Genomic DNA, 89,409 nt, shown 5'->3' with positions numbered 1-89,409 from the left:
CGATAACTGACTAGTTCATTTAGATAACGTTTGGCAACGTAAAGTTTATGTTCCTGTGTAAACTTGGCCATTGGTGCGGGCACCTCCTATTGTTGGTTGGTGTGTCCAACAATAGGGGTGCAGCTCATTTTTTGCTGAGGAGGCTCGGCCGAACGTCCGTGGAAAGCGGAGCAGTTCCCTTCACCCTCTTCCACACAATAAATGACAGAGTTTTGCAAATCATAGTCTGTGTAAGAAAAACAACAATCTTTGTGAAAAGAGCCAAAAATAAAGAGTGAAAGAAGGAGTGGAATGGATGTGCGGTAGATTTTCCTTAACGACGCCTTTAGAGGAATTGGTGAAACAATATTTGATCGATGAATTTGTTGAAGAATGGCAGCCGAGATACAATATCGCCCCTTCACAGAGCGTTCTTTCTCTTATATCTCATAAGGGAAAAAGGAGGGCAGGGGAGATTACGTGGGGGCTTGTTCCCAATTGGGCAAACCGCTCTAAGTGGAAACCGCTGATTAATGCACGAAGTGAAACACTCCTTGATAAACCAAGCTTTAAATCGCTTGTCCATTCAAAAAGAATGGTGATCTTTGCAGATGGTTTTTATGAATGGAAGAAGGATGAAACAGGTAAGACCCCGATACGGTTCCAATTGAAAGGAGAAGAGCCCTTTGTATTTGCCGGATTATGGGACCGAAATGGGGAGGCAACCACATCCACTATCCTGACAACCGAAGCTAATCCACTGGTCAGCCACGTACATGAGAGAATGCCGGTGATGCTTACAAACCGTGAAGATATTGAGAAATGGCTTAATACTGAGGAATATTCCTATGAGGAAGCGTCTTCCGTGTTAAAGCCGCTCCCTGATGAAAGGATGAAAGGATACCAAGTTTCCACTATTGTGAACTCTCCTAAAAACGATCTGTCGGAATGCATCATCCCGATTTCATCCGAAGTGTAAAAAAAATATTCGTACTATTGCATGATTTGACAATTTATGCGAAGGGAAATAGGGTATAATAGAAGCATAAACGGGTGAAAAAGAGGATTGATACTTTGCTGACAAAAACCATCGAGTTCAAATCGAAGTATGGACGGAAGGTCAAAATCTCAGAAGTTCCTGTATTGAAGAAAGATAACCCTCTCTACCTAAGGGTCAATCTTAGGCTGAATCAATTCATTAAAAAAGTCATCAACCAAAACGAGCCTAAGACCATCTTCAGCTTTCGTGAACATTTAAAGAGAACGACGAAATGGTCAGAGTACGAAGAAATTTATCAATCAGAAGAGTTAAAGAATAATGCATAATTTTTACTGGGGGGTTCTGATCCTTTTTCGCAACTATGCGCAGGGTCAGACCTTTTTATATGATTTAGGTTTAGAAGAAGGGAAGTATCGATCGTCTTCTCGAATGATCGAGTCTGCCCTGAGAGTTAAATGCTGGCTATCTATTTAAATACGTGGCGATTAACGATATAATACTAATGATATGGGAGATAGGATGTGGCAAAATTGACCAAAATAAAGATTGTAACAGACTCGACAGTAGATTTATCAGATGAAATTGTAAAAGAATTGGATATTCATGTGGTTCCTCTGTCTATTTCAATTGATGGAGAAACCTACTTAGATAGAGTGGACCTTTCACCTTTAAGCTTCATAGAAAAAATGAAGTCTTCCAAGGAATTGCCCAAAAGTTCTCAACCCCCTGCAGGGTCATTTGTTGAACTTTATGATAAACTCGGCAAAGATGGTTCCTCCGTATTGTCCATACATATGACAGGGAATATGAGTGGAACTGTTCGCTCGGCAGAGTCGGCTGCAGAAATGTCGTCTTCAGAAGTGAAGGTTGTTGATTCGCGTTTCATTTCAAAAGGGCTGGCGTTTCAAGTAATCGAGGCGGCGAAACTTGCGCAGGAAGGAAAGGCAATGGAAGAAATACTCCATGCCATTGAAGAAATCCGTTCGAAAACAAAACTGTATGTCGTGGTTGATACCCTTGAAAATCTTGTAAAAGGTGGAAGGATTGGGAAAGGGCGCGCTATGATTGGCTCATTACTCAATATCAAGCCGATTGCATCCTTAGAAGGAGCAGAATATACACCGGTTGCGAAGGTCCGAAGTCATTCACAGGTAGTGAAGTATTTAACAGCGCAGTTTGTTGAAGATGTGAAAGGAAAGACCATCCGCGGGGTAGGTTTGGTTCATGCAGACGGACTGAACTTGGCACAAAACCTTAAAGCGAAGATCATTGAAAAAACCGGATATGATCAAATCGACATTGTCCCGACTACGCCAATCATCAGTACTCACACAGGGATTGGTGCAATTGGATTTATGTACTATACAGATTAATATCAGAAGGCGAAGAGGAATTCATCCTCTCGCCTTTTTTTGTTTCAAAAAAGAGACAGCAGGAAAAACCTGCTGTCTGATTTTATGAAGGCATAGGTGTAGGGGTAGGCTTGGCATATCCTTCTTTATATTGCTCATCGATAAAAGTCCTGATTTGTTTGATGGATTCACCATTCTTATACTTTACGATGGACTCGGCAGCAATTTTCAAACAAAGCTCACACCGGGTTCCGTGATCATCCCAAACCACTTTCTCGCCTTCCATTTTATAAACAAAGCAATTGAGGTTGCTTTCGTGACCCGCAGAATCACCACACCCACAATAACAAGGGATGTATTTTAATAGCTCTGGGTTTTTCGCTGCAGAGGAATAGACAAGTCTCATATTGTCATCCTTGTCTTCAAGAAAAGACGGAAGCACATCCACAGATGCCGTTTCTTCTCGAATGTCCCCATTCGCAGCAGTGTGGTCATGTTGCGCTTCTTCATCTGGCTCACTTGAACATCCAGCAAGAATTCCCAGAAGGCCGATCAAAACCGAAAAGTATAATAAAATATTTTTCATCATGTCATTCACCTTTCATTTTGTCATACACGTATTTTACCATCAAATAAACAGCAGGCTCGTCCCAGTTCTTGTTTATTTTATGAATATTCTTGCGACCTCATAACCGAATGTATCATATCATAAAATATAATAGGGAAGATTCCTCATTTTAATGTAATGGACGTGGAATGACATCAGTCCTTCCTTATAGAGCATGACTTAGGGAGAAAGGAAGTGTACATGCTTGTCTGATAAAAAGAAAGTATTGGTCTTTTCAGATTTTGGAATCGATGATATTGTCGCGGTACTGTATGCTTACTATAGTGAGATAATCGAGATTGTCGGAATTGTATCGGATTATGGGAATGTATCAAGAGAAGCGGCATTGAAAAATGTGAAGTACCTGCAAAGTTTAACGGGGATAACGGATATTCCGGTCATTGGCGGAGCGGTCTCTGCCTTAACGGGTACACAGCCTCAGTTCTATCCGGAAGTCCACGGTGTGGCTGGTCTGGGACCGATCATTCCTGATGAAATTGAATTCAATCCATCTGACATCAGTGAGAATTTCTATGAAATCAAGGAAATTATTAATCAATATGCCGGAGAATTATATATCTATTCTGCAGGACGATTGACCTCACTCGCTACGGCCTTTGTTTTATATCCTGAAACGATGAAAAAAGTAAAGGAATTCTATGTAATGGGAGGGGCGTTCCATGTCCCCGGAAATGTTACCCCTGTAGCGGAAGCGAATTTCTACGGAGACCCGTATGCCGCGAATATCCTGATCCAGCTGGCGCCGAAGAAGATTCACCTTATTCCGTTAGACGTCACAATGTATGCCCTTATAACTCCTGCCATGATTGATCATCTTCATGATTTTTATGTGAAAACCAATGATAAGGTCGGTCAAATCATTAAACCGATGGTGGATTATTACTATGAGTTTTATAAAAAGACGTATCCCGATATATCGGGCAGCCCACTTCATGATTTATTGGCGATGTGGGCACTGGCTGACAGTGAAAAGATGATATTTGAGGAAGTACCGATACGAGTGGCTGTCAATACAGGCTGTACATTCGGGGAGAGCATCGGTGATTTTAGGAAGTCTCCGGATAAAGCTCACTGGCCAGTCCATAAAATCGCTAAACAATTCCATTATGGTCAATTCATATCCGATGTATTTGCAACATTGCAGTCAGGACCGAGCCGTCCATAGCAGCTCAGATAACAGGATAAGTGTATTATTGTTTTACCGGAGAACAACCGTGATATACTATATAAAAGAGTAAGCGAGGTGAAGCATATGAAAAAAATATCCATTCTCATGCTCGCTTTTGTTTTTTTCCTTTCAGGATGCACGTTAGAAGATGCTGCTGATCATATTACAAGAGAAGTATCCAGTTGGGAGAAAGAAAGTCCCACTGAAACATTCATTCCTAAAAACTTAAAAGTGGTTTCTATAGGGGATTCACTGACCCAGGGTGTGGGTGACAGTACGAAAAAGGGCGGATATGTGCCTTATTTGGAAAAGAGTCTTGAATCAATGGACGGTGTAAAGGATGCCCAGTTTCATAACTACGGAATCAGGGGAAACCGGACCGATCAATTATTGAAGAGATTGAAGAAGGAAGATGTGAAATCTTCCATCGAAGATTCGGACTTAGTGATGATTACCATCGGGGGAAACGATGTTATGAAAATCTTTCGTGAGAACCTATCACACTTGAAGTTAGAAGTATTCCAGGAGGAGAAACGACAGTATCAACTCCGGTTACAAGAGATAATTGAAACGATCCGAAGCTATAATCCGGATGCAGGCATTGTCCTGGTCGGCCTGTATAATCCTTTTAACACTTGGTTCTCGGATATAGATGAAGTGAATCAAGTGATCCACAATTGGAATGAAGCAAGTATTCAGGTCTTGACAAGTTATGATCGGACGTTATTCGTGAAGATTGAGGACCTGTTTATTGATGCGGGAGATACCTTGTTATATGAAGATTACTTTCATCCGAATGATGATGGGTATAAATTGATCGCAGATCGAATGTTTACGGATCTTGCAAAAGGGGAAACATTAGCTACATTGACAGAGAAAAAAGATTCAAAAGAGGATAGGAGCAGCCGTCATGAAGAATAAATGGAAGGTAGGATTTTTTGTCCTTTTAGGTATGTTCATTTTGGGCCTGGTCATCATCGTGTCCATGATTTTTATGCCAATCAAGGATGACAAACTGCCTGATGGTAACAAAAATAATAATCAAGAAGTAGGGTTTAATGTAGAGACAAACAAGAGTGACTTGAATCTTATAATCGAGCATTATATTGAAGAAGAAGGAATGAAGGGGCCAGTGGATTATGATGTCCAGCTGAAGGATGATGTAGAACTCCTGGGCTCTGTTCCTGTCTTTACATCAGACATTGACTTTAAATTAAATTTTGAACCAAAGGCATTGGACAATGGGGATATTTTGTTAAAGCAGAAATCGATTTCAGTAGGTTCATTGAATCTTCCGGTTAATTACGTGCTGAAAGTAATCAGAGATTCATACAATTTCCCGGATTGGGTCAAAATTCAGCCCAATGATGAATTGATTTATGTCTCACTGCAGGACATGAAATTAAAAAGTGATGTGAAAGTGCGGGCAAACGAATTCGATTTAAAAAAAGATCAAATTTCGTTCAGGTTATTGGTTCCTGTGGACCGTGCACAATAAGAAAAGGTGGCTTCTTAAAGAAGTCACCTTTTTTATATGGGTCAGCTTCATATTTTAGGCCTCGTCACCCTTTTAATAGGAGAGCTTCCAGTTCCGGGGTTCCATTGGCTAAACCTACGGCTACAATCGTGTAGGCTTGATTAGGATCAAATTTTACATTTGGAAGGCTGAGTACACTGTTCTTACTTCCGGAGACCCTGGCTTCAAGGTTTACGGTCATCGGGGTTAACCCAAGATAATCAGTGGCTTGTTTAAAGGAGATATCCTGGAATATGACATCCCCGCCTTTCACGGCTATATCAACTGCCGGCGCGTCAGGGGAAAGATGAATGAATTTCACTTTGGTTTCTCCGTTTGGAACTGTGGGGTCATCCAGGTAAGGGAGTAATTGCATTTTATTAAGCGTTCCTACAGCTGCAAGTGTGTAAATTTTCCCTGGGTCGATTTTGACTTTTTTACTAATGACTGTTGTTACGCCCGTACCGGCAGGGTATACGTCAATATGGTATTTACCGGCTGGCAGTGTTAAATAATCGCTCACATCTTTAAATGCCACATCTCTGAGCACCCGATTTCCATTTACATATACATCTACATCAGGGGCATCAGGGACGGCATGAAGCAACCGTACATATGAAGGTTGAGTGGAGGTTGTGATGTCAGCACGTTGGGCCTGTAAAGCTAGCCTCATGTATTTAAGATGTTTTTGATAATAATGAACATGCATGGATGGATCAGTATATTTATAATAACCGGATAATAGGTCATACATCGCCGCTTTCGTTAAATAATCATGTTGGCTCATCCGTATCTCTCCCTTATCGTATTCACACATTAGAATATGCCGTTGCGAAAAAATGGTGAAAGTACCTATTTTTATAAAAATCAGAAATTTCTCTTGCAAAGAGGATGAAAATATTGGATAATATAAGTAATAATTGAGGAAGTGGGTGATGTTTTATGAGCTTATCATTAATGGAACAAGCAGCTAATGTAAATACGCAACAGATCGGTTCGTCACGTCATCTCACTTCAAACGGGATCATTTGATTTTTTCATTTCTTCTAAATTGGAGAATCCGTTGACGTGTCGAACCACGCAATGGATTTTTTATTTTGGGAGGAAAAAAGTTGAATACTAGAGAAAAAGTTTTTGAGATGATGAATCACTTGACAGAAGAAGGGCTTACATTAGGAAGAGTCGTGACCGAGCAAAGGGGTTCTTATATGGTCATGACGAAGACAGGGGAAGGTTTGAGAAAGGTTTCCGGAAAGCTCAGATTTGAAACCGTGCAGCGTGAGGATCTTCCGGCCGTTGGGGACTGGGTTCTCCTGGGCGGGGAAGGGTCTGTCATTGAAAAAGTGTTACCACGTACAAGTAAGTTTTCGAGAAAGAAGGCAGGGAATGAAGCAGAAGAGCAGATCATAGCCTCAAATATCGATACAGTCTTCATCCTATCTTCATTGAATGATGATCTAAATAGTAAACGGCTGGAGCGATATTTACTTCTATGTTGGGAAAGTGGGGCAAACCCTGTCATTGTGCTGACGAAATCCGATACGTGCACCGATATCGAAAAAAAGAAACGGGAAGTAGAGGACACTTTACTTGGTGTGAAGGTCATAACCATTAGTGCATTGAATCAAGACGGAATTGAGGAACTGATGCCTTATTTGGCCGAGGGTAAAACCGTTGCACTCGTCGGTTCTTCAGGTGTAGGGAAGTCAACACTAGTCAATTTGCTGGTGGGATATGACGTCCAGAAGACAAAAGAAATAAGGGAGTCTGATGATAAGGGACGACATACAACCACCCACCGTGAGTTATTTTTATTAGATAATGGTGCCTCGATCATTGACACACCGGGAATGAGGGAAATCCAGTTATGGCAAGGGCAGGAAGGATTATCGACTCACTATCATGATATCGAGGAGCTAGCACTTCAATGCCGCTTTACGGATTGCCAACATGAGGATGAACCTGGATGCAAGATCCGCAAGGCAATTGAAGAGGGAGCTCTCTCAGAGGAAAGACTCGAACATTTTCAAAAGCTCCAAAGGGAAATCGCTTATATGGAGAGACGGGGAAATAAACGATTGGAATCACTGGAACGAAAGAAATGGAAAAATATCGGTAAGCAGAGAAAGCTGAAATATTGATCAGAAGAGTGACCTTTTTGGAGGTCACTCTTTTTTCGATAATGAGGATAGAATGAATGAAGTACGTCATATCGAGCAGGCTTAATACTTTCCCTTTTTAGTAGGAATGCGTTAAAATCTCATACAAAGGGAATAGTGAAAGAGAATGATTCGGAAAGGATGATGAGAGTATGTCAGAGTCATCAAATTATCAAGTCGCCACGTTTGCTGGAGGATGTTTTTGGTGCATGGTGAAACCGTTTGATGAACAGCCCGGAATCGGAAGTGTGACATCCGGGTATACAGGAGGCCACATTTCCAATCCGACCTATAAAGAAGTATGCAGCGAAACGACAGGCCATTACGAAGCGGTTCAGATTGAATACGACCCTGCTCTTTTTCCTTATGAAAAGCTGCTGAAGGTGTACTGGCAGCAAATCGACCCGACGGATCCAGGTGGCCAGTTTTTTGATAGGGGTCAGTCCTATAAAACGGTTATCTTTTACCACGATGAAGATCAGAGAAAGTTAGCGGAGAAATCAAAGAAGGAACTTGAGGACTCAGGCGTATTCTCTAAACCAATCGTCACCGAAATTTTGCCTGCTAAAGAATTCTATCCTGCAGAAGAATATCACCAGGATTATTATAAAAAGAATCCCGGACATTACAATCGGTACAGCAGGGGATCAGGGAGAGTAGCATTCATCGAAAACCATTGGGGGGAAAAGAATGAGTCATGAAGATGTAAAGAAAAAATTATCACCCGAACAATATGATGTCACTCAAAACAACGGCACGGAGCCACCGTTCAGAAATGAGTATTGGAATACGTTCGAAGAGGGGATCTATGTAGATATCGTGTCAGGAAAGCCTCTATTCAGTTCCAAGGACAAGTATGATGCAGGCTGTGGATGGCCAAGCTTTACGAAACCGATTGATGAACAGGAAATCTCAGAAAAAGAAGATCGGAGTCACTTTATGATCCGTACAGAAGTAAGAAGTAAGGAAGCAGATTCACATTTGGGTCACGTGTTTAATGATGGTCCCGGACCTACAAAACTTCGGTATTGCATCAATTCAGCCGCTCTCAGGTTCATCCCGGTAGAGAAATTGGAAGAAGAAGGGTACGGCTCATACAAGAAGTTATTCTAACAAAGTAAATAGCTGTGAAGACATTCACATATGTGCTAATATAGACTTTTCATGTTTAGTTGGAGCTACATTTGTGTAAATAAAAGTATGATAGGAAGGTGAAAGAAGATGCTAAAAAAGCTTTTTGGTAAAAAGGAAGAAGCACCTAAAACGGTAAGTGCCGTCGCGCCATTGTCCGGTAAGGTTAAATCTCTTGAAGAGGTCCCGGACCCTGTATTCTCTCAAAAGATGATGGGGGATGGAATCGCCATTGATCCGATAGTCGGAAAGGTCGTATCACCTGTAGATGGGGAAATCATGCAACTTTTTCCCACCAAACATGCCGTAGGAATCAAAGCGAAAAACGGCGCAGAAATACTGATACACATCGGACTTGAAACCGTTTCAATGAATGGTGAAGGTTTCGAGGCGCATATTTCGGAAGGTTCAAAAGTAAGCATCGGAGATCCGTTGATTACGTATGACCTGGAATTAGTGAAAGAAAAAGCAAAGAGTACCATCACGCCTATCATCATTACAAATGGGGATGACATGGGAGATCTGGTGAAAAAAGATGTAGCAAGTGTTACAGCTGGGAAAGAAGAAGTTCTGGAGATTTCTTCAAAATAATAAAAAAGGAAAGACCGGCTTGGCTGCCGGTCTTTTTATTTTGGAGGAAAGTGCATCCTCACGAAGGATTATTTTCAATTTATGGAATTAGACGCAAAAAGCTTTGGAAATGACGCAAATAATAAAATAATGACGCAATAAAATTAAAAACGACGCAATACCCCACTGAAATGACGCAAATACGCAAGCTGACCATTTAAAAAAGTTTGCGAGAGACCAAGAATCAGTAATGAAATCCCTCGTTAACACTCATCCTACTAAAAAGATTGAAACAAACGTACTAAACTTCATCGTAGATGACCCAAACACATGTTATTTCTCGCGCTTTGTTGTCATCCCGCCTGATAAAATGAATTTCATTGCTTCCTCGGATTTAATATCCAGTATTTCAATATCCGATTTCGGAATCAAAAACGTCACGCCCGCGACCTGAAACGTTTGGGGAATATAAACAGCTGCGTGATCCTGCAGATCATCATGTAAATCCTCCAGGCTTTCTGTCGTTATGAATCCCAAACATTTCATTGACGTGCCAGGCATTGTGACGAGAGCTACCTTAGAAAATGACTTCTTTTCTCCCAGGAATGAATGAATCGTATCCTTTATGACCGAGTAAATCGTCTTGATAAAAGGAATTTTCTGTAGGAGGATATCCACTAATCGAATGATAGTCCCTGTGAAAAATTTAGTGGACAGCCATCCGAGAACCGTTAACAGGACGATGGTGGCCAGAAGTCCAATACCTGGGATATAGTTTTCATTCAGGTATGGTTTTAAGATATTTCCTAATAAGCCATCAAAAAATAAGAACATTTTATATACAACGTAACAAACAAGAGCGATCGGAACAATCGTGAGCACTCCATTGATAAACGATTTGAAAAACCATTTCATACAGCTATTTCTCCTGCCTTTTCTATAAACTCCCCTTATTATATAGAAAGATGTTCATACAGAAAAGGAGTTCCACTGAATTAATTAGGCGAATGCACAAACACTTTCTGGGTGTATGACATAGAGTATAAGGTAAATAAATAAATTTTTGAGGAGTGATAGGTATGAACTATGGATATGGTTGTTGTGATCCATGTTATCAAGGTGGGTATGCTTATCCGGTTGCTGGATGCGGTAATGGGTTTGCGTTGATCGTTGTATTATTCATCCTGTTGATTATTATTGGAGCCGTTTGTTACTGCGGGCATTAATCTGTGGTTTTGATTATCAAATAATGATGAAAAAAAGAGCTGTCGACACGACAGCTCTTTTTGGATTATATTTTAAAGCTTGAAATTAACTCTTTCAGTTTTTCCGCTTGCTGTGAAAGCTCAGATGCACTAGCGGTGACTTGTTCCATGGCAGCAGATCCTTCTTCAGAAGCGGCAGCTGTTGTTTCTGTGTTAGAAGCAGTGGATTCAGCTATTTCATTTACATGGGCAAATGAAGTGGCTACTTCTTGACTGAGTGATAGGGTTTCTTGAATATGATCCACCATTTCATCCACTACAACCGTTGTTTTCGTTGTTTGATTCAATATATCTTCAAGGGATGCATTGGTTTCATTGGTAATTTCAACACCTGCAATGACTTCTTTCACTCCATCAGAGTTCTGCTTGATGATAATATTGACTTCTTCCTGTATGCTGTGAACGATTTCCGTTACACCTTTGGCAGCTTGTCGCGACTGTTCAGCAAGTTTTCTTACTTCATCCGCAACAACAGCAAAACCTCTGCCATGCTCCCCAGCACGTGCTGCTTCTATGGCTGCATTCAAAGCGAGAAGGTTGGTTTGTTCGGCAATGTCTGTGATAGTGCCTATGATGGTGGTGATTTGTGATGAACGCTGACCTAATGCTTCTACCGTTTCACTTGTATTGGACATGGTTTCTTCAATGCTCATCATTTTTGATGAAGAAGCTTGGACGGTATTTCCGCCCTTCTCCGCAACGGCTCTCATATCTCGTGCGGTTTGTCTTACGAGATCCGCCTGATTGAATAAAAAGCGTGCTGCTTCCTCAAGGCTATTCATCTTTTCTAATGAAGAAGACATGCGATGAGTGGTCTGTTCACTACCCGCGGCAATTTCACTGGATGTTTCTGCAATGGAAGTGATTGTGCGTGACGTTTCCTCAGCAGATGCGAGAAGTTCCTGACTGCTTGCTGATACGTTTTCGGCCATTTCGGAAACCTGTTTGACAAGGATTGCGATTCCGGCGATAAGCTGATTTGTATCAGATGCGAGGCCGGCCAGTTCATCCTTGGATTTGACATGGATTCGTTTCGTCAAATCCCCACCCGCGTTGGCAATTTCTAAAATGGATGTACTGATTTTCTTTGTATTGGTTTTAATGTTATGAGATAAAATGATTCCAAAGAATACCGCTAAAAGAACGGCGAATGCAGATAAGCCGATGGTGGCAATTTTAGACATGTACACCTGTTGGTTCAGGGAGTCGATTCGGTCATTTAAATCTTTTTGCTGATCGACGACGATCATGTCTACATACGAACGAATCCCGTCCAAATATTTTTTCCCTACGCCTGTTTCAACCAGTTTTGCAGCCTTTTCGAGACCATCCTCTTTTCTTGTATCGATCACACGGTCTACAAATTGCATCCAGAATCCGTATTGTGCTTGAATTTTACCCATTTTATCAAGCTGGTCGGGGTTATCTTTCAAGAGTGAATTCAAGTCTTCGATATGACCTTCTACCTCTCTCTTACCATTTTGGTAGGGTGCTAGAAATCCTGTCGCACCAGTGATCACATAGCCTTGTTCCCCGATTTCAATATCATTTAATACTTTTGAAAGATCTTTCAACTTGGTATCGACCTTCATATCATAAGTAATCAACGTGTCGATCTCTTTTTCCAGCTTCATCATATTGAAATAAGAAGTAGCCGAGAGAACTAAAAGTACAATCGTTAATAACCCGAAAGACAGGACGACTTTTCCACGTATGGTACGAAAATACGATAAGAAACCAAAGATATTTTTAGATCCTTCTTTTTTCTCTTTCTTTCTTTTTGGTACTTTTAGCAGTTTTTTTCTAGTCTTTTTCACCGTTTCCCCCTCCTGAAGATAAGCAAAAAGTAGCATCATAGGATGAACTTACCATTATTTTATACATATCGACCTAATATTTCTAGTCAATTTAGAGAAATTATGTCGAATTTTTGAGAATTTTAGTATATTTCAATCTTGTAATAGTGTTCGGTTCATATTTTTTCTTTCATGAATTATCGTACAGCTATGTTTCTTCAAAGAAAAAGTGAAAGATACAAAGGTGTTTTTTGATAAAGAAAGAAAGATTCGGCTTTTCATACATATGAATAATGTAAGGGAAATCTTGATGAGCATCCAGATGAGCGAATCGAAAGAGAGTACGAATCTGATTCTTTCAGGAGGGAGAACAATGCCTCATTCGCATTTAATAAAACCGTTGATTGGGGAACATTATCCGACGATTGATTATGGAAAGGGTGTTTATTTATATGACACCGAAGGTCACGAATATGTAGATGCCTGTTCCGGAGCGGTGACGGCAAATTTGGGACATGGTATGGAAGATATTCTTCAATCGATTGTGAATCAAGGGAACAAAGTGGCTTTTGTGTATCGATCTCAGTTCAGTAATCAGCCTGCAGAGGATTTAGCGGCCTTTTTGAATGACAAAACCGGGTATCCATGGACCTTCTTTGTGAATAGCGGGTCTGAAGCTGTGGAAACGGCCATCAAAATCGCCATTCAACATTGGCAGGAGCAAGGAAAGCCGATGAAAAGGAAGATTTTATCTAGGTGGCTCAGTTATCATGGAATCACCTTTGGGGCTTTATCTGCTTCTGGACATCCCACAAGAAGGGAACGATTCGATTCATTTCTGGGAGATTGGCCCACAATCGAGCCGCCATATTGTGTGCACTGTCCATTTGGGAAAACCCATCCCTCCTGTGGTCTGGCTTGTGCTTCCCAGCTGGATACGATGGTTAGAAGAATAGGTGCTGAAAATATTGCAGCGTTTATCGCAGAACCGATCATTGGAGCGGCAGGCGGGGCAATCACGCCACCGAAGGGATATTATGAACGGATAAGGGAAATCTGTGATGCGCATGACATTTTGTTCATTTCAGACGAGGTGATGACAGGGTGTGGCCGGACAGGGACTTTCCTTGCCCTTTCACAATGGGGAGTAGATGCTGATATTGTGGCGATTGGTAAAGGCCTTAGCGCTGGATATGCACCCATTGCAGCGACCCTCATATCAGAGAAGATCATGGAACCGATATTACATGGTAGTAAAGTGATCATGAGTGGTCACACCTTTAGTGGCAATCCCATGTCGGCAACTGCTGCATTGGCCGTCTTAAAGCTGATCGACTCAGAAAAAATCATTGAAGATGTCGAACAGAAAGGGACGTATTTAAAGAACCTTTTAAAAAAATGTCAAAATGAATTTTCTTATATCCAGGATATTAGGGGCAGAGGCCTCATGCTGGGCATTGAATTTACTGAGCGTGGTGGAGAATTTACGTCATTTATCGTTCAAACAGGCGTGGACAATGGAATCTTATTATATCCTGCTGCAGCCGGAATTGATGGTAGAAAGGGTTCTGCCATTATGGTAGCACCTCCTTTGAACAGTACAAAAAGGGAGCTTGATGAAATGGCGAAAAGGCTGAGAAGCACCTTTCAAATCGCAGCAGAGAAATGGAAGGTGAAGTAGATGTCCGGCCATCATAATAAAGTGAGTCAATTTGAAGATATACGAAATTTTTTCCAAAATGAAATGACACTGATGTTTGGTGGGTTTGGAGGCGTCGGATCTCCACCTACTATTATAAATCACCTGCTGAATTGGGGGGTGAATGAGTTGACGATCATCGGAAACGACACAGGATTCCCCCATATAGGAATCGGTCAATTGGTGGCACAAAATAGAGTGAAGAAAGTGATCGCCTCTCATATTGGATCCAACCCGATCGCAGGAAGGTTGATGAGTGAGGGGAAGCTAGAGGTTGAATTCTCACCACAAGGAATATTGGCAGAGAGAATCAGGGCAGGGGGCGTGGGCTTAAAGGGAATCGTAAGTGAAATAGGGGTGGATGACCCCTATTTGAATAAAGGTAAGACTTTCTTTGAAATAGAAGAGGAACGTTTTGTATTTGAAAGCGCCCTGGTTGCCGAAGTGGGCATTGTCTTTGCGAAAAAGGCTGATACATTTGGAAATCTCATCTATGATAAGAGCGCAAGGAATACGAATCCACTCATCGCAATGGCTTCTGATATTACCATTGTTGAGGCTGAGGAAATCGTGCCTTATGGAGAACTGGATCCTGAAGAAATTGTGACGTCAGGTGTATTTGTTGATCATATTGTATTGTCTAAAGGAGTCGATTGGAAATGGGCCTGGGAAACGAACTGAAGAAAAAGATGGCCATGCGGGCTGCGCTGGAAGTGAAAGAAAATATGATTGTCAATTTGGGTATTGGTATACCATCCCTTGTCCCAGATCACCTTCCCCAGGGGTTTCCTGTCGTATTTCAATCTGAAAATGGAATTATCGGAATCGGTCCTGCACCAGTTGGAGGATGTGAAGATGAGAATTTGTGCAATGCAGGAGGATACCCGGTTTCATTGATGAACGGGGGATGCTATACAGATAGCTCCATAGCCTTTGCCATGATCCGGCGGGGCAAGATTGATTTGACGATTCTTGGATCACTTCAGGTAAGTGAAAAAGGGGATCTTGCGAATTGGATCATACCGGGGAAAAAAGTTCCGGGGATGGGGGGAGCAACTGAACTTGCTTCTAAAGCCAAGAAGGTCATTGTACTCATGACCCATTTGGACAAACATGGAGGTAGTAAAATCGTGAGGGAATGTACCCTTCCACTAACAGCGAATCGCTGTGTCTCGATGATCATCACCGATCGGGCTGTCTTCACCATTGCAAATAATCAATTGATTCTGAGTGAGATCTTCCATCCATACACGGTGAAGGATATAGAAGAGACAACGGATGCACGTTATGTTTTAAGCCCTCAGATCAAATATTTGGGGTAGGGGGAGGAAATTCAATGGAAACTCATTGTCTCATTAGAGAAATAATAGAGGGAAAAAAGAAGAGAACGATCAAGCTTCTGCAAAGGCTTGTGCAGGAGGATAGTGTCAGGGAAAACGAATCGAAGGCACAGGCTATCATTATTGAAAAGTGCAGAAAGCTTGGACTGGAGCTGGATATTTGGGAAATCAATGAAAATGATGTTAAACATCACCCGTTTTATCGATGTGATCGAAAGAATTTTAAAGGAAATCCGAATGTAGTCGGAGTCCTCAAAGGGACAGGGGGCGGGAAGAGCCTGCTGTTAAATGGGCATATTGACGTTGTACCTGAGGGGGACAGGAAGGATTGGCTCCATGATCCCTATAGCGGAGTCATTGAGGACGGAAAGCTTTACGGACGTGGGGCAACGGATATGAAGGGAGGATCCGTTGCTTTGCTTCTGGCTATCGATGTAATCAAGGAGCTTGGAATTCCCTTGAAAGGGGATGTCATCTTTCAGAGTGTCATTGAGGAGGAGAGTGGAGGGACGGGAACGTTAGCCGCTTTAGTAAGAGGGTATAAAGCGGATGCAGCCATCATCCCGGAACCGACCAATATGAAGATTTTCCCGAAACAGCAAGGGTCCATGTGGTTTCGTCTAAAGGTGAAAGGGAAATCTGCTCATGGAGGTACTAGATATGAAGGGGTGAATGCAATTGATAAGGCATATAAGGTCGTCCAGGTACTTCACACATTAGAAAAAAAACGTAATGATAAGGTGGATGATCCATTATATAGCACGATCCCGATTCCATTACCTGTGAACGTCGGGAGAATCGAGAGTGGAAAATGGCCGTCTTCTGTCCCTGATACGGCAGTAATAGAAGGAAGGATAGGCGTTGGCCCTTGGGAAACACTTCAAGATGTCGAACAGGAGTTTCTGACAGAAATGTCAAGAATGGAAATGGTTGATGCATGGTTTAAAGAACACCCTGTTGAAGTGGAATGGTTTGGCGGTCGTTGGCAGCCTGGGAACCTTCCTAGTGACCATGAATTAGTAAAGTCCCTGTCAGCACAAGCAAAAGTGGTAATGGGAGCGAATCCGATCATTGAAGCGTCACCATGGGGAACGGACGGTGGAATCCTATCTCAAGGTGGCGATATCCCAGTGGTTGTATTTGGTCCGGGAACAACACAAGTAGCACATGACGCGAACGAATACATTGAACTTGAGCGGATTTATCAGACGGCCGAAATTCTTTCTCTCTTTATGATTGATTGGTGTAATAGATAGCTTATTTCAGATCATAATGGGGTAAAGAGTAATATCATGAATTCATTATGGTTCGGCCCCATGCCAGATATCCAGCACTCCATCTATATTCATATCACCTTCAGAAGGAACAACTCGCTTATAGATAAGGGTTGTTCCCTTTTTATGGCTGTTTGTTTCATAACTTATCTCTTACATTCATATGTTGGTTAAAAAGGGGCTTATAAGGATGCAAACATACGAATATATAAAACAACCTAAACTTGAAGCGACCATTTATAAAGATGACTACAATCGAAGGATTCGGGTGGATGAGTTCAGAGGGAACCCAGGGGGATTGCTGGAATATGTCATGCATGAGGCTGAGTCTTATCGGTTAGATAAGGTTATTGTTAAGGCCAAGGCGAAACAGGTTTCCTGGTTTATGGAAAGAGGGTTTATTCTGGAAGGGGGCGTAAACGGTTACTTTAATGGAGACAGGGCATTTTTTTTGAGTCGTTTTCTGACGGATGACAGGAGAAATAGCTCCTATTGGAGAAAAGAGGATGAGATTCTCCTAGCGGTTCAACAACTTGATAGACAAGAACTAGTTGGAGACAGGACCATCTCTGTCGCCACCGAAGAGTACGCAGAGAAATTAGCGGATTTGTATAGGGAAGTATTTATGCTTTATCCTGTGCCATTACATGATCCTGACTATGTAAAGGAATCCATGAAAAATGGGACAATCTTTGTGTACATCGAGCAGGATGGGAGGATTGTCAGTGCTGCTTCTGCAGAAATATCATCAACCTATAAAAATGCTGAACTAACAGACTGTGCAACCAGGCCTTCCCATCGCAAGGGAGGATATATGAAGCATTTGTTAAGGAGATTGGAAGATGAATTGATCAATCAGAATATTTTTTGCGCCTATACCATTGCCAGGGCGCTATCATTTGGCATGAATGCGGCATTCCATCAACTTGGATACACATACGGGGGGAGGCTTGCGAATAACTGCATCATCTTTGACAAAATGGAAGATATGAACCTTTGGGAAAGGGATTTAAGTCAAACGTAGTAGAGTTGACCGAGAATCCAATTGTCTTGCATCGGTTGTTCTAAAGCGTGATATGAATCCGTTGGATAGAAACTCTTGGAAAGTTGGTGGAGTAGATGAAAATGAATCTCTATAAACCCAAAAGGGATTGGAAGGATATTGAACTTTGGAAGGATGTCACAGAAGAACAATGGAATAACTGGTTATGGCAGTTAACAAATACGATCAGAACACTTGATGACTTGAAGAAAGTGGTGAACTTGACTCCTGAGGAAGAAGAAGGAGTTAGAATCTCAACCAAGACCATCCCGTTGAATATCACCCCTTATTATGCATGGCTGATGAATGAGGATGATCCCCGTTGTCCGATACGGATGCAATCCGTCCCGATTGGAGAAGAAATCCATAAAACGAAGTATGATTTAGAGGATCCATTACATGAAGATGAAGATTCACCCGTTCCCGGATTGACACACCGGTACCCGGACAGGGTGTTGTTTCTTGTCACCAATCAATGCTCGATGTATTGCCGTTATTGTACGAGAAGGAGGTTCTCCGGTCAGATTGGTATGGGGGTCCCCAAAAAGCAATTGGATGCAGCAATAGAATATATCAGGGAAACTTCAAGTGTAAGGGATGTTTTGCTCTCTGGTGGCGATGGTCTCCTGATCAATGATCAGATTCTTGAGTATATTCTAAAGAACCTAAGGGACATTCCCCATGTCGAAATCATTCGCATTGGAACGAGAGCGCCCGTCGTCTTTCCACAAAGGATCACCGAGAACCTATGTAATATTCTAAAGAAGTATCATCCAGTATGGTTAAATACCCACTTCAATACATCCATCGAAATTACCGAGGAATCGAAAAAGGCTTGTGAAATGCTTGTAAATGCAGGGGTACCTGTAGGGAATCAAGCAGTGATCCTTGCAGGGATAAACGACAGTGTCCCAATCATGAAAAAGCTTATGCATGACCTGGTTAAGATTCGCGTTCGTCCATACTATATTTATCAATGTGATTTATCTGAAGGAATCGGGCATTTCCGTGCGCCTGTCAGCAAGGGGCTGGAAATCATCGAAGGGTTGAGGGGCCACACATCGGGTTACGCGGTACCTACCTTCGTCCTGGATGCCCCGGGTGGAGGCGGGAAAATTTCCTTACAGCCCAACTATTTAATTTCCCAAAGTGCTTCAAAGGTAGTTGTCCGTAATTTCGAAGGAGTCATATCCACTTATCCCGAACCCGAGGATTACGTTGCTGGAAGGGCAGACGACTATTTTAAAGAAGTGTATCATGATGAAGAAATCAAAGAACCGACGATAGGAATCGCAGGGTTGATGAACCAGACCCATTCATCACTCACACCAGCCGGACTCAAACGCCTTGAGCGTCGCAAGGAATATCAGGAGAATCCGGATCACAACTCCCTTAAAGATTTCAGAGGGAAAAGGGATCAACTCAAAGAAAAGAAGCATAAAGCGATGCTTTCCAAAATGAATCAGAATCAAAATGATGATAAGGAAGAATCGTCAAATGGATAAATTTAAAACGTGCGAATGGTGTGAAGAAAATAAGGCCCAGGCCCATCTATCAAATGTGTATTGGGAGCTGCCCGACGGCTCAAGAGCGATTCAGATTGTGAATGTGCCGAGCGTATGCTGTAGTCATTGTGATATGGAGTATCAGGAAGAATCAGTCATCAACGAGATTGAAGATCAGCTCATGCTGATAGATACCAGATTGATTGATAAAGTGATTCCTTATGAAGAGTTGATGAACCTACCAAGGTTACTAAAAAGGAATTACTTTCGATTTTAGTAGGGATGCCCGCTTTTAGTTCAAACACTTTACGAATCTGTATACTTCCGCTATCCTTTTAAAAAAGGAACAGGGCAGGTGGAAGAAATGAGAAAATCCTTTTATCACTATTTAATGAAATTTAGGCAACCTACTGCCAAAGATGATATGACGAGATTTGCCAATTCAGCTTATGATGATCACGGCTTCCCGAAACAATCGCGGCAATACGATGAAATCAGTTCGTACCTGGAAATGAATGGGCATTACCTTGAGAGTATGTCCATTTTTGATAGAGCCTGGGATCATTATCAGTTAGATGAAAAGGAATGAAGTTAATACCTTAAGCCAAAGGACTGACATTTGTTAGGAACAAACGTCGGTCCTTTTTTTCAAAACCCATTTTGTTCATCTAGAAACCTCATTTTAAAAACATTTCTTACCCTAAAGATTAGGTAGTCAGGGATTTCGTGTATACCGATACGATTGTAATTGCATATCATATAAAAAAGGCGATTAAGGGTGAGGGGAGAATGAAGAAACGAAAAGAGCCTAGATTCAGAGTTGGGGAAACGGTAGTCGTTACAATCTATGGTACTGTCGGGAAGATTACCGATATCAAAAAGCTTGACGGAGAGTTTCTATATGAAGTGAATGAAAGTGAAGGGCTATTCAAGGAGAAAGCACTAGAACTGCTTGATTCTTATGATGGATATATTTTTGAACAGGAACAAATTGATATTGAGTATAAATTTTTGTTTGGAGACCTTGTCATTGTGAAGGGGTATGAAGAGGACCTCTTTAAAGTGGTTGGCTTCAGAACAGAAATATGGAGGTATAAAGACGATGCCTGGGAAGATGTGATCTATGAATTAATGAGGATCACGGATGGTGAATGGCTGGAGGCAGATGAAGATGAAATTACCTTAGTTGCAGATGAAGAGCAGGCAGAAGCATTTATAAAAAAATATGGGTTCGTTTTTCCGCAAAAAAAAGAAGGGAAATCGAAATCACTTCATTCACCTGCGCATCCTAAGCCAAGCTGGATTGATCAGCTCCTGGATCATTATAATGACTACAAAACATTGTATCTCCTATTCCAGGATAATAAATACAAGAATAAAATGGATTATGTGTTAGAACAGTTGAAAAATCATACAAACTCGCAATCTATAGTTAAAGAGAAGGAATGAGCCACATAATATATAGAAATACGGGGACGCTTATCAGTAAGAATGACACAAGGATGACACGAAGGATCCATTGCATACCTGAAACAATCATCCCTTCCCCATTTTCAAGCCCCTTTAACATTGATTTGGTTTTCTGAGTAAGTGTATGTAACATATTATCGCTCCTCTGCCTTTGATGATAAAGTCTATGCTTGTCTTTAAAGTGTTATGAAAACTTTTTTTCTTCTGGCATAACCGGGAGAGTATGGTCATAAATTGAGAATCAAAGGGGGCGATCACATGCGGGAGATAGAAGTATTTATCGACACCGAGGAAATTGCTGAGTTCTTCATGAAAGAACTTATTCAAAGAGGATATGTACCGACCGAAGATGAGCTTGAAGAAATAGCGGATATCACTTTCGAGTATCTGATTGCCAAATGCATCATTGATGAAGAATGGGAAGATGATGTATAGAATCTGTTCAACCATTTGATTTGGATATTCAAATAGTCTGGATTGACCATTCATATAACAAGGATTAACTCTTATGTGCCTCTCATGTCTTCTTTCCTGAAGCATGGAGGCACATTATTTTGAGTTAATCCCTCTTTAGGTTTATGAGAATAGAAGTCCGTGCCTTCCATCTCCTGGTCATGGAGAAATGATGGGGCATGGTCATTGTCAGAAGAGGCGACAGCACCTCAACCCGCTGGTCCATAAACCAGTCAGAAGAGGAAAGACGCTCAGACGGAAGGTTTTCCCATACTGACCTTAACTCGGGACTGTAGAGGCGCTTTTCTCCCCCTTCCTTCGAATAAATATGCGGCCAGTAATCTTTTCTTGAGCCGGTATGTGGATGGTGGATCGAGAAGGAAACTGCGGTAGGAAAGACGATTGGATGAAATAGTACACTATACAACTTCTTTCCTAACAAAATTCTGCTATTCACTTTCTCAAATTGTGAAACGGATAGTCCTGCGAGAGAACGTGGGTGATTTCTTCCATAAGGAAAGAGGATAGAAGTGAATTCCAAACGATCTTGTAAAAAAAACTTCCACTTTTCCACCCCGATATTCAAGTGTGGATCAGATAGTATTCTCTTTTGAATCATGTGCTGCTCATTCATAATGAGTGCAATCGTCAATACGTGTTGGTCCCCCGATTGAAGATATTCATCCCACATGGTACGCATGAATAAGGAGACATTGAATTTTTTTAAGAGGTGAAAAGATGAGTGACCGGTTAATTTCCACTGTTCATAAAGTAATAACTGGGGAAAAGCGTCTTCGAAGATGGCTGAATTGCATCGCTCCAGAAACGTGAAGAGAGAGCGTTGTTCATGACTATCCAATACGTGCGAAAGAATATGGCTTCTGATATCTGTCATATGATAACCAGCATTCCTCGACACCATGTGAGCAAGAAAAGACCACTCAAGTTCAGGGTGTTTCTTAAAAAGTGCAAGATAGGAAGATGTTCTGGTCAAATTGTTGACATTATATTTTTGCACCTTGTTGCAGATCTCATGATAGAGCCTGATATCATCAGGGAAGTAGATATCAGGAACAGGAACATCATTCATTTGCCCGTAAAGCCGATCGATCGCCTGTAGATCGAGAAGCGGTGATGTATGGACATTTTTACCTGGTTTGAACAGGTTTAAAATCTTTCGAAAGAGAGAATAACCCAAATGATCCCGCCTCTCTGTTGGAATGAAAAAAATTGTTCATTTGATTTGAAACTAAATCAAAAATAATTCGTATATATGAATACAAAGAAAGATAAAAGATTCTTGGGAGGGTAGTTTATGTTGAAGAAAATCATTAAAAGATTACTTGGTTCGTCAAAACCTCATTATTACAGCTCCAGTGATGCGTGGAAAAAGCATAAATCATCGAAACATAAACATTTTGGTCATCACCATTATAAAAAGCATAAGAGCAAAAGCTTTTTTTCCAGTTTCTTTAGCAGTTGACCTGGAGAGGACGCCAAAATGATTCATACACTCTTTCGTAGTCTGATCAATGCTTTCGAACACACGTGGAAATCAGGTGATAACGTTGATGGCTTCGAAGTCACTCATATGGTTGGGAAAGGAAGCTATGGAACAACCTACTCAGTCAAACTCCGAAATGGAGAAGAGGCGATTTTGAAGCGGATACGCCCTTACAAAAAGGTATTTTCCAATCACGTCCAATATGTCCAGAATGAAAGAAATGCGCTTGAAACATTATCGCACCCCTCTATCCCTGGTTTCCTTTTAGCAGGAGAATATAAGGGGATCCCCTATCTTCTGATGGAAAAAATGCAGGGTAAAACCTTTGAAGAATTGATATTTCAGGAAGGAAAAAGGTATTCAGAGGAAGAATCCTTACGAATAGGTTTGAGGTTAGTGGAAATAGTGGATTTCATTCATCAAAAAGGGTATGTACACCGCGATTTGAGAATTCCGAATATCCTTTTGGATAAAGGGGAGCTTCAAGTCATCGATTTTGGTCTTGCGTGTGAAATCCGTACCGAAGAAGATTTTCCCAAAGTACATAAAGATTTCATGAGGGGGAAATCGAAGAAAAGTGACTTTTATGCAATTGGTCATTTTTTATTATTTTTACTGTATTCTTCTTATGATCCATTGGGTAAAAGGGAAGAAAGCTGGGAAGTTGAGCTCTCCATCCATCAGGATACAAAAGCGATTTTAAGGAGACTTCTGCAGATTGACGAAGAATATCAGGACGGTTCTCACCTGATGGAGGATTTGAAGAAGATCATTCAAACTTTACAAACAGAATAAACAAGGAGGAAGGTCAAATGTCATTTTTTAATAAAGTATTTGCTTCAATAGGTATAGGAGCCGCGACAGTTGATACAAAATTGGAAAAATCAAGCTATGAAGCAGGAGAAATAGTGAACGGGGTGGTGGAAATTACGGGAGGCAGTACGGAACAAAGTATCGACGCCATCTTTTTAACTCTCTTCACTACATATATTCGCGAATCGGATGACAAGAAATTTACCGATTATGCCCCTATTCAAAAGGTGCAAATATCCAATCCGTTCACTGTTCTTGAGAATGAAAAAAAGGAAATTCCCTTTTCTTTTACATTACCATTTGAAACACCGATAACATACGGAAACACAAGAGTATGGGTAGCAACGGGAGTGGATATCAAAAATGCAGTCGATCCAAAAGACAAAGACTATATTGAGATTGTACCGAACCAATTGACGAATGCTATCCTGACTTCTGTACAGGAACTCGGCTTCAGGATTCGGAAAGTGGAATGTGAAGAGGCACCTCGTCGCTACAGGGGGAGGTATCCTTTCATACAAGAATTTGAATTTGTACCGGTGAAGGGTCGATACCAACGTAAGTTGGATGAACTTGAAGTCATGTTCCTAAATCAAACCGAAGATCAGGTCGAGTTGCTTCTGGAAGTGGACAGAAGGGCGAGGGGCTTGGGTGGTTTTCTGGCGGAAGCTCTCGAGATGGATGAATCCATGATCAGAATGTCCATTCGTTCTTCAGATGTCCCTCAATTACCGTCACTGCTCCAAGATGCCATAGACAAATTTGCGTAATCATCCGATTCGACAAAGGTTCCCAAGATTCTTTGAAGGATTCGACAAGCTGTTTGTGTAATTGTATGAGTACAACTTATTGATGGAGGGGTACTCATGCCTATACTTGAAAAAATCATTCGTCCAAAGCTCTTGAGGTCCACCTATGACATGACCATTTTCCAAACGCCCAATTATGGTGAGGATAAAGGTTACGAAGAGGTATACAGAATCTCCTTAGAAGCAAATAATCATGAAGAAGCCCTGTATCAGACGTTCAGAACCTTTAACGTACCAGACTTAATGCCGAAGGATTATGAGGGCAGATATATAGCTACACGTGACATTGTATTCATAGATGAAGGACGGAGAGGCCATTTCTACTACCGTCTTCAGCCAAATGGCTGGAAAAGAGTGAACAGGATCGTCATCCATTAAAGAATGAAGAGAGGCATTTTAAATAGGAAAGAGTTTTGCCTGAAGCAAAGCTCTTTCCTATTTCATTTTCACTTACATATTATGTCCGGGACCATTTTTTCTATTGGCACCGGTTTGCTCTTTTCCATGGGCATTATGCTCAGCATCTAATGCTTCTTTTTGAATATGATTATTTTTCTTTGGGGCATTGATTCTGTTTCGGTGTTTTTTTCCCATCAGTGTATCCTCCCCTGCTAAGACTTGCGTTTTTCAGTTCTTGAAGAGTTCGGCTGGGTTCCCGAGCGAGTAGAAGGGTTGGTTTCATTTGCGTGTTGAACTGCTTGCTTCAGTTTCTTACTCATTTTTTCGTTAGCCATGTGAATCACTCCTTCTGCTTATTATTTTGCCACCCGCTTGCCATTCTATCCTTCCATTTACTAGCGTTGCATATGGATTGAAAAAGGATTACAATGGTGTTTCAACAGTATTGTTAGGAGGAATAAATCAGTGAGTATACATATTAATGCCAAAGAGAATGAAATTGCAGAAACGGTTTTATTACCTGGAGATCCACTTAGAGCAAAATACATTGCAGAAACCTTCTTAGAAGATGTTACATGTTATAACGAAGTCCGTAATATGTTTGGATACACGGGAACGTATAAAGGGAAGAGAATTTCGGTACAAGGTACTGGTATGGGTGTTCCATCCATTTCAATCTATATCAATGAATTAATGCAAAGTTATAATGTTCAGAATTTAATCCGCGTTGGTACATGCGGCGCCATTCAAAAGGATGTAAAAGTACGTGACGTAATCCTGGCAATGACGTCTTCAACAGATTCTCAAATGAACAAATTAACGTTCAACGGAATCGACTATGCGCCAACAGCGAATTTTGATTTGCTTAAACGGGCATATGATGCGGGAGTACAGAAAGGTCTTAACTTAAAGGTTGGAAACGTGTTCACTGCCGATATGTTTTACAATGATAATGCAGAGCATGAAAAATGGGCTCAGTATGGAATTCTTGCCATCGAAATGGAAACATCTGCCCTTTACACATTAGCTGCCAAGTATGGCCGAAACGCACTATCCGTTTTGACTGTAAGCGACCATATCCTGACAGGTGAAGAAACGTCTTCTGAAGAGCGTCAAACCACTTTCAATGAAATGATCGAAGTAGCTTTGGAAGCAGCGATTCAAGAATAAAGCGGCTTAATGGAAAGGAAACTGCCTAAAACCCTAAAATGGGTTTTTAGGCAGTTTTTCTTTTTTGTGAAGTTTCTCCTGCTTACAATATCCTTCTGACGTGGTAAGATGGGGGATGGAACCATTTTAGAGAAACTAGGTGAAAGTATGAAAAAGATCATCTTCGTAACTGCTGCCTCCTTGGTAATGTTATCAGGGTGCTCGCAAGTACAAGAGTGGTCAGAAGATTTATTTGGCCAAAAACAACAAGAGTCACAGGAAAAGGAACCAAACGTTCAAGCACCGGATAACGGGCAGGATGAACAAGCAGTGCCGGAACAGCCTGAAGAAACGGTCCCTGAAGAACTGCAATTAGAATCCCGATACTTTAATGACGTAAAAGAGGTGGACGGTAAGCAGGTCATTCAGAATCCAGCCAATCTATTAGCCCTTGTAAACAAGGAATACGCTTTAGATGAATATAAGCCTGCTGACTTAGTTCGCCCAAACGTGCCATTTGTATTCGGAAATCAGGAGCTGGAAAAGGCGCATCTTCGTAAAGAAGCAGCAGAGCAGCTGGAGAAAATGTTCGCAGATGCAAAGGCAAAAGGGGTTTTCCTGACAGCCATTTCTGGTTACCGATCGTACGAATACCAAAAAATGCTCCTTGAAAGGGAAATTGCCCAATTCGGTGAAGAAAAAGCGGTCATGGCCGTGGCACCACCGGGACAAAGTGAGCATCAATCAGGATTAGCCATGGATATTTCCAGTGAAAGCAATCAATTTCAAGTGAATATTGAATTTGCCGAAACGAAAGAAGGAAAGTGGCTGGCTGAAAATGCTTATAAATACGGCTTCATTCTCCGATACCCGGAGGATAAGGTTTCCGTTACCCAATATCAATATGAACCATGGCATTATAGATATGTCGGAATGGATGCGGCAAAAGTAATCCACGAAAACGATTGGACTCTTGAAGAATACTTTAAAAATGTAAAGAAAATCTAATCTTAATAAAGGGTCAGGGCCTATTTACCTGACCTTTTTTGGTTTGTTGTTGAAAGAAGCCCCTTCCTCCAATTGTTCTGTTTTAGAGGATTCCCACATAAAACAGTAATAGGGCTGTCCAATTTCAAATGGGTGGGTGGATTGTATGATGAGGGTGTTTGGCATTATCGTTTTAGGAAGTGTTTTCGTTGGGATAGGCATCAATCTATTTTTTGTCCCCCATCATTTTCTGGATGGCGGCATGATCGGGATCGGTTTAATAGCACATTACTGGTTTGGTTTCAAACCGGGACTGACCATTATCCTTCTTAGTGTGCCCCTCTATTTTCTTGCTTTCATGAAAGACAGGGCCCTCTTTTATAATAGTATCCATGGCCTGTGGCTTTCTTCCTTGATGATCGATTTTTTTTATCAATGGCATATGATGATTAATATCCCTCCACTTATGAGTGCCATTTTCGGAGGTGCTTTCGTTGGGATCGGGATTGGATTAATGCTGAGGGGGAATTCAGCCACAGGAGGATCAGACTTATTGGCACAGTTGATCGGGAAAAGTTTTGGCTTTAATGTGGGCAAGTTGATCTTTGCTTTTGATAGCATTGTGCTTATGGTGGGCTTTCCGATCATCGGGACCGAGGCATTTCTATATTCTCTATTGGCTGTCAGCACGGTAGGGTTTTTTACGACGATTTTGACGCATCATAATGAAGACGGTGGATTTTCCTTTCACTAACAAGGAAAAGCTGATAAAATAAAGTAGTTATGAGCATTTGATTGCTCAGTGGCAAGATTTATGATAGTCTAAACGGAAATTCACAGGAGTTACATAGCAACGAAAGTGGTGGAAGCTTTGGAACAAGATAAGACAGAACAGTCGCAACAGGAAACGCATTCAAGTTTCATAAAAATGAAAAAATTCAAGTTTGTCATGCTCCTCTTTTTCCTTGTTTTCCTTACAGCGGGAATCACAACGTTTGCACTTGCGTTCGGTGACGAAAAAGCGGTCAACGTTGGGGTTACGGAGCGTTCGGAGTTTCAGAAACTGTATGAAGCCTATGACAAATTAAACGAAAATTATTACAAGGATCTTGATGAGGATACTCTCGTCAACGGTGCGATCAACGGTATGATCGACAGTGTAGGAGATCCATTTTCTGATTACATGAATGAAGAAGAAGCGAAGAAATTCGAGGAAAGCATCTCATCTTCTTTTGAAGGGATCGGTGCAGAAATCCAGGAGAAGGAAGGCTATATATCCATTGTTTCTCCGATAAAAGGTTCTCCTGCAGAAAAAGCCGGGTTGCAACCGAATGATATCGTCACAAAGGTAGATGACAAAAGCATACAGGGAATGTCTGTAACGGATGCGGTCCTTTTAATACGTGGTGAAAAAGGCACGAAGGTAACCTTGACCATACAGCGTCCGGGTCAGGATAAGCCTATGGAAGTCACCATCACAAGAGACGAGATTCCGATTGAAACGGTTTATGCAGAAATGAAGGATAACGGTGTGGCTGAAATCCAGATCACCAGTTTCTCCGAAAATACGTACAAAGAACTGACAGAAGCTCTTAATGAAATGAACGATAAAGGCATGAAGAAGCTTGTCTTAGACCTTAGACAAAATCCTGGTGGTTTATTGGATCAGGCAGTCAAAATCTCAAATCTATTTGTTCCTGAAGGGAAAACATTATTCCAGGTGGAAGATAGTAAAGGGAAAGTGCAGAAATATGTCTCAGAATCAGGTCAAAAGGTAGACGTTCCGACAGCCGTCCTGGTTGATGAAGGAAGTGCAAGTGCAGCCGAGATCCTTTCGGCAGCGGTGAGCGAATCCAATGATATTCCTTTGATCGGAACAAAGACGTTCGGGAAGGGGACCGTTCAAACGGCTGAGACCTTCAAAGATGGATCAAATATGAAGTTTACGACAGCTAAATGGCTGACACCTGACGGTAATTGGATTCATGAGAAGGGCATCAAACCGGATGTAGAAGTGAAGATGCCTGATTATGCCCAGCTTCCATACATCAATCCTGACAAGGAAATGAAGGAAGAAGATTTATCTGAAGGGGTTAAGACAGCAGAGCAAATGCTGAAGGCATTAGACATCAACCCTGGAAAAGTAGATGGCTATTATGATGAAGATACAACAACAGCCGTTAAAAAGTTCCAAGGAGAAAATGATCTAGAAGTGACGGGTACATTAAATGGGGAAACCATCTTGAAGCTTATGACCGATCTTCGGGAGAAGTTGAAAGATAACGACCCTCAATTGAAAAAAGCCATTGAGATTTTGAATAAACAACAATGATAAGTGGTCCCAGGTGAATTCACCTGGGATTTTTTTATTTCCTTTCTAATAGCTCATTTGGTCTTTGATCCCTCGTATAGAATAAGCATTCGATACCAACAATGAAAGTATATATGAGGTGATTCAATGAAAAAAATCGTACTGACCTTTGCAATCGTGCTTTCTGCCATTGTTTTCATAAGCGGTTCACCGTTTTGGAGAGATGAGGGTCTTCCTGCTGCAGAGGGAGGCACGGCCGGTGATAACTTACTAAGCGTAAAGGGCGAATCTTTCTTTCCACTCGAAAAAATGGAACCGGTCAACTTCCTTCTGATTGGTTCTGATCAGCGACAGGACGAAGCTGCACGTGCTGATGTCATGATGGTGGTACAATACATTCCTCAAGCATCTACGGTTAAACTCGTTTCCATCATGAGGGACACATTCGTAGAAATCCCCGGACATGATAAGAGTAAAATCAATCATGCCTTTTCTTGGGGTGGAGAAGAACTGCTGGTTGAAACGATACAACAAAATTTCGATTTGAAGATTCAACATACCGTGAAGATTGACTTCAATGATTTCATCAGCATGATGGATCTTGTGTTCCCTGAAGGGGTAAAGGTTGGCATAACCCAGCCGATGATCAATCACTGGAAGTGGTTGAAAGAACCCGGGGAAGTAGTGTTGAAACGGGAAGAAATCCTGCAATATGTAAGGTTCAGGGGAGATGTCAACAACGACTTTGGACGAGTAGAGAGACAGCAGGAAATCATTCGGTTAGCCGAAGAGAATCTCATGAAAACGATCCAATCGGGTGAAGGCATGACAACGATCACTTCTCTTATCAGGGAAGGATTAAATAACGTTGAAACTTCCACACCTATAAGCGAAATCATGAAATATGGTATGTCTGTTTTATTAAATCCCATCGATAAAGTGGAGACCCTCCGCATACCCATCGAGGGCAGCTTCACTGATTTCTCTACGACGCACGCTGGTCTTGTTCTTAAAATGGATGAACAAAAGAATCGTGAAGCCATAATGGTTTTTTTAGATCCACATTACCATGAATAAAAATCTGAAGAATCAAGGTCCAGATATGTTTCAATCTTCTTCATTTTTCTTATGATTAAATCGTGAAGATAGTTCCTATACTTTTGATCTTCAGCCAGATTATGTTCCAGGTGGAGTACCTTGATATGCTCAAGGTGCTCTTTTAATGTTCGCTCATCGCTGTCGGATCCCCCTGATTGGACTTTGCGGAGAATGACATCAACCAGTTTTTCGTGAGTGGCTTCAATGGTTTTTGTTCCTTGCCGGGCATAAATGGCCCCATATCGCAATTCTCCCCTTGTGACAATAGAAGTATAAGGGACATATCTCGGATCATAATCAATGATAAGTACCTGAAACCGTTTATGACACATCATCGGGTGAGTGGCTTCAGGGAATATGAAGTCTTCCGTTCTATATCGTAAAGATTTTGGAAGCAGATGTTGCAGTTTATTATCAACATCTGCTTTATCCAAAAATTCCTCGTCCGTCAAGCCTTTCAAATCAATGGACCCATCATCGAATTGCATAACACCAATGATAATGCATCCGCCTCCTGTATTGGATATTGCAAGGATATGTTTTGCCATTTTGGTGAACTCAATCCAATCAGATTTAAAGTCCACATAATCGGTTTCACCGGTATTATGGAGCAGAAGATCCTTCAATGTTTCATGAGAAGGATTCTTTAGGAAATCTCTTAACTTAAGGGGAACAATCTTCTCATAATACATGATACTCCCACCTTTTACATTCATCACAAATTTATCTTGCCATTGATTCGATCATTCTCTCTGTTACATACTACATTCTATGCGTGATCAGAGTGGGATAACGCTCCTGATCGTATAATTCTTCGAATAGATCATTCTTTCAAGTGGGATCTCCGTTGTTTTCCTGCCTGCTTTCTAATAGAATATGGATAGGAATTAATGGAGAGGAAGATTACATGAAAAAGGATGTATACATATTATCAGGTTTTCTTGGCAGTGGGAAAACGACATTACTGAAAGAATTACTTCAATCCTTAAAGGATCATAATAAAAAACCGGCAGTATTGATGAATGAATTAGGAAGTGTATCGATTGACAGTGATGCAGTTGATGATGATACTGCACTAAGGGAGCTTCTTGATGGATGTATTTGCTGCACCATATCTGAAAAGTTGGAATCCCAGCTCCAGGAGCTCTTAATGAATGAAGAATTTGATGTGCTGGTCATTGAAACGACGGGGGCAGCCCATCCGGTTGAGGTGGTGGATTCTATCTTGTCCCCACTGTTTGCCGATCGATTCGATTTCAGAGGGATTGTCACTGTGGTGGACGGACTCCAATGGCGGAACAGGGGTGACTTCAGTCCGGCAGTCTTACATTTGATGAGAGAACAAATCCGTCATGCACAGTATATTGTAGCAAATAAAATGGACCTGCTTAGTGAAATGGAGCAGGGAACATTCTCATATGAATTACAACAAATCAATCCAAGTGCCAAAGTATATCTAACAAATTACTCCCAAGTTTCGATGGAGGATATCCTGTCTTTAAAAGCACATAAAAGATCGGTATCCCACAACCAAGCCTCAATTGGTGATCATTTAACTTTACAAGCGGTTGTATATACGTTCAAAGGAAAAGTGAATGGAGAAGCCTTTGAAGATTGGGTGAAAAATCAGCCTGATACCATTTACAGAATGAAGGGATATGTGCCTCTACAGGGAAGGAGATATCCAACATTATTTCAGTATTCTTACGGCATGCCTCTCTTCATGCCGGGAGAAATGAATTATCCCACCAATTTCGTCATAATTGGGGAAAAATTACATAAAGAAGAAATAAAACAGTCTTTACAGAAGATTGACCTAATGATGTAGTCCAAGGAGTGGGGAATCCTAATGGTGTTTCTACTGTTTAGTGTAGAACTCATTTTATTTATTACTGGAATATATGGCTTAGGTATATATGAATCCAGGTTGCAGTTATTTATATTTACTGGATTGATCGTCCTCAGTATCGTGTTATTCATCTGGACGGTTGTATCCTATCAGAAGAAACAACAGAAGGGACAAAGATCAAATGACTGTTGGGATTGTGCTATTTATTCACCTGACTGTTTGCCGGCTCCGCGAGGGAATAAATTCGATTGTGATTCACCTGACTGTGACTGTACCCCAGACTGCAGTCCGTAGGAGGGAAAGAAATGAATGAATGGATCACACTTTCCTTTATGCCTTGTCACAGAATGCCGGAGAGGTCACTGAATGTGAAAGGTAAACAATTCCCGCTCTGTTTCAGGTGTATGGGGATCCTTTTTGGGATGATCCTGGGAGTTTCTTTTACATTGTTGTTCTTTCAAGCGTTGACCTTTGTTTATCTATTGATGGCCGTTCTTTTCATCATCCCACTCTTAGTGGATGGATTCACTCAAAAGTGGGGATGGAGACGGAGTACGAATTTTCTTCGGTTGCTAACAGGACTGCTTTGTGGAATGGGTTTATCGCTGGTGATCGTCATATTGTCTAAATGGGGAGTCAGCCTCATCATATTAGTAACAAGTTAAATCATTGACAATCTCTAAAAAAATGTATATTATTTAATAGTTAACTTAGTGAAGTATTTATTGAGTGTAAGAAAGGTCGATTTTTAGTGGGAAAAGAATTGTTCGAGCTAGAAGGATTATTTAGATCCGTTTTTAGAATGATGAAATCAGATATTCGAACCATCTTTGGAGAATTCATTTCAAATGGAGAATTTCGCGTTCTTCAACTCATCAGGGAAAATGGTGCATTGAAATCCTCTGAAATTTCTAAGCGTATGGAAGTTTCAGCGAGTCACATCACCTCCATTACAGATACATTAGTTGAAAAAGGCTATATTACTAGACAGCGGTCGAATGAAGATCGCAGAGTCGTAGAGTTGACTCTCACATCTCTAGGGGTAGAAGTGCTTGCACAGTGTGAAGAGAAGAAATCACACTATTTTCAGCAGTTATTTCAAACCTTTGACAAAGACGAGATCAACCATCTGATTGAATTGTTTGAGAAGTTGCTGAATTCATCGGTACGCAAGTAATCGAATGAGATTAGGTCCTGATCTTCTGAAGAGAAGTGTTGAACAGGAACGAATAATAAGGGTTGACCTTAAAAGCGGTCATCCCTTCTATTATGCTCATTTACTTAAGTTAGTTAATTATTCATACTATAAATATTAAGGGAGACAGAGAATTATGGAACATTTAGAACATCGAAAAAAAGTATTGATCATGATTGCCATTATGTCAGCCATGTTATTCGCAGCATTGAATCAAACCATTGTTGGAACGGCATTGCCTAAAATCATTTCTGAAATTGGCGGAATGGATTATTATAGCTGGGTCTTTACCATTTTTATGCTGACTAGCTCAGTTACCGCTATATTAGTGGGGAAATTATCAGATATGTATGGAAGGAAGCCTTTTATCCTGCTTGGGATTGGTGTCTTCATGATTGGTTCGTTCTTAAACGGACTTTCATCTTCTATTATTCAGTTAATCATTTTCAGGGGAATCCAAGGATTCGGAGCCGGAATGATCATGTCTACAGCATTTACCGCTGTAGGAGACTTATTCTCCCCGCGTGAGAGAGGGAAATGGCAGGGGTTAATGAGCAGTGTGTTTGGTCTTGCAAGTGTATTCGGTCCAACTCTAGGGGGATGGATCGTGGATAACGCCGATTGGCACTGGGTATTCTGGGTATTCCTTCCCGTTGGGTTCATCGCATTCGGAATGATTTATAAAATGTTTCCTTCCCAAGAGCCGAACAAGGGACTTAAAGTGGATTATTTAGGTTCCGTCATGTTAACCTTAACGATCATTCCATTATTGCTCGCCTTTACCTGGGGGGGGAGTGATTATGAATGGATTTCTATTCAGATCATTGGATTACTGACATTATCGGTTGTAGCACTAGTACTATTCATCATTACGGAAAGAAGAGCAAGTAATCCTGTGCTTCCGCTTCAATTGTTTAAGAACAAGATCTTTACCCTTTCAAATATCATTGGTTTCATACTCGGAGCAGGAATGTTTGGGGCCATCATGTATATGCCGTTCTTCATTCAAGGTGTAATGGGTACATCTGCCACTAAATCAGGACTTGTCATGATGCCGATGACATTAAGCATGGTGTTTGCAAGTACAATCGGTGGACAAATCATAACAAAGACGGGGAAATATAAATTTCTTGCCCTTATCGGATTGTTCGTCATGAGTACAGGGATGCTTCTATTATCTTTCATGGATACGGACACTACCAATGCGAGAGCCTTACTCAATATTATAATAGTTGGAACAGGTCTTGGACTCAGTTTCCCTGTGTTCACACTCACGGTTCAAAATGCCGTACAGCATAAGTTTCTCGGAGTGGCCACAGCTGCTACACAATTGTTCAGACAAATTGGTGGAACAATTGGAGTAGCCATCATGGGAACGGTGATGAACTCTTCTATGACGTCCAAGATGACGGAGAAAATGTCTTCAGTGAAGGACTCACCTTTACTTACAGATCCTAAGACCAGTGGAGTGATGAAACAGCTCCAAGATCCTCAGAACATTATGAACGGTGGAAAATTAAAAGAACTTCAATCAACATTACCAAAAGAATTCCAAGGAGTATATGCATCGATCTTAGATGGTGTAAGGGAATCTTTAAGTTATGCTTTAACCAATGTGTTCTTCATCGGAGCCATCATTCTCCTGGTTGGATTCGTACTAACCTTCTTTATGAAGGAGATTCCATTAAGAATGTCAAACAAAGATGTCACAGAAGAAGAAAAAGAAGCGAAACTTAAAGAAGCTTCCAATCATTAATATCCAACTATAATAAAAGGGTAAACCTCGATGTACAGAGGTTTACCCTTTACTTTATTTACATGGTGCTTTCTCCAAATTTCTTGAATGTCATTTCATCTTCAACAAGTCCGCAGGCTGCACATTGAACTTTTAATTCAGGTCCGTTGTAAGCGAGGTGAAATGGATCGAGTTGACCTTGCTCATAACTTTGAACGACCTCTCCGGAAGCAGGATCAAGTTTCACACTCTGTGGTACTTGTTGTATAATATTGAATCGAGTGCGATTCGTTTTACAGCTAGGGCAGCGATAGGGTGTAGTCATTGATATCACCTTTCTTCGTTTTTTTCTAGTATGCTTACATACTAAACTTTTTATGTAAAGGATGTTTTATTATGTCGGAAGTATTCGGTAATCTGCTGAAATCCTATAGACAAATATGGAAAAATCGGATTTTACCTGAAGGAGACGCTTCACCGGAACAAATTTTGAAAGAAGCCATTAAACGTGAACTCGAAGATGCGAATAGTCATCCAAGGGTGCGTAAGTCCATGAATGATAAATATTTTACAGCCACAAAGAGGATTGCTGACTCAAGCTTATCGAATGATGATAAAGTCGGATTAATTGAAATACATATAGAGGTTGCCGAGCAATTAATTAAAGTACGGGGTTGAAAAGGGACAGATTGAAATGGTTTTCGAGCAATTTTCTTTTCTGTATACCTATATAGGTATATAATGTAGGTATTCATATTAAAAGGGTGATGTCAGTATGCCAGTACTAATTTTATTACTAGTCAGTGTGTTTTCATATATGATGTACTATCGATATTTTCCGGTAAGAACAAGACAGTGGTTCTCTCGAGAAGTGACGTCGGAACATATTGTAGTCGACGTCAGGGATTATCAAGACTCTTCCAAAGGAGATTGCGATGATGTAGTTGCCTTACCTTGTGGGTATATTAGAAGATATTTCAGTGATATTCCTGAAGGACCTTTGCTCGTGATGGGGAGCAACCTTATAGAATGTAATGTAGGCGTGAGGCAATTAAAACGACTTGGATTCAATGTAGAGGGATACTTGATCATTGGTTCTGACAAAAAATGTAATGAATACCTTTCTTTAGGGTGAAATCCTTCATTCTTTGAAACGTGACTGTAACATTAGTTACATTATCTAAGCTGTTTAAAACCTGTCAAGAATCATATACCGGTAATAATTAGTCGCTGAACCCAATTCGTTCTCCTATTGGAAATGTAAGTAAATCAAATAAAATGGCTTTTCTCCCTACTAGAATCAGTGGTTACTATAGTACTATAGAAAAATTGTCTTTCAAAATAGAACAATTGATTTCTAGTTTCCAAGTTCTCCCGTAAATGTAACAAAAACAGGGTGGTATGATGAATGTGCAGCACAGAAAAACACATTCACTAAGGAGGAATTCATTTTTATGAATAAGAAAATGATGGTTTCAACAGCAACAGCATTAACATTATTAGCAACTCCATTCGCAGCAGGTAAAGCTGACGCTGCAGCACCATGTCCATCTCAAGATAAGGTCGTTCAACAAGCGAACGCATTTAAATATAATGGAAATCAAGAAGATCTTAATAAATTTGTACAAGATGTTCTATCAAAATATCAAATCGATGGTAAGAATATCAATGTTCAAGAATTATTGAAGGGGCAGGCACCAGAAGCTAAAGCAGAAGCTCCTGCACCAGCAAATGAAGCGCCAAAAGCAGATGCACCTAAGCAAGAAGCACCAAAAGCAGAAGCTCCTGCTCCAGAAGCAGAAGCTCCAAAGGCAGAAGCACAAGCACCTGCTCCAGCTGCAAATGAGCAACAACAACAATCAGAACAAGCGACTGAACAGTCTGGTCAATTAAGCCAGTTCGAACAACAAGTAGTAGAGTTAACAAACCAAGAGCGTGCAAAACAAGGACTTCCTGCTCTTAAAGTAGATGCAGAATTAAGTAAAGTAGCACGCGAGAAGTCTCGTGATATGCAAGCGAACAACTACTTCTCTCATACAAGCCCTACGTACGGTTCACCATTCGACATGATGAAGCAGTTTGGTATTGAATACAGCTCTGCAGGTGAAAACATCGCCATGGGTCAAAAGACTCCGGAAGAGGTAGTACAAGCTTGGATGAACAGTGAAGGTCACCGTAAAAATATCATGAGCTCAAACTACACTCACATCGGTGTGGGATATGTAGAAAATGGTAACTACTGGACTCAACAATTCATCGGTAAATAATCTCATTGGTTTAAAGAAACAGTCTCTCTTGGAGAGGCTGTTTTTTTATTTTCCCCAAATTAAAAAATGTCATCCTGAATCTGTCAATTTGCAACTATTTATCCAATCATTTAAGAGCTTACATTTGCAATTCGGGAAAATCCTTCTTACTATTGAAATATAACGAGTACGTGGAGTGAACATGATGAATGATAAAGTTGTTTTAATAACAGGGGGATCCAAGGGGATTGGACGGCAGACTGTCGAAGAGTTTTCCAAACAAGGGTACACAATTATCCTTAACTATAGAAGTAATGATGAATTCGTAGAAGAATTGGTATCTGACTTAGCCAAACGATATACCAACACCATCATCACGATAAAGGGGGATGTTTCCGTTCCGGAAGAATGTGAACGGATGGCAGTGGAAATCTGGAATAAGGTGGAAAGCGTTGACATATTAATTCACAACGCAGGGCCGTATGTCAAAGAAAGAAAATCCTTTGCCGATTATTCACCTGAAGAGTGGAATTATATCGTGAATGGGAACTTGAATAGTGTATTTTACTTATCAAGGTTATTGATACCAAAGATGCGGGAAAAAAAGTGGGGCAGGATCATCACGTTTGGATATGATCGGGTAGAATCAGCTCCGGGTTGGATTTATCGTTCTGCTTTCGCAGCGGCTAAAGCTGGACTTGCTTCCTTCACTAAAACCATTTCAATCGAGGAAGCACACAACGGGATAACGGCAAATATGGTCTGTCCAGGGGATATCGTAGGTGAGTGGAAGGAAAAGGGGATCAGCTTGGCGAAAGAACACCATGACCCCAAAACCCCGGTTGGCCGACCGGGTTCTGGGGAGGACCTCGCAAGGATCATTTCGTTTCTTTGTCAGGAAGACTCAGATTTCATTACAGGATCTATCATACCGGTAACAGGTGGCAAGGATGTCCTGGGCAAGGTGTTCCATCAATAAAGAGCCACGGCACCGCCGTGGCTCTTTCAGTCAATACCCTATGAATGCATAATTTTTTTGTATTTTTTCTGTATAAAGAGTAGCCTCCCTGATAAGGTGATGGCGCCTGCCGTTAAGCCAGACGTCAGTCCAAGCCAATAGCCATAAGGACCGAAATCCGTATAATTTGCAAGGATGTACCCTAAAGGTAAGCCGATCACCCAGTAAGATATGAGTGCCATCACAAAGGTGATATTGACATCTTTATACCCTCTAAGGGCCCCTTGGACAGGTGCCTGGATCGCATCCGAAAGTTGGAAAAATACTGCATATAATAAGAAATGTGCCGTTAACTTCAATACATAGGCATCATCTGAATAAAGGTTTGCAATATCTGATCGGAAAACGAGTAAAATCACCCCATAAAAGACGGCAAGGAGCAGTGCGAAGCCTACACCCATCCAACTATAGGTCTTTGCATCCCCGAGTCTCTTGCCTCCAACTTCAAATCCAACCACGATGGTCAAAGCCATAGAAATGCTCAGGGGGATCATATAAAGGAAAGAGGCAAAATTGATGGCAGCCTGGTGAGCAGCGATCACGACAGTATCATAATGGCTCATTAATAAGGTAACGGCTGAAAAAATACTTACTTCAAAGAAAATGGATAAACCGATAGGGACACCGATGACAAATAGCTCTTTCCATTTTGAAAGGTCGGGCTTATGAATGGTCCGGAAGATAAAATATTGACTGAATGGTCTTTTCGTGTGGATCACCCAAAAAGCAATTAAAGCTATGATCCAATAAGTGATGGCAGAAGCAACCCCTGCTCCCACTCCTCCAAGTGCAGGAAACCCCATTTCACCGAAGATGAGGAGATAATTGAATACTACGTTTATCGGAAGATAAAGAAGAGTGATGAACATGGTGACCCTCGTCATCCCGAGCGCATCGATAAATGATCGCAAGACGTTATAGATAAAGAGAGGGATCATTCCGAATGAAAGGGCTATTAAATAATCCCTGGCGACGATTCTTACTCCTTCCTCAAGATTCATTTCATTGAGGATCGGTTTAAGGACAATTCCACCGGCCACCATAACGATAATGGATAATGCAATCGCAGCATATACACCTTGAAGGACGGTGTCAGGCACATTTTTCTTGTTTCCACCACCAATCAGTTGAGCGACAATGGGGGTCACCGCCAGAAGAATGCCGCTTAGTCCTGTAAATATTGGGACCCATAGGGAAGACCCGATGGCAACTCCTGCAAGATCGGCGGGTGAATACTTGCCTGACATGATTGTGTCGAAGAAATTCATGGCAAACATCCCAAGCTGGGTGACCAGGATGGGAAACAATATGATGGATAGTTGTTTGATTTTATCTTTGAATGTATGGGTCTCTCTCATAATATGAATTCCTCCTGGATTCCTTCGGGTAGCGAATCAACTTTTCACTATCATACTGTACCATATTTTCAAGAGGAAAGAGTGGGTGAATTTACTTATGAACGCTAATACTCTTAAGGCACAATGCATAGAAACTGGTGGGAGAAAGTCATGAAAAAGGAATGGGGTGATTGGGCTTGGAGCGTATTTTTAATATGGTACGGAGTGGGAATCATCCTTGTTTCGCTTGATCGGGTTCCTCCTTCATTACAGTGGGCCAATGCCGTTTTTTTATATTTAGCTGGTTTTGTGGCTATTCTTTATGTGATGAAGAAGTTCAGGGTGGGTCTTGGAATCATCATTTCTTCATTCATCATGCTGCTAACGATTTTAGCCGAGTCGTTAGGAGTTCATTATGGATTGATTTTCGGATCGTATCATTATGAAAAGGACTTCGGGTTTCAATTATTCGGTGTACCCGTCACAATCGGCTTCGCTTGGGTAATGGTTATATTTTCCAGTATGGCGCATTTTGAATTTCTTCTGATGAGACCAAAGACTGTGTCTGGCGCATTTCTATATAGTACGGTCACTTCACTGTTAGCTGTCACGATGGATTTGATCATCGATCCCGTTGCTTTTAGAGGCAGACAATATTGGATTTGGGATGAAGGGGGACCCTACTATGATATTCCAATGCAAAATTTCGCAGGGTGGTTTTTTGTATCATTTTTCATTCAAGTCATCCTCTATTTTATTATCCGTCAAGAAATTTCATCTCCAAAGTGGAGTGGTCGAATGAGACTTCTATACATGCTTGTGATTCTTATGTTTATGGTGACGGCGATTACGGAGGGGCTTTGGGTTGCTGTTATAGTCACTGCCATATGTTATTCAGTATCTCTCATGCTTCGTAAACGATTGGAGAAGGTAACATGATTCAGCCCCAGAAAAGTAAAAGATTTCAACAATTGTTAGCCTGGTACGTTACACATCAGCTTAAGAGACATTTTTATCGGGTATGGATAGACGACTGTCGAAGTTCTATGCATCCTCCTTCTGGACATTTGATGCTTGCAAACCATTCCAGCTGGTGGGACGGTTTGATGGTTTTTTACTTAAATCAAACGATCATAAACGAAGACAGCTATGCCATGATGAGTCAGAAAGGGATGGAAGATTACCCTTTCTTTAAAAAACTCGGAGCATTTTCAGTCAATCCGTATTCTCCAAAAGACTTGGTCGTATCCCTGAAGTTTGCAGAAAGATGCTTACAAGAGAATAAAACGGTGTGGATATTTCCTCAAGGAAAGGAAGAACATCTCGAAAAGAGACCCATTTCCTTTATGAGTGGGCCGGGATATCTGTATGAACGAAACCCGGATATAACCATCACAATGGTCACGTTTTATTATACGTTTCGTCACGACCAAAGACCGGAATTGTTCATCCGAATCAGCGACGTTGAAGAAAATGTTGATGATCCTTCATCAAGGGCAGAACGGACAGAACTTCTTAGGCACCTTTTAGAAAGAAAAGTTGATGAGATGAAAGAAGACATCATACAAGAAGACTTATCGAAATTTAATTTAGTTCTAAAAGGATTCCCGACTGTTAGTGAGTGGTTGGACTTCTGGAGGAGAAAAAAGTAAGGGGTGATTGAATGAATTTATTTATCGTAATACCATTTCTATTCGTACTCGCTACGTTCATCAACCTGCTTTTCTTACCCAAACTTTCCCGAGTCACGACTACAGATGAATTGGTTTCCGTCCTGGTTCCAATGAGGAACGAGGAAAGGAATGTTGAAGGACTCATTGAAAGTATCAAGAAGATCACTCATTCACCTGTGGAGTTTATCCTATTAGATGATGGATCGACGGATCATACAAGAGAACTTCTAACAACTTTGACTATAGGTGATTCGCGTTTCAGGATCATAGATGGAAAACCGCTTCCGGAGGGTTGGGTAGGAAAGGTACACGCTTGTAAAGAGCTGAGCAGTCATGCACAGGGGGCGTATTATCTCTATCTTGATGCTGATATAAGGGTGTCTCCATCGATCGTTGAGAAAGTGTTATTTCAAATGAATCGGTATGGTTCCGGACTTGTTACGGGATTCCCACAATTCCCCATACCGAGCATACTCAGTAAAATGTTGGTACCTTTTCAGCACTTTCTCGTTTATTTCCATCTGCCGATTGCCGTGTCCAATCATACAACCAAAAGAGCATTTACAGCTGCACATGGAGCATTTATGTTTTTCAAAAAGGAAGCATATGACGAATGCGGTGGTCATGAAGCCGTTAAATCCTCCCTTTTGGAAGATGTTCATATCACGCGGAAAGTGAAAGAAAAGGGATGGAAGGTGACACTTGTCAATATTAGTCATGATGTGTCTTGTCATATGTACGATACGAATAAAGAAGTATGGGAAGGGTTTCTGAAGAATATATACACAGGGACTGGAAGAAGTCCACTATCCGTTGTCCTTATTTCTCTATTCTATTTTATCTTTTTTATATTACCTCTTCCCTTGGCTCTATATGGTGTCGTAGCGGGGGAATGGACCTGCATTCTACCTTTACTGGCAATCTGGATGCAAACCTTGATCATTGATGTGGCATCCAATCAATCGAGGTGGCATTTTCTTTTGATTCCTTTCGCCTCCCTCTGCTTCATCAGCATCATGTGGGCATCCATGCTGAAAGGGTTGAAAAAACAAGGATATACATGGAAAGGAAGGACCTATACATGAAGAATATCATCATCATAGGAGGGGGTTTAGGAGGATTATCTGCTGCAATATCCCTTCAGAGTAAAGGGTATAACGTTACGGTAATAGAAGAGAATCTTCACCCCGGGGGGAAAATGATGCCGGTTGAAATGGAAGGGTACTCTTTTGATTTTGGACCGAATACCATTACGATGCCTCATGTCTTTCAATCTGTGATCAATGATGCAGGAGGGGACTCGTCCCGATATTTTGAGTTTGAAAGGCTGATAAAACATACTAAAAACATCTTTCCAAATGGGAAGATCCTTTATCAAACTGCGGATCCCATGGAGATGATGAAAGAACTTGAAAATATCGATCCATATGGGGCATCTCATTACAGAAAGTATTTAAAAGAAGTGGAAGTTCTTTATAAACAAGCTGAGAAAGGCTTCTTTTATCGAGTTTTCAGCTCATGGAAAGATTATCTTTCCCCGTCTCTTTCTTATCGCTTTATGAAGGTCCGTCCATTAGAGAAAATGGATCATTTCCATAGAAGGTTTTTTCGGGATGAGGAGGTGCTGAAGGTCTTCAACCGGTATGCTACTTACATAGGTTCATCACCGTATGAGTGCCCAGCCACCTTTTCATTGATCGGTCATCTGGAGATGAAAGAAGGAGTGTATTATACCAAAGGAGGGAATCCGCGGATTGCCGAAGGGTTTCACCGTTACTTTAAAGAGTTAGGTGGACAAGTTCTATTGGGAATGGGAGTCAAAGAAATCGTTGTAAAGGGAAAAAAGGCAGTGGGTGTAAAAACCACGGATGATGATACGATTTTTGCACATGACGTGATTGTAAATGGTGACTTCATTACCGCGACAAAGCACCTCATTCAGGAAGAAAATCGACCGAGTCATCCTGACAGCAAACTTGATTCGTATGAACCCTCCATTTCCGCCTTTGTGATCCTTGCGGGGCTCAGGACCTTCCAAGACTCCATTCATCATCACCAAGTGTATTTCGGTGGCGATTATCAAAAAGAATTCAAGGAAATTTTTAAAGACAAAACGCTTCCAAGCGATCCAACGATCTATATCAGCCATTCGGCAGCTACTGATCCAAACATCACCAAGGGTAGTAACCTGTTTATTCTTGTCAATGCTCCGGCCATTGAATTGAGCAATGAAGAGGTCCATTCCTATAAAGAAAAGATTTATGATTCTTTAGAAAAAAAGGGTCTAACCATCCGTGACTCCCTGGAAGTAGAAAGAATCTATACACCGAACACGATTAAACGTAAATTTTCGGCTTATAAAGGTTCTCTTTATGGTCTGGCCTCCCACCGGATGACCGAAGCTTTCCTTCGCCCTTCAAACGTCAGCAAAGACATTGATCACCTGTTCTACGTCGGGGGAACGACTCACCCAGGGGGAGGATCACCGATGGTGACCATCAGCGGAAGAAATGTAGCGAATTATATCTTGAATAGGGATAAGAACTGAACATTTCTTATCATGCCCAGAGAAAGATTCTAAACGGAGATGGGAAGGAATTTCTCTTCTGTTTGTCAAATTTTCGTGGTTCTATCCCGCTTGTATTTTTGGTAAAGTGTATAATGGTTAGATAGAAGGATTTTAGATTATGGAGTTAGGAGTTTATTACATATGAAGAAACGCATTTTATTCACGGGTGGAGGGTCCGCGGGCCACGTCACGGTTAATACAGCATTGATTCCACACTTTGAAAAAGAAGGCTGGGATATAACGTATATAGGTTCTGAAGATGGAATCGAGAAAGAAATCATAACAGAGCAGTTTCCCCATATTCCCTACAAGAGCATTTCAAGCGGGAAGCTTCGGAGATATTTTTCGTGGAAAAATTTCTCAGATCCTTTCCGTGTGATGAAAGGGGTAATGGATGCCCTGGTTGTCATCCGGAAGATAAAGCCTGATATCATTTTTTCAAAAGGTGGGTTTGTTTCTGTACCTGTCGTAATGGCTGCTAAAATAGCAAGGATTCCAGTGGCAATTCATGAATCGGATGTAACACCCGGACTTGCAAATAAACTTGCGGTCCCATTTGCAACAAAGATATTCACCACTTTTCCGGAAACGGTTCAATCTCTTCCAAGTGATAAATCAATATGTGCAGGAGCCATTATCAGGGAGGAATTATTTACCGGTGATGCCCGAGAAGGAAAAAGGTTAACGGGGTATTATGAAGATAAGCCTGTACTGATGATCATGGGAGGCAGCCTTGGAGCAAGGAAAATTAATGAAGTAGTCAGAGGGAATCTTGAAGAGCTGCTTTCTGAGTTTCAAATCATCCATATTTGCGGAAAAGGGAATATCGATGAAGACCTTAAACAGAAGGGCTATCGCCAATATGAATTCATAAAGAGTGAGCTTCCCCACTACCTGGCGATGACGGATTTCGTGATATCCCGTGCGGGTTCGAATTCGATCTTTGAATTCCTTGCCTTAAAGAAGCCGATGCTATTGATTCCACTATCGAGGGAAGCGAGTCGTGGCGATCAAATCCTGAATGCCAATAGCTTCGTGAAGCATGGATACGCGATGAAATTGGAAGAAGAAGAGCTGAATGAAGAAAGCTTTTTACAGAGCGTCAACAAGCTTAAATCAAACAGAGACACCATGGTCAATCATATGGATAAGAGTGAAAAGGCGTTCACCATTCAAGATATGTATGAAGAACTGTCAACAATGTCCAGATAAGAAGTCATGGGGATCCCCTTCTAGCATATAGTATATAAATGGTTGAAGGGGAGAAGTGAAATGGCTTATCAGTATTCAAAAGGATGGTATCTTCAGGAGCTTAAAAAAATGGGAATCAGTCATCATCCCGTTGACAAAAGGAAACTGGAGAATTATAGAACCTTCGTCATCCGGAACCTGTATTTCGAAAAGGTGGATAAGAAGAAGTAAGAAAGAAGAGCTGGCGTAATGGTCCTGATCACGGGTCCTGTACGTTCGGCTCTTTTTTTTAGACACAAAGCCATCTATTTCATTTGATTTTCATGTAATTTTCATTTTTGAGGCTTATACTAACAGTACAAACTATTATGATACTAGGGGTTAACGAATGAAAACCAAAAACACTCAGCATCCCACATTTTTATCAAGTACAATTCCCAATCCAAAAGAGCGTAGAAGCATCATCGTTTATTTCATTTTCACCTTTTGTATAGCAGGAGCGGCAATATCCCTCATTTCCTTTTATTACGATCACCTTATGTTAATAGAGGAAGACCATTATAAAGAGTTTTTTAAGCAGTTCGGGTCAATAGCCAGGGTGGTTTATTTTGCCGTTCTGAGTATTTTTCCGGTCTTCCTTTTGATGAAATGGAAGGGTTTGAGAGAGGTGAAATGGCGAAATCTTGAATTGAAGCGACCTGTACAATATGTAGGCAGGTTATTGAGAAAATTTCATGTCCCTCTTGCTCTATTGGGAACAGCAATTGTAATCGTACATGGCACCCTTGCAGTGATTAGAGACTTTCATTGGGACTTTACCAATGTCACAGGCATCCTTTCGAGTATTGTTCTGTGTTTTCTAGTATACATGGGATTTAAACGGTTCAAGAGAAAGGATGGTGCATGGCATTTAAAGCTGGCATTCATTTTCACCATATTATTTATGATTCATGCATCATTCTAATCAGTCAAAATAAAAAAGTTATCACACAAAAGTACTGACTTTTGTTGATAACTTTTTTTACTGGATATTAAGCTTCTAGAGCCTGATCCTCTTCTGGAGACTGTTGCAGCTGATATAGATACAATGTATATAAATCTTTTGGAATTTCGTATAGATCATAAACCTCTTCTTGAGCGTTTAATTGATCATAAAGGGATTTCCTTGTATCATTTGCCTTTACGACATAAGGGAGCTTTTCAGCGGCCTTTTGTGAACGGGTATTCACTTTACGGATTCTCATGAAAATGGTTTCCATACCCAGCTCAAAAAATAGCTCGGAAAAGAATGCGTCCTTGGCCGGCTGGTTATATCCTTTACCGTGGAATGGTTTACCTAGCCATGTGCCCAGGAATCCTGCATTTTCCTGAATGTCAAAAAGATTGATAGTGCCGATGGGGTTGCCCCACTCGTCCACAATTGTACGGGAAATCAACTCTCCACGATCTTCTGCTTCAATTGTTTGCTTCGTTAAGAATAGAAGCTCGTCATAAGAATGTGCCTTTTGACGCACAAAAGGAAAGACATCCGGGTGCACCATCAGGTCATAAAGTTCATGACACTCATGTAATTCACGTTTCTTGATCATAGTAGACCCTCCTAGAGGGCAGTCTACGTGCGTACGATCCCACCCTCGAAATTTTTAAATGGTAACTAAAAAATTTCGGGGTGGGAATCGAACCCACTAAGACCAGTCAAGAAACTGGTGGCGCACCTTTTGCCTTCCCTTCATTACAGTCGTTCAATATATGAATAGACAGTCTTTAAGAACAATGTAATCGGAAATATATTATCCATCTGTATCATATACGAAATATCTCAAAAAGGAAATAGGTAAAAAGCTAATTTTTGATAAAATTTTTTACCAAATTTCTACACGTTTTGATATGCGATTTCACCGTTCACGAATGTCACCAGGGGCTTGGACATAAAGTGGAAGGGGTGATGGCTCCAAAGGACTAAATCAGCATCTTTATCCACTTCGATACTACCGATTCTGTCAGCCACACCAAGGTTTCTGGCAGGGGCGATAGTAATCCCTTCCAATGCCTTCTGTTCATCTAATCCTTCACGAACAGCAATCGCTGCACACATATTTAAATACTGAATCGGTGTATAGGGGTGATCAGTCGTAACCGATACTTCTACACCTGCTTCCGTCAATTTCTGATAAGTGAGCCAGCTCTTGTTTTTAAGCTCTACTTTCGATCTTCTGGTAAAGGTAGGCCCAACGGAAACTTTTAGGTTTTTCCCTTTTAATTCATCTGATATGAGATGACCCTCCGTGCAATGTTCGATCCTAAGGTCCAGGTTGAATTCTTCTGCAAATCGAACGGCGGATAAAATATCGTCTGCCCGGTGTGCGTGGATTCGAACCGGGATTTCCCGCTTTAATGCAGATACCAGCGGTGCCACTCTCAGTTCCTCCGGTTGGTCACAATATTTTGCCGAAAAGAATGCTTCCCTGAGCATTCCCATAATCCCCATTCTCGTAATCGAATCATTATTACCATTACTATGGATCCGTTTCGGGTTCTCTCCCAATGCGATCTTCAATCCGGATGTCTCCTTAATGATCATGGATTGTATATTGGAGCCAAGTGTTTTAATGACGGAGGTAGTGCCACCGATCACGTTGGCGCTTCCCGGCATGACATTCACGGTGGTGACCCCATATTTAAGGGCATCTTTAAAACCAGGATCCAACGGATATACACCATCAAAGGCGCGGATATGCGGAGTCATAGGTTCTATGGTCTCGTTGGCGTCATTCCCTGCCCACCCGGTCCCTTCGTCATAAAGGCCTAAATGGGTATGACAGTCAATGAAGCCGGGGAATAAAAATTTTCCCTGACAATCATAAACGGTAGAATGCTGATATCCATCTATGTCATGGGGTGAGATCTGTTTGATTATTCCGTCTTTTATCAGTAAAGATCCATTTTGAATGGGCTTTGATGTAATGGGATAGATGGTCACGTTCTTTAATAGTATCGAAGTCATATTGTATCCTTTCGTAAGGCTTGTTTGCTTCTTATTTTAAACAATTTCCCATAAAAAAAGAAGTTAATCCACCCTTTTATTTCTTCTCATGGAAAAAAACAGATACATAGCCGTTGTGAATAGGGCGATTACGCTAAGTGGTTTAATGTAGCGTACTCCTATGACTTCGATAAGCTCCCAATGTGTACCAAGTTCCATTCCGATGATCATAAACAATAATGTCCACGGAAGCATGGCAGCAAAGGTATACAGACTGAATGTAGAGAGGGGCATGCGGCTGATACCTGCGGGAATACTGATGGCATGTCGGACGATGGGAATAAAGCGTGCTGTGAAAATGACAATGGTACCATGCTTCTCAAACCATTTCTCGGAAGCAATCAAATGTTTAGAATGAATGAGCATGTATTTCCCGTATTTATCAAAAAACGGCCTCCCGCCGAAATATCCTAGCCAATATAAAAATAATTGAGCGGCCGTGCCCCCGATGACTCCGCTTAAGAAAGCTCCAATAAAGGTGATTTTACCTGCACTAACCATAAAGCCGGCATAGCTGAGCACCAGCTCACTTGGGATGACTTCGATCATGAGAGCGAGGGAAATCCCCGCGTAACCCAAATCGGTCAGGAAAGTCAGGACGTCTAGTATCCAATCATGGTTCATCTCGAATCCTCCTACATGATCCCTGAGTACTGAAGAATAAGAATCAACATTCCTAAAGCCCAAACATAATATGAAAATATTTTAAGTGAATGCTTTTTCAGAAAATTGACCATGGTGACAATAGCGAAGTAGCCGAATATCGCTGCACTCACCGTTCCAATGGCCAGACTTGAAAGAGAGATTGCTTCCATATGTCCACCGACCATCTCTTTTCCCTGCAGCACGATTCCCCCAAGTATGGCTGGTGTTGACAGGAGAAACGAGAAATAGGCAGCCGTTTCCCTGTCAAGTTTCCGGAACAATCCTGCAGCTATGGTTAAACCGGATCTAGATAGTGCTGGGAAGATGGCCGCAGCTTGAAAGCTTCCGATCACCAGTGCGTCTGTGTATGAAAGGTCTTCCAGTTTTTTATAGCCGTTTTTCACCCCATCAGCCCAGTACATGATGCACCCTGTAGCAAGGAATTCCCATCCGATCGTGGAACCGGTCTTAGAAATGGCGTCAAAGAAGTCCTCGAACAAAAAGCCGACAATCACAGCGGGAATGGTGCCAATGATGAGAATCCATGATAATTTGCTGAAAGGGTGTCTTATCATGAAAAGGAGTTCCTTTTGATACACTACTAGAACAGCTACCAGCGTTCCGATATGGAGCATTGTATCGAGGAAAAGCCCTGCTTCCTCCAGTCCGAACATCAACCTTCCCAGATAAAGATGTCCTGTACTTGAGATTGGAAGAAACTCTGTTAGCCCTTGAATGATTCCCAGAACGAAAGCTTCCAATTTACTCATGTTTATCACAACCTTTCTGTACGTAAAGGGACAAACTCCTTTCTTATACATATATTCCGATTGTTAGTGATTCATGAGGGATGTCCTGAAGTATCCAAAAGATTCAAGAGAAATGAGGATATTGAATGAAACTTTATTCGGGTAAGTACGTAAATATAGAGGAGGATACAATTGACGTATCTGCTAAAGAGTTTGAACAGGGAGGAATTGGCATGCCGACAAAAGACGAAAGAATGATGGCAGCTCTAATTTATATCTTAAGCTTCTTCACAGTTTTCATCGGGCCTTTGGTCATCTGGCTCATTAAGAAGGACGAATCAGAATTTGTGGACTTCCACGGAAAGGAATATTTTAACTTCCTGATTTCATATGCTGTTTACGGATTGGTAAGCTCAATTCTGATGGTTGTCCTGATCGGATTTATATTGGCGCCGCTCGTTGGGGTCCTGGCCCTTGTCTTTACCATCCTGGGTGCAGTAAAAGCCTACGAAGGAGAACACTACTATATCCCCACAGTCTTTCGCTTATTAAAATGAACAGGCTGAAGAACCCATGTCGCTACATGGGTTCTTTTCGTTTAACTCTTTACGTAAAGAGTGTTGCTTCTTCCACAGATTGTGATCTGCCATTGAGTTTGTGCCAAAGGAATGATTATAAAAATCAGAAATAATAATGAGCATTTGGATATTAAATAAGTGTGGGAGTTGACAAAAAATTCTTACACTTTATAATTTTATAAAACTATCAATGCTGAAAGGAGAACCGACTCCCAAGATGAGAATCGATAATAAAGAAAGAATTTTGAAGCTGATGAGTATTTTAAGAGAAGAAACGGACGAAGTTCACGAGTTAAGCTTGGATGATATCATTCTCCGCTTTAAGCAGACGTATGGATCTGAACTGAAATTGAACAAGAATTCGTTAAAAGATGACCTAGATCACCTTATCCGGCAAGGGTTCGATGTTACGATTAATCAAGAAAAGGAAGGACTGCCCAAATTTTATAGTCATCAGTATCGGCTGTTCGAGTTATATGAACTCAGAATGCTCATCGATGCAGTCGTCTCTGCCAAATTCATCTCTAAAAAGGAAACGATTCAGTTGACGGGAAAAATCAAACAGTTGACGAGTCATCGGTTAGGTAAGATGTTACATAATGAAATCCAAATCGACTCTTCCATTAAGAGTGAAAGCCCCTATATTCGCCGCACCATTCATGATATCCATGAGGCCATCGCAGAACGCAGGATGATCACCTTCCAATACGGTCGCTTCGATGTGAACAAACAGTTCAACCTCAGTCACGAGGGCAGCCTTTATAAAGTGAAACCATACGCACTTGCTTGGGCAAATGATTTTTATTACCTTATAGCTTATTATTTTGAAGCAGAGGAAATCCGTCACTACCGGGTGGATCGGCTCCGGAATGTTGAAGCACTCTCTGAAACCTTTTCATATGAAGCCTTTGATGTATCGAGGTATGTTCAGTCCACTTTTCACATGTTTGCAGGGGACGAGGAGTGGATCAGGATCAAGTTTCACAACTCCCTCATCAACGTGATCATTGATAAATTTGGGAAGGACGTTCGTATTCAAAGGGAAGGAGAGGGCCATTTTATATTATCAACCAAAGCCCGGGTAAGCATTGGTCTCGTAAACTGGATCCTCTCGTTTGGCAGTCAGGCGAAAGTGGTATCTCCGTCCTCACTCGTACAGACCGTCAAAACGGAAGTGAATAAACTCCATTCCTTATACAATGGAAAAAATTAAGGACTGGTCCCCGAATGGTTGGGGATCAGTTTTTTTAAAAAAGCAATAAAATAAATGAACGATTCTCTTCTTCCTGCGTCTAATCAATGATAATCAAAAGGAGGAAGAGAAACATGAGCGAATTACAACAAGCATTGCAATCTGTCAATTGGGGACTATTAGCTCCCGTCATCATCATACAATTCATTCTTATAGTGGTGGCAGTGGTGGATCTGATCCGCATCAAGTCAACCAAAGGACCAAAATGGCTTTGGTTATTAATCATCCTGTTCATCAATATTATCGGTCCGGTCATCTATTTTGTATTTGGAAGAGGGCAAAAACGATGATCGTCCTGGAAGTGGCTTATCTCGAGAAGAGATACAGGGATAATTATGCGGTTAAAAACATTTCCTTCGGGTTGAAAGAAGGGGCTTGTACAGCTCTGTTAGGTCCAAATGGAGCAGGGAAAACGACGACCTTAAATATGCTTGCTGGATTGTTAAGACCAACAGGCGGTAGCATTCGAACAACTTCATCTTCTGACGATATACGTGAAATAATCGGGTATCTTCCCCAATATCCAGCGTTTTTTGAGTGGATGACGGGAAACGAATTCCTGGTATTCTCCGGTGAAATTTCAGGATTGTCAAAAGGTGACTCACGGCAGCGAGCAGATGAACTTATTTCAATGGTAGGCTTACAGGAAGGGAAGGATCGGAGGGTAGGTCACTATTCAGGTGGGATGAAGCAGCGTCTCGGTATTGCTCAAGCCCTTATTCATAAGCCTAAGCTCCTCATCCTTGATGAGCCTGTTTCGGCATTGGATCCTTTCGGCAGAAGGGAAGTATTGGAATTATTAAAAACGTTAAAAAAAGAAACGACGATCTTGTTTTCAACCCATATATTAAACGACGCTGAACAAATATGTGATGAAGTGCTATTCTTGCATAAAGGTGAACTGATAGAAGACGGCCCGATCGAGGAAGTGAAGGCAAGACACCACAGGCTGAAGATGAAATTGCATTTCAATGAAGACAGCAAGAAGTTTGTTCATTTTCTAAAGGTGAATGACTGGCTGCACAACATCGTTTCGGATGGAAATCAGATTTCCTTTGATGTAACGGATCTGGAACGGGACCGGTCCAGGATCTTTTCCATGATCTCTGAAAATGGATGGGGAGTGACCAAATTTGAGACCAGTGAACAAAGTCTTGAAGAAGTCTTCATGGAGGTAATGAATAGATGAAAATCGGCTTGGTTTTATTCAGGAAAGAAATATTGGAACTGATACGTAATTACAAGGTGATCTGGATGCCGGCCGTGTTCATCTTATTCGGGTTGACGGAACCGTTAACAGCCTATTACATGCCGGAGATTTTACAATCGGTGGGGGATCTTCCAGAAGGTACAGTCATATCCATCCCTACACCGTCATCAGGTGAAGTATTCTTATCGATCATAAGTCAATTCAGCACATTTGGTGTTCTGGTCATCGTGTTAGGGTTCATGGGGACGGTGGCTGGAGAAAGAAAAAGTGGTAATGCGGTATTGGTTCTTGTGAAACCCGTGTCATACACATCCTATATTTATTCCAAGTGGGCAGCCGCACTTGTTCTGGTGTGGTTTTCCTACAGCCTTGGGATGCTATCCGGTTACTATTACATCCATCTATTATTTGATGGAATCAACGTCGGTCTATTCTTCAAGGGGTTTATCGTTTACGGATTATGGCTGACTTTTATCTTGACATTGGTGATTTTTTTCAGCAGCTTATCACAATCGCTGGGTCTTACGGCATTTTATACAATCGGATCGACCATGTTGATTACCTTCCTATCAGGGTATATGACCAAAACGTTAAAATGGTCGCCTGGACAGCTGGTCAATTATATTCATGAACTGATCCTGCAATCTCAATGGGATGAAGCTCTTACAGAAACCATCATCCTGACCATGATATTATCCTTGATCATCCTACTCATCACCCCGACCCTCTTTAAGAAAAAAGAACTGAGCTGACGCGATGCCGTCAGCTCGTATTTTTTAGAGGGACGGACCTCATGCATAATCGGAAAAGGAATTCATTGTTTTATGTCGAATGGTGATAGAAGAAGGAGGAAGACCAATGATTGTCCCCTGTTTAACACATAAGGTTCACAAATTAATCAAACAAGCACACGAGCTTGCTGAAAGAAATCAACACACGTGCATCCAAAGTATTGACCTATTCTTGGGAGCTGCTCTCGTAAAAGAAGGGACTTTAAGGGAAATGCATGATCTTCTTGAACCGTATTCGGAGCAGTTAGAAAGATTATTGAAAACACTCTCCCCTGAACCATCCTCCGGCATTGTGATTGACTCACATTCTATGCCCGTTTCATTAAATACTCTCAATATATGGAATGTTTCGGTTAACATCATGAAGAGATACAACCAAACTTATCTAAATGAAGGGCATATAATAAAGGCATTTTTCTCACTTCTATCAGAACAGCCCCAGTTGGAGCAGGGGCTTCAGATTGTCCCTCAGGAAAGCATTATCCAATCTGTTACCGTAGCCAAGAATTTGTCCGTTCATCTATTGACTCGAGATTGGTCCTTGAGAAAAGCTGACCAGGTTAAAATAAGTTCTGTTCAAGCATATGAGAAAGAGCACTTCCTATCCTGGTCGGGAAGTCATTTCGGAGAGGTTTGGTCTGATACTCTACGGAATGCCTTTCAATCCAATAATCCTCTCATTCCTATCTATAAGGCAGAGGTAGAAGGGAGACTCATTGGTTTTGCTGCTTATGATGTATTCATGGACAAAAAGGGAGTATTCGGTCCGATGGGGGTACTGCCGGATTTCCGACATGATGGAGTGGGAAGGCGTCTCCTTTATGCTGCGTTAGAAAGCATGAAAGAAAAGGGATATATGTATGCAATGTTAATAGAAGCTGGCCCCATTGAATTCTATGAAAAGACGTGCAACGCTAAGTTGATTCCTATGGAGGAAGGTAAATGAGACATCGTGTAGGGATCATACTGATCGAAGATGACCACTTGGCAGTCATCAAAAGAAATAGGGATGAAGAAGTTTATTACGTGATTCCCGGAGGAGGTATGGGGATGGGTGAAACCGAAATCGAAACGGCAATCCGGGAAGCTGAGGAAGAATTGGGAATCATCGTTTCTGGGCTGAAACACGCGTTGTCCTTCAAGCATAATCATACACATTCGTATTATTTTGTGGGAGAATATAGTGGTTTATTCGGTTCAGGAAAAGGGGAAGAATACGATGCTGGAAGGGGAAGAGGAAGTTATTTTCCCTGCTGGGTATCCCTAGATGAACTCTCTGGAATCAACCTTTATCCTCAAGAAGTAAAGCAGTATTTATTACAGCCAAAGGCGGGTGAATAAGAAATGATGATAAACGAAACTGGACTTGTTCTTGAAGGCGGTGGAATGAGGGGGATCTATACGGCTGGTGCGTTGGAATTTTTCTTGGAAAATGGGATAGAATTCCCCTATGTCATCGGTGTCTCTGCAGGAGCATGTAATGCTGCCTCCTATTTATCAAAGCAAAATGGCCGCAACAAAAAAGTGAATGTCGATTTCATCCGCGATCCTAAATATTTATCATGGAGGAATTACTGGAAGACGGGCGAATTATTTGGAATGGACTATGTCTTTGATGAGATTCCAAATAAACTTGTTCCCTTCGATTACAACGCCTTCCACTCAAATGGAGCAGAATTCGTAATCGGTACAACGGACTGCCAAACAGGAAAACCAACCTACTTTTCAAGAAAAGAATATGGAGAAGAGCTTCTTACCATTATTCGCGCATCAAGTTCCCTCCCCTTTGTTGCTCCGGTCGTTGAATTCGCATCTCATCATCTCTTAGATGGAGGGATAAGCGACCCTGTCCCCATTGGAAAAGCAGAGGAAGACGGGTTCAAGAAGAATGTCGTTATTTTGACCAGAAATAGAGGATATTACAAAAAGCCTTCAAGATTTTCGTTCTTGATCAGAAGGAAGTACCCTCAATATCCCGAATTGCACAAAACGTTAATGAACCGGTATATGCGATATAATCAAACAATAAAAGATATAGAAATAAAAGAAAAAAGGGGAGAAGTATTAGTCATCCAGCCTCAGCACCCCCTTAAAGTAAGCAGGATTGAAAAAAATCCACAGAAGCTGGACGAGTTGTACTGGCAGGGCTATCATGATGCAGAATCAAAATTGAAACAGATAGTCGGTTGGAACCGGTCAGGTGAACTTATTCCCACGTAAAGAGAAGGCGAAGGGTTGACGGAACGACTCATCCAGTATGAGTGTCCCGTTATTCCTTCGCCTTTTCCTTGATTATGGTCTCTTTTCCGGATTTAGTACATACATATGATAGAGATTCCTTGAAAGGACGAGCATTTCATGAACCTCTATCATATATACAAAAATGAACAATATACGTTCCTTTTCCGAAGTGTCATGTATTTCCTAATTGGGGTAGGGATGCTGATTGTGATTCAACAATTGTATTATTTTCCTCTGCTGATCTTCATCCCTGCGTTCTCTAATCTTTACCTCAGCTACAGTCTGAAGAAGGAATTAAAAAAGGCAAAACGACTATTTTATGAAAAGCTGCCCGTTTCAGAACATGCATATGTAGGCGTCCATACAAAAGAAGGGTCTTATTACTTGAAAACCAACGGATGGTCCGACTATTTCATTCAACGCACATCGATGATCAATAATCCTAAGCAATACCTGTTTCACAGAAGGGATAAACGGCCGCTACCTTTCTCAAAATGGAGCAGGATCTTAAAAGTGGAGCATCCCAAATCAATGATGATGTTTCATTTGAAATACCAGAGTTCGACCGCTATCGAATGGCAGAGTGAGGAGGGAGACACCATCCTCATCTACAAAGGTAATAAGAGGTGGATCTTAAATTATAAGGAGAAGAATTACCTGTCTCTACAAAAGGGGTACCTTCCTCAAAGTGTTCAACGGTTGTTCGACTCCCATCACAGTTACGTTTCATTTTATGAAACGTACAATGAGGAATTCGATTGGCTCTTGATATTTCTATGGTACGTAGATAGTGACTACTTTCTCACTTCCTGACTCATTCATAAGATGGATTTTGGGCATCCTAAAAGGGAAGTTATGGAGGTGGTAAGGTGAATGCTGACTACAAATCATGCTTATCGGCTTTAGAGCGGTGCAAGGAAGCATGCAATGTGTGCTATCATGCATGCCTAAAGAAAGAAAAACCGATGATGATGTGTATAGAACTCGATAGGGAGTGTGCAGAAATCTGCTCCTATGCCATTAATGCCATGGAGCGAAGCAGTAAGTTTGTTCATCAAATCCTCACCCTTTGTGTGCACATTTGTGAGATGTGTGGAACAGAATGCCATGCACATGACCAGCAGCATTGTAAAGATTGTGCCAAAGCGTGTTTTACATGTGCGGAGGAATGCAGATTGTTATTAACATAAAGAACGGAGGATGCCTCATATTCAGGTAGAGGCTTCCTCCATTTAGTATGGATTCTAATAAAAACCCTAGTACCGTCAGGGTGATTTTTTACAAAATTAAAATATTTGATCTTCATACATGATTTCATCACTGAAACTATGATAGAATAATGATAATCGAATAGGTTTCCTTCGGGGCAGGGTGAAATTCCCTACCGGCGGTGATGAGCAATTGCTCTCAGTCCGTGACCCGGCTAATGGTTATTAGACGGTGGATTTGGTGAAATTCCAAAGCCGACAGTGAAAGTCTGGATGGGAGAAGGAACGGCAGTATTCAATTGATGAAGTGAGTAAATCCATGTATTTATCATGGATGATTTTTCCTTTTAATTTCATCGAGTGGATGCTTTATTCAGTCATGCCAACTTCCCCCAAGTAGAAACGTTACTTGGGGTTTATTTATTTTAGGATATTAATTCACACATAGAATGGAGGTCATTCAATTGGACCATTCTCATTATATGAAGCTTGCCCTTTCAATGGCAGCGTCCACCCAGGGCCAGACGTCACCAAACCCCATGGTAGGGGCAGTGGTCGTCAACAATGGAGAAATTGTCGGGATGGGAGCCCACCTGAAAGCAGGAGAAGGTCATGCGGAAGTGAATGCGTTGAGGAATGCAGGGGACAAAGCAAAAGGAAGCGACGTTTATGTCACCCTTGAACCATGTTCCCATTATGGGAAAACTCCTCCATGTTCCCAACTGCTCATTTCAAGTGGTGTAAAGAGCGTTCATATTGCAACACGTGATCCTAATCCCCTCGTGGCAGGGCGGGGAATCCAACAGTTGAGGGATGCAGGCATCGATGTGTTGGTGGGAGAATGTGAGGAGGAAGCCCGCGAACTAAATAAACATTTCTTCCACTTTATTCAACACGGTACCCCGTATGTAACACTTAAAACAGCCGTAACATTGGACGGGAAAACCGCTACTGCTTCAGGTGACAGCAAATGGATCACCTCCGAAGAATCAAGAACTGATGTCCACTATGATCGTCACCGGCATGACGCGATACTAGTAGGAGTCAATACCGTTATTCAAGATAACCCACTCCTTACCACCCGTTTGCCCCAAGGTGGAAAAAACCCCATTCGAATCATATTAGATACTTATCTCCGAACACCACTACACTCACATGTAGTGAAAGACGACGAAAGTGCAACACTAATCTTCACAGGAAGTTCCGTCAGTGAAGAACAAAAGCAGCCCTTTTTACAATCCGGGTGTGAAATCGTCACCCTTTCAGAGAAGAGAATTAACATCCATTCCGTTCTGAACGAACTGGGAGCCAGAAATATCGGTTCCCTATACGTAGAAGGCGGTTCAACGATCCATTCTGCTTTTTTAAAGGAAAGTGCCTTCCAGGAATTAATCATGTACATGTCCCCAAAGCTTATAGGTGGAAGCACTGCCTTTACGAGTTTTGGAGGGGAAGGATTTCCTACGATGGCAGAAGGTCTGGAAATGGAGATTCAAAGCTTTGAACGTATAGGAAAGGACATTAAGATTGTTGCTCTTCCCAATACGCATTCTTAATGGATAGGAGGGGAAAGGATGTTTACTGGAATTATTGAAGAAATCGGCTCCATTGAACGGTTGAAGCGATCTTCTTCTTCGATGGAATTGACCATTAGAGCTGAGCGTGTACTGGAAGACGTAAAGGTTGGTGACAGCATCAGTGTAAATGGTGTCTGTTTAACCGTCACCTCATTCAGCACACGGCAATTTCAAGTAGATGTGATGCCTGAAACCTTCGATGGCACCACGCTTCGAAACTTATCCCGTGGTTCTAAAGTGAACCTCGAGCGTGCGATGGCTGCAAACGGTCGTTTCGGAGGGCATTTCGTTAACGGACATGTCGACGGAGTAGGAACGATTACGAGAGTGGAAGTCGTCGAAAATGCATGGTATATGGACATTTCCATTCCGGACCATCAGAGTCATTTGTTTATCATGAAAGGGTCAGTCGCAATTGACGGTACGTCCCTTACCGTTTTCGGTGTGAACGATCATACCATTACGATTTCGTTGATCCCTCAAACGAGAGGAGACACAGTCCTCGGTGAAAAGAAAGTGGGCGATTCTGTCAATATTGAGTGTGACGTAATGGCCAAGTATTTTCATCGTTTCTATGAAGCAAAAGAACAATCCAAGAGTAATTCAAGCAGCATCAGTTATGATTTTTTATCACAAAATGGTTTCGCTGACTAATAGGAGGGGTTGCCCCATGTTTAATAAGATTGAAGAAGCGATAGAAGACCTGAAGGCAGGGAAAGTCATCATTGTGGTCGATGATGAAAATCGGGAAAACGAAGGTGACTTCATTGCCCTTGCGGATAAGGCTACTCCTGATGTCATAAATTTTATGGCGAAAGAGGGAAGAGGACTGATTTGCGCCCCGATCACTGAGGAGATCGCACAGAAACTCAAGCTGGCGCCGATGACACTTTCAAATACAGATCCTCATGGTACAGCTTTTACGATATCAGTGGATCATAAATCATCAACAACCGGGATCAGTGCGTTCGAGAGATCCGCAACCATCCAGGAATTGCTGAACCCTGAATCGATGCCCGAGGACTTTAAACGTCCAGGTCACGTATTTCCCCTCGTCGCCAAAAAAGGTGGTGTACTAAAACGGGCAGGACATACAGAAGCCGCCATCGATTTGGCTGTTCTATCAGGAGCAAAGCCATCCGGCGTCATTTGTGAAATCATGAATGAAGACGGCACGATGGCAAGGGTGCCTGAGTTAGTGAAACTGGCATCGAAGTGGGATCTAAAGATCATTTCGATTGAAGATTTGATCAGGTACAGACGCAAAAAAGAAAAGCTCGTGACGAGAGAAGTGGAAATTGAACTTCCAACGGAATTCGGAAACTTCAAGGCAGTTGCTTACACAGAAAACCTTACAGGGAAAGAACATATCGCACTTGTAAAAGGGGAATGGTCCGAGGATGAAGATGTACTCGTCCGTGTTCACTCCGAATGCTTGACAGGTGACGTTTTCGGTTCCAATCGCTGTGACTGTGGACCGCAGCTTGCTACAGCACTGACTCAAATTGAAGAAAAAGGTAAAGGCGTACTTCTCTATATGAGACAGGAAGGCCGTGGCATTGGTCTGATTAACAAATTAAAAGCTTATAAACTTCAAGAACAGGGCTATGATACAGTTGAAGCCAATCATAAATTGGGGTTTGGAGCTGATCTGAGGGAATATGGAATCGGAGCCCAGATCCTTAGAGATCTAGGTATACAAAAGATTCGGTTACTGACCAATAATCCACGGAAAATTGCCGGCATCAACGGATACGGATTAGAAATAGTAGACCGTGTGCCGATTCAACTTCCGGCTAAATTCGAAAACGAAAAGTATTTAAAAACAAAGCATGCGAAGCTTGGGCATTTACTTAAATTTTAATAATAAACAGGAGGAATAAACAATGAAGACAATTTATGAAGGTAATTTAGTAGGTTCAGGATTAAGAGTGGCCATTGTCGTGTCCCGTTTTAATGAGTTTATTACATCAAAGCTTCTAGGTGGGGCGGAAGATGCGTTAAAGCGCCACGGAGTTGACGAAGATAATGTTTCCGTCACTTGGGTACCGGGTGCATTCGAAATTCCTATGATCGCCAAAAAGCTTGCGCGATCAGGAAAGTACGATGCAGTTATTACACTTGGGACAGTCATTCGCGGAGCGACTGCTCATTTTGAATACGTAAGCGGAGAAGTGGCAAAAGGAGTGGCGAATCTAAGCCTTCAGGAAGAAGTTCCAGTCATATTCGGTGTACTCACTACAGACACCATCGAACAGGCCATCGAAAGAGCAGGCACGAAAGCAGGAAACAAGGGATGGGAAGCTGCAGTATCAGCTATTGAAATGGCGAACCTGATTCGTGAAATAGACAAATAAGATAGGATTGAAGGAGCCTCCTCTGTGGGAGGCTTTTTTTTTTGAGAGGGACGGACATGTTAATGGAGCTTTGGAAGAGAAATGCTCGTGTCATGGAAGAGTTTGTGGGATTATTTGTAAAACGGCGTATTTTTCCAAAAACGGCAAGATTACTGGTTAAATAGCTCCGATTATTCACGATAACGGCTGGATTATCAATGAAAGCCGCTTGATTCTTTTTCATTTCAGCTGGTTTTGCGTTAGAGATCAGCAACTAATCCATCATTCACAATCGATTTCCCCGTAAAGCGGCAATCATCAACACACACCAACATCCACCATCGATTCAAAAAAAAAGCAACCAAAATCCTCCACAAAAATACATATTGGCAAACGTCAGACCTTTTGCTAAAATAGTATTTTGTGGCTCCCCCTATTTGGGGAGGAGCGGGTAGGGAGAGGGCAGTTTTATAGGAAGATTATAATATGAAAGCACGTGGAAGTATTTTTCAGTTAAAGGATCACGGTACCACGATGAAACAGGAGATGATGGCAGGTGCGATCGGTTATTTTACGATTGTCTACATTATCGCTGTGAATGCTTTAATTCTTTCTGAAGCTGGAATTCCATTTGAAGGAGCGGTCATGGCAACCATTCTTGCCTCCTTCGTCGGATGTTTGGTGATGGCCTTTTGGGCAAATGCACCCATCCTACTGGTTCCAGGTATGGGGATTAATGCAATGTTTACGTTCACACTTGTAAAATCATCAGGTCTTTCGTGGCAGGAAGCTTTAGCTGTCGTAGTGATTTCAGGGATACTCTTCATAATTATTGCATTTACAAAGCTTTCAAAAGTATTATCGGAAGCCATTCCCAAAACATTAAAAGAAGCCATTACCGTAGGGTTAGGGATGTTTTTGATGTTCATAGGTCTAGAAAAAGGCGGTCTCATTCAAAGAGGGGACAGTGCCATTATCACGATCGGTGATTTTGGGGAACTAAAGGTGTTGGCCACGGTGTTGACATTCCTGGTGACGATTTTTCTTTTCATACGCAATGTAAAAGGGCAATTTTTATGGAGTATCGCCTTTGGGACACTGCTTGGATTCATATTTGGGATCGAGCCTTCCATTCAATCAGGCTCATTTCATTTAAGTGAATACAGTCAGGTTTTTGGTCAAATATCGTTCAGTGCCATTATGGAAATCCCATTTTGGATTGCGGTTTTTTCAGTAACGATGGTTCTGGTATTTGAAAACATCGGTCTCGTTCACGGACATACGGATATGATCGATCAACCGCATAAATATTCCAAAGCGTTTCAAGCCAACGCATTTTCAGCTTTTACGTCCGGATTCTTCGGGACGAGTCCAACAGTCTCAACGGTGGAAAGTGCTGCAGCGATGACGGCAGGTGGGCGTACTGGGTTGACGAGCTTGACGACAGGAGTCTTATTTTTGGGATCGGTGTTGTTCATCCCTTATTTGAAATGGATTCCGGACCATGCCGTCGCCCCGATCCTGATTATCATCGGCGGCTTGATGATCCAGAATATTCGACATATGGATCTTCGTGATCTGACTGAGGCATTCCCTGCCATTTTTATCATTGCGATGATTCCGTTTACGTACAGCATCGCAGACGGAATTGCCATCGGCTTTATTCTATATCCAGTGTTGAAGCTGGCTACCGGGAAGGCTCGTGAAGTATCCGTTCCTCTATATATTATTGCTGCACTGTTTCTTATGAATTTCTTTGTTCATTCGATTCATTAAAGCGATGAAAATTATAAGTAGAGTTGCCCATCATCATGATGAAAATCATGGTGATGGGCATTTTATTTGTGAATTTTTTCGAAAATCACTGTAACCAATGGAAATCAGGCAAGATGCTATGGGCATCTCGTATTCTTTACAACAACTGTCAAATTACTTGGACTTTCTACGTGTTTATTGTTACTATAAAAGGGATATATGTATCTTTTTTACTATTTATTTATAGATCGTTCAGGAGTAAAGCAGAGGTGGTTTTGATGGAAGTATTTGTAGCCAGGCAGCCTATTTTTGACCGTCATCAAGAAACGGTGGCGTATGAACTTCTCTACAGAAATAATGAGATTAATATATTTCCTAATATTGACGGAGATCAGGCGACTGCAGACGTCATCATTAACAGTTATTTGAATATCGGGCTTGAAAGCCTATCAGCTGGGAAGCCATGCTTTATTAATTTTACAGAAAATCTCCTTAAGCTGAGAGTCCCGACATACTTTAATCCAAGGGAGATCGTCGTGGAGATCCTCGAAAGTGTCACCCCGAATTCCGAGGTAGTACAGGTTTGTCATGAGTTAAAAGCCTTGGGATATAAGATTGCATTAGACGATTTCATATTCAATGAATCGAATCCATATGATAGGGAATTAATGAAATTGGCGGATTACGTAAAGGTTGATTTCTTGAATACAACCGAAGCTGAACGCGGTAGTATTGAAGTTCTCTCTAATGTATTGGGGTACAGGCTTCTTGCTGAAAAAGTGGAAACCATGAGCCATTATGAAGAAGCGATGGAGAAAGGGTATCATTTCTTTCAGGGCTATTTCTTCAGTAAACCGAAGATCATTGCCACTCATGATGTACCGACGTATTTTCACTCCTATTACTCGATTATCCAAAGTCTCGAAATGACGGAACCCAGCATTGATAAGATCAGTCAGTTGATTGAGCAGGATCTTTCCTTATCCTATAAACTGTTGAAATTGATCAATTCCCCCGCATACCGACCGAAACATAAGATTCATTCCATACGACAGGCGATCGTTCTTTTAGGACTTCTTGAAATCAAGCGGTGGATTTATGTGCTGGCTGTGAGGGAACAAGTCGGTAAGAGAAGGCAACTGGAAAATGAAGTGGTTACATTATGTTTGACGAGAGCGAAAATGTGCGAACTCCTGGCAGATAAACATGAACGCTCATCAATGAAATCAAGTTATTTCCTGACGGGAATGTTTTCATTGATGGAAACCATTTTATCCATGCCGATTGATCGTATCCTGAAGGACTTGCCATTGAATGACGATATTTGTAATGCATTAACAGGTTCAAGGAACGATTTAAAGCAGATACTCGAACTCGTCGTCTCCGTCGAGAAAGCGGACTGGGCCATGACAGAAATAATAATGAAAAATTTGAAGTTTAATAAGAGGGAAGTGATGGAAAGCTATCATCATTCCTGTAAATGGACGGAGGAGCTCCTGACTCAAGAAGTATCGGAGTTGAAATAGCTTACCATACAGGTTTGTATTCACCCGGAGTCAAATATTTCCTCTGGGGCTTGATATATCGCTTCAACTCCACCAGGAGAAGCCGTTGCAGATTCTTTGATGAAATTTGCCTGGCTACATCGGCAGGGAATGGGTAGATTCCGATGCAGTTAAAACGTACCCGAAAAAGACCTTCATGCACAAGGTCTTTTTTGTCATTATAGATGCGGGCAAAAGTGGTCACAACCCTTGATTGGTATTCATCAGAGGATTCTTCTACATTCCGGACTTGAAAACGAAAATGGTATTCTTCTTTCATAAACATCACCACATTCATTGTCTCGAAAAGAGGGGGATAATTCAACTGTTAAATGCTTTCGCCATCCAGCCGGATTATTTCTTTTGTTAAATTACAAGGAAGATGATTGCGAAAAGAGCCTGTTTGTGGCAAGCTAAGACTATTATGAATAGTTTACTAGTAAATTACCGTGGAGGGATTCACGATGAACTTGAATCTAATTAAATGTCATGGTTCTGGAAATGACTTTTTACTTATTGATGAAATGACCAATGGATATGATTTCTCAGATGAAGCAAGACAAAATCTAGCCCTTGCATTATGTGATCGTCAGTCTGCTCTTGGGGCCGATGGCATTCTGTTTGTACTGGCCAGCGATGATTGTGATGCGAGAATGAGGGTTTTTAATGCAGATGGTTCTGAAGCATCGATGTGCGGAAACGGGCTGAGATGTGTAGGGCGTTATGTATGTGAGCTGCTGGACAAAGAGTCCATCATCATTCAAACAATGAAAGCAAATCTCCGTGTGTCAACTCAGGATGCCATTTTTGAAAACATCCCGACGTATAATGTTGAAATCTCCCCTGTCCTTTTTGGTTTGGATACTTTACCAATGAACTTGGAGCGGGAAACATTGTTGAATGAAAGCATTCCTGAGATTTCGGATCGTTTGACTTTTTCAGCCCTCGCAGTACCAAACCCTCATTTGATCAGTGTCGTAAGCACAGAGCATATTCTCTCGAATGAGCAAAAGACCATTGCGGAAACGGTGAATGGCCCAAATAATTTATTTCCTGATGGAGTCAATGTGAGTTTTGTATATCCATTAGAACAAGGATCCATTTATGTCCGTACGTTTGAAAGAGGTGTTGGCTTCACAAATGCATGCGGTACAGCGATGTCGGCTTCAAGTCTTGTTACCTGCCTACTTGGAGAGAATGAGTTCGGCAAGGAAATCGATGTGTATAACAACGGAGGGAAGGTCCGTGTCATCGTAAACGAATTGGCCGAAGGGAAGTATAATATGGAATTGATTGGGAATGCTACGTATCTTTATCAATCTCAAATTGAATTGTCTATTTCACATCCTGAGGATTTTCATGAGATGTCCAGACAGGAATTCACTGAAGAAGGAGCATATGAGCTCTTAGAGAATCATGCTAAATCAATCGTTGAAAGTAAAGTGTTCTTGAGTGCGTGATGCCATGATAGAAGTGAGGGTGCCCTTTATTACAGGCACTCTCTTTCTTATTTTTTGGACTGCTTTTTTAAAAACTCGATCACTTTGCCGAATGGCTGTTGTTCTTTTACACTGTCATATTCAATAAAGGGGCATCCAAATTGTTGGAATCTTCTCAACACAACATCTATAGTGAATAATTCCGGGTGAAGATCATCGTCCACTTCATGCCACCATAAAGGAGTCGCCACCAATGCCTCAGCATTCCCCCTCAATGAATAGGGGGCGATGATGGTCTTCCCTTCCCCGTGTTGAATATAATCGACATAAAGTCTTCCATTCCTATTCTTCTTTAAGCGTTCAATCGTAAAATCTTCAGGAAAATTGGATACAAGGTAGGTTGCAATGAATTCAGTAAACAGGGCTGTGTCCTCCCATGAGTATCCGTCGGAAATCGGAATATATACTTGTAATCCCTTGTTGCCGGACGTTTTAACAAAACTTTGAAGGCTCAACCCATCGAATAATTCTTTCATGATCCTCGCTGCTTTAACGGCAAGTGAAAAATGGGCTCTAGACGGAGGATCCAAATCAAAGACTACTTCATTAACAAATTCTTCTTTGGCTTTCTGGAAGGGTACATGAAATTCCAGAGCCAGCTGATTTCCAAGCCAAATCAATGTTGCCAGGTTATTGCAGAGGGTGTAATGGATGTTATTTTCCCTATGTGTTTCAACGAAATCAGGGGAGTAGTCCGGAGCATTCTTTTGGAAAAAGGACTCACCGAAGATACCATGTGGGTATCGAATACAGGTTAAAGGCCGATCCTTTAAGAATGGTAATATCACCACTGATAACTTTCGGAGGTACCGAATATAATCCAATTTCGTTATGTGTACATCCTGGAACAACTCCTTTTCTGGGTGAGTTATATCTACTTCTCTGGGTAGTGAAGCCTCATCCATTTTGAATTGATGGAATGTGCAGTCTTCAGGCTCTGAGGAAAATAGGAATTGCTTAAAGTGAGGTTCCCTGAGCTGCCCGTCTTGCCAGTGTAAATATGAAATCTCTACGACAATAGCTGGATCTATATAGTAAAGAGAGCGCTTTTTTTCTGTGTGATTTTGTTTGATCGCACTTATTACCGTTTTCTTCTCATCTGCAGAAAGTCCAAAGTGGAATAGCCCGATCGGTAGTACCTGATCATGATGAAATACACCTATGTGAAAATAATCATTCGATTCATCCAAAGCAGTGATGAAACACTTACAGTACTTCCAATTCTTCTTTTTCAACCAATTGGTACTTCGTTGACCCTCTTCCCATTTGCTTCCTGTCTTCTTTGCGACCGCACCTTCCCCTTCTTCCTTTTCAACAAGCTCCCACACCTTCCCGAAGTCCTTGTAATCAGGAACCATTTGCAAAGAGGATGGGTGAGCGGGGTTTGGTTCAAGAGGCATTCCTAGCTGGGTGAACACTTCTTTCAATTTACCTTTTCTCGAACGATAAGGTTCATGCATATACAAGCTATTCCCGGACTGAAGGATATCGAATGCTAAATATGCTGCTGGTCGCTTGGCTGCAGCATCAAGGATTCTTTGTTCATTCCGCATCCTGCCCCTTACCTGCAATTCCTGGAACTCGGTACTGAACGGAGATCGTAATAATACGATTTCTCCATCGAATATTAGTGGAAGGGAAAAATCAATTTCCTTCAATAATGTGTGGATTTGCTCTTTGATTTCGGGGAAATGAACAAGGAGTTCCTTCCCATTCCGACTTTGCATGCTAATTTGATCTTGTGATTGAATGCAGAGAATTCCGCGGAATCCATCATATTTCACTTCGTAATGCCAATCTTTACCTGTAGGAAGTTCGTGGCGCAATGTAGGGAGCATCGGTTTCATCATCTTCACCTTGATTTTTAGTTGTAGTGTGTCCGTTAAAGGGCAGAAATATTTCCATATGTTTAAGGGGATGAAGAAAGTCGGGGAACTAAATGATATGAATAAGGGATTAGTTTGTGAAAAGGAGGGTAATGAAAGATATGCATACCATTTGGAAAGGTTCCATCAGTTTTGGACTGGTGAACATCCCCATAAAACTTCATGCTGCTACAGAAGATCGAGATATCAAGCTGCGGTCACTTCATAAGGAGTGCCATACTCCAATTAAGTATGAAAAAGTATGCCCTGCGTGTGAAATAGAATTGGATCAAGCCGATATTGTGAAGGGTTATGAAGTGACAAAAGGTAAATTTGTTGTGCTTGAAGATGAGGAACTGAAAGAGTTGAAGGAAGCAAGTGGAGATAAGGCAGTGGAAATCGTGGACTTTATCAAGATGGAGGAAATCGATCCGATTTTCTTTGATAGAAGTTATTTTGTTTCTCCGAATGAAGGTGGGAAGAAGGCCTATTCCCTCTTGAGGAAAGCCCTTCAGGAATCAGGGAAAGTAGGGATTGCCAAAATCACGATGAGGTCGAAGGAACAGCTTTCCATCGTACGTGTATATGAGCAAACACTCGTTATGGAAACCATCCATTATCCTGATGAGGTAAGGGGAACAGGGGATGTCCCGAATGTGCCCGAACAGGATGATATAACAGAGAAAGAATTAAAGACCGCTACCATGCTCATCGATCAATTGACGACAGAATTTCAGCCGGAAAATTATAAAGATCAATACCGAGAACGATTAAGTCAACTGATAGAGTCAAAACAAACAGGGGAAAAAATGGTCACATCCAAAGAAAAGCAGCCTAAAGAAAACGTAACAGATTTAATGGCGGCACTCCAAGCATCCATTGAATCGTCCAAGCCTAAAAAGGCGAAGAAAACAACCAAAAAGAAAACGACTTCAAAGAAAAAAGCTCAATAGAAGCCGTGAGGTAAGGGAGAGGAAGAAGTCTTGAAGGAGAAACATATCAAACAAGGCGTCTTTGTCGCTGTATCATTCGTGTGTTTGATGGTATTTACTTGGGGATTCGTATCGATTGTTGAAGAATGGAAAGAAAATGAAATTGCTCGGTTCGATAATGGAGTATTCGACATTGTCAGGGGAACGATTTCACCCAAATTAACGGAAATCATGACCTCCATCACTTTTTTGGGAGGAATAAAGGGAATTACCGTTTTCACTGTATGTGTCGTGCTCATCCTTTTATTTATGAAAAAGTATCCCCTAGCTCTATTCGTATCGATCACCATCGTCACGGGGGCTGGTTTCAATGGACTGTTAAAATGGATATTTAAACGGGAGCGCCCTGATATCGAGGCGTTGATCCAACAGGGGGGATATAGTTTTCCGAGCGGTCATTCCATGAGTTCATTCATTTTCTACGGTTCCCTGGCATTCATTCTTTTTCGTGCATTGGATCGTAAGCGGTATAAATGGGCTAGTGTGATGGTGGTTGCCACCCTGGTCTTACTAATAGGACTGAGCAGGGTGTATTTGGGTGTCCATTACCCAAGTGACATACTAGGGGGCTTTACTGCAGGCGGAGCATGGCTGACACTTTGCATCACGATCTATATGTATTTTTATAAGCGTAAGCATTGGAAGGAAGAAGAGTAATGGTAAGAAAACACGCTCAGGAAACTCCTGAGCGTGTTTTAAAATTAAAACAAATTAAAGATGTAAGGTCCAATGGATGAGACGTAAAGGAGAATGTAAATTCCCATGAAGTAAAATACGCCTCCGAATGTTCCCCAATCTGGATCTCGTCCAACTTTCCAAAGAAGCGCAGTAAGGGCGCTTATGACCAGCAGTAGGACATACTCACTTCCTGTAAACGTGAGGTAGTCTGGTGCGGAAAAGTAGAAATAATCTCCCATCGCTTTACCGATGAACGTCAATGGCATGAGGATAAACAGAATGATGGAAGCATATTCTACCCAGTTAATTTCCTCCTTTTCAAATATATTCGGTTTGAACATATAAAGGAGGATCAGGACAAACAGGGAAGGAAGGACCCAATAAAACGATACCAAAATGGTGATTAAACTGCTGAACAGCATGAGGACAGCATTATTAACCGCTTCTTTTACGCTTCGTTTCGACCATTCCGTACTCTTGATAATGGCTTCTTTGTTCTTTGATGCTCCGAATAATTCATAATAATCACCGCCATAATCGAGCCATGCAATACTTTCTTCCGTGATCTGTACAGGTGAGTAGGTAAAGTGCTTGGTTGTGCTGATCGGTGAGGCTGCAAACGTAGTGGATTCATTGTATGGAGCCACATACAGGCTGATAGCATTCTGATCCCCTACTCGATGGCTCTCCGATGTAAAGAGAATGGAAGGCTTTCCGTCAATGGAAGCGAACTGCACGGATCGAGGACTTTCCAATGGATAGCCTGATTGTTGATTAGTGAATTTTAGCTTTTTAGGTTTGAGTATATCCTTTCCAATATCATCAATCGGGGTTTCTAATTTGAAAATTTTATAGGATAAGGTTCCTTGAGCCCGCATCTCTTCATTATACAAAACGTTTAATTGATTGTTAGCCTTTGAAAAAGACAGGCCGGTAATATGGTGGCTCGTTGCAGAATTGACGATAGCGAATGGGCGCTTTAACAATTGCAGACCTTCATCCATGAAATAAAGGATTGAATGTGCATCATCCTGCCTGATTTGAAGTACGGCACTTCCGTTCGTTCCTATGTATGCATCCTGGACTTCACCTTTGAATCTGAATACCTCTTTAGTGGTTAGGTCATCTGGATTGAAAGAGTAGAGAACCTCATTCTTCCAATAATATATAGCCTGAGCAGATGTACTGATCCCTGTTACGTTATCGTCGATTGTTTTTTCTTGATCATCCCCTGAAAGAATGAGTTGATCATCCTTTATTTGTACAACATTCTTCCCATCTGACCAGAAGGGTTTTCCTCGTGTAACACTGGTATTGAGTGTGTTTTCTTTCGTTGGATTCAACGATTCATCTAATGAATACTGAACCACTTCTCCTTTGCTTGCAAGAAAGAGCCCTTCTTCCCCATAAAAGGAAAGTGGACGTTCTTCAGATTGGTATCCCAGAGGAATGGACCGGCTCCACTCCGGGTCCGGCTGTTGTTTGACATTTAGCAGCTGATGGAAGAAAAGTGCCCCAATACACAAAAGGACTAACACGATGGGTATTCCAAAAGCTTTAAGTTTTGCTCTCACTATGATTCCCCCTCAATTTATCTCTTTTTTACGTGAGTACAATTTAGAATTTTACCACAATTCTATTCATTAATCACCAATATTTTCCTTCATCTAAATAATCTTCTGTATTGACTTTTTATTTTGGAGATATTACAATGATATTGAAAATCATTCTCACTAAACAAAAGAGTTCCCCCTCTTTCATATAAGAGAGTGATTCATGAAAACCCCCCCTTTTATTAAATGAAAAGTCAGGCCTGAAGCATCTGCTTCAGGCCTGACTTTTTCTTGCATTTCCTTTCATCCTGTCGTAAATTGTTAAAGGATGTTTCAATAAAGGAGGGATAAAGGAAAGTGAACGATAAAAGCGATAAACGGTTTCGGGTGGCCAACCACGAAGCATTGATTGGGATTGCCCTCGTTCTTATAAATTTTTTATGGTGGTATGGGTTTGCATTCGGGCTCGGAGGTCAGTCTGTTACAGATTACGATTGGATCCTTGGGATGCCTGCATGGTTCTTCTATAGTTGCATTGTTGGCTTTCTCCTAATGGTCATATTAGTGATTGCTGTCGTTAAACTCCTTCTGACTGATATTCCTTTTGACGATGAGGAGGGTGACCATGAATAGTATGGCATTGATTCCCTTATTTGCATTTTTACTATTGATTTTTATAGTGGGGATTTATACAGCCAGAAATGTTAGCAAATCAAATTCGTTTGTACAGGAATATTTCCTCGGGAGCCGTCAGCTCGGAGGGTTTATCCTGGCGATGACAATGATCGCTACATACGGAAGTGCCAGCAGTTTCATCGGCGGACCGGGAGCTGCCTATACATATGGGTTATCATGGGTGCTTCTGGCCATGAGTCAGGTTGTGACTGGGTATTTTGTCCTTCTGATTCTGGGGAAAAAGTTTGCTATCATGTCACGAAAGTATAAAGCTGTGACATTAATCGATTATTTACAAGGTCGGTACAGAAGCAACAAGATTACTATCTTATCTGCCATCAGTATCATCCTATTTTTATTTTCGGCTATGATTGCCCAGTGGGTAGGCGGTGCTAGACTCATTGAATCATTGACGGGATTGAGTTATGAAGCGGCTCTGTTCCTCTTTGCTGTATCGGTTCTCGTGTATGTCATTATAGGAGGATTCCGCGCGGTTGCCGTCACAGACGCCATTCAGGGTGTGGTCATGCTTGGAGGGACACTTATTCTCCTAGTAGCCACGATCATGGCAGGTGGGGGGATGGAAAAGATCATGATGGATCTCCAGGCTGAAAACCCTAATTTATTAAGTCCTCACGGGCCGAATGGGGAACTGAGTGCCAGGTATATTTCTTCTTTCTGGATTCTTGTGGGAGTAGGTGTCGTTGGACTACCTCAAGTAGCTGTGAGGGCGATGAGTTATAAAAATTCCCGGTCCCTGCACAGGGCATTGATCATCGGCACGATTGTCGTTGGTTCTATTATGCTTGGCATGCATCTTATTGGTGTACTTGCAAGAGCTGTCGTTCCGGGAATCGAAGTGGCAGATAAAGTCATGCCGCTCCTTGCATTGGAGGTTCTCCCACCCTGGCTTGCGGGTATAGTACTGGCAGCGCCTATGGCTGCCATCATGTCAACGGTCGATTCTTTGCTGTTGATTGTTTCATCCGCAATTGTAAAAGATGTCTATATGAATTTCATCAACAAAGATGCTAAAGAAAAACAAATTAAGACGATTAGTTTCTGGGTGACAAGTGTAACGGGGATACTTGTTTTTCTACTTGCATTAAGTCCGCCTGATTTGATCATCTGGCTTAATTTATTTTCTTTCGGTGGCCTTGAATCGGTCTTTATCTGGCCAATCGTATTGGGGCTTTACTGGAAAAAGGGGAATGGTGCCGGTGCGTTCGCTTCCATGATTTCGGGACTTTTGGCGTATATATTATTTCATAGCTTTGCTCCAAACTATTTGGATATGCATACGGTCATCTTTCCGATTATCATCTCTTTTTTCATGTATGTATTGGTTTCGCTGGCCACACAATCTAAACACGAGATGGATGGGTTTAACTAACCCATCCATTTTTGTCTTTTTAGGTGAAAAAGAGTACATTGGATAGAAACTAATGACGGATTGGGTGAGGGAAAATGGATCATTCTGTTATTGTAGTCGGAGGAGGTATCGGGGGGCTGACTGCAGCAGCCCTTCTCGGTAGTGAAGGATTCCGTGTACAGATTCTAGAAGCATCACGGGAATGGGGTGGATGTTCAGGGAAGTTCCAACGGGGAAACGTTGTATATCCTGTTGGGGCGACTCTTGGCATGGGGTTTGAAACAGGCGGGATTCATCAGCGTATCTTCTCATACTTGGGTATCATCCCCCCACCTCATCTGCCGCTCGAGCAGGTGATGGACGTTCACCTTCCTCATGTTAGCTTGACATTTCATCGGGATAGGGAAACCCATGTGAATGAACTAAAGAAAGCTTTCCCGGAAATAGCCAATCAAATTGACTATTACTTTAAAGAAGTATACAAGGTGGCAAAGGAAATCCGTCATTTAATGGGAGCAATGCCGATTCTCCCCCCTCAAACGGTGAAAGAATGGAAGGAACTCATCTTAAGTCTGCGTCCCGAATCAATGACCCTCATTCCATCGCTTAACAAAAACATGCTTCATCTGCTGAAAAAATACAGTCTTCATACTCATCTATCCTTTAAACACTTTATTGATGGACAGTTGATTGACAGTATGCAGGTGGTGAGCGATCAATGTTCGTTGTTATTAGGATGTCTTGCCCTCGATATCTACCATGAAGGAGCTTTTTACCTCGAAGGTGGATTATTCCATATAGCTTATAGTCTTCTCGATGCAGCAGAATCTGAGGGCGTCAAAGCGTCTTTGGGGAGGAAGGTAGTCGGTATTGATCGGGATGACCAAAATCATCAGTGGATGGTGTTTGATCACAGGGGCAATGAATATAGAGCAAACCATGTCATATGCAACCTACCGGTTCAAACTCTTGAACCTCTGTTTCCTTCCAAATATGTACCGAAAATTAAACGCTATTTACAAGGAAAAGATAGTAAGGCTGTCTGGGGGACAATGTCACTTTACATTTTATTAAAGGAAGAAGTGATCCCGCAATCACTCCCTTTGTTTTCCCAGTTATGTACGAGTTCCAGGGGAAATATGACGGAAGGGGACCACCTTTTTCTCTCTTTATCACATCCAGAAGATCGTCAGCGTGCACCTGAAGGATTCCGGACCTTGACCGTATCCACACATACCAAATTAGACAATTGGAATACGAAAGAGAAATATGATTCTTACAAGAGTCTACTTCTACAGAAAATGCTGACTGCCATTGAGTCAGCCATACCCTCTATTAGAGAGGGGATTGTCGAAATCTTTCCGGGTGCACCTAAGGCATGGGAGCGATTTACGGGTCGGCCCGGGGGGATTGTTGGAGGATTCCCTCAAACCAAAGAGCATGCCATGTTTAACAGTCTTTCGCACAGAACACCTTTGAGGAATATCTGGGTATGTGGTGACTCTGTTTTTCCAGGTGCGGGGACCATCGGTGTATCTGTGAGTGGTTACCATGTCTTTCATTCCATCACCGGAAAAAAGCTTTCCTTGTAAAGCAGGAATCCTGATTTGACTTGGAGAATACTGTGATGGGGTGATAATATGTATAAACTGACACAATATAAGGACCCATCAGCCTTCCACGACCGGGTGTACCCGCTTCTAATGGAAGATGAAGCGGCCAATAACCTGCCATTGGGCTTAGTGAACACAATGAAGACGAGTGACAAATATAAAGATCCTCTTCTTTTACTGGTTGAAAAGGAGGGAGGCGGCGTTGTGGGGTCATTCATTATGACTCCTCCCCATTATCTTGTAGGTACTCTGAAGGTGGAGGAAGAAGAGATTCTGGGAATCGTACAACGGCTAAAAACCTTTTGTGATGCTTTAAACATAGCCGTTCCTGGCTTTGTTTCCGAGAAAGAAACCGCATCTCAATTGACTAATGCCTGGTGTAGGCTGACAGGAAAGGGCTTCAAGGTCCGTATGAACCAACGTGTATATCAATTGAATAGGGTGAATGATATTACGTTAAGTAAAGGAAGAATGGTACCTGTATATACAGATCAAGAAGAACTATTAGCCCGATGGATTAGTGGATTTGTCGCAGATACAGAAGTGACACCCATGTCTGATGAAGATGCACGTAAAAGGGCGAAAGATATGATTGAAAATGAATCCTATGTGTTCTTTTGGGAAGTGGATGGACAACCGGTTTCCATGGCTAGGGCTGCAAGGAGAACAGAAAATGGAATTACCGTAAATTTTGTATATACCCCTTCAGAACACAGGAAGAAAGGATACGCATCTTCTGTTGTGGCAGAACTTAGCCGCCTTTTACTGAAGGATCACTCCTTCTGTTCACTATATACAGACCTGGATAATCCCACCTCAAACAAAATTTATATGGAAATCGGCTACAAGCCTGTTTGTGATTCGACGATGATTTCCATTGGATGAACCATTTAATACGACACTGAATATAATTTCAGATAAATGGTTGACATCGAGAAAAAAAGGGATTAGTATAATAAACAATTAATTAAATGAGCGAATGGCTATGACGAAGAGGAGTACCTTTGATCGACACTTAAGAGAGCTGGTGGTTGGTGAGAACCAGTGTGAGCGGTCTTAGGGAATGGACTTCCGAGCCTCCAAACCGAAACCACCCGGAGTAGGCTTTGGCGAATGTCTTATCGTTACAAAAGACGCGTATTCAAGCATTCTGCTTTGATACGATTGAGTGGACTGTTTATGACAGTCAACAAAGGTGGCACCACGGGTATCTCGTCCTTTACATGATGATGTAATGGAATATGAGATACCTTTTTTTATAATCAAATATTGATAAATCGCTGATTAAGAGGAGTACATTCAAGTGATGCATAACAGGGAGTTAAGGATAGTGAGACCTTAGCATGATAGCTTGTCTGGAATGGACTTATGAGAGATGATCTGAATGAAGTAGGATTGTCCGGATTTCCACCGTTAAAAGGATAGAGTATCGGGTGATTACACCCCGTACTTGAATCAAGAGGGGATACATATATGTATCCCAACTAAAGAGGTGGCACCGCGGTCAGCATCGTCCTCTATGAACAGAGAGTTATGTTCATAGGGGACTTTTTTTATGGTTTTTAATGGAATGTTGAATTGGAGGCAAATAATGATGAAGCAACAGGAATTGAACTATGTGGTAAAAGAATTGAATGGTGATATGTTCACCCCAATTTCACTCTATCAATCGCTAAAGGGCAAGAAGAAATTTTTACTGGAGAGTTCGCTGAAACATGAACAATCGGGACGGTATTCTTTTGTTGGGAGCGATCCGTTTTTGGAATGTAAGGCATATGGAAATACGGTTCAGTTCAAGAAAATCAATTCAGACGAAATAGAAGAAAGGACTGGGGATCCTATAGCGATGATTCAAAACCTGATACCGAGACAGGACATACTCGATGCACCCTTTCCTTTTACAGGTGGGGGGATTGGATACCTTGGATATGATGTGATCAGGCAGTACGAAGAAATCGGAATCACCCCCCATGATGAACTGGAAATGCCGGACATACACCTAATGTTCTATGAAAAAGTCATCGTTTTCGATCATCTCGAACATAAAGTATTCATCGTCGTCATGGATGAATGGATAGAGGGGGGAGGAGAAAATCTTCAAGAAAAAGTAGAGGAAATCGAGGATGAGCTAACCGATGTATACCTGCACACTCATAAAGAAAAATTGAAACGACTCTCCTTTACTGCACAAACATCAAAAGGAGAATTCATGGAGAAAGTTCACAGGGCTAAAGAGGCGATTAAAAAAGGAGAAATCTTTCAAGTGGTGCTTTCGCAAAGGCTTCAAGCCCCATTTTCAGGAGATCCCTTTTCTTTCTATCGAAGCTTGCGAAAATCAAATCCATCACCATATATGTTCTTCATCGATTTTGAAGACTATATCGTATTGGGGGCTTCGCCGGAAAGCCTGTTGAAAGTACAGGGGAAAGAGATCACCACAAATCCAATAGCAGGAACAAGACACAGAGGGAAAACCGTGGTAGAAGATTTGGAACTAGAAAAAGAGCTTCTATCAGATGAAAAGGAAATAGCCGAACATCGCATGCTTGTCGATTTGGGCAGGAATGATTTAGGCAGGATCTGTACCATAGGTTCAATCTTTTTATCCAAGTATTTAACCATCGAGAGGTATAAATACGTGATGCATATCGTTTCAGAGGTGAAAGGGGAATTGAAAGAAGACGTCTCCCCACTAGAAGCACTGACAAGCTGCTTGCCTGCGGGGACAGTCAGCGGTGCACCGAAGATCAGGGCGATGCAGATCATCAATCAACTCGAGACCACCAAACGCGGCGTATACTCAGGTGCTGTCGGTTATATAGGGGTCAACGGAAATCTGGACTTTGCCCTGGCAATCCGAACAATGGTTCTGAAAGATGGCAAGGCAAATGTTCAAGCAGGCGCAGGTATTGTATATGATTCTGATCCTGAAAGTGAATATGAGGAAACATTGAATAAAGCAAAATCATTACTGGAGGTAACAGGATGATCTTATTGATAGATAACTATGATTCGTTTACGTATAACCTGTTTCAATATATCGAAGAGCTAGGAGAAGAAGTCATCGTTCGACGGAATGATGCCATCACATTGGATGAAGTAAAGAGGATGAATCCTTCTGCAATCATCCTTTCACCGGGTCCGGGGCAGCCGGAAAATGCGGGGATTTGCATCCCTATTATACAGAATCTTCACGCTAGTGTGCCGATTCTCGGGGTTTGTCTGGGACATCAGGCAATTGGAGCAGCCTTTGGGGCAAGCATAGAAATTGCCGGGAATGTGATGCATGGGAAAACTTCCCTCATCAAACATAATGGCAGTGGGGTATTCGAATATCTGCCTCAACCATTGGAAGTGATGCGATATCACTCATTGGTTATCAAGAAAGGGACTTTGCCGCAGTCATTAGAAGAAGTTGCTCACTCTATGGATGATGGCGAGATCATGGCCATCAAGCATATGAGATATCCTCTGTACGGAGTTCAATTTCACCCGGAATCGATCGGGACGAAAACGGGGAAGAAAATCATTGGGAATTTTTTAGAAGAGAAGAGAAAGGAGAATAACCGTGAAAAATTATCTACAATTACTATCTGAGGGTCATTCATTAGAGAGAGATGAGATGAGGACAGCGGTTCAACAATTATTCATGGAAGATACAACAGATAGTCAAATTGCAGGTTTCTTAACACTGTTGAAAATGAAGGGTGAAACCGTGGATGAAATGACGGGCCTCGTTGAGGTGCTTAGAGAGAAAGCATTGCCGATTACAAGCACTTTGAAGGGTGTACTGGACAACTGTGGAACAGGAGGAGATGGGTCTCAGAGCTTTAATATCAGTACCACGAGCGCATTCGTATTGGCAGGTGCTGGTGTCAAAGTGGCAAAGCACGGAAATAGAAGCATCTCAAGCAAAACCGGGAGTGCAGATGTGTTGGAACAACTGGGTGTCTCCCTGGACTTTCAGGCGAATGAAATCGAACGTCTTCTGCAAGAAACCAATCTTGCCTTCCTGTATGCACCCCATATCCATTCGGGGCTGAAAAAAATCATGAAGGTAAGGAAGGAGTTGAAATTTCCGACCATCTTTAATCTTATAGGTCCATTAACGAATCCGGTTCAATTGGAAACCCAGCTGGTAGGTGTTTATAGAAGAGACAAACTAGAAACGATGGCGAAGGTTTTACATCAGTTGGGAAGAAAACGGGCAATCGTTCTGAATGGTGCAGATAACATGGATGAAGCATCACTTGCAGGGGAGAATCATCTCGTCTTGTTAGAGGATGGAAAGATCAGCTCATTTACGTTAACAGGAGAGGAAGTCGGCCTTCCTTCTTACTCCATCGAAGAAATACGTGGTGGGAATGCAAAAGACAACGCCCGCATACTACAGGACGTTTTGCGGGGGAAAGAAGGAGCTTATACTGATACCGTCCTATTCAACGCTGGTATCGCATTGTTCGCACATGGTAAAGCATCGACCTTCGCAGAGGGCGTAAAGTTTGCAAGGGAGAGCATTCAAAGCGGTCGTGCAGAAGATGCACTGTCATCTCTGATTCACTTCAGCCAACAACGACGAAAGCAGGTGATTTAATTGTCTACCATTTTAGAAACAATCATTGAAAAGAAGAAAAAAGAAGTCCAGGAGTTGAAACAAGCTGGATATGAGCTCTATCAGAATCAAGATATGTCTTCAAAATCTCTATTTGAATCATTAAAAACAGCAGATGTACTACAAGTAATAGCAGAAATTAAACGGGCCTCTCCATCAAAAGGGGATATCAGAATGGAAGTCGATCCTGTGTTACAGGCTGCTAAATATGAAGAAGCTGGGGCATGCGCCATCTCTGTCCTTACTGATACACCCTTTTTTAAAGGAAGGATGGAGGATCTTGCCGATGTGCGGAGAGCGGTCTCGATCCCGATTCTTTGCAAAGACTTCATCATCGATGAAATTCAAATTGATCGTGCCAGGGATGCAGGAGCAAATGTGATTCTCTTAATCGTTGCGGCCTTGGATCCCATCAGATTGAAAGAATTATATACTTACGCATCCTGCCTTGATCTTGAAATTCTTGTAGAAGTTCATAACGAAGATGAAATGAAGGAAGCATTAGATCTTGGAGCTACTATAATCGGAGTCAATAATCGGAATTTAAAAACGTTCGATGTGGATCTCCTCATTACTGAATCACTTGCATCCATGGTGAAGGGGAGAGAGGTTGTCCTTATTAGTGAAAGTGGAATAAGAGATGAACAGGATTGCAGGCGAGTAAGTGATGCAGGGGCACAAGGAGTCCTCGTTGGAGAGACATTGATGAGGAGTGAACATACGGAATCGACCTTATCATCCCTTCAAGTGAAAAAAGGTGTAATCAAATGACAAAAGTGAAGGTATGCGGTATCAGAACACTGGAGGAAGCCGAGTGGGCACTTGATGCAGGAGCAGATGCCATCGGTTTCGTATTTGCCGAAAGTAAAAGGAAAATAGACGTGGAAACAGCAGCTCGTATCAGTGCGTCACTTCCTACACATCTATTGAAAATCGGTGTGTTTGTGAATGAAACAATGGATCGACTGGAAGAGATCTTTCACCTGGTGGACCTTGATTATGTACAACTGCATGGAGACGAATCAGTTCGGTTCTGCCACACTATCAATCTTCCATTTATCAAAGCGATCCCGGTGAAGGAAAAAGAAGATATTGCCGGAATGGAAGACTTCGGCGGTGAGATGATCTTGTTGGATAGTGGAAAGGGACCACATCGAGGAGGAAACGGGACAACATTTAATTGGGACTATACAGATTCAGTGATCACCCCTCAGCACCTGATTCTTGCAGGAGGATTGAACCCTGACAATGTGAGGGAGGCGATCACAAAGGTCCGTCCTTATATGGTGGATGTCTCGAGTGGAGTTGAAACCGATGGAAGGAAAGACCGGATGAAGATAGAATCATTTATCCGAGAGGCAAAATCAGTGTAAAGATAAAAGAATGAATGGAGGAAGTAAAATGTTGTATGCACAACCAGATCAAAAAGGCTTATTCGGTCAGTTCGGTGGAAGGTTCGTTCCTGAATCGTTAATGAAAGCCGTACAGGAACTTGAAGAGGCTTACGAGGAAGCAACCCAAGACGATGGTTTCCAAGAGAAACTTCAAAGCTATTTAAAAGATTATGTTGGAAGGGAAAACCCTCTCTATTATGCGGAAAATTTAAGCAAGCAGGTAGGTGGGGCGAAAATCTATTTAAAGCGTGAAGATCTCAATCATACAGGAGCACACAAAATCAATAATACGATCGGTCAGGCCCTCCTCGCTGAAAGAATGGGGAAAAGGAAGGTCGTAGCTGAAACAGGAGCAGGGCAGCATGGGGTGGCAACCGCAACGGTTTGTGCGTTATTAAACCTTGACTGTGTCATATTCATGGGAGCGGAAGACATTCGCAGACAGAAGCTGAATGTATTCAGAATGGAGCTTCTCGGGGCGAAAGTGATCAGTGTCACTCAGGGCAGTGCCACTCTGAAGGATGCTGTCAATGAAGCTCTCCGTTACTGGGTCGCCAATGTTGAAGATACTCACTATATCATGGGGTCCGTATTGGGGCCGCACCCATTTCCGAAAATGGTCCGAGACTTCCAGAGTGTCATCGGAAATGAAACGAAAAAACAATTTTTCGAGAAAGAGGGGGGCCTCCCGAATGCCATAGTGGCATGTGTAGGGGGAGGGAGCAATGCCATGGGGATGTTCTACCCGTTCATTGATGACCAAGAAGTAGAACTATACGGAGTCGAGGCAGCTGGAAGCGGTGTTGAAACAGAAAAACATGCCGCTACCTTAACGAAAGGGTCTGTCGGTATCCTACATGGCAGCATGATGTATCTCCTTCAGAATGAAGAAGGGCAGGTGCAGGAAGCCCATTCAATTTCAGCAGGACTGGATTATCCAGGTGTGGGGCCCGAGCACAGCTTCTTAAAGGAAATTGAAAGAGTCCGTTATACGTCCATTACAGACACTGAGGCGCTGGATGCATTCAAACAATTATCCCAAACTGAAGGTATCATTCCGGCCCTCGAAAGCTCCCATGCTGTTGCTCATGCGGTGAAAATCGCTAAGAGCATGTCAATGGAAGAGTCGGTCGTCATATGTTTATCAGGCAGGGGAGATAAAGACGTTGAACAAGTAAAAGAATTAATGGGAGGTAGTCAACATGGGTAAGAGATTTTTGGAGAGCACCCTTCAAGCTGAATTGGATCAAGGAAATAAGCTGTTCATTCCGTATGTAATGGCGGGAGACGGTGGAATTGAATCCTTGATATCAACCTTAAAGAAACTTGAGGATAGTGGAGCGACGGCCATTGAACTCGGGATCCCGTTCTCCGATCCCGTTGCAGATGGACCGACGATTCAAGAAGCGGGAAAAAGAGCACTGGGGAAAGGGACAACGCTTCAGCAGGTGTTCGACCTATTAATGAAGAGTAGAGCAGAAATCGGGATCCCCCTTATTTTTATGACGTACATGAATCCAGTTTACAAGTATGGTATAGAACGTTTCTTCGCGGCATGTAAAAAGGCGGGGGTGGATGGAGTCATCATTCCAGATCTTCCATTGGAGCACTATGAGCTGGTAAGTGAACCATCCAGAGAACAGGAGATTGCCGTTATTCAACTGGCCACGCTAACAAGTCCTCTTGAAAGGATCAAGGAACTGGCGTCAGCGACGGAGGGATTCCTGTATGCTGTTACGATAAACGGCATTACAGGAACAAGAGAGGGATTTGCCGGCAATATATCCACTCACTTGAAGAAACTAAAGAATAACAGTACAGTTCCGGTTCTCGCTGGATTTGGGATATCCACTCCTGATCATGTACGCAAAATGAGTGAGAATTGTGATGGAGTTGTCGTTGGTAGCAGAATAATTGATCTTATTCAACAGAACGCCTTCGATGAAATCACGGAATTAATCAGCGCCTCCAAAGCGGGGACCCTCCAATCGTGAAATATATCATATTTGTAAAGAAATCAAGAAGTAGATGAACAGAATCTAAATGTATGTTAAATAAAGGTAAATAGCCTTCTATTACTCTGGAAAATCAGTATGATAGAGATGTAGTTGAACAAAGCATCATAACAGGAGGCTATGAAAATGAAAAGTATGAAGAAGTGGTTATTAATGTTAATGACAGCTCTATCAGTAGTTACATTTGCAGCCGGGTGCAGCAGCGACACAGAAGATGATAAAGGTACGGAAGAAAACATGGATGAAGAAAGCAACACGGATGAGAGCAATTCTGACGAAGGTTCTCAAGAGTAATAGAGTTCAGCCGGTCCTTAAGGACCGGCTGATTATTATTCATGATAGAAGATGCATCAATGTGGAAGCCTGCCAGGGTCGTCCCTTACAGATAAATCTCTATTTCACACACTTCACACACACAGTCAAAGCAGGCTTAACCTTTTTATACGAAAGTGCAATGTCTTTAAATCCTGCTTCCTGTAGAGCCTCAGAGATCTCTTTACCATACTTTTCGGCCCTGCTGTCCCGTTCTTCTTCTCCGCGTGGCTGGACGGTAATGAGCAAGGTACCTTCTGTTTTAAGCATATTGTATATATGGCTGAGGGCTCGTTTCTTATCATTCCATAAAGGATAATTATTGACGGAAAAAATCCGGTCGTATTGAACATTCTCTATCTCGAATTCACTGATGTCACGAATAAACAGGCGAACCATGTCTCTCTTTATGACATGCTCGTTCTTCTTTTGTGCGGTTTCTTTCATGGTTTCGGAAATATCGACACCATCTACGAGAGTTCGTGGGAAGCGGTTGGTAATCCGCCGGATACAATAGCCCGGTCCATATCCAACTTCAAGAATACGTTCACCATTTTTGATGTTCAATTGTTTAATCGACCAGTTATTTATTTTCCTATTATCTATCTCCATCACTTTCCCAACAACCCAGCCGAGAAAGCCTTTCGGACGTTTGAATTGCCTTTGCATCGAATACAACAGGGCATCACCTCTATTTAATGGATGGTACTTCAATAAAAATTTGTCCCTACTCTTTTCCACCAAACCCTGAAAATAAAACCTTCAAAAGAATGTTGCATTTTTTGGAAATAGTGGCATAATATAATCAAATTGATTTGTGCGTAGATGAGAAGAGTACCTTGTCAGTCCCCTTAAAAGAGAGCTTCGGATGCTGAAAAGAAGCAAGGGAACGGTCTTGGGAAGATGGTCTCGGAGCATTCTATTCGAACCTTCAGGGTGTAGGGTAGAACGGGGATGAGCGTCCGTTATCACTGCTACGGTATAAGGGTTGGCATACCCCGTACTTGTTGAGATAGCCTTGCGTGAGCAGGCTATGAACTAAGGTGGTACCACGAGCATAACCCCTCGTCCTTAGATGTCTTTTGATATCTACGGGACGAGGGGTTTTATATTTATAGTGAGGAGGAAATGAATATGACTGTTTTTATAGGTGGGGCTTGGCCCTATGCCAACGGCTCCCTGCATTTGGGGCACATCGCGGGATTGCTCCCAGGGGATATCATTGCCCGTTATTATCGTTTGAAGGGAGAAGAAGTCCTTTATGTGTCAGGAAGCGATTGCAATGGAACACCAATTGGGATTCGGGCAAAAGAGGAAGGTGTCCGTGTAGATGAGATAGCAGACCGTTATCATGAAGAATTTGTCCAATGCTTTCAATCGTTGGGATTCAGCTATGATGAGTATACAAGAACCGATCACCGTCACCATCATGAGGAGGTACAAAAGATCTTTACCATCCTATTTGAAAGAGGGTGGCTGTATGAAAAGGAAGTAGAGCAAGTGTACTGCCAGCATGATAAACGATTTTTGCCTGACCGATTCGTGGAAGGAATCTGTCCAGTCTGCGGTTCAATCGCGAGGGGTGATCAATGTGATCACTGCTCGACTGTCTTGGATGCGACAGATTTATTGGATAAAAGGTGTAAATTATGCGGTCATGAACCAGTTCTCAAAACAACCACCCATTTGTACTTTGCGCTTTCCCGTTTTCAACAACCGCTACAACGATTATTGAATGAACATAAAGGAAAGTGGCGTGAGAATGCCGTCCAGCTTACCAGCCGTTATCTTAATGAAGGGCTAGTGGACCGCCCGGTCACAAGAGATTTAGAAAATGGGGTGGAAGTCCCGATTGAAGGCTTTCGTGACAAGAAAATCTATGTATGGATAGAAGCGGTGTGTGGATATTTGAGTGCATCAAAGAAATGGGCTGAAGAAGGTGTAGATAAGTGGGAAAGATATTGGAAAAAGGATACCCATGCTTATTATGTTCATGGGAAAGATAACATTCCATTTCATACTATTATATGGCCAGCGGTCCTTATGGGATTGAATGAAGAAATCACTTTACCGAATTACATCGTCTCAAACGAATATCTCACATTGGAGAAAAGAAAAATTTCGACAAGTCGAAATTGGGCTGTGTGGCTGAAGGACCTTCTAGCGGATTATCCCCCCGATACCATTCGCTATTACCTTACCATTAATGCACCTGAAAAGAGGGACGCCGATTTTTCATGGCGTGAATTTATTTACAGCCATAACAGTGAACTTCTCGGAGCATGTGGAAATCTTGTTCAACGCACGGTGAAGTTCTACCAGAAAGAATTCGGTAATGGTGTTACCTTAACCACTGTTGAAGAGATCGTGCAACGAAAAGTGGAAGAAACATATACCTCTGTTGGTGAATGGATTGAAGCAGGGAGTACACGTCAGGGGCTGGAAGAGGTATTCGAATTTATTCGATGGTCGAATAAACGTTTTGATGAACGAAAACCTTGGATAATGGTAAAAGAAAAGAGGGAGGAAGGGAAAAAAGTACTCGAAGAATTCCTCTACATCATAAGTAACCTTAGGAATCTCCTTGAGCCCTTTTTACCCTTCACCGCTTCTAAGATAGGAGGACAGTTAGGCATGTCCAATCAGCTCGAGTGGAAAAGTGTATCCCTGCCATTGAAGCTAACAATAGAAAAGACATCGCCTCTGTTTAACAGGATTGAATTGGAATGGATTGAGAAGGAAAGGGAAAAGCTGAATGAAAAATCCGAAGGAGAATGAGATGAAGATAGTCATTGTGTCTGACACACATATGCCCAGGAAAGGAAGAGAACTACCTCGTACACTTCAGAAGGATCTTCTGGAAAGTCATCTTATCATCCATGGAGGAGATTTTCAGACCCTTGATGTATATAAAGAGTTTGCAAGGTATGGGGAATTGATTGGCGTTGCCGGAAATGTCGACAGCGATGAACTTCAATCGCTTCTCCCCAAAAAAAGGGTCTTTGAAGTGAAAGGACTTAAGATTGGTGTGACACATGGGGACGGAGTGGGGAAAACCACTGAAAAAAGGGCATTGGAAGCTTTTGAAGAAGAGAATGTGGATGTGATCATCTTTGGTCACTCCCACATCCCCTTTTTACGCTTCATGAAAGGGGTTCTTCTGTTCAACCCTGGTTCTCCCACTGATAAACGTAAACTTCCTTATTATTCTCATGGCATTTTGATGATTGAAGATACTTGGAAGATTGAGCATAAATTTTATACTTAAATAGCACAGCGCCTGAAAATGGCACTGTGCTTCCTTACTTTATTATAATGGATAATGATAGTAATCTTGGCTGTAGAAGGTTTGAAAACCACTGGATTCGTAAAGTTTCAGTGCGTTACCATTGTTCGCTGCCACATCCAGGAAAATGTCACCAGTCCACTCCGATTCCTTCATCACCACTTGTGACAATGCTTTTCTCCCGATGCCCCTTCCCTGAAAGGAGGGGAAGATAGCAAATCCATAAATGAAGCTCTTTCCTTCTGTTCTATGAACTCTTATCTTTCCGACTGTATTTTCATTATATAGGATCATAAAATTACCTAAAGACTCTTCAAATAACCTTTGTGTGTATGATGCAGCATCTGTTCGGACCATCCCGAAGCATTTTTCATCAAGGTCAATAATGGTTTCTATGTCGTGTTCATCAGCAGTTCTTAATCCTACAGTATCCGTTTCTAAGTCCAATCGTAACTGATTCCATTTCATTTCATACTCCGTAAAGTCGTATACAGCATTGGTTGTAGATACAAATTCCTTTCCCGAAGCCGATGACCCCGGAACATTAAGTAAGAGTTTGTTCACTGTACGATTCTCCAAAGAGATCTGTGCATTTTTGAACAGCTGTTGAAACAGATATTGACGTCGGAAATCCGGATGGATCATCCCACATAATTCATACGAATCCCCGAAACCATATAAACCTAAAAATCCAATCAGTCTGTTATCCTTATAATGCAAAAAGTCATCCTGATCGTTTTGGCGTTTTTTTAGCATTTCCCAGTTTAGTTTTAAGTGGATGCCTTCATGATTTTCGCAAATGTTCTGAAGTTCTTTGATATCTTGAAGTTGTTTTGTAGTAAGCATTTCTAATCCCCCGATCCCTTGCAGAATAAAGCATGTTCATTCTAAATATTAGTTCACTATCCATGTATTGACAATAGGGTGATTAGACCAATGAGAGGAATATGATGAAGAAAAGCCATGAACTTCAATGGCAGAAGGTCATGGCTTTTCTTGTATACGCTGAATCACATCATGCAGGTCATCAGGCTTTAAAAATTCCAGTGGGGAAAATCCTTTTTCAAACATGACCGATTCACTTTCAATCATTAAGATATAGCGACCGTTCACTTTGGCTAAGTGAACGCTGTCACCGAAGTCTGAGAGAAGAGCTTTCACGGATACATGGTCAAGCTTCACTTTCAGCTCAATTTCAGGGGAGTGCTCCACGATTTGAGAAGTGGCTTCAACCACTTGTTCAGTCGTGAACCGTTCCTGCAGTTCACGCTTCTGGCTGATTGCCCACTCTTCCACTGCTTCTTCAAATTCAACCCTTTCGTCGCTTTCTTCAGCATAGGTTTCAGAAATATGTTCCTTCACCATGCCGTATACTTGTGATTTGACGATTTCAGGCATGGACTTTTCATACTCGACCCATTTCAGGAAATCTTCGAAGTATCTTGCGTGTGAAGCTTGATGAATTTTGATCTCCGCTGAATCCATCATACCTTCCTCCGGCATATACGGATATTGAATGGATTTCATATTTTTCGTGGTGATTGCCATCTCTACATTGTGAATCAGAGTGGCTTCATCCGTAATGGTGGCTACCTTTGGTTCAAAATCACATTTCATGAGGAACAAGAAGGGATCATCAAAAAATTTCGTCAGCTTTGCTGATGCCACCAGAAAGGCCCCGCCTCTGATGGCGCTGGTCTCTATGTACATTTGAACAAACTGGTCGCACGCTTCACGAAAATCTTCTTTATTCTCAGCGAAACGGGTTCGGTGAAATAAATTGTAGTTTGGATTGGATGTAAGCTCATGACCGGGTTCCACAACAAATCGGCCAATCTTTGTTGGAGCTGATTCTGACTTTGAATGCCTGTCTACCTTTCGTTTGACGATCTTCGTCAGTTCTCCGTCAAGAAAGCTTTTTAAAGGGCTTTCTTCATATTCAGAACCTGTTAGCGTTTGAAAGTGTTTATGTCGCTTATCTGCTTCTTCCCCTTTGCCTTCGACCTGTATTAAATAAAAGGAAAGATGCTGTATGGTGAAATCCATGGTTTGTACTCCTAACTAAATTTAAAATCTTTATTCTTATTCATTGTTTCAGTATAGAAAAGCTCAAAAGGTTCGTCAATTGACTTATGAAAGTACTGACTTGAGAGATACTACCTATTAGGTTGAAAAAATGTAAGGGGTGAGCTTGATGAGTAATGAATCTTTTCTCTCATTAGTGAAAAAAGGCAATAAATCTTCTTTCTTTGCGATGGTGGGAAACGGGATCCTGGCAGTAGCAAAAGGGGCAGCATTTCTATTCAGTGGAAGTGGGGCCATGTTTGCATCCGCTATGCACTCATTAGCCGATTCAGTTAATCAGGGGTTTGTGTTCATCGGCAGCGTCCTTTCAGAAAAAAAGCCGACAGAAAAATTCCCTACAGGTTTTGGACGTGTCATCAATCTATTTTGTATGATTGCGGTCATCGTAGTGTCGGTCATGGCGTATGAAACAATACGTGAAGGATTTCATCTACTCAAGCATCCGGCAGAGGTTAAAGGGATCTGGATCAATGTGTCAGTGCTGCTGTTAAATATCATCATTGATGGAACGATACTCTTTAAAGCCATGAAGGAAATCGGTAAGGAAGCACGAGTGGAGAGCAGGGGAGCAGGAATTGTCACGGATGCGTTTAAGCATGTAAAAAGGGCTGCTCCACCAACAAGGCTTGTATTTTATGAAGACCTGGTAGCTGTATCGGGAGCTATTCTTGCAATGATAGCGGTAGTTGTCTCCTATTTCAGCACGTTTCAACTCCTGGACGGGATCGTGACGATCGTAATTGGATTTCTGATGGTGGGGGTTGCCTTTCGGGTGGGGTATGATAATATGGTCGGTCTGATTGGAGTTGCGGCTCCGAAGGAAGTAGAAGACAGGATTGCCGCTGCCATTTTTGAACATGAAGCAGTCATTGATATCTTCAAGCTGAGGATCATCCAGGAAGGGCGCTATTACCATGTAGAATCATATCTTGAATTGAAGAAGGGAATGCCTCTTTCAGAAGCGGATGATATTAAGTTTGCCATTCAGGAAAAGTTAATAGCCGATCCTGATATTGCTGATGTTACGTTGGGAATCATTGAGGATGATGGGATTCAGGAGTGGAAAGGAAGACATGCATCTGAAATGTCATAAGAAACATCCGGCTGAATATTCCAGCCGGATCATGAAGGTTAATTTTGAATGAATGTTTCAAATACAAACCCAAAATCTTTTAAAGTAAACTCTTTTTTCTTATCTGATAGCCAGTGAAAGGCATATTGGTTGACCTCTTTAAATTGTTCAACTATATTCGCATCATTTGTTTTCACTTGACCCAAAGTCGACGACGCAAGTTGAAG

100 protein-coding genes, 1 riboswitch and 3 other annotated features (1 of these 104 running past the window's edge) are annotated in these 89,409 nt (G+C 41.8%); of the genes, 78 read left to right on the top strand and 22 right to left on the bottom strand.

Annotation, left to right across the window (positions count from 1 at the left end; all coding sequences use genetic code 11):
* The first annotated feature begins 295 nt into the window (after nucleotides 1–295).
* The 3 genes from ACIGG7_RS16985 to ACIGG7_RS16975 all read left to right on the top strand — a co-directional run bounded on the left by ACIGG7_RS16985 (nucleotide 296) and on the right by ACIGG7_RS16975 (nucleotide 2,352).
* Nucleotides 296–958, top strand: a complete 663-nt coding sequence (locus ACIGG7_RS16985; RefSeq protein ID WP_397550352.1) for an SOS response-associated peptidase — start codon at nucleotides 296–298, stop codon at nucleotides 956–958.
* 95 nt (nucleotides 959–1,053) lie between these two features.
* Entirely contained in the window at nucleotides 1,054–1,305 is a 252-nt protein-coding gene (locus ACIGG7_RS16980) for a YpmP family protein (RefSeq protein WP_263628117.1), read from the top strand.
* Between the two features lie 204 nt (nucleotides 1,306–1,509).
* Nucleotides 1,510–2,352, top strand: coding sequence for a DegV family protein (locus ACIGG7_RS16975; protein ID WP_397550374.1), 843 nt, complete (start codon nucleotides 1,510–1,512; stop codon nucleotides 2,350–2,352).
* An 82-nt stretch (nucleotides 2,353–2,434) separates the two neighbouring features.
* On the opposite strand, the gene ACIGG7_RS16970 is transcribed toward ACIGG7_RS16975, so the two are convergent.
* Nucleotides 2,435–2,917 (bottom strand): PCYCGC motif-containing (lipo)protein, encoded by a 483-nt coding sequence (locus tag ACIGG7_RS16970; RefSeq protein ID WP_397550373.1) that lies wholly within the window; start codon nucleotides 2,915–2,917, stop codon nucleotides 2,435–2,437.
* Nucleotides 2,918–3,143: 226 nt separating this feature from the next.
* On the opposite strand from ACIGG7_RS16970, the gene ACIGG7_RS16965 reads away from it, so the two are divergent.
* The 3 genes from ACIGG7_RS16965 (at nucleotide 3,144) to ACIGG7_RS16955 (ending at nucleotide 5,625) form a co-directional block, all read left to right on the top strand.
* On the top strand, nucleotides 3,144–4,124 hold the full coding sequence (locus ACIGG7_RS16965; RefSeq protein ID WP_224940468.1) for a nucleoside hydrolase: 981 nt from the start codon (nucleotides 3,144–3,146) through the stop codon (nucleotides 4,122–4,124).
* 87 nt (nucleotides 4,125–4,211) lie between these two features.
* Nucleotides 4,212–5,048, top strand: coding sequence for an SGNH/GDSL hydrolase family protein (locus tag ACIGG7_RS16960; protein ID WP_224940469.1), 837 nt, complete (start codon nucleotides 4,212–4,214; stop codon nucleotides 5,046–5,048).
* Complete coding sequence (locus ACIGG7_RS16955; protein WP_224940470.1) at nucleotides 5,038–5,625, top strand: YpmS family protein; 588 nt, start codon at nucleotides 5,038–5,040, stop codon at nucleotides 5,623–5,625. Before ACIGG7_RS16960 ends, ACIGG7_RS16955 begins: the two co-directional genes overlap by 11 nt.
* A gap of 64 nt (nucleotides 5,626–5,689) precedes the next feature.
* On the opposite strand, the gene ACIGG7_RS16950 is transcribed toward ACIGG7_RS16955, so the two are convergent.
* Nucleotides 5,690–6,430: a DUF4397 domain-containing protein gene (locus ACIGG7_RS16950; RefSeq protein ID WP_224940471.1), complete on the bottom strand. Its 741-nt coding sequence runs from the start codon at nucleotides 6,428–6,430 to the stop codon at nucleotides 5,690–5,692.
* A gap of 325 nt (nucleotides 6,431–6,755) precedes the next feature.
* Here ACIGG7_RS16950 and rsgA point away from each other — a divergent pair, with 325 nt between their 5' ends.
* The 4 genes from rsgA (at nucleotide 6,756) to ACIGG7_RS16930 (ending at nucleotide 9,524) form a co-directional block, all read left to right on the top strand.
* Nucleotides 6,756–7,784 (top strand): ribosome small subunit-dependent GTPase A, encoded by a 1,029-nt coding sequence (gene rsgA, locus ACIGG7_RS16945; RefSeq protein WP_397550351.1) that lies wholly within the window; start codon nucleotides 6,756–6,758, stop codon nucleotides 7,782–7,784.
* Nucleotides 7,785–7,954: 170 nt separating this feature from the next.
* Nucleotides 7,955–8,503, top strand: a complete 549-nt coding sequence (msrA, locus tag ACIGG7_RS16940) for a peptide-methionine (S)-S-oxide reductase MsrA (RefSeq protein ID WP_224940473.1) — start codon at nucleotides 7,955–7,957, stop codon at nucleotides 8,501–8,503.
* Nucleotides 8,493–8,915: a peptide-methionine (R)-S-oxide reductase MsrB gene (gene msrB, locus ACIGG7_RS16935; protein WP_224940474.1), complete on the top strand. Its 423-nt coding sequence runs from the start codon at nucleotides 8,493–8,495 to the stop codon at nucleotides 8,913–8,915. Before msrA ends, msrB begins: the two co-directional genes overlap by 11 nt.
* Before the next feature lie 108 nt (nucleotides 8,916–9,023).
* Nucleotides 9,024–9,524, top strand: coding sequence for a PTS sugar transporter subunit IIA (locus ACIGG7_RS16930; RefSeq protein WP_397550350.1), 501 nt, complete (start codon nucleotides 9,024–9,026; stop codon nucleotides 9,522–9,524).
* A 312-nt stretch (nucleotides 9,525–9,836) separates the two neighbouring features.
* On the opposite strand, the gene ACIGG7_RS16925 is transcribed toward ACIGG7_RS16930, so the two are convergent.
* Entirely contained in the window at nucleotides 9,837–10,418 is a 582-nt protein-coding gene (locus ACIGG7_RS16925) for a DUF502 domain-containing protein (protein ID WP_397550349.1), read from the bottom strand.
* Nucleotides 10,419–10,582: 164 nt separating this feature from the next.
* On the opposite strand from ACIGG7_RS16925, the gene ACIGG7_RS16920 reads away from it, so the two are divergent.
* The gene (locus ACIGG7_RS16920) at nucleotides 10,583–10,729 is read left to right on the top strand and encodes a YjcZ family sporulation protein (protein ID WP_224940477.1); all 147 of its coding nucleotides are present in this window, start codon (nucleotides 10,583–10,585) and stop codon (nucleotides 10,727–10,729) included.
* Between the two features lie 65 nt (nucleotides 10,730–10,794).
* Here the strand turns inward: ACIGG7_RS16920 and ACIGG7_RS16915 are convergent, their stop codons facing one another.
* Nucleotides 10,795–12,585, bottom strand: coding sequence for a methyl-accepting chemotaxis protein (locus ACIGG7_RS16915; protein WP_397550348.1), 1,791 nt, complete (start codon nucleotides 12,583–12,585; stop codon nucleotides 10,795–10,797).
* A 352-nt stretch (nucleotides 12,586–12,937) separates the two neighbouring features.
* On the opposite strand from ACIGG7_RS16915, the gene ACIGG7_RS16910 reads away from it, so the two are divergent.
* From ACIGG7_RS16910 to ACIGG7_RS16870, 9 genes are all read left to right on the top strand, one after another.
* Nucleotides 12,938–14,245 (top strand): aspartate aminotransferase family protein, encoded by a 1,308-nt coding sequence (locus tag ACIGG7_RS16910; RefSeq protein WP_397550347.1) that lies wholly within the window; start codon nucleotides 12,938–12,940, stop codon nucleotides 14,243–14,245.
* On the top strand, nucleotides 14,246–14,944 hold the full coding sequence (locus tag ACIGG7_RS16905; protein WP_397550346.1) for a 3-oxoacid CoA-transferase subunit A: 699 nt from the start codon (nucleotides 14,246–14,248) through the stop codon (nucleotides 14,942–14,944). It begins immediately after the preceding gene.
* A complete protein-coding gene (locus ACIGG7_RS16900; RefSeq protein ID WP_224940481.1) occupies nucleotides 14,923–15,585 on the top strand; it encodes a 3-oxoacid CoA-transferase subunit B in 663 nt (220 codons plus the stop codon). Before ACIGG7_RS16905 ends, ACIGG7_RS16900 begins: the two co-directional genes overlap by 22 nt.
* A gap of 14 nt (nucleotides 15,586–15,599) precedes the next feature.
* Nucleotides 15,600–16,859, top strand: a complete 1,260-nt coding sequence (locus ACIGG7_RS16895; protein ID WP_224940482.1) for a peptidase — start codon at nucleotides 15,600–15,602, stop codon at nucleotides 16,857–16,859.
* A 208-nt stretch (nucleotides 16,860–17,067) separates the two neighbouring features.
* Nucleotides 17,068–17,901 carry a putative beta-lysine N-acetyltransferase gene (ablB, locus tag ACIGG7_RS16890; protein WP_397550345.1) on the top strand — a complete coding sequence of 278 codons (834 nt, stop codon included), beginning with the start codon at nucleotides 17,068–17,070 and terminating at the stop codon, nucleotides 17,899–17,901.
* Nucleotides 17,902–17,996: 95 nt separating this feature from the next.
* On the top strand, nucleotides 17,997–19,424 hold the full coding sequence (gene kamA, locus ACIGG7_RS16885) for a lysine 2,3-aminomutase (protein WP_224940484.1): 1,428 nt from the start codon (nucleotides 17,997–17,999) through the stop codon (nucleotides 19,422–19,424).
* On the top strand, nucleotides 19,417–19,701 hold the full coding sequence (locus ACIGG7_RS16880; protein ID WP_397550344.1) for a YokU family protein: 285 nt from the start codon (nucleotides 19,417–19,419) through the stop codon (nucleotides 19,699–19,701). Before kamA ends, ACIGG7_RS16880 begins: the two co-directional genes overlap by 8 nt.
* A gap of 87 nt (nucleotides 19,702–19,788) precedes the next feature.
* Complete coding sequence (locus ACIGG7_RS16875) at nucleotides 19,789–20,013, top strand: YozE family protein (protein ID WP_224940486.1); 225 nt, start codon at nucleotides 19,789–19,791, stop codon at nucleotides 20,011–20,013.
* A gap of 200 nt (nucleotides 20,014–20,213) precedes the next feature.
* Entirely contained in the window at nucleotides 20,214–20,873 is a 660-nt protein-coding gene (locus tag ACIGG7_RS16870) for a hypothetical protein (protein ID WP_224940487.1), read from the top strand.
* On the opposite strand, the gene ACIGG7_RS16865 is transcribed toward ACIGG7_RS16870, so the two are convergent.
* A complete protein-coding gene (locus ACIGG7_RS16865; protein WP_224940488.1) occupies nucleotides 20,857–21,027 on the bottom strand; it encodes a hypothetical protein in 171 nt (56 codons plus the stop codon). The genes ACIGG7_RS16870 and ACIGG7_RS16865 overlap by 17 nt on opposite strands.
* 125 nt (nucleotides 21,028–21,152) lie before the next feature.
* Between ACIGG7_RS16865 and ACIGG7_RS16860 the strand changes: the two genes are divergently transcribed.
* The gene (locus ACIGG7_RS16860; protein WP_224940489.1) at nucleotides 21,153–21,329 is read left to right on the top strand and encodes a YozD family protein; all 177 of its coding nucleotides are present in this window, start codon (nucleotides 21,153–21,155) and stop codon (nucleotides 21,327–21,329) included.
* A gap of 124 nt (nucleotides 21,330–21,453) precedes the next feature.
* Here the strand turns inward: ACIGG7_RS16860 and ACIGG7_RS16855 are convergent, their stop codons facing one another.
* Nucleotides 21,454–22,545 carry a DUF2515 family protein gene (locus tag ACIGG7_RS16855; RefSeq protein WP_397550343.1) on the bottom strand — a complete coding sequence of 364 codons (1,092 nt, stop codon included), beginning with the start codon at nucleotides 22,543–22,545 and terminating at the stop codon, nucleotides 21,454–21,456.
* 303 nt (nucleotides 22,546–22,848) lie between these two features.
* On the opposite strand from ACIGG7_RS16855, the gene ACIGG7_RS16850 reads away from it, so the two are divergent.
* The 3 genes from ACIGG7_RS16850 (at nucleotide 22,849) to ACIGG7_RS16840 (ending at nucleotide 24,851) form a co-directional block, all read left to right on the top strand.
* Nucleotides 22,849–23,646, top strand: a complete 798-nt coding sequence (locus tag ACIGG7_RS16850; protein WP_397550342.1) for a serine/threonine protein kinase — start codon at nucleotides 22,849–22,851, stop codon at nucleotides 23,644–23,646.
* Between the two features lie 17 nt (nucleotides 23,647–23,663).
* Nucleotides 23,664–24,434, top strand: coding sequence for a sporulation protein (locus ACIGG7_RS16845; RefSeq protein ID WP_224940492.1), 771 nt, complete (start codon nucleotides 23,664–23,666; stop codon nucleotides 24,432–24,434).
* 96 nt (nucleotides 24,435–24,530) lie between these two features.
* Nucleotides 24,531–24,851: a YodL domain-containing protein gene (locus ACIGG7_RS16840; protein WP_224940493.1), complete on the top strand. Its 321-nt coding sequence runs from the start codon at nucleotides 24,531–24,533 to the stop codon at nucleotides 24,849–24,851.
* Nucleotides 24,852–24,923: 72 nt separating this feature from the next.
* Here ACIGG7_RS16840 and ACIGG7_RS16835 read toward each other — a convergent pair whose 3' ends face one another.
* Nucleotides 24,924–25,067, bottom strand: a complete 144-nt coding sequence (locus tag ACIGG7_RS16835; RefSeq protein ID WP_224940494.1) for a hypothetical protein — start codon at nucleotides 25,065–25,067, stop codon at nucleotides 24,924–24,926.
* Between the two features lie 17 nt (nucleotides 25,068–25,084).
* The gene (locus ACIGG7_RS16830; protein ID WP_263628063.1) at nucleotides 25,085–25,207 is read right to left on the bottom strand and encodes a hypothetical protein; all 123 of its coding nucleotides are present in this window, start codon (nucleotides 25,205–25,207) and stop codon (nucleotides 25,085–25,087) included.
* 130 nt (nucleotides 25,208–25,337) lie between these two features.
* On the opposite strand from ACIGG7_RS16830, the gene deoD reads away from it, so the two are divergent.
* The 5 genes from deoD to ACIGG7_RS16805 all read left to right on the top strand — a co-directional run bounded on the left by deoD (nucleotide 25,338) and on the right by ACIGG7_RS16805 (nucleotide 30,396).
* Entirely contained in the window at nucleotides 25,338–26,042 is a 705-nt protein-coding gene (deoD, locus tag ACIGG7_RS16825; protein ID WP_224940495.1) for a purine-nucleoside phosphorylase, read from the top strand.
* A 147-nt stretch (nucleotides 26,043–26,189) separates the two neighbouring features.
* Nucleotides 26,190–27,029, top strand: coding sequence for a M15 family metallopeptidase (locus ACIGG7_RS16820; protein WP_224940496.1), 840 nt, complete (start codon nucleotides 26,190–26,192; stop codon nucleotides 27,027–27,029).
* Nucleotides 27,030–27,174: 145 nt separating this feature from the next.
* A complete protein-coding gene (locus tag ACIGG7_RS16815) occupies nucleotides 27,175–27,762 on the top strand; it encodes a YitT family protein (protein WP_397550341.1) in 588 nt (195 codons plus the stop codon).
* 117 nt (nucleotides 27,763–27,879) lie between these two features.
* Entirely contained in the window at nucleotides 27,880–29,340 is a 1,461-nt protein-coding gene (locus ACIGG7_RS16810) for a lmo1851 family serine protease (RefSeq protein ID WP_397550340.1), read from the top strand.
* 126 nt (nucleotides 29,341–29,466) lie between these two features.
* Nucleotides 29,467–30,396 (top strand): LCP family protein, encoded by a 930-nt coding sequence (locus tag ACIGG7_RS16805; RefSeq protein ID WP_397550339.1) that lies wholly within the window; start codon nucleotides 29,467–29,469, stop codon nucleotides 30,394–30,396.
* On the opposite strand, the gene ACIGG7_RS16800 is transcribed toward ACIGG7_RS16805, so the two are convergent.
* A complete protein-coding gene (locus ACIGG7_RS16800) occupies nucleotides 30,384–31,109 on the bottom strand; it encodes an AlbA family DNA-binding domain-containing protein (RefSeq protein ID WP_397550338.1) in 726 nt (241 codons plus the stop codon). The genes ACIGG7_RS16805 and ACIGG7_RS16800 overlap by 13 nt on opposite strands.
* Before the next feature lie 215 nt (nucleotides 31,110–31,324).
* Between ACIGG7_RS16800 and ACIGG7_RS16795 the strand changes: the two genes are divergently transcribed.
* From ACIGG7_RS16795 to ACIGG7_RS16780, 4 genes are all read left to right on the top strand, one after another.
* On the top strand, nucleotides 31,325–32,245 hold the full coding sequence (locus ACIGG7_RS16795; RefSeq protein ID WP_397550337.1) for a CobW family GTP-binding protein: 921 nt from the start codon (nucleotides 31,325–31,327) through the stop codon (nucleotides 32,243–32,245).
* Between the two features lie 326 nt (nucleotides 32,246–32,571).
* Entirely contained in the window at nucleotides 32,572–32,931 is a 360-nt protein-coding gene (locus ACIGG7_RS16790) for a DUF2085 domain-containing protein (RefSeq protein ID WP_397550336.1), read from the top strand.
* Nucleotides 32,932–33,017: 86 nt separating this feature from the next.
* Complete coding sequence (locus ACIGG7_RS16785) at nucleotides 33,018–33,443, top strand: MarR family winged helix-turn-helix transcriptional regulator (RefSeq protein WP_397550335.1); 426 nt, start codon at nucleotides 33,018–33,020, stop codon at nucleotides 33,441–33,443.
* A gap of 154 nt (nucleotides 33,444–33,597) precedes the next feature.
* Nucleotides 33,598–35,217, top strand: coding sequence for an MDR family MFS transporter (locus tag ACIGG7_RS16780; protein WP_224940504.1), 1,620 nt, complete (start codon nucleotides 33,598–33,600; stop codon nucleotides 35,215–35,217).
* 58 nt (nucleotides 35,218–35,275) lie between these two features.
* Here ACIGG7_RS16780 and ACIGG7_RS16775 read toward each other — a convergent pair whose 3' ends face one another.
* On the bottom strand, nucleotides 35,276–35,521 hold the full coding sequence (locus ACIGG7_RS16775; RefSeq protein ID WP_224940505.1) for a DNA alkylation repair protein: 246 nt from the start codon (nucleotides 35,519–35,521) through the stop codon (nucleotides 35,276–35,278).
* A 71-nt stretch (nucleotides 35,522–35,592) separates the two neighbouring features.
* Here ACIGG7_RS16775 and ACIGG7_RS16770 point away from each other — a divergent pair, with 71 nt between their 5' ends.
* From ACIGG7_RS16770 to ACIGG7_RS16755, 4 genes are all read left to right on the top strand, one after another.
* Nucleotides 35,593–35,874, top strand: coding sequence for a hypothetical protein (locus ACIGG7_RS16770; RefSeq protein ID WP_224940506.1), 282 nt, complete (start codon nucleotides 35,593–35,595; stop codon nucleotides 35,872–35,874).
* A 97-nt stretch (nucleotides 35,875–35,971) separates the two neighbouring features.
* Nucleotides 35,972–36,331, top strand: coding sequence for a hypothetical protein (locus ACIGG7_RS16765; protein ID WP_397550334.1), 360 nt, complete (start codon nucleotides 35,972–35,974; stop codon nucleotides 36,329–36,331).
* A 319-nt stretch (nucleotides 36,332–36,650) separates the two neighbouring features.
* The gene (locus ACIGG7_RS16760; RefSeq protein ID WP_224940508.1) at nucleotides 36,651–37,463 is read left to right on the top strand and encodes a CAP domain-containing protein; all 813 of its coding nucleotides are present in this window, start codon (nucleotides 36,651–36,653) and stop codon (nucleotides 37,461–37,463) included.
* Nucleotides 37,464–37,647: 184 nt separating this feature from the next.
* Nucleotides 37,648–38,421 (top strand): SDR family oxidoreductase, encoded by a 774-nt coding sequence (locus tag ACIGG7_RS16755; RefSeq protein ID WP_397550372.1) that lies wholly within the window; start codon nucleotides 37,648–37,650, stop codon nucleotides 38,419–38,421.
* A 38-nt stretch (nucleotides 38,422–38,459) separates the two neighbouring features.
* Here ACIGG7_RS16755 and ACIGG7_RS16750 read toward each other — a convergent pair whose 3' ends face one another.
* Nucleotides 38,460–39,818 carry an MATE family efflux transporter gene (locus ACIGG7_RS16750; RefSeq protein ID WP_397550333.1) on the bottom strand — a complete coding sequence of 453 codons (1,359 nt, stop codon included), beginning with the start codon at nucleotides 39,816–39,818 and terminating at the stop codon, nucleotides 38,460–38,462.
* 150 nt (nucleotides 39,819–39,968) lie between these two features.
* On the opposite strand from ACIGG7_RS16750, the gene ACIGG7_RS16745 reads away from it, so the two are divergent.
* The 7 genes from ACIGG7_RS16745 to ACIGG7_RS16715 all read left to right on the top strand — a co-directional run bounded on the left by ACIGG7_RS16745 (nucleotide 39,969) and on the right by ACIGG7_RS16715 (nucleotide 46,194).
* Nucleotides 39,969–40,736 carry a carotenoid biosynthesis protein gene (locus tag ACIGG7_RS16745; protein ID WP_224940510.1) on the top strand — a complete coding sequence of 256 codons (768 nt, stop codon included), beginning with the start codon at nucleotides 39,969–39,971 and terminating at the stop codon, nucleotides 40,734–40,736.
* Nucleotides 40,733–41,449: a lysophospholipid acyltransferase family protein gene (locus ACIGG7_RS16740; protein WP_397550332.1), complete on the top strand. Its 717-nt coding sequence runs from the start codon at nucleotides 40,733–40,735 to the stop codon at nucleotides 41,447–41,449. The genes ACIGG7_RS16745 and ACIGG7_RS16740 overlap by 4 nt, the downstream gene beginning before the upstream one ends.
* 11 nt (nucleotides 41,450–41,460) lie before the next feature.
* Nucleotides 41,461–42,555: a glycosyltransferase family 2 protein gene (locus tag ACIGG7_RS16735; protein WP_397550331.1), complete on the top strand. Its 1,095-nt coding sequence runs from the start codon at nucleotides 41,461–41,463 to the stop codon at nucleotides 42,553–42,555.
* Nucleotides 42,552–44,018, top strand: a complete 1,467-nt coding sequence (locus ACIGG7_RS16730; RefSeq protein WP_397550330.1) for a phytoene desaturase family protein — start codon at nucleotides 42,552–42,554, stop codon at nucleotides 44,016–44,018. Before ACIGG7_RS16735 ends, ACIGG7_RS16730 begins: the two co-directional genes overlap by 4 nt.
* 162 nt (nucleotides 44,019–44,180) lie before the next feature.
* The gene (locus ACIGG7_RS16725) at nucleotides 44,181–45,251 is read left to right on the top strand and encodes an undecaprenyldiphospho-muramoylpentapeptide beta-N-acetylglucosaminyltransferase (protein WP_397550329.1); all 1,071 of its coding nucleotides are present in this window, start codon (nucleotides 44,181–44,183) and stop codon (nucleotides 45,249–45,251) included.
* Nucleotides 45,252–45,311: 60 nt separating this feature from the next.
* Nucleotides 45,312–45,461, top strand: a complete 150-nt coding sequence (locus ACIGG7_RS16720; protein ID WP_224940514.1) for a YflJ family protein — start codon at nucleotides 45,312–45,314, stop codon at nucleotides 45,459–45,461.
* Nucleotides 45,462–45,618: 157 nt separating this feature from the next.
* Nucleotides 45,619–46,194, top strand: coding sequence for a hypothetical protein (locus ACIGG7_RS16715; protein WP_224940515.1), 576 nt, complete (start codon nucleotides 45,619–45,621; stop codon nucleotides 46,192–46,194).
* Between the two features lie 67 nt (nucleotides 46,195–46,261).
* Here ACIGG7_RS16715 and ACIGG7_RS16710 read toward each other — a convergent pair whose 3' ends face one another.
* The 4 genes from ACIGG7_RS16710 to ACIGG7_RS16695 form a co-directional block, all read right to left on the bottom strand.
* The gene (locus tag ACIGG7_RS16710; protein WP_224940516.1) at nucleotides 46,262–46,819 is read right to left on the bottom strand and encodes a GNAT family N-acetyltransferase; all 558 of its coding nucleotides are present in this window, start codon (nucleotides 46,817–46,819) and stop codon (nucleotides 46,262–46,264) included.
* 284 nt (nucleotides 46,820–47,103) lie between these two features.
* Nucleotides 47,104–48,234 carry an amidohydrolase gene (locus ACIGG7_RS16705; RefSeq protein ID WP_224940517.1) on the bottom strand — a complete coding sequence of 377 codons (1,131 nt, stop codon included), beginning with the start codon at nucleotides 48,232–48,234 and terminating at the stop codon, nucleotides 47,104–47,106.
* 63 nt (nucleotides 48,235–48,297) lie between these two features.
* Entirely contained in the window at nucleotides 48,298–48,897 is a 600-nt protein-coding gene (uptA, locus tag ACIGG7_RS16700; RefSeq protein WP_224940518.1) for an undecaprenyl phosphate transporter UptA, read from the bottom strand.
* Between the two features lie 11 nt (nucleotides 48,898–48,908).
* Entirely contained in the window at nucleotides 48,909–49,688 is a 780-nt protein-coding gene (locus tag ACIGG7_RS16695; protein WP_224940519.1) for an undecaprenyl-diphosphate phosphatase, read from the bottom strand.
* A gap of 212 nt (nucleotides 49,689–49,900) precedes the next feature.
* Between ACIGG7_RS16695 and ACIGG7_RS16690 the strand changes: the two genes are divergently transcribed.
* From ACIGG7_RS16690 to ACIGG7_RS16615, 16 genes are all read left to right on the top strand, one after another.
* Nucleotides 49,901–50,224, top strand: coding sequence for a DUF4870 domain-containing protein (locus ACIGG7_RS16690; RefSeq protein WP_224941309.1), 324 nt, complete (start codon nucleotides 49,901–49,903; stop codon nucleotides 50,222–50,224).
* Between the two features lie 238 nt (nucleotides 50,225–50,462).
* A complete protein-coding gene (locus ACIGG7_RS16685; RefSeq protein ID WP_224940520.1) occupies nucleotides 50,463–51,458 on the top strand; it encodes a helix-turn-helix transcriptional regulator in 996 nt (331 codons plus the stop codon).
* A 113-nt stretch (nucleotides 51,459–51,571) separates the two neighbouring features.
* Nucleotides 51,572–51,787 carry a PLDc N-terminal domain-containing protein gene (locus ACIGG7_RS16680; protein WP_397550328.1) on the top strand — a complete coding sequence of 72 codons (216 nt, stop codon included), beginning with the start codon at nucleotides 51,572–51,574 and terminating at the stop codon, nucleotides 51,785–51,787.
* Entirely contained in the window at nucleotides 51,784–52,686 is a 903-nt protein-coding gene (locus tag ACIGG7_RS16675) for an ABC transporter ATP-binding protein (RefSeq protein ID WP_397550327.1), read from the top strand. Before ACIGG7_RS16680 ends, ACIGG7_RS16675 begins: the two co-directional genes overlap by 4 nt.
* Nucleotides 52,683–53,459: an ABC transporter permease gene (locus tag ACIGG7_RS16670; RefSeq protein ID WP_397550326.1), complete on the top strand. Its 777-nt coding sequence runs from the start codon at nucleotides 52,683–52,685 to the stop codon at nucleotides 53,457–53,459. The genes ACIGG7_RS16675 and ACIGG7_RS16670 overlap by 4 nt, the downstream gene beginning before the upstream one ends.
* Nucleotides 53,460–53,565: 106 nt before the next feature.
* The gene (locus ACIGG7_RS16665) at nucleotides 53,566–54,444 is read left to right on the top strand and encodes a GNAT family N-acetyltransferase (protein ID WP_397550325.1); all 879 of its coding nucleotides are present in this window, start codon (nucleotides 53,566–53,568) and stop codon (nucleotides 54,442–54,444) included.
* A complete protein-coding gene (locus ACIGG7_RS16660; RefSeq protein ID WP_397550324.1) occupies nucleotides 54,441–54,839 on the top strand; it encodes an NUDIX domain-containing protein in 399 nt (132 codons plus the stop codon). The genes ACIGG7_RS16665 and ACIGG7_RS16660 overlap by 4 nt, the downstream gene beginning before the upstream one ends.
* Nucleotides 54,840–54,845: 6 nt before the next feature.
* Nucleotides 54,846–55,718 carry a patatin-like phospholipase family protein gene (locus ACIGG7_RS16655; RefSeq protein ID WP_224941310.1) on the top strand — a complete coding sequence of 291 codons (873 nt, stop codon included), beginning with the start codon at nucleotides 54,846–54,848 and terminating at the stop codon, nucleotides 55,716–55,718.
* Between the two features lie 138 nt (nucleotides 55,719–55,856).
* The gene (locus tag ACIGG7_RS16650; protein ID WP_224940526.1) at nucleotides 55,857–56,552 is read left to right on the top strand and encodes a hypothetical protein; all 696 of its coding nucleotides are present in this window, start codon (nucleotides 55,857–55,859) and stop codon (nucleotides 56,550–56,552) included.
* Nucleotides 56,553–56,608: 56 nt separating this feature from the next.
* Nucleotides 56,609–56,929 carry a four-helix bundle copper-binding protein gene (locus ACIGG7_RS16645; RefSeq protein WP_397550323.1) on the top strand — a complete coding sequence of 107 codons (321 nt, stop codon included), beginning with the start codon at nucleotides 56,609–56,611 and terminating at the stop codon, nucleotides 56,927–56,929.
* 163 nt (nucleotides 56,930–57,092) lie between these two features.
* Nucleotides 57,093–57,236, top strand: a riboswitch (FMN riboswitch).
* A 193-nt stretch (nucleotides 57,237–57,429) separates the two neighbouring features.
* On the top strand, nucleotides 57,430–58,503 hold the full coding sequence (gene ribD / locus ACIGG7_RS16640; protein ID WP_397550371.1) for a bifunctional diaminohydroxyphosphoribosylaminopyrimidine deaminase/5-amino-6-(5-phosphoribosylamino)uracil reductase RibD: 1,074 nt from the start codon (nucleotides 57,430–57,432) through the stop codon (nucleotides 58,501–58,503).
* An 18-nt stretch (nucleotides 58,504–58,521) separates the two neighbouring features.
* Nucleotides 58,522–59,178: a riboflavin synthase gene (ribE, locus tag ACIGG7_RS16635; protein WP_224940529.1), complete on the top strand. Its 657-nt coding sequence runs from the start codon at nucleotides 58,522–58,524 to the stop codon at nucleotides 59,176–59,178.
* Nucleotides 59,179–59,194: 16 nt separating this feature from the next.
* Complete coding sequence (locus tag ACIGG7_RS16630; protein ID WP_397550322.1) at nucleotides 59,195–60,388, top strand: bifunctional 3,4-dihydroxy-2-butanone-4-phosphate synthase/GTP cyclohydrolase II; 1,194 nt, start codon at nucleotides 59,195–59,197, stop codon at nucleotides 60,386–60,388.
* Nucleotides 60,389–60,410: 22 nt separating this feature from the next.
* Entirely contained in the window at nucleotides 60,411–60,881 is a 471-nt protein-coding gene (gene ribH, locus ACIGG7_RS16625) for a 6,7-dimethyl-8-ribityllumazine synthase (protein ID WP_224940531.1), read from the top strand.
* A 465-nt stretch (nucleotides 60,882–61,346) separates the two neighbouring features.
* The gene (locus tag ACIGG7_RS16620; protein WP_397550321.1) at nucleotides 61,347–62,636 is read left to right on the top strand and encodes an NCS2 family permease; all 1,290 of its coding nucleotides are present in this window, start codon (nucleotides 61,347–61,349) and stop codon (nucleotides 62,634–62,636) included.
* Between the two features lie 257 nt (nucleotides 62,637–62,893).
* The gene (locus tag ACIGG7_RS16615; protein ID WP_397550320.1) at nucleotides 62,894–64,141 is read left to right on the top strand and encodes an EAL and HDOD domain-containing protein; all 1,248 of its coding nucleotides are present in this window, start codon (nucleotides 62,894–62,896) and stop codon (nucleotides 64,139–64,141) included.
* A 1-nt stretch (nucleotide 64,142) separates the two neighbouring features.
* Here ACIGG7_RS16615 and ACIGG7_RS16610 read toward each other — a convergent pair whose 3' ends face one another.
* On the bottom strand, nucleotides 64,143–64,439 hold the full coding sequence (locus tag ACIGG7_RS16610; protein WP_397550319.1) for a hypothetical protein: 297 nt from the start codon (nucleotides 64,437–64,439) through the stop codon (nucleotides 64,143–64,145).
* Between the two features lie 184 nt (nucleotides 64,440–64,623).
* Here ACIGG7_RS16610 and dapF point away from each other — a divergent pair, with 184 nt between their 5' ends.
* Nucleotides 64,624–65,619: a diaminopimelate epimerase gene (dapF, locus tag ACIGG7_RS16605; protein WP_397550318.1), complete on the top strand. Its 996-nt coding sequence runs from the start codon at nucleotides 64,624–64,626 to the stop codon at nucleotides 65,617–65,619.
* Between the two features lie 47 nt (nucleotides 65,620–65,666).
* On the opposite strand, the gene ACIGG7_RS16600 is transcribed toward dapF, so the two are convergent.
* Entirely contained in the window at nucleotides 65,667–67,508 is a 1,842-nt protein-coding gene (locus tag ACIGG7_RS16600; RefSeq protein ID WP_397550317.1) for a DNA ligase D, read from the bottom strand.
* Nucleotides 67,509–67,645: 137 nt separating this feature from the next.
* Here ACIGG7_RS16600 and ku point away from each other — a divergent pair, with 137 nt between their 5' ends.
* Nucleotides 67,646–68,476, top strand: coding sequence for a non-homologous end joining protein Ku (gene ku, locus ACIGG7_RS16595; RefSeq protein WP_224941312.1), 831 nt, complete (start codon nucleotides 67,646–67,648; stop codon nucleotides 68,474–68,476).
* A 30-nt stretch (nucleotides 68,477–68,506) separates the two neighbouring features.
* Nucleotides 68,507–69,172 (top strand): phosphatase PAP2 family protein, encoded by a 666-nt coding sequence (locus ACIGG7_RS16590; RefSeq protein ID WP_397550316.1) that lies wholly within the window; start codon nucleotides 68,507–68,509, stop codon nucleotides 69,170–69,172.
* Between the two features lie 44 nt (nucleotides 69,173–69,216).
* On the opposite strand, the gene ACIGG7_RS16585 is transcribed toward ACIGG7_RS16590, so the two are convergent.
* Nucleotides 69,217–70,767, bottom strand: a complete 1,551-nt coding sequence (locus ACIGG7_RS16585) for a hypothetical protein (protein ID WP_397550315.1) — start codon at nucleotides 70,765–70,767, stop codon at nucleotides 69,217–69,219.
* Nucleotides 70,768–71,103: 336 nt separating this feature from the next.
* Here ACIGG7_RS16585 and ACIGG7_RS16580 point away from each other — a divergent pair, with 336 nt between their 5' ends.
* From ACIGG7_RS16580 to ACIGG7_RS16525, 12 genes are all read left to right on the top strand, one after another.
* Nucleotides 71,104–71,379 (top strand): YhdT family protein, encoded by a 276-nt coding sequence (locus ACIGG7_RS16580; protein WP_397550314.1) that lies wholly within the window; start codon nucleotides 71,104–71,106, stop codon nucleotides 71,377–71,379.
* On the top strand, nucleotides 71,372–72,814 hold the full coding sequence (gene panF / locus ACIGG7_RS16575) for a sodium/pantothenate symporter (RefSeq protein ID WP_224940539.1): 1,443 nt from the start codon (nucleotides 71,372–71,374) through the stop codon (nucleotides 72,812–72,814). The genes ACIGG7_RS16580 and panF overlap by 8 nt, the downstream gene beginning before the upstream one ends.
* Nucleotides 72,815–72,888: 74 nt before the next feature.
* The gene (locus ACIGG7_RS16570) at nucleotides 72,889–74,385 is read left to right on the top strand and encodes an FAD-dependent oxidoreductase (protein ID WP_397550313.1); all 1,497 of its coding nucleotides are present in this window, start codon (nucleotides 72,889–72,891) and stop codon (nucleotides 74,383–74,385) included.
* Between the two features lie 48 nt (nucleotides 74,386–74,433).
* On the top strand, nucleotides 74,434–75,291 hold the full coding sequence (locus ACIGG7_RS16565) for a GNAT family N-acetyltransferase (RefSeq protein WP_397550312.1): 858 nt from the start codon (nucleotides 74,434–74,436) through the stop codon (nucleotides 75,289–75,291).
* A gap of 91 nt (nucleotides 75,292–75,382) precedes the next feature.
* Nucleotides 75,383–75,629 (top strand) — a binding site (T-box leader).
* Nucleotides 75,630–75,677: 48 nt separating this feature from the next.
* Nucleotides 75,678–75,927: a binding site (T-box leader), on the top strand.
* Between the two features lie 70 nt (nucleotides 75,928–75,997).
* A complete protein-coding gene (gene trpE, locus ACIGG7_RS16560; protein WP_397550311.1) occupies nucleotides 75,998–77,395 on the top strand; it encodes an anthranilate synthase component I in 1,398 nt (465 codons plus the stop codon).
* Nucleotides 77,392–78,003, top strand: coding sequence for an anthranilate synthase component II (locus ACIGG7_RS16555; RefSeq protein ID WP_397550310.1), 612 nt, complete (start codon nucleotides 77,392–77,394; stop codon nucleotides 78,001–78,003). The genes trpE and ACIGG7_RS16555 overlap by 4 nt, the downstream gene beginning before the upstream one ends.
* Nucleotides 77,975–79,000, top strand: coding sequence for an anthranilate phosphoribosyltransferase (gene trpD / locus ACIGG7_RS16550; RefSeq protein WP_397550309.1), 1,026 nt, complete (start codon nucleotides 77,975–77,977; stop codon nucleotides 78,998–79,000). The genes ACIGG7_RS16555 and trpD overlap by 29 nt, the downstream gene beginning before the upstream one ends.
* Nucleotides 79,001–79,789 carry an indole-3-glycerol phosphate synthase TrpC gene (gene trpC / locus ACIGG7_RS16545; RefSeq protein ID WP_397550308.1) on the top strand — a complete coding sequence of 263 codons (789 nt, stop codon included), beginning with the start codon at nucleotides 79,001–79,003 and terminating at the stop codon, nucleotides 79,787–79,789.
* On the top strand, nucleotides 79,786–80,391 hold the full coding sequence (locus ACIGG7_RS16540) for a phosphoribosylanthranilate isomerase (protein ID WP_397550307.1): 606 nt from the start codon (nucleotides 79,786–79,788) through the stop codon (nucleotides 80,389–80,391). Before trpC ends, ACIGG7_RS16540 begins: the two co-directional genes overlap by 4 nt.
* Before the next feature lie 28 nt (nucleotides 80,392–80,419).
* Nucleotides 80,420–81,622 carry a tryptophan synthase subunit beta gene (trpB, locus tag ACIGG7_RS16535; protein WP_397550306.1) on the top strand — a complete coding sequence of 401 codons (1,203 nt, stop codon included), beginning with the start codon at nucleotides 80,420–80,422 and terminating at the stop codon, nucleotides 81,620–81,622.
* A complete protein-coding gene (gene trpA / locus ACIGG7_RS16530; protein ID WP_397550305.1) occupies nucleotides 81,615–82,406 on the top strand; it encodes a tryptophan synthase subunit alpha in 792 nt (263 codons plus the stop codon). Before trpB ends, trpA begins: the two co-directional genes overlap by 8 nt.
* Before the next feature lie 147 nt (nucleotides 82,407–82,553).
* A complete protein-coding gene (locus ACIGG7_RS16525) occupies nucleotides 82,554–82,721 on the top strand; it encodes a hypothetical protein (protein ID WP_224940549.1) in 168 nt (55 codons plus the stop codon).
* 99 nt (nucleotides 82,722–82,820) lie between these two features.
* Here the strand turns inward: ACIGG7_RS16525 and ACIGG7_RS16520 are convergent, their stop codons facing one another.
* Nucleotides 82,821–83,408: a class I SAM-dependent DNA methyltransferase gene (locus tag ACIGG7_RS16520; protein ID WP_397550370.1), complete on the bottom strand. Its 588-nt coding sequence runs from the start codon at nucleotides 83,406–83,408 to the stop codon at nucleotides 82,821–82,823.
* A 144-nt stretch (nucleotides 83,409–83,552) separates the two neighbouring features.
* Nucleotides 83,553–83,815 (top strand) — a binding site (T-box leader).
* Between the two features lie 58 nt (nucleotides 83,816–83,873).
* Between ACIGG7_RS16520 and metG the strand changes: the two genes are divergently transcribed.
* Together metG and ACIGG7_RS16510 are read left to right on the top strand one after the other, a co-directional pair.
* Nucleotides 83,874–85,517 carry a methionine--tRNA ligase gene (metG, locus tag ACIGG7_RS16515; protein WP_397550304.1) on the top strand — a complete coding sequence of 548 codons (1,644 nt, stop codon included), beginning with the start codon at nucleotides 83,874–83,876 and terminating at the stop codon, nucleotides 85,515–85,517.
* Between the two features lies 1 nt (nucleotide 85,518).
* Nucleotides 85,519–86,007, top strand: coding sequence for a metallophosphoesterase family protein (locus ACIGG7_RS16510; RefSeq protein ID WP_397550303.1), 489 nt, complete (start codon nucleotides 85,519–85,521; stop codon nucleotides 86,005–86,007).
* A gap of 42 nt (nucleotides 86,008–86,049) precedes the next feature.
* On the opposite strand, the gene ACIGG7_RS16505 is transcribed toward ACIGG7_RS16510, so the two are convergent.
* Nucleotides 86,050–86,871 (bottom strand): GNAT family N-acetyltransferase, encoded by an 822-nt coding sequence (locus ACIGG7_RS16505; protein WP_397550302.1) that lies wholly within the window; start codon nucleotides 86,869–86,871, stop codon nucleotides 86,050–86,052.
* Nucleotides 86,872–87,009: 138 nt separating this feature from the next.
* Nucleotides 87,010–88,071, bottom strand: coding sequence for a DUF3900 domain-containing protein (locus tag ACIGG7_RS16500; protein WP_397550301.1), 1,062 nt, complete (start codon nucleotides 88,069–88,071; stop codon nucleotides 87,010–87,012).
* A 148-nt stretch (nucleotides 88,072–88,219) separates the two neighbouring features.
* Here ACIGG7_RS16500 and ACIGG7_RS16495 point away from each other — a divergent pair, with 148 nt between their 5' ends.
* Complete coding sequence (locus ACIGG7_RS16495; RefSeq protein ID WP_397550300.1) at nucleotides 88,220–89,203, top strand: cation diffusion facilitator family transporter; 984 nt, start codon at nucleotides 88,220–88,222, stop codon at nucleotides 89,201–89,203.
* Nucleotides 89,204–89,241: 38 nt separating this feature from the next.
* Here ACIGG7_RS16495 and ACIGG7_RS16490 read toward each other — a convergent pair whose 3' ends face one another.
* Nucleotides 89,242–89,409 carry the final stretch of a PH domain-containing protein gene (locus tag ACIGG7_RS16490; protein WP_224940555.1) on the bottom strand. It continues 447 nt past the right edge of the window, so only the last 168 of its 615 coding nucleotides appear in the window; its start codon lies beyond the right edge, outside the window; the stop codon is at nucleotides 89,242–89,244.

The organism is Rossellomorea sp. NPDC077527, from assembly GCF_044542955.1.
In the GTDB taxonomy this organism is placed as follows: domain Bacteria; phylum Bacillota; class Bacilli; order Bacillales; family Bacillaceae_B; genus Rossellomorea; species Rossellomorea aquimaris_E.
The sequence above is the reverse complement of the archived record's forward strand: the minus strand, read 5'-3'. Positions and strand labels throughout refer to the sequence as shown.

Excerpts from the sequence above, each read along its gene's own strand:
- ACIGG7_RS16985 (WP_397550352.1), top strand. The coding sequence starts at position 296 with ATGTGCGGTAGATTTTCCTTAACGACGCCTTTAGAGGAATTGGTGAAA.
- ACIGG7_RS16970 (WP_397550373.1), bottom strand. The coding sequence starts at position 2,917 with ATGAAAAATATTTTATTATACTTTTCGGTTTTGATCGGCCTTCTGGGA.
- ACIGG7_RS16960 (WP_224940469.1), top strand. The coding sequence starts at position 4,212 with ATGAAAAAAATATCCATTCTCATGCTCGCTTTTGTTTTTTTCCTTTCA.
- ACIGG7_RS16955 (WP_224940470.1), top strand. The coding sequence starts at position 5,038 with ATGAAGAATAAATGGAAGGTAGGATTTTTTGTCCTTTTAGGTATGTTC.
- ACIGG7_RS16950 (WP_224940471.1), bottom strand. The coding sequence starts at position 6,430 with ATGAGCCAACATGATTATTTAACGAAAGCGGCGATGTATGACCTATTA.
- msrA (WP_224940473.1), top strand. The coding sequence starts at position 7,955 with ATGTCAGAGTCATCAAATTATCAAGTCGCCACGTTTGCTGGAGGATGT.
- msrB (WP_224940474.1), top strand. The coding sequence starts at position 8,493 with ATGAGTCATGAAGATGTAAAGAAAAAATTATCACCCGAACAATATGAT.
- ACIGG7_RS16930 (WP_397550350.1), top strand. The coding sequence starts at position 9,024 with ATGCTAAAAAAGCTTTTTGGTAAAAAGGAAGAAGCACCTAAAACGGTA.
- ACIGG7_RS16925 (WP_397550349.1), bottom strand. The coding sequence starts at position 10,418 with ATGAAATGGTTTTTCAAATCGTTTATCAATGGAGTGCTCACGATTGTT.
- ACIGG7_RS16920 (WP_224940477.1), top strand. The coding sequence starts at position 10,583 with ATGAACTATGGATATGGTTGTTGTGATCCATGTTATCAAGGTGGGTAT.
- ACIGG7_RS16910 (WP_397550347.1), top strand. The coding sequence starts at position 12,938 with ATGCCTCATTCGCATTTAATAAAACCGTTGATTGGGGAACATTATCCG.
- ACIGG7_RS16905 (WP_397550346.1), top strand. The coding sequence starts at position 14,246 with ATGTCCGGCCATCATAATAAAGTGAGTCAATTTGAAGATATACGAAAT.
- ACIGG7_RS16900 (WP_224940481.1), top strand. The coding sequence starts at position 14,923 with ATGGGCCTGGGAAACGAACTGAAGAAAAAGATGGCCATGCGGGCTGCG.
- ACIGG7_RS16895 (WP_224940482.1), top strand. The coding sequence starts at position 15,600 with ATGGAAACTCATTGTCTCATTAGAGAAATAATAGAGGGAAAAAAGAAG.
- ablB (WP_397550345.1), top strand. The coding sequence starts at position 17,068 with ATGCAAACATACGAATATATAAAACAACCTAAACTTGAAGCGACCATT.
- kamA (WP_224940484.1), top strand. The coding sequence starts at position 17,997 with ATGAAAATGAATCTCTATAAACCCAAAAGGGATTGGAAGGATATTGAA.
- ACIGG7_RS16880 (WP_397550344.1), top strand. The coding sequence starts at position 19,417 with ATGGATAAATTTAAAACGTGCGAATGGTGTGAAGAAAATAAGGCCCAG.
- ACIGG7_RS16875 (WP_224940486.1), top strand. The coding sequence starts at position 19,789 with ATGAGAAAATCCTTTTATCACTATTTAATGAAATTTAGGCAACCTACT.
- ACIGG7_RS16870 (WP_224940487.1), top strand. The coding sequence starts at position 20,214 with ATGAAGAAACGAAAAGAGCCTAGATTCAGAGTTGGGGAAACGGTAGTC.
- ACIGG7_RS16865 (WP_224940488.1), bottom strand. The coding sequence starts at position 21,027 with ATGTTACATACACTTACTCAGAAAACCAAATCAATGTTAAAGGGGCTT.
- ACIGG7_RS16860 (WP_224940489.1), top strand. The coding sequence starts at position 21,153 with ATGCGGGAGATAGAAGTATTTATCGACACCGAGGAAATTGCTGAGTTC.
- ACIGG7_RS16850 (WP_397550342.1), top strand. The coding sequence starts at position 22,849 with ATGATTCATACACTCTTTCGTAGTCTGATCAATGCTTTCGAACACACG.
- ACIGG7_RS16845 (WP_224940492.1), top strand. The coding sequence starts at position 23,664 with ATGTCATTTTTTAATAAAGTATTTGCTTCAATAGGTATAGGAGCCGCG.
- ACIGG7_RS16840 (WP_224940493.1), top strand. The coding sequence starts at position 24,531 with ATGCCTATACTTGAAAAAATCATTCGTCCAAAGCTCTTGAGGTCCACC.
- ACIGG7_RS16835 (WP_224940494.1), bottom strand. The coding sequence starts at position 25,067 with ATGGGAAAAAAACACCGAAACAGAATCAATGCCCCAAAGAAAAATAAT.
- ACIGG7_RS16830 (WP_263628063.1), bottom strand. The coding sequence starts at position 25,207 with ATGGCTAACGAAAAAATGAGTAAGAAACTGAAGCAAGCAGTTCAACAC.
- ACIGG7_RS16820 (WP_224940496.1), top strand. The coding sequence starts at position 26,190 with ATGAAAAAGATCATCTTCGTAACTGCTGCCTCCTTGGTAATGTTATCA.
- ACIGG7_RS16815 (WP_397550341.1), top strand. The coding sequence starts at position 27,175 with ATGATGAGGGTGTTTGGCATTATCGTTTTAGGAAGTGTTTTCGTTGGG.
- ACIGG7_RS16805 (WP_397550339.1), top strand. The coding sequence starts at position 29,467 with ATGAAAAAAATCGTACTGACCTTTGCAATCGTGCTTTCTGCCATTGTT.
- ACIGG7_RS16800 (WP_397550338.1), bottom strand. The coding sequence starts at position 31,109 with ATGTATTATGAGAAGATTGTTCCCCTTAAGTTAAGAGATTTCCTAAAG.
- ACIGG7_RS16795 (WP_397550337.1), top strand. The coding sequence starts at position 31,325 with ATGAAAAAGGATGTATACATATTATCAGGTTTTCTTGGCAGTGGGAAA.
- ACIGG7_RS16790 (WP_397550336.1), top strand. The coding sequence starts at position 32,572 with ATGAATGAATGGATCACACTTTCCTTTATGCCTTGTCACAGAATGCCG.
- ACIGG7_RS16780 (WP_224940504.1), top strand. The coding sequence starts at position 33,598 with ATGGAACATTTAGAACATCGAAAAAAAGTATTGATCATGATTGCCATT.
- ACIGG7_RS16775 (WP_224940505.1), bottom strand. The coding sequence starts at position 35,521 with ATGACTACACCCTATCGCTGCCCTAGCTGTAAAACGAATCGCACTCGA.
- ACIGG7_RS16770 (WP_224940506.1), top strand. The coding sequence starts at position 35,593 with ATGTCGGAAGTATTCGGTAATCTGCTGAAATCCTATAGACAAATATGG.
- ACIGG7_RS16765 (WP_397550334.1), top strand. The coding sequence starts at position 35,972 with ATGCCAGTACTAATTTTATTACTAGTCAGTGTGTTTTCATATATGATG.
- ACIGG7_RS16760 (WP_224940508.1), top strand. The coding sequence starts at position 36,651 with ATGAATAAGAAAATGATGGTTTCAACAGCAACAGCATTAACATTATTA.
- ACIGG7_RS16755 (WP_397550372.1), top strand. The coding sequence starts at position 37,648 with ATGAATGATAAAGTTGTTTTAATAACAGGGGGATCCAAGGGGATTGGA.
- ACIGG7_RS16750 (WP_397550333.1), bottom strand. The coding sequence starts at position 39,818 with ATGAGAGAGACCCATACATTCAAAGATAAAATCAAACAACTATCCATC.
- ACIGG7_RS16745 (WP_224940510.1), top strand. The coding sequence starts at position 39,969 with ATGAAAAAGGAATGGGGTGATTGGGCTTGGAGCGTATTTTTAATATGG.
- ACIGG7_RS16740 (WP_397550332.1), top strand. The coding sequence starts at position 40,733 with ATGATTCAGCCCCAGAAAAGTAAAAGATTTCAACAATTGTTAGCCTGG.
- ACIGG7_RS16735 (WP_397550331.1), top strand. The coding sequence starts at position 41,461 with ATGAATTTATTTATCGTAATACCATTTCTATTCGTACTCGCTACGTTC.
- ACIGG7_RS16730 (WP_397550330.1), top strand. The coding sequence starts at position 42,552 with ATGAAGAATATCATCATCATAGGAGGGGGTTTAGGAGGATTATCTGCT.
- ACIGG7_RS16725 (WP_397550329.1), top strand. The coding sequence starts at position 44,181 with ATGAAGAAACGCATTTTATTCACGGGTGGAGGGTCCGCGGGCCACGTC.
- ACIGG7_RS16720 (WP_224940514.1), top strand. The coding sequence starts at position 45,312 with ATGGCTTATCAGTATTCAAAAGGATGGTATCTTCAGGAGCTTAAAAAA.
- ACIGG7_RS16715 (WP_224940515.1), top strand. The coding sequence starts at position 45,619 with ATGAAAACCAAAAACACTCAGCATCCCACATTTTTATCAAGTACAATT.
- ACIGG7_RS16710 (WP_224940516.1), bottom strand. The coding sequence starts at position 46,819 with ATGATCAAGAAACGTGAATTACATGAGTGTCATGAACTTTATGACCTG.
- ACIGG7_RS16705 (WP_224940517.1), bottom strand. The coding sequence starts at position 48,234 with ATGACTTCGATACTATTAAAGAACGTGACCATCTATCCCATTACATCA.
- uptA (WP_224940518.1), bottom strand. The coding sequence starts at position 48,897 with ATGAACCATGATTGGATACTAGACGTCCTGACTTTCCTGACCGATTTG.
- ACIGG7_RS16695 (WP_224940519.1), bottom strand. The coding sequence starts at position 49,688 with ATGAGTAAATTGGAAGCTTTCGTTCTGGGAATCATTCAAGGGCTAACA.
- ACIGG7_RS16690 (WP_224941309.1), top strand. The coding sequence starts at position 49,901 with ATGCCGACAAAAGACGAAAGAATGATGGCAGCTCTAATTTATATCTTA.
- ACIGG7_RS16685 (WP_224940520.1), top strand. The coding sequence starts at position 50,463 with ATGAGAATCGATAATAAAGAAAGAATTTTGAAGCTGATGAGTATTTTA.
- ACIGG7_RS16680 (WP_397550328.1), top strand. The coding sequence starts at position 51,572 with ATGAGCGAATTACAACAAGCATTGCAATCTGTCAATTGGGGACTATTA.
- ACIGG7_RS16675 (WP_397550327.1), top strand. The coding sequence starts at position 51,784 with ATGATCGTCCTGGAAGTGGCTTATCTCGAGAAGAGATACAGGGATAAT.
- ACIGG7_RS16670 (WP_397550326.1), top strand. The coding sequence starts at position 52,683 with ATGAAAATCGGCTTGGTTTTATTCAGGAAAGAAATATTGGAACTGATA.
- ACIGG7_RS16665 (WP_397550325.1), top strand. The coding sequence starts at position 53,566 with ATGATTGTCCCCTGTTTAACACATAAGGTTCACAAATTAATCAAACAA.
- ACIGG7_RS16660 (WP_397550324.1), top strand. The coding sequence starts at position 54,441 with ATGAGACATCGTGTAGGGATCATACTGATCGAAGATGACCACTTGGCA.
- ACIGG7_RS16655 (WP_224941310.1), top strand. The coding sequence starts at position 54,846 with ATGATAAACGAAACTGGACTTGTTCTTGAAGGCGGTGGAATGAGGGGG.
- ACIGG7_RS16650 (WP_224940526.1), top strand. The coding sequence starts at position 55,857 with ATGAACCTCTATCATATATACAAAAATGAACAATATACGTTCCTTTTC.
- ribD (WP_397550371.1), top strand. The coding sequence starts at position 57,430 with ATGAAGCTTGCCCTTTCAATGGCAGCGTCCACCCAGGGCCAGACGTCA.
- ribE (WP_224940529.1), top strand. The coding sequence starts at position 58,522 with ATGTTTACTGGAATTATTGAAGAAATCGGCTCCATTGAACGGTTGAAG.
- ACIGG7_RS16630 (WP_397550322.1), top strand. The coding sequence starts at position 59,195 with ATGTTTAATAAGATTGAAGAAGCGATAGAAGACCTGAAGGCAGGGAAA.
- ribH (WP_224940531.1), top strand. The coding sequence starts at position 60,411 with ATGAAGACAATTTATGAAGGTAATTTAGTAGGTTCAGGATTAAGAGTG.
- ACIGG7_RS16620 (WP_397550321.1), top strand. The coding sequence starts at position 61,347 with ATGAAAGCACGTGGAAGTATTTTTCAGTTAAAGGATCACGGTACCACG.
- ACIGG7_RS16615 (WP_397550320.1), top strand. The coding sequence starts at position 62,894 with ATGGAAGTATTTGTAGCCAGGCAGCCTATTTTTGACCGTCATCAAGAA.
- ACIGG7_RS16610 (WP_397550319.1), bottom strand. The coding sequence starts at position 64,439 with ATGAAAGAAGAATACCATTTTCGTTTTCAAGTCCGGAATGTAGAAGAA.
- dapF (WP_397550318.1), top strand. The coding sequence starts at position 64,624 with ATGAACTTGAATCTAATTAAATGTCATGGTTCTGGAAATGACTTTTTA.
- ACIGG7_RS16600 (WP_397550317.1), bottom strand. The coding sequence starts at position 67,508 with ATGATGAAACCGATGCTCCCTACATTGCGCCACGAACTTCCTACAGGT.
- ku (WP_224941312.1), top strand. The coding sequence starts at position 67,646 with ATGCATACCATTTGGAAAGGTTCCATCAGTTTTGGACTGGTGAACATC.
- panF (WP_224940539.1), top strand. The coding sequence starts at position 71,372 with ATGAATAGTATGGCATTGATTCCCTTATTTGCATTTTTACTATTGATT.
- ACIGG7_RS16570 (WP_397550313.1), top strand. The coding sequence starts at position 72,889 with ATGGATCATTCTGTTATTGTAGTCGGAGGAGGTATCGGGGGGCTGACT.
- ACIGG7_RS16565 (WP_397550312.1), top strand. The coding sequence starts at position 74,434 with ATGTATAAACTGACACAATATAAGGACCCATCAGCCTTCCACGACCGG.
- trpE (WP_397550311.1), top strand. The coding sequence starts at position 75,998 with ATGATGAAGCAACAGGAATTGAACTATGTGGTAAAAGAATTGAATGGT.
- ACIGG7_RS16555 (WP_397550310.1), top strand. The coding sequence starts at position 77,392 with ATGATCTTATTGATAGATAACTATGATTCGTTTACGTATAACCTGTTT.
- ACIGG7_RS16540 (WP_397550307.1), top strand. The coding sequence starts at position 79,786 with ATGACAAAAGTGAAGGTATGCGGTATCAGAACACTGGAGGAAGCCGAG.
- trpB (WP_397550306.1), top strand. The coding sequence starts at position 80,420 with ATGTTGTATGCACAACCAGATCAAAAAGGCTTATTCGGTCAGTTCGGT.
- trpA (WP_397550305.1), top strand. The coding sequence starts at position 81,615 with ATGGGTAAGAGATTTTTGGAGAGCACCCTTCAAGCTGAATTGGATCAA.
- ACIGG7_RS16525 (WP_224940549.1), top strand. The coding sequence starts at position 82,554 with ATGAAAAGTATGAAGAAGTGGTTATTAATGTTAATGACAGCTCTATCA.
- ACIGG7_RS16520 (WP_397550370.1), bottom strand. The coding sequence starts at position 83,408 with ATGCAAAGGCAATTCAAACGTCCGAAAGGCTTTCTCGGCTGGGTTGTT.
- metG (WP_397550304.1), top strand. The coding sequence starts at position 83,874 with ATGACTGTTTTTATAGGTGGGGCTTGGCCCTATGCCAACGGCTCCCTG.
- ACIGG7_RS16510 (WP_397550303.1), top strand. The coding sequence starts at position 85,519 with ATGAAGATAGTCATTGTGTCTGACACACATATGCCCAGGAAAGGAAGA.
- ACIGG7_RS16505 (WP_397550302.1), bottom strand. The coding sequence starts at position 86,871 with ATGCTTACTACAAAACAACTTCAAGATATCAAAGAACTTCAGAACATT.
- ACIGG7_RS16500 (WP_397550301.1), bottom strand. The coding sequence starts at position 88,071 with ATGGATTTCACCATACAGCATCTTTCCTTTTATTTAATACAGGTCGAA.
- ACIGG7_RS16495 (WP_397550300.1), top strand. The coding sequence starts at position 88,220 with ATGAGTAATGAATCTTTTCTCTCATTAGTGAAAAAAGGCAATAAATCT.